Raw genomic sequence first — 114,229 nt, 5'->3', positions numbered from 1 at the left:
GAGGCGGCTTGCGCACGCGTCCCGACAAAATGCAGCTTACGGGACAACCCCAATGTCATCGTCCTTGGCCTCCCTGCGACACTTTCTATACTGGAAGCACAAGCAGAGAGACAGGAGACGGCAATGCTGCACTTCACGTCACATGATCTTGTGTTCCTGATTCCGATGGCGCTGGTTGGCATGATTGCCTTCGGCGGGATCCCCTTCACAGCCCGGGCCTTGCGCATCAGTTGCCGCGCGGCGGGTGCGATCTTCGGGGCTCTGCTGGCGGTGGCCTTGCTGGAGGCGCTTCCGTTGCTTATCTGAACGCTTCGAGCGTTCCCGGCTTGCTTGTGAAAAAGGGGGCCGCTATGACACTGAGCCTGTTGGCTGTCTTGATGGCGGCGTTCCTGCTGGTCACCGTGGCCACGGCGATCTGGCGCTGTAGCCACCCCTACCGCATGCGCTATCGGCGCTGCGCCGAGCAGCGCAAGCGCGCTGGCATCTGCCGGCAAATGCAGCGGCACTAAGCCGCCTTCTGTGATGTATTCGTAATCCGGGCCGGGAGCGCCCGGTAGCTGATCGTTTGCCTGGCTGCGTTTGCCGGCCCGGCCGATCAGATCTCGATCATCGCGAATTCGCCCTTGCCCACGTCGCATTCAGGGCAACGCCAGTCTTCCGGAATGTCGTCCCAGCGCGTGCCCGGGGCGATGCCATCGTCCGGCCAGCCCTGCTCTTCGTCGTAGACCCATCCGCAAATCAAGCAAACCCAAGTCTTGTAAACAACGGCTTCCTGCTGCAAAACGCACTCCTGTATCGATTCCGGGCGAAATGATACAGCGTTTTTTGCACGTACCCCGCCGATTGGGCCGAGCGGCAGGGCGCAGGGGACGGCAACGCCACCCCCTGCGCGGGCAAGGCTAGGTTTGCCGGCGATTTACTGCCGAATGGTGAAGTCGACCCGGTTGGGTGCGCCTTTGTCCTTGATGCCATCGGCGTTGAGCTTCGAGGCGGTCAGGAACAGGCGGCTTTCCGGCACCTTGGCATCGCGCTCCAGCGCCTGCTTGACCGCCAGCGCCCGCTGCTCGGCCAATTGCCGGAGTTCCACATCGGTCACCGGCGCATTCTCCAGCAGCAGCGTCTCCATCTCCTTGGTGGGCAGGGATTTCGCCAGCCCGATCACATTGCGCGGCTTCTTGAAGGAGGCGCGCTTGTAGACCGCTTCCAGGTACTTCGGGTACTCCTGCGGCGCCACCGTCACCTTGGCGCCTTGCTCGCCCTCTTCGTTCTCTTCGGCCACGGCGCCCGCCTTCGCGCTGGCGCGCATCTCGCGCGACTTTTGCTCGGCCACGCGCGCGTCCAGCCAGGCGCGCTTGGCGCCGGCGGTATCGGTGGCGGGATCGATGCGGCCGCTGATCTCCAGGCGCAGCGCCGGGCGGTCGGCCAGGGCCTTGCCCAGTGTCGCGATCTTCTGCGTGGCCGCCGGCGTGAGCGTGGAGGTGCCGGGCGCAAATTCCACGTAGCCCAGTTCGTCGCCACCGCCAAAAGCAGAAGCAATCAACGAGAACGGCGAGGTGATGGCCTTGGCCAGCAGGTTGACGATCACCCGCACGATCACACCACCGATGCTGAACTCCGGGTCCGACAAGGAGCCCGACACCGGCAGGTTGATGTCGATCACGCCATTGCGGTCCTTCAGCAGCGAGACCGCCAGCAGCACCGGCAGCTTGGTCGCGCTAGGGCTGTCGACCTTGTCGCCAAAGGTGAGCTGGTCCAGGTAGAGGTGATTGCGCGCGTCCAGCTTGCCGTTCTCGATCTTGTACGCCACATCGACCGTGAGCTTGCCCTTGGTGATCGGGTAGCCGGCGTATTTGGCCGCGTACGGGGTCAGCCGGGTCAGCTCCACGCCTGCGGCCTTGGCGGCGATATCGAGGTAGAGCGTGTCGGCCAGCGGATTGAGCTTGCCGTCGATCGTGACCGGCGCATCATCGTCGATGCGGCCTGCCAGCGTGAGATCGGCGGGCGCCGGCTCCGTCGAGGACACCTTGGAGACCGATCCCTTCATGTCGGTCAGGTTGGCAGAGTAATTCGGCTTGACAAAGAAATCCGAGAAATTGATGTTGCCTTTCTCCACCGTCACGCCGCCAATCCGGATCTGCGGCTTGGCCGCGGCGGAAGCCACAGGCGCGGGCACCGGGGCCGGTGCACTGGCGGCGCTCGCCGATGCGGGATTGGCTTGTGTCAGGCTGGTGCTGGGCGCGGCCTCGCCCTTGGCAGCGCCGCCGGCCATCACATCCTGCAGGTTCAGGCGGCCGTTGGCATTCAGGATCACCCGCGCGTAGAAATCCGACAGCGCGACACCGGCCACGCCGACCTTCATCGGCCCCTTGGCCTCATCCATGGCGAAATCGATGCCGTTTACTGCAAGCGAGCGCCAGCGCAGGAAGTCGTCACCGGTCACCCGGTCGACGCTGCGCACATTGCCGAGCAGCGCATTGCCGGTGAAGCGCGCGGCGATTGGCTTGCCGGCGGGCGCCTCCACGCCGAGGCGGCCCTTGACGGTAGCGGTGCCGCCACGCAACGCGGCGTTGAAGCGGTCGGCCAGGTAGGGCTGCAGCGGCGCGAGGTCCAGCTCTCGGAAGTCGACCTGCAGTTGCGCCGCGGGTCCGGCAGGCAGCACGGTGCCGTCGAGTGCCATCGCGCCGCGCCGGCCCACGTCGGCCTTGAGCTTCACCGGGATGGCCCCGGCCGCCATCGGCCAGTTGAGCGCGCCCGTGCCGAGGCTGATATTGCGGAATTGATGAATCACGGGGCGGTCGCGGTTGGCGGCCGCGGGCGCATAGTCGGTCACGCGCAGGCTGCCCCCATCGAGCGTGAACTTGCCGAGCTGTGCCTTCCAGGGCAATGGCTTGGCGGCAGCCGCGCTCTCGGGCTGGACAGCCTTGGCCTGGACGGCGGTGCTGCGTTGGGCGGACTTCTGCCTGGATTGCACAGCCCACAGGCGCGCGCTTTCGAGCAATTCGCCGCGCAAGTCACGCGTGATGGCGATCTGCGGCTTGGCGACCACCAACTGGCCGGCCTGGAAGGAATGCGCGCCAAGATCGAACGCGATGTCCTCCAGCGCCACGCGCTCGGCGAGCATCAGCGGCAGGTTGGCGGTATCGCTGTCGTCGCGGGCACGCGCGCGGCGCGCGTCGCGCCGGCGCTCGCTATCGGCGGCGGCAGGTTGGCTTGCGCCAGTCGTGGCGGCTGCTATTTGCGCCACCGTCACCGGCTCCCGGGTGGTCAGGTAGAGCGGCGCCAGTTCGACGCGGGACTTTTCCAGCGAAAAGGCAAAAGCGGGGCCGCCCCACGCCATCTTGTAATGCAGTTCGGCATTGATGGCAGTGTCGCCAAGCCGGGTCTGGAGCTCCGCCGGCCACCACGCGGCAAACCCTTGGGGCTTCAAGCCGCTGGCTTGCAGCGTGCCGTCCATGGTGCCGCCACGCAGGGACAGCTCACCCTCATGGTTGAGCGTCTGGCCTTCGCCGATCGCCAGCTTGGCCTGCACCTTGGCCGGCTTGTCGCTGTCGCCGGAAAGACCGGCCACGTCGGCGTCAAGCGGCCCGAGCGCGAGCGTGCCGGGCCCGGAAGGCGCCGAGTCGTCGCGCAGGCCCAGGCGGGCCTCTTTGACGGTGATCTGGTCTATCGCATAGCGCCAGGGCTTTTCGGGCACCGGCGCTATGCCGGCGGCGGCGGGTGCCGATGCCGGGCCAGCCTTGGCGGCGGCCGGCGCGGATGCGGGCGCCGCCGCTGCCGCTGCGGCGGCAGCCGGCGCGTGGGCCGGCCTTTCCACCTTGGCGGCTTCCGGCAGGAACGCGTCGGCCAGGTCGAGCGAGCCATCGGCGCGCCGCACTGCCTGCACGGCCAGGCCGTCCACGGAGAGGCTGCGCAGGTGGGCCATCCGCCCCAGCGGTTCAATGCGCGCGATGTCCACTGCTACCCGCCCGGCCTTCACCAGGGGCGATCCATCATGCTTGCGGATATCGGCGTCGCGCAGCGCCGCGGTGCCTGCCAGGAAGACGTCCTGCTTGTCCTTGTCCTGGATAAAGCCCAGCGTCAGCCGTGAATCCAGCAGCCCGCCCTTGATATCCGCATCCTTGAGCTTCGGCGCGAACGGCATGTAGCGCGCCAGCTCCAGGGCGTCGAGGTTGATATTGAGGTGGGTCTCACGCGATGCCGCGAACGGCAGCATGGTGCCGTCCAGCGCCAGCGCGGATCCGTTGATGTTCGCGCTCAGCGTGGGCCGGGTGACGATCTCCACGTCATGCGGCAGGTTGGACAGGAACGGCAGCGTGATGGTCAGGTTGTCCACGCGCTGCGTCTGCTTGAGCAGCTTGTCGTCGAACACCAGGCTGCCGCCGGTCAGCGCGATATTGTTGACCGAGAAGCGCGCCGGCTCGGATTTTGGCGCGGGCGGCTTGGCCGCGAAGCGCTCCACGATGTCGGCGTAGTTCATGCGGCCGTTGGCGTCGCGCGCAAGATGCAGCGCGGGCCGGTCGATATGCACCGCATCCACCACCGGGGCGAAGTGCCACAGTGACGCGGTGGCGCCATCGATCTTGGCTTCGCCCACGGTCAGCATGGGCGTGGTGCCATCGGGCTCGTAGATAGTGATGTCGGAAACGTCGACGGCCAGCGAGAACGGATGCACCTCGGCGCCCCCGAACGTGACCTTGCGCCCCAGCGCTTCGCTGGCCTGTTTGGCTGCGAACGATTTGATCAGCGGTGGCCCGCCAAAATACCCGGCCAGGCCAAACACCGCCAGCGCGGCCACAATGCCGCCGGCTACCCGCAGTCCGGCCCTGCGACGTGGCGTTGCAGTTGCTGCCTGCATGGAGAACTTGATTGCCATGTGATCCCAGAAGATTCGACCCCAACTACCCGCGTCCGCTAACCCGTTGGAGAGCATGATGGAGCAAGCATTCCACACGGTGTCGCCAGACGGATCGGCCACTTTGTGGCCCGGATTTCACTTTTTAACGACATTATCGCAACGCTTGGGGGCAAAGCAAAGGCATTCAAAGGGATTTAAAAAGGGATTTCAGGACGATCCCAAAAGGAATTCAAGCGCGCCGGCTGGAGCCGGTTCAACGCCGATCTGGTATCGTCACGCTTTTGCGAAGCGTCTTGTCGCATGCCAGCGGCTTATCCGCCACTTAGTGCCTGCTTCTCCCGCGCTGTACCCTCCGGCCAGAACCCTCCACGTCAACCGTGTTGCGCGCTTCGCATGCGAACCATTTCCATGCGAGTCTCCTCATGTCTACCATCAGCAGTACTGCCGGAGCAGATAGCGCGCACAGCCAGCAAGCGCGCCCGCTGACCGGACAGGATTACAAGACGCTTGCCCTTGCCGCCCTCGGGGGGGCGCTCGAGTTCTACGACTTCATCATCTTTGTCTTCTTCGCCACCGTCATCGGGCAACTGTTCTTCCCGCCGTCGGTGCCGGACTGGCTGCGCCAGCTGCAGACCTTCGGCATCTTTGCCGCCGGCTACCTGGCTCGCCCGCTGGGCGGCATCATCATGGCCCACTTCGGCGACCTGCTTGGCCGCAAGAAGATGTTCACGCTTTCCATCCTGCTGATGTCGGTGCCGACGCTGCTGATGGGCCTGCTGCCGACCTACCATGCGATCGGCCTGCTGGCGCCCGTGGCGCTGCTGCTGCTGCGCGTGCTGCAGGGCGCGGCGGTTGGCGGTGAAGTGCCCGGCGCCTGGGTGTTCGTCTCCGAGCACGTGCCCGCGCGCCGCACCGGCTATGCCTGCGGCACGCTGACCGCAGGCCTGACGGCTGGCATCCTGCTGGGTTCCCTGGTGGCCACCGGCGTCAATACCATCTTCACCCCGGCCGAGCTTGTCGACTGGGGCTGGCGCATGCCTTTCCTGCTGGGCGGTGTGTTCGGCATCGGCTCCATGTACCTGCGCCGCTGGCTGCATGAAACCCCGGTCTTCGCCGAGCTGCAAAAGCGCAAGGCGCTGGCTGCGGAGATGCCGCTCAAGACGGTGGTGCGTGATCACCGCGGCGCGGTGGCGGTATCGATGCTGCTGACGTGGATGCTGTCCGCGGGCATCGTGGTGGTGATCCTGATGACGCCCACCTTCCTGCAGAAGATCTATGGCTTCGATGCGCGCACCGCGCTGGTAGCCAATAGCGTAGCCACGCTGTGCCTGACGGTCGGCTGCGTGGTGGCCGGCCTGATGGCCGACAAGGTTGGCCCGCGGGTCACCCTGTTCGTTGGCGGCCTGCTGCTGGCGATCAGCTCGTACGTGTTCTACAGCACCCTGCACACACGCCCGGACCTGCTGGTCCCGCTGTACGCGGTAGCCGGCTTCTTCGTGGGCACCATCGGCGCGGTGCCGTATGTGCTGGTCAAGGCGTTCCCGGCCCAGGTACGGTTTTCCGGGCTGTCGTTCTCGTACAACCTGTCGTACGCGATCTTCGGCGGGCTGACCCCGATGATCGTAACGCTGATGCTCAAGAACGATCCGCTGGCCCCCGCCTACTACGTGGTGGCGCTGTGCCTGCTGGGCATGGTGACGGCGCTGTTCGTCAAGGACCGCTCGCTCGCCTGAACTTGATGGCGACTACTGCGCCTGCGTCAAGCCACACGCCGGCCATGAAAAAAGGAGGGCCGCATCCGCGCCCTCCTTTTTTTACGCACATGCGCTGGCCAGCGCTAGCGGCGATGCTGCTTGAAAAACTCCCACATCAACGCGCTGGCATCGGGGCCAATCGGCGCATGGTAAGGGTAGTCGCCATCGCCGCCGCTCCAGGCGTGATCGAGGCCGGCAACCTCGCATAGCTCGACCAGTTCGCGGTTCCAGGTGCCAAAGCTGGCTTCCAGGTAGTCCCCGGCCGGCAGCAGGGCACTGGCCGGCTGGCCGTTTGCGCCGTCAGCCTGCGCCACACCGGCATCTGCATCGGCCGCCGCGGCGGCTTCCTGCTCCGCGCCGGCGAGGTGCCGCACCGCGGCACCGTTCATCCGCTCCTCGACCCGGTCGTTCATGCCGTTGTACGCAAGGAACTGGCGCGCAAGCAAGCGGGCGTTGATGGGATGCACCGCCCCGTCGTCCATGCCGTGCAGCACGATGGCCGGCATCTTCGGTCCGCCCGGCGTCACGCCGGCGGCATCCAGCAACATCGCCGGGTCGGCTTGTGTGCCGTGCTGCATGGCACGCAAGCCGTCGCTGGCCGTATGGCCCGCACCGATCACGACCCCGGAATGCAGGCCCACGGCGGCAATCTTCTCGGGATAGCGCAAGGCCACTACCGCCGCCATGCTGGCGCCCGCGGACAAGCCCGCCAGATACACCTGGTCGGCACGGACGTCCCGCCTGGCCGCCAACGCATCGATCAATACTGCCAGCGCCTGCGCCTCGCGGCCGCCTTCGGTGGCACCCAGGTCGAACCACTGCCAGCAGCGCTGCATCTGGCGCCGCAGGGGCTGCTGGGGATAGGCCACCATGAAGCCTTCGCGCTCGGCAAGCGCGTTCATCCGCGTGCCCGCCGCCAGATCTTCCGGCGTCTGCCGGCAACCATGCAGCATCACCACCAGCGGCATAGGCCGCTTGGGCGCGCCGGAAGGCACGTATAGCCAATAGGGCAAGCGAGGAACCAGCTCGCCAGGCAGCGGCGCGAGGCGGTGGTGGTGGGGAGCCCATTCTCCGGGCAAGGGGTGGCGCGGCGGCAAAGGCAGCGGCGCCGGCGAACGCGCCCGAAGACGGGGCGCTGCGGGATTAAGGGTAGCGATACGGTTGAACCACGTTTTGAGATGGTGCGCGGACTGGGGTTGCGCCCGGCTGATCTGCCGGAGCTGCGCATGCCAGTCCGCCGAAAGGCTTTTGGTCATGAAGACTCCTGCTATCGATATTGTTGCGATGCAGCATAGCACACGACAACCCAGCGCTTGCTGTCGCTTTTCCATCACATGTTATGAAAGCAAGACATTAGATTCTTTCATCTAATCCGGCATGTGCCAGCAGATGCACTTCCGTGTGTGCCAACAATTACCAAAACGCTGAATTCAGCCGACGAAAGAATGCAGATCACTAAGAGATAGCGGCAAAAGGCACGCGGTTATACTGCGTTTGCGTGCATCGCAGGCAAACGGAGAATGTCATGACCACGCCCGACGCAGCGTTTCCAAGCTGCTCGCTGTGCTTGTTCCAGCCAATCTGCCGCAACGCGGAAGCGTCAGCTGCAAACGATCAGCGGCAGCGCAGCCTGGCCCCGGCCAGCATGCTCTGGCGCGCCGGAGAAACGGTGCACCGCCAGGGCCGGCCCGTACTGGCCATGTTTCCCGTGCGCAACGGCAGCGCCAAATCCGTGTTCGAGTCCCCGCTTGGCTGGCGCCAGGTGACCGCCTTCGCGCATTCCGGCGAAGTGCTCGGGCTGGAGGATCTCGATGGCCAGGCCCATTGCACCAGCGCGGTGGCCATGCAGGACACGCACTGTTGCGTGGTGCCGGTGGAGACGGCACGCGCACACCTGCTCAGCGCCGAGTACCGCGAGACAATGCTCAGCACGTTGCGCCGCAATGCCGAGCGCGAGCGAACGCTGCTGGTCGCGATCGGATCGATGAAAGCCGCCCAGCGGCTGGCGATGCTGCTGCTCGACCTCGCTGGCGAGCAACGCCGCCGGGGCAATGCTGGAGCGGCGCTGACCCTGCCGATGTCGCGCAACGATATTGCCAGCTACCTGGGACTGACGCTCGAAACCGTATCCCGCCTGCTGGCGCGTTTTGCCACGGTCGGGCTGATCACCGTGCGGCAGCGGCAACTGCGCATCGTCGATCCGGCGGGGCTGTGCTCCGTCTACGAAGACCCCGAGCGGGTACCGCTGCGCCCGCCCCGACCTGCAACGGATAGCCCGTCCATCTCCGCTCCGGGCCAGGCCCGGCTAGACTCGGCCAAAGGCATCCACGCCGCGGGCACCTCGGTAGCGTAGGACGAAAGCTGACAGCAAGGCCGTGCAAACGCGGCTATGTTCAGACTATGCCGCCGTGTGCGGGGTAGCCCCCAGGGAAATCCCCCTGCGGCCATGCCGCTGGCGCCCGACATCGCTTCCGGTACCTGTATCTCTATGCGGGACTTTCCTTTCGCCGTGCGCGCGGGCCTGGCGCCGCTTGGCTTCCTGATGATGACCGGACTGGCGCCGGCGGCCGCCGCGCCGGCTTCGCTATCGACGCTGGCGAGACTGCTGCTGGGCACGGTAGATGGCAGGAGCACCGGCATGAGTGGCGTAACACGCCTTACCGGCGGTGTGGCCAGTTCAGACGCGGAACTCAACAGGGCTTGCCAGGAACTGACTCGCGCCGGGCCATTCACGCTGGACGCAGCCACGCGGCTGGAGGGATGCAGCGTCTCGCCCGGCAAGCGCGTGCAGTTCCGCCTCAGCCTGGTTGGCGTGGATGCGACCCGAGAGGGTACTGTGGCATTCATGGCGAGCGCCCGCCCCGTGCTCGAGCGCGGTATCTGCCGCAACCCGGACGTGCCGGTGCTGGGCCAGTTGGGCGTCACGCTGAACTATCGTTACGCGGGAATCGGCAACCGGCCGCTGGGAGAAGTCACGATTACGCCAGACCGTTGCGGCCCGAAATAGAGACTATTTTCTTTCTTGCGCGCATTCCTGGCGATACGCCTCATCGAGCTTCTTGCGCTCCGCTTGCCGCTCGATATTGGGATGGGTGCTGCCATCCGCGCTGGTCACCGTGGCTTTGCCGGTGGTCCATTGCGCTCCCGCGGGCAGTGCATTGATCTTGTCGAGCAAGCCCTGGCAACGGGTGCGCTGGGATGGCGTGAGGGTGCCGTCCGCCGCCGGCCCGACATTGTCGGTGGCGGTATCCAGCAAGAGCCGCGGCGGCGGCGGCGCGACCATCGGCGCGGGCACTTCCAGCTCGGCGGCAGTGGCAGCCTGGCCCGCAAGCAGCCCCAAGCCCAGAGCGGCAGCCATGATGATCGAAGCCCGTTTCATGTTCAGTTCTCCACAGCGGGGACGCATTGCGCCTCCCATGACGATGTTCCAGGGGTCGCCCTGCCGGCTGATACCGAAAAACCGCTGTTTCCGATGTCCCTCCTCAGGTGGCGGCAGCCGCCGGCAATGCAGGCACGAACCAGACTTAGCTTCGTTCCTTACCGTTGCCGGCCCGACCAGTGCGATTGCGCAGTTGCTCAAGCTTGAGCAGCGCATCAGCAAGCATACTCTTGAGGCGGGTGTTTTCCTCCTGCAGGTCTCGCAACTTGCGGCTGTCGCGCGCTTCGCTGCCAGCGCCCTGGCCGTACTTGATGCGCCATCCATAGAATGAAGCATCGCTAAAACCATAGCGCGCGCATAGCTCGCGCACCGGCACGCCGGTACCGGCTTCCGCCAGGTAGCCGCGGATCTGTTCCTCCGAGAAACGTCTGTTCACTGACTGCCTCCGCTAGCAAAGGCCGCTCGTGCCAATGCCCGAGCTTGACCATTTCTACCCCTGCCGCAAAGTTACCACCCGCACCGCAAAAGGCAATTCAGTGTGTTCAAGCCGCGAGTTAAGCAAATTGGAGAGGCAACCCGCCGCGAGGCGGCCCCCGTCTGACCGGCAACCTACGGCAACGCAAGCAAACCCGCGAGCATATCATCCATGACCAAAAAAACAACTCAACATTTTAATTTATCGATAAAAACAATGTTGAAATCTAGCGCCATCACATGCCAACCTGGAAAAAATCATAAAAAACTAGATCGAATTGCCAAAATTTGATAGTCCACTTCCCGATTCTCTGATTCTCTTTTTACTGTCACACAACCGCAAAGAAATCCTGATACGCGAAAAAAAGCCGACTTTGCGCCGCACAAAGCACCAAATCACACGAAGTTATGAATCGAATGGCATAAATATTTTTAATGTCTTTATGTCATGACAAACAGCACTTTTTGACTTGGTTTTATGAAATGACTTCTAGAAGACTACTGGCAAGTTTCAAAGTTCTGTATTAATCTTGTCTGGCATTAACTAAATTTCGATCTCCAGCAACCGGGCCTCGCGCCCCGGCGCAGACTGGCGACGATAAGCGCAACGCGTAGCCGGTCGGCTGGTCGTTTTTTCGGCGTTGCTTCTAGATACCGGGCCACATGCAAGCAGCACTGCGTCGTCATTTCCCAAGTAAGCCGGGAGATTTTGAAAACCGTCATGTCTTGCGGATGCAATGGCACTGCGAGAGGCCCTGCGTTGACGGCCTGGCACGGCAATGGACCAGATACGCCAACTACCCGGCACGGCAGGTGCGGCATGGCCTTGGGGCCTTGGCGCACCTGCGGAGAGACAGAGAAGAAAACAAAAACAAGTTTCGAATCGGGAGAAGTCACCATGCGGCATGTCAGCACCAAGCTCTTGCACGTTTTTGTTTTGTTGATGGAATATCGTGACCTGAGCGCCGTCGCCGCCTGCACGCAAGGCCGGGTTCCGACCATTGCCTACAGCCTCGCGCGTCTGCGCGAAATCACCGGCGACGCCCTTTTCATCAAGCGCAATGGCACGCTGGAACCTACCGCGCATGCCTTGCGGCTGGAGCAGACCGCCCGCCAGATCTTGTCAAAATGGGCGCACCTGGTACGCCCGCTCACCCCCGCCGCCGAGGAGGCAAGCCCGCACCGCCGTATCTCGATCGGGTTTTCGCCGTCGATCGGCGATCCGGTCATCACCGAGATCCTCACAGCCATGTGCGAGCAGTTCCCCGATGACCGCTTCATGACGCGGCCAGTCTTTGCCGACGCCGCGCTGGCCACCCAGCTTGGCAGCGGCGAACTGGACTGCGCCTTCGTGGTCGATAGCCACTTTGTGCCAGAGGACATAGCGCTGCACAACATTATGGCCACGCCGCGCCGCCTGGTCAGCGTGGTGCGGCCAGGCGGCGTTGAGGATGCGGATGGACGGCACGAGTGGATATTGCTGCAGGAAGACACCGAGCCCGGCAGCCCGCTGCAGGGTTTCCTGAACCGGCTCGCGCACGATCCCGCCTACCGGGAAACCGTAGTGCCATCCTGGCACACGCAAGTTGCGCTGCTGCTTGCCGCGGGCGGCATCTGTCCGCTGCTGGACTTCAACGTGCCGCTAGTGACACGCAAACACAAAACACGCCTGTTGGCGCCGCCCAGCAGTTTCCCGGAATGGGCAGCCCTGCATTTCTGGGCGCCGGTCCGCGCCGGCAATGCGCTGCGCGGCATCATGGAGATCGGCAGCACCGTGCTGCGAGATCCCGTCAGCGCGATCGACCGCCGTCACCAGTCACTCGAGACGCGCACCGCTGCCTACGCAGCCTGACCCTGCTGCCACTGAAGCACGCCGCGCCGCGGCGTGTCGCCTCGCGGCTAGCCACGCCCGCCGGCCCGTGAGGGTTTCCGCGCCCTCCTCTCAAAATTGAGAATAGTCTCAGTCCTGACGTCGAAGCCAACGCTTATGCTTCATGGGCACCTCCTGCTTCTTGTTCGTCCGAGCAAAGCATGCGCCTGGAGGTGCTTTGTTCCTGTGCTGTTCGCGCCGCCGGCGAAAAGCCGTGCGGCGCGTTTTTTCAAGGGCGCGATCCACTTGCGGCAAGCGCCGCCCAGCGCGAATCGAAGCACTCGCTTTTCATGTTCGCGGCATCCGTGCCGTAAGCCCTTCCAGCTCGCGCCAGGCATGTGCGGCCCGGACACCGTGCATGCCTGCGCTTGCTCAGGAGCATTGCCATGCCTTTGAAAATCTTGATTGCCGATGACCATCCCGCCATTACGCTCGCAGTCAGGAGCCAGTTGCGGAGCCAAACCGGCTGGGAGGTCTGCGCCGATGTCCACAGCTGCGCCGAGCTGCTGCAGGCCGTGCGCGCATTCCGGCCCGATATCGTCGTCACCGATTACCACATGCCCTGCAGCAACGCGAGCGATGGCATCCGCCTGCTAGCCAGCCTGCGGCGGCACTTTCCGGCGCTAGGCGTGGTGGTGCTCACCATGATCACCAACCCGCTGGTTCTGCGCGCCATCCTGAACACAGGCGCCCATGGCCTCCTGCTCAAGGACTCGCAGCTGGACGAACTGGTCACCGCCATCATCCGCGTCGAACGCGGGCTGCGCTTTATTGGCGACTCCGCCGCGCGCGTGCTGGATCAGTCCGGCGCCCACTACGCACCCGGCAGCGCCGGCGCCCTGTGCCTGTCGGTACGCGAGTCTGAAGTCATGCGGCTCTACCTCAGTGGCAACTCGATCACCGGGATTGCCGGGCAGCTGAGCCGCAGCGTCAAGACCATCAGCCGCCAGAAAAACAGCGCCATGCGCAAGCTTGGGGCCAGCAATGAGCGCGAGCTGTTCGACTTCGCGGCGCAACAGGGTCTGGTGCTGCCGACCCCGGATCGTCCTCAGGAGAGCCAGCCGGCCAGCCAGTCCGACTGGCTATAATCGCAGCGCCGCGCAGGCAGCTGTTTTCCGCCAGCCCCGCCACTTAGCTACTTAGTCAGCCAACATCATCGCCATGTCCAACCTTGCCGCAACCACTGCGCCCGCCGTTCCAGGCACCCAATCCGATGCGGCAAGGCCCCTGCGCGTGCCCGCCATGCTGGTGGCGGCGCCGGCCTCGGGCCAGGGCAAGACCACCGTGACGGCCGCGCTGGCATGGCTGCACCGCCGGGCCGGCCGCACCGTCCGCGTCTTCAAAAGCGGCCCCGACTACCTCGATCCCTCCATTCTCGCGGCTGCCAGCGGCGCGCCGGTCCACTCGCTCGACTTGTGGATGACCGGCGCCGAAGACGCCGCGGCACGCCTTGCCCAGGCAGCGGCCGAGGCCGACCTGATCCTGGTGGAGGGCGTCATGGGCCTGCACGACGGCACCCCCAGCAGCGCCGACCTGGCACGCCATTTCGGCCTGCCGGTGCTGAGCGTGATCCAGGCCGGCGCAATGGCGCAGACGTTCGGCGCGCTGGCCTTCGGCCTCGCTGGGTACGGCCAGCCGCTCGCCTCCATGCAAGTGCTTGCCAATGGGGTGGCCTCCCCGCGGCATGCCGACATGCTGCAAGAGAGCCTGCCGGCGCATATCGCCTGGGCCGGCGCGCTGGCGCGCGACAACGCGGCATCACTGCCCGAGCGGCACCTGGGCCTGCTGGCGGCCGATGAACTGCCCGACCTCAACACGCGGCTGGACCGCCTCGCGGATGCCCTCGCCGGGCAACCCATCGGCGCCCTGCCCGCAGCCGTGGAGATCGCCGCGGCGCCGCCGCTGCCCGTGCCGCCGCCGCTGCTGGCCGGCAAGACCATCGCCATCGCCCGCGACGCCGCGTTCCGCTTTATCTACCCTGCCAACCTGGATACGCTCCAGGCGCTCGGCGCCCGGCTGGTCTTCTTCTCCCCGCTCGACGACGCTGCCTTGCCCGCCTGCGATGCGCTCTGGCTGCCCGGCGGCTACCCCGAGCTGCACGCCGCGCGCCTGTCGGCCAACACAGGCATGCTGGCCGCCCTGCGCCAAGCCCATGCCAACGGCCTGCCGATCCTCGCCGAATGCGGCGGCATGATGGCGTTGTTCGAGACGCTGGTCGACAAGGCCGGGGATAGCCACGCCGTAGCGGGCCTGCTGCCTGGCACGGTGACAATGCAACGCCGCCTTGCCGCGCTCGGCCATCAACGACTGGCGCTGCCCGAAGGCACCTTGCGCGGCCACACCTTCCATTACTCCAGCGCGCAAACCCCGCTGGCGCCCTACTGCCACGCCACCGTGCCGCGCGACGGGTCGCGGGGCGAGGCGGTGTTCCGGCAGGGTGCCTTGATGGCGTCCTACACGCATCTGTATTTCCCGTCCAACCCGTTGGCCATCGCGGCGCTGTTCAGCGGCGCGCGGTAAGCGCAAACATCACGCAATGCCACAAAACTCGCGCCGGTACTGCTCCGGCGTGGCGCCAGCCTCGCGCTGGAACATCGCGATAAACGCGGATGCCGTGCTGTAGCCGAGTTCGAACGCGATCTCCTGCACGCTGCGGCCCGCCTCCAGGGCATCGATAGCACGCAGGAAACGCAGGCGCTGGCGCCACTCGCCGAACGACATGGCCAGCTCGTGCTGGCAACGGCGCGCAAGGGTGCGTTCGGTCATGTGCACGCTGGCGGCCCATTCGGCCAGCGTGCGATGGTCGCCAGGATCGGCCTGCAGCGCCTCCAGCACGGCGGCCAGGGCAGGCGTGGTTGCCGCCGGGAGGTAGCAGCGCTGCACCGGCGCCACGGCAAGCTGGTCGACCACCACATGCGCCAGCCGAAGATCGGCCGGCGTGCGTGGCACATGCAGGTCGCGCGCGGCAAAGTCCGCCAGCACGCTCTTGATGATCGGGCTGATGCGCACCGTGCAGGGCTCGGCCGGCAGTTGCGCGCATAGGCCGGGCTCGATGTAGATCGAGCGGTAAACGATCGCGTGGCGCAACGTGCAGCTGTGCACCACCTTTGGCGGAATCCATATCGCGTACTGCGGCGGGGAAAGCAGCCGCATGCCCACGGTTTCCATCTGCATCGAGCCGTGCGCGGCGTAGTTGAGGTGACCCCAGCTATGGCTGTGCGCCTCCGCCAGGGTATCGGCGCCGAACTCGTCATAGCGCAGGTAGAAGGGGCCCTCCATCCCTTCGACATCCAGGATCGGCAGGAAACGCCACTTGTCGGCCATAGCCATGCTTGTTAGGTCCGTTGCTACACAGAGTCCGGAATTAGTCCGGAATTCCGGTCGATATGTCCAAATTGAGCTATATAAATCAACACAGACGCGCTCATGATAGCGTTCCATACACATCAGAGAAAGCGCTCATGTGGCAATACGCCTTTCCGCTCCTGGCCGTCGTGATCTGGTCGGGCAACACCGTCGTCAGCAAAATGGCCGCCGGCACCATCGCGCCGGCCGAGATCAGCTTCTACCGCTGGTTGCTGGCAGCCGTGCTCTTCACGCCGCTGGCACTGCGTCCCGTGCTGCGCAACTGGGCCGCGATCCGGCCCGGATTGGGGCGGATCGCCGTGCTGGGCCTGCTCGGCATGGTGGCTTATCAGTGCCTGGCCTACTATGCCGCCTACCTGACCACGGCGACCCACATGGGCATCATCGGCTCGCTCACGCCGATGATGGTGCTGGCATTATCGATCCTGCTATTGGGGCAGGGCCTGACCGCCGGCGCCGTGGCGGGGTCCGTGCTGTCGATCGCCGGCGTGCTGGTGGTCGTATCGTCCGGAGACCTGGGCAGCCTGCTGACCAGCGGCGCCAACCTCGGGGACGCACTGATGCTGCTGGCCATGCTGGCCTACGCGGTCTATGTGATTTTGCTCAAGCGCTGGAAGATGAAGGACGTGCCGGCGTTGCAACTGCTTTACCTGCAGATCGTCGCCGCCGTCATCGCGTTGCTGCCGCTATACCTGCTCACGCCAAAGATGGGCCTCTCGGCCGCCAATCTCCCTCTGGTCGGATTCGCCGGGCTCATGGCGTCGATGGTTGCACCGCTGGTGTGGATGCACGCCGTCGCCCGCATCGGGCCGAGCCGTGCGAGCATGTTCTTCAACCTGATCCCCCTGCTCACCGCGCTGATTGCGGCGGGCTTGCTTGGCGAATCGCTCGCGCCATATCACGCGGTCGGCGGGGTGCTCACGGTGTTGGGCGTGCTGCTGGCCGAGGTATGGACGGCGCCGTTGAGGCTGCAACCGGCTCGGCCGTAGCATCGGTTGGGGTAGTCAGGACGGTTGGACCAAGGTCGTCGTGGATGCCGCGCTCACACGGCGTCCGCCTTGTCCTGCTGTGTGCGCAGCACCGCTTCGGCAATGCCACCCTCAAGCTCTTCCAGGCCCTTGGACAGATCGCGCATGGTGGTCTCGGAGACGTTTTCCAGCACGTCCTGCAGAAATGCCGAGCGCAGCGGCAATGCCTGCTCCACAACGCCGTGGCCGAGCGCCGACAGCGTGACATTGGTCACGCGGTTGTCGCGCTCGCTGGTGTTGCGCTCTACCCAGCCGAGCTCCTGCAGCGCCTTGAGCTGGCGCGTGAGCGCGCCCGGGTCCATGCCGACGCGGTCGGCAAGGGGCTTTTGCGCAATGGGCCCAGCATGGGCGTACAGCGCGGACAGAATGCGCCAACGCGGCAAGGGATGGCCGATGCGCTGCTCGAAAGCCGCGGCATAGGCCCGGTAAGTTCGCCCGAACTGCTGTAGCACAGCCAGGCTTTGACGCTCCAATTCCACTCCAATCTCCTGCTTGGGGCACCGTCACGCGACGGGCAACCTCCCTACATTATCGGCTAGCCCCGCGCCCTACTCCGTTGCCATGACCGGCTTGACGGCACGCTCCAGCTTGATCGGCGGCACCCGCCGCGAACGCCACAGGCCCAGCACCGCAATCACCGCGGCCAGCGCCAGCCCCATATGGATGGCGCCAACCAGCGACAGCCGGGCCTGCTCCAGCAACAGGGCGCCATTGTGCCCGGCCGCCTCCAGCTGCGACAGCAGGCTTGCCTGCGCCGCACGGTCGATCAGGATCTGCGGATCCGCCATGCGCGCCTGCCACTGCCCGGCACCAGCGCTCTGCAGCGCGTCGTGCACGCCACTGAGGTAACTGCGCGTGACCAATGTGCCCACCACGGCGGTACCGATCATGCCGCCGACCATGCGCAGCGACTGCAGCATCGCCGTGGCAATGCCCAGATGCTCGCGGCCCGCGGTCTGCTGCGCGAACACCGTCAGGTTGGGCATGATGAAGCCGAGCCCGAAGCCACATAGCAGCATCATGCCCAGCAACAAATGGTGCGACATCCCGCGCGTCGCCTGGGACAGCCCGAGACAAGCCAGCGCCAGCATGCCGAATCCCGCATACAGCATATTGTTAGGCTGGCGGATGCGGGTGATGATGCGCCCATTGATGATGCTGCCCACCGTGATGCACACCACCAGCGGGGTCACCAGCACGCCCGCCTCCTTCGGCGAATAGCCAAAGCCCCCCTGGAACAGCAGCGGCGCGTACAGCAGCAACGAGAACATCGCGAAGCCGACGAACACGGCCAGCAGGAACAATGGCGCCAGCCCGGGATTGCGGAACATCTCCAGCGGCAGGATCGGGTTCGGCGTGCGGCGCTCCCATTGCCATAACCCAACCAAGGCACACACCGACATCACCAGCAAGCCGCCGGTGACCAGCCCGAACCCACGCTCGGGCATCAGCTCCACGCACAACTGCAAGCCGCCCAGCCCCACGCCGATCAGCGCCGCGCCGAGCCAATCCACCTTGATCGCGCCGGTATTGGTCTGCTGGCGCAAGTGCGGCAGGTAGCGCCAGGCAAACCACAACCCCAGCAAGCCCACCGGCAAGTTCACATAGAACACCGAGCGCCAGCCATAGGCCTCGGTCAGCACGCCGCCAAGCGACGGCCCCACCGCGTTGGCAATGCCGAACGCCGCGCTCATCATCACCTGCCAGCGCAAGCGCACATGCGAATCGGGGAACAGGTCAGGGATACAAGCAAACGCAGTGCCCACCAACATGCCACCGCCAATGCCCTGCAGGCCGCGCGCAAGCACCAGGAACGGCATGCTCGTTGCCATGCCGCACAGCGCGGAAGCCAGCGTGAACACGACGATGGACACCATCACGAAGGGCTTTCGCCCGTAGTAATCGCCCAGCCGCCCGAAGATCGGCACCGTGATCACCGACATCAGCAGATAGGCCGTCGCCACCCAAGCGTAGTACTCAAACCCCTGCAGCTCCGCCACCACGGTCGGCAGCGCGGTGCCGACCACGGTCTGGTCAAGTGCCACCAACATCACCACGAACGCGATACCCAGCATGGCCAGCAAGGACTCGCGGAATGGCAGCACCTGCCCGCTGCTATGCGCCTCGTGAGGCTGCGAAATCATTTTATTGTTCCATCAATGATTGTGTAGTCAAGCATTATAGGACAGGGTTAGCGGCCCGGTGATAGAGATTTGAGAGATTGCGATCGATGAAAATCAAGTCTGCTGCCGGCAGATACAGTTGTCCGGCTTGGTGACGACTAAACCTTGGGCCCGCTGCTTCGCCGGATCCGAAACCGAGTGGGAAGCCGAACTACAGGTGCAACCGGAATCTGCGCCGCGCCATCAGTGGCATGGACGGGCAAAAACCTTCAAGCCTAAACCACCCCATACCGCGCAAGAAACATCGCAACCGCCGAATCCACCACCTGCCGCTGCATCGCCGCATCCAGCGGGGGCTGTCCCATGGTGATCTGCGGCCAGAAGGCAAACGCCTTGATCAGCGCCTGCAGCTGACAAGCGGCAAAGGCGGGATCCGCCGCTTTCAGCTTGCCGTCGGCCTGGGCCGCGCGTATCCAGACATGAATGCCCTCTTCCCGCTCGCCCAGCCTGGCGACCATTTCCCTCGCCCGCTCTGGCGAGTGGATGGTCTCGGCGATGGCAACGCGTGCCAGGTCCATGAAACTGGCGTTGTTAAGCATGTTCATTTTCAGGCGCACCAGCTCGCGCAACTGCGCATCCACCGGCTGGTCGCTCGCGTAAGCCATGTCAAGTTCGCCCTGGCTGCTCTCCCATAGCTGGGAAAGTATCTCGGCAAACAGTTCGTCCTTGCTGGCGAAGTGGTTGTACACCGTGCGCTTGGAAACCGCTGCCCGGGCGGCGACCTTGTCCATGCTGGTGACTTCGAAGCCGTTGTCGCGGAACTCGGCGATGGCGGCCTGAATGATGGCTTCGCGTTTGCGATCCGTCAGGCGTTGGGCTGGGGGCATGGCGTTCCTGGGGGGCCTTGGCGTTGGGGAAAGCGGTTATTTTACACTGACAAGTTTACTTTCCATAAAATGGAAACTACACTGTGCAGTACAGTTTTTGCAAATCGAAGCTGGATGGATCGGCCCCCGCCGCTTGCCCTGCCCCCTCCCCACTTTGGATCCTGATTGCCATCATGACCAATCATTCGCCCCGCCCCGTCAGCCGCCAGAGCTACACCCAGTCGCCGGAATCGCGCGCGAGCCAGGCTCGCGCCCTGGCCGGGCCGCCCAAGGGCGGCTTGCTCAAGACCCTCGGCATCGCCTGGCGCTTTCTCTTCGACAAGCCCGCGGACACCCAGCCCGCCGGCCCGGTTCCGGTGCAAACGCTGACGCAGGCTGACCTGCTCGCCGCGCCGGACAACACGGTGTTTCGGCTTGGGCATTCCACCGTGCTGCTGAAACTACGCAACGCTTTCTGGATCACGGATCCGGTCTTTAGCGAGCGCGCTTCGCCGGTGCAGTGGGCTGGCCCGCAGCGGTTCCATCAACCGCCGATCGGCATCGACGCCTTGCCGCCCATCAAGGCCGTGATCCTCTCGCACGATCACTACGATCACCTGGACCGTGCGGCCATCATGGCACTGGCGGACAAGACCGAGCACTTCCTGACGCCGCTCGGCGTAGGGGATCGCCTGATCGACTGGGGGATCCACGCGGGCAAGGTGAGGCAGCTCGACTGGTGGCAAACCACCGAGGTGGAGGGCGTGCGTTTTGTCGCGACACCGGCGCAGCATTTTTCCGGGCGAACGCCGTTTGACGGCAACCGTACGCTGTGGGCGTCTTGGGTGATTCTGCACACCGATCTGCGTGTGTTCTTCAGTGGCGACACGGGCTACTTCGACGGCTTCAAGCGTATCGGCGAGCGCTATGGCCCATTTGATCTCACACTGATGGAAACCGGCGCTTACGACGTGAACTGGCCCGCCGTGCACATGCAGCCTGAGCAGACCCTGCAGGCGCATATCGACCTGAATGGCAATTGCCTGCTGCCGATTCACAACGGCACCTTCGACCTGGCCATGCACGCCTGGCACGAGCCCTTCGACCGCATCATCGCGCTGGCCGCCGCGCGCGGCGTTCCAGTCAGCACGCCGCGCATGGGCGAGGCCGTCAGCATCCTGCAAGCGCACAACGCGGATCGCTGGTGGCTGGACGTGAAGACGCGCCGCAACCGCAAATCGATGCCTGCCGCAAGCCCGCGCATTCTCAACGAACAGCCCTGAGAAAAGCAATGTCGGGCGCATGACGGCCAAACGGCTGGCCTGAGCCACGCCAAACTCACAATCGCATCACGGTGTATCATGGCTGCGTTGCAGGCTTCGCGCCTGCATCAGCGTTCTCAGGGCGGGGTGAAAGTCCCCACCGGCGGTGATGGCGATTTTTTCGCATAAGCCCGCGAGCGCCCGGTTCTCCTCGAAGTCTCCGAGAGCCGGGGTCAGCAGATTCGGTGCAACTCCGAAGCCGACGGTCATAGTCCGGATGAAAGAGAGCGCGATGTTTCTGTTCCCCGCCCCGTCTCCCGGCGCCGGGGGACTAAACTCGTGCGCCCTGATTCTGGTAACCCACTCTTCTGAAGAAGGCCATGAATCAGTTAGTTTCTCCTGTCCAGCGCGACCACCGCGACCTCCAGGACACCGCACCCGTCAATCCGGCCTGGCGCTTTGCGTTTATCCACGCGCAATGGCATGCGGATATTGTTCACCAGGCCCGCGACGCCTTCCTCGCTGAAATGGCCGCGCGCGGCGTAGCGCGCGAGGCAGTGGACGTGATTGAAGTGCCTGGCGCGTTCGAGATCCCGCTGCATGCACGCAAGCTGGCGGACACCGGGCGCTATGCGGCGATCGTAGCGTCGGGCTTTGTCGTCGATGGCGGCATCTACCGCCACGAGTTCGTCGCGGACGCCGTCATCAGCGGCCTGATGCGCGTGCAACTCGATACGCAGGTGCCCGTGCTCTCCGCCGTGCTGACGCCGAAAAGCTTCCACGATCACGAAGACCACCGCAAATTCTTCAGCGAGCACTTCGTCGTGAAGGGCCGCGAGGCGGCGCAGGCCTGCATCAAGACCGTGGAAAGCCTGAGCAAGCTGGCGGCGTGACCGGATCGGGCCCGCGCCAGGGCTAGGGGGCGCGGCGCGCATCTTCAGAGAATCAGTACGTCTCCAGGTGCAGCCGCCCGTCCTTCTTGAGCGCGGCGCCCACCGTGTCCCACGACAAACCCGCCTGCTGCGCCACGTCCCGCAAGGCCAGCACCACGCCCTCCTCCATGCTCTTGAGCCCGCAGACGTAAAAGCAGGTGTTCGGGTCCGCCAGCAGCGGCCCCAGGTCGGCCGCGCGCTCGCGCATCACGTCCTGCACATAGCGCTTGGGCTGCCCCGGGGTGCGCGAGAACGCGAAGTTGATATCGATGAAGTCCTTGGGCAGGCTCTGCAGCGGGCCGAAGTAAGGCAGCTCCTCCTGCGTGCGCGCGCCGAAGAACAGCATCAGCTTGCCGCCCTCGAACTTGCCGGACTTGCGCAGCCGCCGGCGCCATTCCGTCATCGCGCGCATCGGCGCGCTGCCGGTGCCCGTGCAGATCATCACGATATGGGAGCGCGGATGGTTGGGCATCAGGAAGCTGGCGCCAAATGGCCCGATCACTTCTACCCTGTCGCCCACCTGCAGGTCGCACATATAGTTCGATGCCACGCCGCGCACGGGGTTGCCTTGGTGGTCTTCCAGCACGCGCTTGATGGTGAGCGAGATATTGTTGTAGCCCGGCCGCTCGCCATTGCGTGGGCTGGCCAGCGAATACTGGCGCGCATGGTGCTGGCGGCCGCTAGCATCCACGCCCGGCGGCACGATGCCGATCGATTGGCCTTCCAGCACCGGAAACGGCGCGGTGCCGAAGTCCAGCACGATATGGTGCGTATCGTAATCGCGCCCGACCTCGGTGACGCGCGCATTGCCAACCACGGTGGCCGTGACGGAGCGGGCGGCGGCCTTGGCGCCGTAGAGGTTGGTATAGGCGTGCGCGGCCGACCACGGCGGCACGGTGGCGCCGTACTGGGCGCTGTTGAAACCGTCTTCGCCGGTGACGGCCGCTAGCGATGACGCCGGGGCGGATTCGAGAAGCGGCTCGGCATCCGCCGCCACGCCTTGCGCGGCAAGCTGCTCGGAGGAAAGCTCGTCAGGCAACGTGTCCCAGCCAAACTGCTCCACGATGCCGTAGGCCTTGGCGCGCGGCATGGTGCGCCAGTTGTCGATCGAGCCGGTCGGGCATGGCGAGATGCAGGCCATGCAGCCGTTGCACTTGTCCGCGTCGACCACATAGTTGCGCGCATCGTGGGTGATGGCCGCGACCGGGCAGGTGGCCTCGCAGGTATTGCAGCGGATGCAGATCTCGGGGTCGATCAGGTGCTGCCTGATGACCTGGATGTCGGACATGTCCATGGCGAACTCCGGGGGTGATGCGACCCCTGTGGCCGGGGCCTTTTGCCGCGGGAGCCCACCGGGCCCCCGCCTTCTTGCGATTCTTGCCTTTCGATTTCTGGCTTTCGACTCGCGACGCTCAGTTGAAGCGCACGTACTCGAAATCCACCGGCTGGCGGTTGATGCCCATTACCGGCGGCGCGATCCAGCCGGCAAACTTGCCGGGCTCGACCACGCGGCCCATCAGGCTGGCCACATAGGCGCGGTCGGTCTCGCTAGGCAGCCACTGGTCGACATTGGCGTTCCATTCCGCGTCCGAAATCACCCGGCCATCCGGCGAGATCTTCACGCCGGAAAGCGCGCCGATATTGCGGTGGAAGGCTTTATGCGGGACCTTCAGGCGCAAAGGGATGCCAGCCTTGTCGATCACGCGGTTCCAGCGCTCCACGCCGGCCACGCTGTCCTTGATGTAGTCGTCTCGCAGCACTTCGTTGAGCGCGTTGAGCATCGGCACTTCCTTTTCGATCAACTGGCCGCCGCTGGCCTGCAGGACCTTGTAGGTCTGGCCCTTGAGCACGTGGTCGTCGGCGCGCTTGCCTTCTTCGTAGCGGCCCTTCAGGCCGGTGCTGTAGAAGGTCGCGGCGTTGCTCGACTCATCCGCGCCGAACAGGTCGATGGTCACGCTGTAGTGGAAGTTCAGGTAGCGCTGGATGGTCGGCAGGTCGATCACGCCGGCGGCGCGCAAGCGGGCCGGGTCGTCGGTCTTGAGCTCGTTCATCACCTGGCAGGTGCGCTGGATCACACGCGAGACGCCGCTCTCGCCGACGAACATGTGATGCGCTTCCTCGGTCAGCATGAACTTGGTGGTGCGGGCGAGCGGATCGAACGAGCTTTCGGCCAGCGCGCACAACTGGAACTTGCCGTCGCGGTCGGTGAAATAGGTGAACATGAAGAACGACAGCCAGTCCGGCGTCTGCTCGTTGAACGCCTGCAGGATGCGTGGGTTGTCTTGCTGGCCGCTGCGGCGCTCCAGCAGCGCTTCGCCTTCTTCGCGGCCGTCGCGGCCGAAGTACTTGTGCAGCAGGTAAACCATGGCCCACAGGTGGCGGCCTTCTTCCACGTTGACCTGGAACAGGTTGCGCAGGTCGTACATGCTCGGCGCGGTCAGGCCGAGGTGGCGCTGCTGCTCCACCGATGCGGGCTCGGTATCGCCCTGCGTGACGATGATGCGGCGCAGGTTGGCGCGGTATTCGCCGGGCACGTCCTGCCAGGCGTCTTCACCCTTGTGGTCGCCAAAGTGGATCTTGCGGTTGGCCTCGGCGGGGTTCAGGAAAATGCCCCAGCGATAGTCCGGCATCTTCACGTGGCCAAAGTGCGCCCAGCCTTGCGGGTCGACGCTGATGGCGGTGCGCAGGTAGATGTCGAAGTCCTGCGAGCCATCCGGGCCCATGTCGTTCCACCAGCTCAGGTAGTTGGGCTGCCATTGCTCGAGCGCGCGCTGCAGCGTGCGGTCTTCGCTGAGGTTGACGTTATTGGGGATCTTGTCGCTGTAGTTGATGCTGGACATCATGGTCTCCGGGCTGGCTATGCGTTGGATGCGGCGTGTTCGGGTTCGGGTTCGGGTGCGATATCAACGATATCGGCGGTGTCAGGTCAGACGCGGTTCCAGTCGAACGCGGCCTTGTCGCCCTTGCCGTAGACCTTGAGCGCGCCCTTCTCGCCCACCGCGTTGGGGCGCTGGAAGATCCAGTTCTGCCAGGCGGTGAGCCGCCCGAAGATGCGGGTGAACATGTTTTCCTGGCCGTTGAAGCGCAGGTTGGCCTCCATGCCGGTGAGCGCATCCGGCGACATGGCCGCGCGCTCTTCCAGCGCGATGCGCACTTCATCGGTCCAGTCGATGTCGTCGGGGTTGGCGGTCACCAGGCCCACCGCGAATGCGGCGTCGGCGTCCAGGGGCTGGCCGGCCTTGGCGCGCACCGCGTCCAGCGCCGGCTGCTCGTCGTAAAAGCGCCGTCCCAGGCGGCTCTGACCCGTCACCATCGGGTACAGCCCGAAATTGGTCTCGGCCACGGTGATCCTGGGCGCGCGCGCCTCGTCGTCCGGCAGCGCCAGGTGGTAGCTGCGGTCGCACGCCAGCGCCAGCTCCAGGAAGGTGCCGGCAAAGCACGAGCCCGGCTCGATCAGCGCGAACAGGCTGCGCGAGGACACATCCAGGCGGGAGAACGTGCGGCGCAGCAGGCCGATGGTTTCGCGCACCAGCCAGTGATCCTGGTTGGCGAGCAACGTGGCGTCCATGGCCAGCACGTTGGCGGCGTCGCCTTCGGTCTTGATCAGCCAGGTGCCGATATCCAGTTCGTTGGTGCGCATCGACAAGATGGCGTCTTCGAGTTCGCGCGCCAGTTGCAGCGGGTACCAGGCGGCGCCGGCCTCGGCGATGGCGGCGACGCTCGTCGGCTGCGTGGCGGATGGGCCCTTCACGGTGAAGGCAGCCTTGCGGCCCGCGCGGTCGATCTCCACGGTGACATAGGTGTAGCGCAGTGCGTCGGCCTCCAGCGTGCGCGCGAGCGGGGTCAGCGCCACGCCGCTGGCGTTGGCCGGGCGGTCGCTCTGCGCGGCCAGGGCCTGGGCGCGCTCCTGCACTTTTTGCGCAAAGACGGCGGGCTTGGCGATGTCGTCCACCAGGCGCCAGTCCTTGGCGCGCTGGCCACGCACGCCTTCGGTGGTGGTGCAGAAGATATCCGCAAGGTCGTGGCGCACGTGGCGCTTGTCGGTCACGCGGGTCAGGCCGCCGGTGCCGGGCAGCACACCCAGCAGCGGCACTTCGGGCAGGCTCACGGCGGAGGAACGGTCGTCGACCAGGATGATCTCGTCGCAGGCCAGCGCCAGCTCGTAGCCGCCGCCGGCGCAGGCGCCATTGACCGCGGCGAGGAACTTCAGGCCGCTGTGCTTCGACGAATCCTCCAGCCCGTTGCGCGTCTCGTTGGTGAACTTGCAGAAGTTCACTTTCCAGGAATGGCTGGAGACGCCCAGCATGAAGATATTGGCGCCGGAGCAGAACACCTTGTCCTTGCCGCTGGTGACCACCACGGTACGCACCTCCGGATGCTCGAAGCGGATGCGGTTGACCGCATCGTTGAGCTCGATGTCCACGCCGAGGTCGTAGCTGTTGAGCTTGAGCTTGTAGCCAGGACGCAGGCCAGCGTTCTCATCGATGTCTACCGCCAGCGTCGCTATGGGGCCGTCGAAGGTTAGCTTGAGGTGCTTGTACTGGGACGGATCAGTCTGGTATTCGACGCGGGGGGCGGTAGTCATGGCTGTGTCTCCTCAGCAATGAAGCACAATAGTGCATGGATTGGGTTTTGGTGAAAGAACTATAATTCATACATCAAAACTCCGTCAAGCAATATTGTGCATCTACCCACCAAGGAATCAGAGCGGCAGTTGCAATGCGTAGCGCACGCGCTCGCGCAGCGCCAGGAAGGTGGGCTCCAGCGGCTCGGCGCTGGTGTCGACGCTGAACTCCGCCTTGGAATAGAAGGCCGCGCGGCCAGCCAGGATATGGCGCAGGTCTTCCATGGCCTCCTTGCTGGCGGCCATCGGGCGGAAGTCGCCCTGGGCGCGCACGCGGTTCATGTGATCTTCCGGGCTAGCCTGCAGCCACACCGTGGTGCAATGGGCCAGCAGCAGGTTGAAGGTGGCAGGGTCGGACACAAGGCCGCCAGGCGTGGCGATCACCGCTTCGGGATAGATCTGGATGGCTTCCTCCAGCGCGCGCCGCTCATAGCGGCGGTAGGCGTTCATGCCATACAGGCCCTGGATTTCGGAGATGCTGCAGCCGGCGAACTTCTCGATCTCGCGGCTGAGTTCCACAAAGGGAAAGCCCAGGTCTTCAGCCAGCATGCCGCCCAGCGTGGACTTGCCGGCGCCGCGCAGCCCGATCAGTGCCACGCGCGGGCTGCGCGCGGCGTTGCCGCCGCCGGTGCCGAGCATCTCGCCGACCGCAATGCGCACGCGGCGCAGCGTGCCTTCATCGCGGTGTTCCAGCAGTTCCCGGATCAGCAGCCATTCCGGCGATGAGGTGGACACATCGCCAAGCAATTCGGCCAGCGAGCAGTGCAGCGCCGAGGCGATCTGCAGCAGCACCAGGATGGAAGCATTGCCACTGCCGTATTCCAGGTTGGCCAGGTGCCGCTCCGAAACCCCGGCGGCCAGCGCCGTGGCCTTGCGGGTCAGCCCCCGGCGCGAGCGGAGCTCACGCACGCGCTCGCCCAATGCGGCGAGAAAGGCGTTTTTCTCCACCCCGCCGGCTTCCGCGGCGCTACCGTTGCCTGGCGCGGCATCGCCGTCCTGCTCGCCGGCAGTCTCCCGCGTTAACCCGGGAACATGCAATATAGTGCTTGACATGATTTCGTGGTGGCTCTATGTTTCACACATGCACAATAATGCATGAAGCGCGGGTATGCAACCCGGCTGAGCCTAACGGAGCCCCTTCCATGTCCCCCACCGAATTGCGCGAGCAGATCGCGCGGCTCACGGCCCGCATTGCTGGCCGCCCACTCGATGCCGCCCTGGATACCTGGCTGAATGCCGAGCATGGCGCAGGCAGCGCCACTTACAGCGAACTCAAGGCGGCCTGCCAGGCTGGCGTGGCCGAGGGCTGGCTGTGCAACCGCGAGGGCGGCGGCATCCGCTATGGCCGCATCTTCAAGCCGGCCGACGACCTGCACGGGTTCTCCGTCGACGTGGTCGACATGCAAGACATCGCCGGGCCGCATCACACGCACCCCAATGGCGAGATCGACCTGATCGTGCCGATCGACGCCGCCGCCGAGTTCGACGGCCGCCCCGCTGGCTGGCTGGTCTGCCCGCCGGGCAGCGCACACCGGCCCACCGTCAGCCACGGCCGCGCGCTCGTCCTTTACCTGCTGCCTGACGGCCGCATCGACTTCACCCGCTGAGATTGCCTTCATGACCGAACTGCTTTCCAACTATCTTGGCGGCCGCTGGCAAGCCGGCTCCGGTGCCGGCGCGACGCTGTCCGACCCTGTACTGGGCGATGCGCTGGTGCGCGTGGATGCCACCGGGCTCGACCTTGCCGCCGGCTTCGCCTTTGCGCGCGAGCAAGGCGGCGCCGCCTTGCGCGCCATGACCTACCGCGAGCGCGCCGCCATGCTGGCCGCCGTCGTCAAGATCCTGCAGGCCAACCGCGATGCCTATGACGAGATCGCAACCGCCAACAGCGGCACCGTGCGCAACGATTCCGCCGTGGATATCGATGGCGGGATCTTCACGCTTGGCACCTATGCCAAGCTCGGCGACGCGCTAGGAGAGCGGCGCTACCTGATCGACGGCGATGCCGCGCGGCTCGGCAAGGACCCGCTGTTCCAGTCGCAGCACGTGCTGGTGCCCACGCGCGGCGTGGCGCTATTAATCAACGCCTTCAACTTCCCGAGCTGGGGCTTGTGGGAAAAGGCCGCACCGGCACTGCTGGCGGGTGTGCCCGTGATCGTGAAGCCCGCGACAGCCACCGCCTGGCTGACCCAGCGCATGGTCAGGGACGTGGTGGACGCTGGCGTGTTGCCGCCCGGCGCGCTGTCGGTGGTATGCGGCAGCGCGGCCGGATTGCTGGACCAGCTGCAGCCGTTCGATGTGGTCTCCTTCACCGGCTCGGCCCAGACCGCCGCGCTGATCCGCTCGCATGCGGCGGTGACGCAGCGCTCGGTGCGCGTCAATATCGAGGCCGACAGCGTCAACTCGGCCCTGCTGCTGCCCGGCGAAGCCGCCGGCAGCGAAGCGTTCGACCTGCTGGCCAGGGAAGCCGCGCGGGAGATGACGCTCAAGTCCGGGCAAAAATGCACGGCCATCCGCCGCATCTTCGTGCCCGAGACGCTGTATGGCGCTGCCGCCGACGCCATCGGCGCGCGGCTGGCCAGGGTCACGGTGGGCAATCCCCGCCATGAAGCGGTGCGCATGGGCGCGCTGGTCAGCCGGGCGCAACTCGCATCGGTGCGCGAAGGGCTGGGTTACTTGCAAGCCCAGGCCGAGGTGCTGCACGACGGCGCGACGCACGCGCTGGTCGATGCCGATCCGGCCGTGGCCTGCTGCGTCGGGCCCACGCTGCTGGGTACGCGCGATGCGGACGCTGCCGATCGCGTGCACGACACCGAGGTGTTCGGCCCCGTGGCCACGCTGGTGCCCTACCGCGATAGCGCCCACGCACTGGCGCTCGTGCGCCGGGGCCAGGGCTCGCTGGTGGCATCGCTCTACGGCAGCGATGCCGATGCGCTGGCCCAAGCCGCCGTGGAACTGGCCGACAGCCATGGCCGCGTCCACGTGATCTCACCCGAAGTTGCCCAGCTGCATACCGGCCACGGCAACGTCATGCCGCAATCGCTGCACGGCGGCCCGGGCCGCGCAGGCGGTGGCGAAGAACTGGGCGGCTTGCGCGCGCTGAATTTCTATCACCGGCGCAGTGCCGTGCAGGCAAGCACCAGCGTGCTGGCACAGCTTTAATGCACCACCGCCACCACCAGCACCAGCACCAGCACCAGCACCAGCACCAGCACCGCCACGGCAGACCCACCAAAACATCGATCCATCGATCCGTCGATAGGGGGAGACAAGCATGACAGCCGAACCACAAGTCCAGCCACCCGGCACGCCGTTCAACTTCGCCCAGCACCTGATCGCGTGCAACGCGCAGCGCCCCGGCAAGACCGCCTACATCGACGACCACGGCACGATGCGCTACGGCGAACTGGCCGAGCGCATCCGCCGTGTTGCCGCCGCGCTGCAGGCTAGCGGCATCCACCGGGAAGAACGCGTGCTGCTGCTGATGCACGATGGCAACGACTGGCCGGTGTGCTTCCTCGGCGCGATGTATGCCGGCATCGTGCCGGTGGCGGTCAACACACTGCTCACCGCCGACGACTACGCCTATATGCTGCAGCACAGCCGCGCGCAGGCCGTGCTGGTATCGGGCGCGCTGCTGCCCGTGCTGCAGCAGGCCATGGCCCAGGGCGGCCACGAAGCCGGGAGCGTGATCGTCTCGCGGCCCGCCGGTCCGCTGCCCGATGGCATGATCGCCCTCGAAGCATGGATCGAGCGCAACGCGCCGCTAGCCGCGCCGGCCAGCACCGGCCCCGACGATCCCGGCTTCTGGCTCTATTCGTCAGGCTCCACCGGACGCCCCAAGGGCGTGCTGCACAGCCAGGGCAACCCGTACTGGACCGCGGAGCTCTATGCCAAGCCCGTGCTGTCACTGGGCGAGGCCGACATCTGCTTCTCGGCCGCCAAGCTCTACTTTGCCTATGGGCTCGGCAATGCCCTGACCTTCCCGCTGAGCGTGGGCGCCACCGTGGTGCTGATGGCCGAGCGGCCAACCCCCGAGGCCACGTTCAGGCGCTGGCTGGACTATCAGCCGACCGTGTTCTTCGGCGCGCCGACCGGCTACGCGGGCATGCTCGCCGCGCCCGGGCTGCCCACGCGCGAGCAGGTCTCGCTGCGCCTGTGCTCCTCCGCCGGCGAGGCCTTGCCCGCCGACCTGGGCGAACGTTTCACCGCGCATTTCGGTTGCGAAATCATCGACGGCATCGGCTCGACCGAGATGTTGCATATCTTCCTGTCCAACCGCCCCGGGCAGGTTCGCTACGGCACCACGGGCTGGCCGGTGCCGGGCTATGCGGTGGAACTGCGCGACGAAGACGGCCACGCCGTGCCCGACGGCGATGTGGGCGACCTCTATATCCAGGGCCCGAGCGCAGCGCTGATGTACTGGGGCAACCGGGAAAAATCACGCGAGACCTTTCGCGGCGGCTGGACCAAGAGCGGCGACAAATACGCGCGCAACGCCGACGGCAGCTACAGCTACGCCGGGCGCAGCGACGACATGCTCAAGGTCAGCGGCATCTATGTCTCCCCGTTCGAGGTGGAAGCCACGCTGGCCCAGCACCCCGCGGTGCTCGAAGCCGCGGTGATTGGCGTGCCCGACGACGCGGGCCTCACCAAGACCAAGGCCTTCGTGGTACTCAAACCCGGCGCGCAGGTCAGCGAGACGGAGCTGAAAGCCTTCGTCAAGGAACGGCTGGCGCCATACAAATACCCGCGCATCATCGAATTCATGGACGCGCTGCCGAAGACAGCCACCGGCAAGATCCAGCGCTTCAGGCTGCGGGAGATGGAATGCGCGCCGGCGTGAGAAACAATGCGGGTGCACGCCAGCGCCCGCCGGCATAACAAGCGCCCGCCCTCTCCCCCCACCCCTCTCCCGCAAGCGGGAGACAACCAGCGGCAGGATCAACCAACTGGTGTAGCCGTGATTCCCGCCCGAGGGGCGGAAATCACCCACGCGCGATGCGAAGCGAGCCGTCAAGGTGTACCAGGCCGTATGGGGCGCCTCGTGATCCGGCGAAAAGAGCGGAAAAGAGGGACCCATGTCTGAGTATCGCCTTAAGGCGATGCGAGTTTGGGTCCCGGCCGCTCTTTTCGTTGGATCACGAGGGGAAGTCGCCCCATCCGGCGCGCCTTCTTTGCCTACTTTCTTGGCAAGACAAGAAAGTAGGTCTGCCGCCCCGCAGGGGTGGTGAAACCGCCTTTGACTTTAAGCCTTTGACTTTGACGTTTAGCAACCCCACCAAACAAAAACAAAACCCCAAAGGAGACCCCCCATGCCCCACATCGACATCCACAAACTAGCCGACGAAGCCCGCTTCAACCGCTTCCACGCCCAAATCCTCCTCTGGTGCGCCCTCATCATCATCTTCGACGGCTACGACCTCGCCGTGGTCGGCATCGCGCTGCCGTCGATCATGAAGGGCATGGGCGTGGACGCCACCAGCGCCGGCTTCATGGTCAGCGCCGCGCTGTTCGGCATGATGTTCGGCGCCATCTTCATGGGCACGGTGGCTGACCGTATCGGGCGGCGCCGCGCCATCGCCATCTGCATCCTGCTGTTCAGCGTCTTCACCGCGGCGGCCGGCTTCACCAGCGATCCCGTGACGTTCAGCGTGACACGCTTCCTGGCCGGCCTGGGCATCGGCGGCGTCATGCCGAACGTGGTGGCGCAGATGACCGAGTACTCCCCGCGCAAGATTCGCGGGACCATGGTCACGCTGATGTTCAGCGGCTACTCGGTGGGCGGCATGCTGGCCGCGCTGCTGGGCAAAGGCATGATTGAAAGCTACGGGTGGCAATCGGTCTTCCTCGCCGCTGGCCTGCCGGCACTGCTGATCCCGGTCATCCTGAAGTCCTTGCCGGAGTCCATGCCCTTCCTGATCAAATCGGGCCAGATCGACGCACTCAAGCACATCGCCTCGCGCCTGGAGCCAGGCTACCAGCCCCAGCCCGGTGACCGGTTCGCGCTGCCCGCCGGCGAGCAAGCGGGCGACGCGCCCATCGGCAAGCTGTTCCAGGACGGACGCGGCTTTTCCACGTTGATGTTCTGGGTAGCGTTCTTCATGTGCCTGTTCATGGTCTACGCGCTCAGCTCCTGGCTGGCCAAGATGATGGCCGGTGCAGGCTATAGCCTGGGCTCGGCGCTCACCTTCGTGCTGGTGCTGAACTTCGGCGCCATGATCGGCGCCATCGGCGGTGGCTGGCTGGCGGACCGTTTCAATATCAAGTACGTGCTGGTGGGCATGTACGCCCTGGCCGCGGTATCGATCACGCTGCTGGGCTACCCGGTGCCCACCGCGCTGCTGTTCGTGCTGGTAGCGCTGGCCGGCGCCTCGACCATCGGCACGCAGATCGTCACCTACGCCTATGTGGGGCAGTTCTATCCGATGGCGGTCCGCGCGACCGGCATCGGCTGGGCGTCAGGCATCGGGCGCAGCGGGGCCATCCTGGCGCCGATCGTGATCGGCGCGCTGGTGGGCATGTCGCTGCCGCTGCAGCAGAATTTCGTGGCCATCGCCATTCCGGCGGTGATCGCGATGATGGCGGTGTTGCTGATCGATCATCGGCGCTCGGCTTCGGCGCAGCATGCCGAGGGCAAGACGGAGCATGTAGCACCCATCGCGCTGGTGGCGGGGTCACACACAACATCGTAAGGGGGCGTGGCGGCGCAGGCGCCGCCACGCATGCACTTACGGGTAAGATCGCGGTTCGCTCCGACCTGCCCGGTCAACGGGCGCATCCCGAAAGTTCATTCAAATCCACAAACGATGACCCCATTTCGCGGAAAGCTTCGGACGCGCCATCTGGAGATCATTCTCTCCGTCGCGGAACTTGGGAACCTGTCCAAGGCCGCCGAGCAATTGCACATGACGCAGTCCGGGCTTTCGCGGGCGGTTGCCGAGGTCGAGGAGATCGTTGCCGGGAAGCTGTTCGAGCGATCCGCGAAGGGCATGATGGCCACCGCGCTCGGAACCGCGATGTGCCGTCATGCGGCCTTGCTCCTGAGCGACTTCCACAAGGCCGAGGCGGATCTGGGTGCCATCGCCAGGGGCGATCTCGGCAACATGATCCTGGGCTGCTTCTCGATGTTCAGCCGGTGGCCGCTGGCGGAGGCCATTCTCCAGTTCCGCCAGGCGAATCCGCGCGTGGAGATCACGGTGGAAGTCGGATCGCACGAAGCCCTGATCGAGAAACTGGATGCGGGCGCGATCGACCTGCTCATCAGCCGCGCCCCGAGAAGCCAGAGCGCCGAAACCTACCGGACCGCCGCGCTGGTGCATGACGGCATCGTGCTTGCGTGCGCTCCGGATCATCCGCTGGCCAGGCAGGATGTCGATATCGCGACGTGCATCCAGTACCCCTGGATCTCCGCGCCACCAGGAAGCATCCTTCGGGAAATGCTGGTGCATGAAATCCGGGAAGCCGGTCTCCCGGCGCCGGAAATCGTGGGCGCGCTCTCGCTGGAACTGGGGCGCGAACTGATGTCGCGCGGCCACTTCCTGTGGCAGCTCCCCGAAAGTGCCGCACGCTTCATGGCCGCGCGCGGCGAGGTTTGCATCCTCCCGCTGTCGTTCAACCTCAGTCTTGGTCCGCTATCGGCCATCTGGCGGCGCGACCGGACCAGCACGCGGCAGACGCGCAGCTTTATCCTCAGCCTGCGGCGCGTCGTCGAATCCTCCTGGGACGCCGGCAGCCACTGAGCCTGCGGCTTGCCCCATTCGCGGGCAATCACACACCCCTTCAAAGCCGTCCGCACCGCGCTGGCGTCACCGCGCGTTCCCGTGCCGTGGCCCGCGTCCGCCATGCTTATTCACCTGCCTCGAAGCACCGGCACAGGCCATGCGACCTGCGCATGACGCTTCTCAATTTCGTCATGCCTTGCCGCGCCACCTTCGCTCTACCATCGGTATCGGTCACAGGCCAATGACATCGCCCACGCGGCAAGTCGTTGCCGGATATCAGAGAGATCGCCACCTTGTGCTGCTGAGCGTGAGCGCTCCAACCGAAACCACAAAAGGAGGAAACAATGAGGACGAAAGGCCGCAGGTCTGCCATCACGGGAAGTGCATCTCCACGAATTCATCTGCGCCGGCTTTGCCTGGCAAGCCTGGCGACAACCGCGCTGGGCATGGCGGCCAATGCATCGGCCGCGCAGCCCGACGGGGTCTCACTCAGCGGCCTGGTAACGGCGGGCCCCACGGTGACGTCGAATGTCGGAGGGGCTTCACGCTATGGCGTCGATTCCGGCCCGTACCGGCCCAACTACATCGCCATGAACGGTTCCGAGACGTTGTCGCCAGACATGGCGGCGTACTTCAGGCTGGCCGGCCGGTTCTTTGCGGATAACGGCCAGACGGTCGGGCAGCTCTTCAACACCAATGCGATCGTTGGCTTGCGCGGTTCGCTGGGCGACCTCGCCCTGGGATACACGCGAGACTTCATGTTCGATTTCCTGACGATCCCGGGCTTCAGCGGCTCGTGGTTCGGCGGCATCTGGGGCAGCCCGCAGGGGCCGTTCCTGAATTTTGGCGGCGTCTATAGCCCGGCTCGCGTGGGTTCGTTCGACGCCGACCGGACCAACGGCGAAGCGCTGGCCAACGCGGCCAAGTACACCAGGCAATTCGGGCCGCTCAAGCTCGGCGCGATGTACGCCCTCGGCGAGCGCACCAGTTCGATCAACGACGGAAGCACCTATAGCCTCGGCGCACTCTACGAAACCCCGCGCTATGGCGCCGCCGTCGCCTATACGGATTTCAGGGACAGCAGCACGCCGACCAGCCGCGCGCACTTCCAGACGATGGGGCTGGGGGCAAAGTGGAACATCGGCGAGTCGACGATTGCCGGGTCTTACACCCGCGTGAGAAACGCGCTCACCAATGGCGCGATCGACACGTTCGGCGCGGGCGCGACAGTGCCTGTGGGCGATAGCTACACGATCAACCTTCACTACCAGTACATGAAGGGCAACGCGGCGCTGCAGGATCGCTACGCGCATCAGGTCCTGCTGAAACTGGACAAGGCGCTGTCGCTGAGAACCCATGTCTACCTGCAAGCCGCGTTCCAGAAGGCGGGGGGCACCGCGGACGCCAAGGCCTTTATCAACGGCGCTGCCGGCCCGTCGGACAGCAACAAGCAAGTACTGTCCGGGCTCTTTGTCGAGCACGCATTCTGAGCGGGACGAGCGTCTACCATGAAAAATCCCCCATTGCGTGCCGATCCCCTGGACATCTCCGCGGTGATCGACAACATCCCGCCCAATCGACACCGCCGCCGCATCATCGCCATCTGCTTTGCCGTGGTTGCGCTCGAGGGCTTCGATGCAGCCATCATTGGATTCATTGCGCCGCAGATCGCTACGCACTTCAGCGCGAAGCCCGCCGAGATTTCCGCTGCCATCGCAGCGGGCATGTTCGGGCTGCTGCTCGGCTATGTCACCGCGGGGAGCATTGCTGACACACGAGGACGAAAGCCTGTGCTTGTGGCCGGCACGCTAGCGTTTGCGCTAGCCACCCTCGCCTCTGCGTTCAGCGCGTCGCTATTCCAGCTGGTGGCATGGCGATGCCTGACCGGCGTGGGCGTCGGTGTGGCGATGCCCGCCGTTGCCGCGCTGCTGGCGGAATTGCTGCCCGCCCGCCGGCGCGCATCGGCGCTCTCCGGCGTGTTCTGCGGATTCCTGTTCGGCTCTGCCGCGGCGGGCTTCCTGACGGGGCACCTGATCGATGGCATCGGCTGGCAGGGGCTGTTTCTCCTCGGAGGCATCGGGCCGCTGCTGCTCGTTCCCGCCATCCTTGCTCTCTTGCCCGAGTCGCCAGCATTCCTGGTGCAGATCGGGGCCGGTTCGGGCCGGGTATGCGCCGCCCTGGCCAAGCTGGGCGCGCCCCAGCCTGGCGCAGCGATGTTCAAGGCCCCCGCGCAGCCGGCCGAGATCACCAAGGGCAGCGTGGCGCAGCTCTTCAGTACGCAGTACCGGTCAACCACGGTGCTGCTCTGGCTGCTGATGTTCCTGATACTGGGCAGCTTCTATGTCATCGCGAGCTGGCTCCCGACCTTGATCAAGAGTACCGGGGAAAGCGTTGCCATGGCTTCCAGGACGGCCTCCCTGTTCCAGTTTGGCGGCCTGGTCGGCGCGGTGGTCGGCGCCTTCGCCATCCGGCGCGTCGCGCCGTTGCGTTTCGTCGGAATCGCCTTGCTGATCGGTGCCGCCAGCCCGCTTCTGATCGCCGCGCCCGATGCCACGGCAGGGTACGCCATCGCCGTGTTCTGCTCGGGCTTCCTGATCAGCGGGCCCATCGTCGTGCTCAACGCCGTCGCGGTTGCGGCCTACCCCACGCAGATACGTTCCGTGGGCGCGGGCTGGGCCAGCGCGCTCGGCCGCGTGGGATCGCTGGCCGGCGCGGGCTCTGTCGGGCTATTGATCAAGTCCGGCGTGGGGCTGCCCGAGATCATCGCCGCTGTCGGCGCCGCGGTGCTGGTGTGCGCCGTGATCGTACCGTTCCTTATCCGCAAGTTGCGTGAACCTGGAGTCTGATCCAATGCCTGTCAAAGAGAAATCCATTGTGGTGTCCTTGTCCATCGGCGCCATCCGTGGCGAGGCGTCCGATGGCGTCTTTGCATTTCGCGGGGTGCCTTATGGCGAGCGAGCCCATCCTGGGAACCGGCTATCCGAAGTGATGCCGCCGTCCGCATGGACTGGCGAACGCGATGCCACCGCGCTCGGCGCGGTCTTTCCGCAAGCCCCTTCGCGCCTGGCTACGGTCATGGGCAACGGCATCGACCGCAACCCGCAATCCGAAGACGCATTCCTCCTCAATGTGTGGGCGCCGCGGGACGCGGAGCGCCGGCCAGTGTTGGTGTTTATTCACGGTGGCGGTTTTCTCACCGGCGGTGGCACCGCTGCCTGGTATGACGGCGAACGCTTGGCCAGGGAAAGCGGGATGGTGGTGGCAACGGTCAACTACCGGCTTGGCGCGCTGGGCCATTTCACCGATGCCAGCGATGCGCGCGGCGCCAATCGCGCCGTTCGCGACCTGATTCGCGCCCTGGAGTGGGTGCAGGAACATATCAGCCGGTTTGGCGGCGATCCGGCGCGCGTCACGGTGGGCGGCCAGTCGGCCGGTGCCTACTACGCCTGGTTGCTTGGCGTCAGCCCTGCGTCGAAGGGGCTGCTCCATCGAAACGCCATGTTCAGCCTGCCGGCCCTGCCGCCGCTTTCACCGGACGACGCGTATCGCACGAGCCTCGCGCTGCTCGACGCCGCAGGCGCGCAAGACATCGGCGCGTTGTCGGTCAATGAGATCCTTGCGGCGCAGAGCCAGTTGATGCGCTCGCGCGCCAGTTTCGGTGAAGTCTCGGTCGGCTTGCGGCCGGTGGCAGAAGAAGGCCTTGTCCCCGACTGGCTCTTCGACCTGCCGCGCGCGGCCAGGCAAGCGCACGTGTCAGCGTCCCTGCTCGGCTTTACGGCTGACGAGAGTACCGCCTTCATGGCAGCCGCGCCCGAGGTGGTGGAAGCCTCGGCGCAGCAGGTCATGGCTTGGTTCGAGAACAAATTCGGGGCGGCCGCAATGGAGCACTACGCGGCCTTTGCTGCCGCGCGCCCTGCCCACACGCCGTACACCCAGTTGGTCGATGCAAGCGGATACGGCCTGTTCGGTGCCGCGGCGCGCGAGATCTCCAGCGCTCTCGCCAGCGCGGCCAAGCCTGTCTATCCGTACCGGTTCAGCGTGCAGAGCCGCGTGCCAAACCTCATGAGCCCGCATTGCCTGGAACTGCCCTTCCTGTTCGGGAACCGCGGCAACTGGCTTGATGCACCCATGATTGCGAACATCCCTGAAGAGATATTCGAGAACGTGGGCGCCGCCTTCCGCCTGGCCATATCCAGCTTTGTCACGACGGGCAAGCCAGCCACGCCGTCTGGTGCTGCGTGGCAGCCCTTCGATGTCGCCGAGCCGGGCATCGCGGACTTCGCGGATGCCGGCCTCTCCTGGCAGCCGTGGCATCCCTTGCTTGCCACTTAGTGCCAGCCATGGGTAGCGAAACGTCCGAGAACCGGTGACAACCTCGTCTCCGGCCGACAACACCCGCCCCGCTCTGTGTGGCGGCAGACATTCGCAGCCCTCTCCTGGTCCCAGACTCATCCCTGTACGTGACTGGCCCCTAGCACCGTACCTTCGCCCCGCCATGCCCTTTCCCAGGCTGGCGGGGCTCCTTTGCGCTCCGGCAGGAGAGTCGTCAAGCCACGGATGCCATCACCGGGCCAGCCGTGCCCCCGGCCACATCCGTACCACCAGGGCCCCGACGGCCGTCGCGGTCGACAACAGCGTCACCGCCATCCAGCCCCAGCGCGCCAGCAGCACGCTGCCCAGCGCGGCGCCGGCCGCCATCCCCACGAACATGCCGACAAACAGCACCGCATTGAGGCGGCTGCGGGCGCCAGGCTCGATGCCGTAGACGATGGTCTGGTGCGCGACCAGCGTCACTTGCACACCAAGGTCGAAGCCCAGCGCGCTGGCGCCAATCAGCCACAGCCGTGCGTGCGGTGCGAGCAGCGGCGAGAGCAGCATCCCGGCGAACGAGATCGCGGTCAGCGCGATGCCCAGGCGGGTGACGAGCTCCGGGCCCTTGCGGTCTGCCAGGCGGCCGGCCAGCGGTGCGGCGAGCGCACCGGCGGCACCGGCCAGGCCGAATGCGCCGGCAGCCGCGCTGCCCAGGTGGAACGGCGCGCCGTGGAGCATCACGGCCAGGGTCGACCAGAATGCGCTGAAGCCAACCGACAGCAGCCCCTGTGACAGCGTCGCCCGACGCAGCGCGCCGTGCTTCTGCCACAGCTTGCCGAGCGAGCCCAGCAGCGCGCTGTACGCAAGATGGGTGGTGGGCTTGAAGCGCGGCAGGCCGCGCGCGGCCACCACGCCGATCAGCGCAATGCTGGCCGCTGCGATCACGAACATGATGCGCCAGCCGAAGTGCTCGGCCACAAACCCGCTGAGCACGCGCGAGAGCAGGATGCCGAGCAGCAGCCCGGTCATCACGGTGCCGACGACCTTGCCCCGGTGCGACTCGGGCGCCAGCGTGGCGGCGGCCGGCACGATGTCTTGCGCCATCGTCGCGGCCAGCCCGATCGCCAGGCTGGTGGCCAGCAGCAGCCCGATGCCGGAGGCGGCGCCGCTGGCTAGCAGCGCGACGCTGAGCACGGCAGCCTTGGCCAGGATGATGCGCCGGCGGTCATAGCGGTCGCCCAGCGGGGCCAGCAGCAGGATGCCCAGCGCATAGCCGAGCTGCGTGAGCGTAGGCACCAGGCCGACCGCCGCATCGGACGCGCCGATGTCCGGGCCCAGCACGCCGAGCATGGGCTGGCTGTAGTACAGCGACGCCACGGCTAGGCCGGCGCCCGCGGCAAGCAGCAGGACCAGCCGTGCGGGCAGGCCGGTGGCAGGGGAATCCGCCGTGTGCGTTGTGCGCGCGGCAGCGGTGGTATGTGCGGCTTGAATGGAAGACATTGCGTTAACCCTCAGTTGGAAAACATGGCTGGAGTTTGCCGGTGGCCCTCGGCACGTGGTAGTACTACACTTCGCACAATGGCTATACGCCAGACGCATGACCAACAGCCGCCATGCCGGAAACCATGAAAACCCAGCCCTCCGCTCCAGTCGCTCCAGTCGCTCCGGCCACCTCCTCCACGCCTTCCGCCGACCGCGTCGAGCTGATGCAGACCTTCGTGCGGATTGTCGAGGCCGGCAGCCTGTCGGCGGCCGCCGCGCAACTAGGCACCACCCAGCCCACCATCAGCCGCCGCCTGCAAAGCCTGGAGCGCTCGCTTGGCCTGCGCCTGCTGCAGCGCTCAACCCATGCGATGAAGCTCACCGAGGATGGCGAGCGCTGCTTTGGGCGCGCCAAGGAGCTGGTAGCGGGATGGGAGGCTTTCGAAGCGGACCTGCGCGGCGCCGGTGACGAGCCCGAAGGCACGCTGCGGGTCGTGGTGCCGCATGCCTTCGGGCAGCAGCAGTTGCTGGGGCCGCTGGCGGAGTTCCTGCGCCGTCACTCGCGGGTGACGGTGGAGTGGCTGTTGTATGACCGGACACCGGAGTTCATTGCCGACGGCATCGACTGCGCCATCCACGTTGGCGAGGTGAGCGACCCGTCGGTGGTGGCGATCCGGCTTGCCGAGGTGCCCCGCATCGTCGTTGCCGCGCCTGCCGTGCTGGATGGCTTGGCGACGCCCTCGCACCCGAACGAGCTAGCCATGCTGCCCTGGCTTTCCCTGCGCACCTTCTATCGCAACGAGGTGACGCTGACCCATGCGGCGACAGGCGAGAACCAGCGGCTGACGTTCCGCCCGCGCATGGGCACCGACAGCCTGTATGCGTTGCGCAGCGCGGCGGCGCTGGGACTAGGCGTGGCCGTGGCGTCGGCCTGGCTGATGGCCGAGGATATTGCACAGGGCCGGCTGCTGCACCTGGTGCCCGAGTGGCAGGCATCCTCGCTGCCGATGTACCTGATCTATCCCTATGCGAGCTTCTATCCCGCCAAGCTGCGCCGCTTTGTGGAAACGATGCGGCAATGCGTGCCGGCGACCATGGCAGGCTGAATGCGCCGCCCGGAACAGGCGTTCCCCGTCCGGTGTCGAATCCGATAGGTTCGTCACGGAACGGGAGGTGCAATGCGTAAAGACCTGGGCCTTGCCGCCGCGGCACTGATTGGCATCCACGCGCTTGCCTCGCCACCCGACGGTCGCCTCTCCGTCTCCTTTCCCAACCCGGAAAGCTACACCGACGCCGCATACAGCCACGCGTACGCCAGCGAGAAAGATCTCGCCGCCGTGGAGCACGATATCAGCCAGCACCTGGAGCGCCTGGCCGGGCGCAAGCTGCCGCCGGGCGACACGCTCAAGATCGAGGTGCTCGACATCGACCTGGCGGGCCGCTTCGAGCCACTGCGTTTCCACGGCCAGGATCTGCGGGTGGTACGGGACATCACCTGGCCGCGCATGACGCTGCGCTACACCCTGAGCCAGGGCGACCGGGTGCTGGCCAGCGGCGAAGACCGGCTCATCGACATGAATTTCATGATGTCGGTAAATATCTACGCGAGCAGCGACCCGCTACGCTACGAGAAGGCCATGCTGGATGACTGGTTCGACAAGCGCATCGTCCAGCGCGTCGTCGAGCATGCCAACGAACATACCAACGAGCGCGTGATCGAGCGATAGTCGGGGCCCGGAGCCACCCCGGCGCCATCAGATCTCGTCCGGCACCCGCTCCAGGTCCTTCATCCACACCACGGACTCCGAATCGCTCGGTGCCCGCCAGTCTCCGCGCGGCGACAGCGAGCCGCCCGACCCCACCTTGGGCCCGTTCGGCACGCACGAGCGCTTGAACTGGCTGGTCCGGAAAAAACGGTCGAGGAAGATGCGCAGATTGCGCTTGATGTCGGCCACCTTGTACACATTGCGCACCACGTCCAGCCCGTCAGGCCAGTTGCCCTTGTCGCGCTCGCCCCATGCGCTCAGGGCAAGGAAGGCGATCTTGGTCGGCGTGAAGCCGAACCGCAGCGTGTAGTACAGGTTGAAATCCTGCAGCTCATACGGACCAATGAAATTTTCGGTCTTTTGCTGGGGCGCGTCGGCGGAGTCGCCCGGCACCAGTTCCGGGCTGATCTCCGTGCCAAGCACGTCGAGCAGCACGTCCGAGCCGGCATTGCCGATCTGCCCGGTCTCCGCCACCCAGCGGACCAGGTGCGAGATCAGCGTCTTGGGCACGCTGCCGTTCACGTTGTAATGCGACATGTGGTCGCCCACGCCATACGTGCACCAGCCCAGGGCCAGCTCGCTCAGGTCGCCGGTGCCGATCACGATGGCGTGGCTGTGATTGGCGAAGCGGAACAGATGATTGGTGCGCTCGCCCGCCTGTACGTTCTCGAACGTGACGTCGTACACAGGCTTGCCGGACGCATAGGGGTGCTCGAGGTCCTTGAGCATCTCGACGCAGCTTGGCCGGATGTCGATCTCCTTGGCCACGCAGCCCACCACCTCCATCAGCTTGCGCGCCTGGAGCAGCGTGCGCTCGCTGGTGGCAAAGCCCGGCATGGTGATGCCGATGATGTTGGTGCGCGGCAGCTTCAGCCGATCCATGGCCTTGGCGCACACCAGCAGCGCGTGCGTGGAATCCAGCCCGCCGGAGACGCCGATCACCACCTTGGAGATGCCGCTGGACGACAGCCGCTGGACCAGCGCCTGCACCTGGATGTTGTAGACCTCGCTGCAGCGCTCGTCGCGCCGCCGCGCGTCGGACGGCACGTAGGGGAACCGCTCCACCGTCCTGCGCAGCGGCAATGGCTTGTCCAGCACCAGGTTCATGGCAAAGGGGATCACCTTGAACTTCGCCACCTCCGCGCTATGGCGCCGCACCGAGTGGCCGAACGTGGTCTGGTGCATGCGCTCGCGCGACAGGCGCTCGAGGTCGACATCCGCAAAGGTCAGGTGCGAGCTGTCCGCAAAGCGCTCGGACTCCGCGAGCAGCTCGCCGTTCTCGTAGATCAGCGCCTGCCCGTCCCACGCCAGGTCGGTGGACGACTCGCCCTTGCCCGCCGAGCTGTACAGGTACGCCGCCAGGCAGCGCGCCGACTGCTGGCTGACCAGCTGGTGCCGGTAGCCGGACTTGCCGACCACGATGTTGGAGGCCGACAGGTTCACCAGCACGGTCGCGCCCGCCAGCGCCGCGAACGACGACGGCGGAATCGGCACCCACACGTCCTCGCAGATCTCCACATGGAAGCGCAAGAACGGCACGTCTTGCGCCTCGAACAGCAGGCCGGCGCCAAAAGGCACCTTGCTGCCGCACAGCAGCACCTCCGTGGCTACCGCGCTATCGGCCGAACTGAACTGGCGCGCCTCGTAGAACTCCCAGTAGTTCGGCAGGTAAGTCTTGGGAACCACGCCAAGGATGCGCCCGCCGGCTACCACCGCCGCGCAGTTGAACAGCTGATGCTCGACCCGCAGCGGCAGCCCCACCACCAGCGTCGCGGCAATCGACTTCGACGCATCGACGATCGCGGCAAGGGCCGCCTCGCAGGCGTCGAGCAAGGCGCGCTGATGGAACAGGTCGTCGCAGGTATAGGCGGACAAACCCAGCTCCGGAAAGGCCACCAGCGCCGCGCCCTGGCTGGCGGCATCCCTGGCCAGCGCGATCGTTTCGGCGGCATTGAAGGCCGGATCGGCCACGCGGCACACCGGCACGCCCACGGCCACGCGGGCAAAGCCATGGGCGTAGATATTGAGGAACGGGTTCTTCGTGTCAGTCATGTCAATCATCCTTGCACTGCGCGGTGCAGCGCTTGCGGCGCAAGCCGGGCGGGGAAGTGGGTTGTGCGGTATATGGCGCAATTCTACGACGCGCGCGGGAGGACGTCCTGCTGCAATGAGGCGTTGGCGCGCCACAGCGGCGCGTCGTTGCTGGAGAACAGCCCGACGCAAAACCCAGGGGCTGGCAAACTGCGCCAGGAAGGCATGCGGTCCTTCATGCCTCGGCGCCTGCCGCGCGCTCGCTAAGGCGGAGACACGAAATGCCGGACCCTGGGCGCCGCCGGCCCCAGGTGCAGCGCATGGACGCGGGCCTGGATCGCCTTGTCGTTCACACTGAAGCGCTCATGCTGGCGCAGATGCTCCAGCCACGACTCGATGACAAACGTTTCCACATAGCGCCCCGGCTCGTCCATGTCCTCGAACAGGCTCCATGACAGCGCCCCGCCCCGCCGGCGCACGCGCCGCATCTCACGGGCGGCGGCATGGAACGCAGCGGCATTGGCCCTGTCGATGTAGTACTCGACGCTGATCATCACGGGGCCGCGATCGCCCGCGGCCTCGCCAGGCACCGGCGCGCCCGCATGATGTGGCGACGGGGTGAGATCGAGGTCGGGAGAATCGGCCAGCCGCCAGCGCATGGCCAGCGCGGCGGCAAGCAGCATGCCCACGCCGGCCACCTGCAGTGCCGGCGCGGTGCCCTCTAGCGAGGCAACCTGTCCCCATACCGCGCTGCCGGCCGCCATCGAACCAAAGAACACCAGCAGGTAGACCGCCAGCGCCCGCGCCTTGACCCACCCGGCGGAACTGCGCTGCGCACCGCCATTGAGCACGGACAGCACGACAATCCACGCCATGCCTGCGAACAGCAGCACGATGGCGATCAGGGCAAAGCGCTTGATGCCCGACATGGCGAACAAGGCCAGCGCAAAGATCACGCTGGCGCCCAGCACCAGCCAGTCGGGCGAGAGCATCTTGCGCAGGCGCGGCAGCATCAGCGCGCCGCCGATCGCGCCGGCGCCCACGCACGCCAGCAGCAGCCCATAGCCACCGGGGCCCACCGCCAGTTCCTTGCGCGCTACCAGCGGCAACAGCGCCCAACCGGCGCTGCCGAAGGCAAAGAACGCCACCGCGCGAACCAGCACCACCTGCAGCACTGGCGCCGCCTGCACGTAGCGCAGGCCCGCCCGCACGGCCGGGAAGAAATGCTCGGGCGGCAAGCGCCGTGTGGTCTGCGCGGGCTGCCATCGGCAGATCACCCACAGCACGCCCACCACCGACACCGCATTCAGGAGGAACACGGCAGGTGGACCAAACAGAGTCAGCACGACGCCGCCCAGGGCGGGCCCGATCGCCCGGCTGATATTCACCCCCAGCGAGTTGAGCGCCACCGCCGACTGCAGCTCCGGCTTGGGCACCAGGTCCGGCACGATGGCCTGGAACGGCGGCGCGCTCATCGCCGCACCGGTGCCTAGCAGGAAAGTGGCGGCCAGCAAGACCGCCGGCGTTACCAGCCCGGCCAGCGCCAGCAGGCCCAGCGCCGTCGCCACCACCAGCATCCAGGCCTGGGCAAACAGCAGGTATTTGCGCCGGTCCACGATATCGGCCAGCACGCCGGACGGCAGGGCAAACAGGAACATCGGCAGCGTGGTGGCGGCCTGCACCAGGGCCACCATCAGCGGCGACGGGCTGACCGAGGTCATCATCCAGCCGGCACCCACATCATGCATCCAGGTGCCGATATTGGAGACCAGGGTTGCTAGCCAGATGGCCCGGAACACCTTGTTGCGCAAGGGGCTCCACGGCCCGCCCGCAGGCTGCGCCAGCGCGGTACCGGAGAGTTCCTGATTCATTTCAACTCCAGGTCCAGTGATGCCGGGCGGCCCGCTGCGGCTACGCGCCAGGCTAGCCACGATGGCGCCGGTGACGCAAGTCGTACCAGGCCACCAGCACGAAGCCGCCAACCAGGCCGAGGTGTTCGAAGAAGGCATTGGCCGCCATGAAACGCTCCGGCGGCGCCATCAGCCAGAACCGGTTGGCGATCAGGGTGGCAAAGGCGGTGAACACCGCCAGCGCCAGCGCGCCGGCCCAGCGATAGAAGCCGAGCAGGATCATCAGCGAAGCCCCCAGTTCGAGCGCGATGGTGGCCGCCGCCAAGGGCGCCGCTGGCGCCAGGCCGAAGTGCGCCAGTTCCGCCACGGCGCCGGGGAAATCCAGCGCCTTGTTGATGCCGCCCTGCAGATAGGCCGCGCAAAGCCCCAGCAAGCCTATCCACGCTATAACGGACGCGGTGCGCGACAGGCCATTGCCGCGGGAGATCCCGGGGTACGAGCTTCTCGATTCCATCGATGCATCCCCTTGATAGGTAAGTTGCCAACTCGCTTGCCTAACCGCAAAGGCGCAAAACCGGAACGGCCCGCGCCGCCAGCCGTCCTGCCGGCCACGAGCCGCGACGGCGTCACACCATGTGATTGTAGGATGCGACGCGGGCCAGGACGAAGGGAACCGAAGCCGCACGGCGCTGCACGGCTGCGGCAATAACCCTGCCGCCGTGTGTGCGCGCATGCTGCTCTATCATGTCGGTCATCCGAAGATGGCTTCACATGAAATTCTCATCCGTCGTACGCTGCCTCGCGGCGATCTCGTTGCTTGGGGCGGCGCTGGCAGGCATGCCGGCCCGGGCCAATACCAATACCAATACCAATGCCAGCGCCAACCCCGCTAGCGACTTCCCGCAGCGGCCAATCCGCCTGGTAGTGACATTTCCGCCGGGCGGCGGCACCGATACCCTGGCGCGGGTGATCGGCACGGAACTTGGGCGCAGCCTCGGGCAGGCCGTGGTGGTGGACAACCGGCCCGGTGCCAGCGGCAATATCGGCGCGGAGCTGGTGGCAAGGAGCCCGGCAGATGGCTATACCCTGCTGGTGGTCAACAGCAGCTTCGCCATCAATCCCGGCGTGTTCCGCAAGCTGCCCTTCGAGCCAGGCAAGGACTTCAGCGCGGTCATCGCGTTTGCGTCGGTGCCGTCCGTGATCGCCGTGCCGGAACAGTCCCCGATCCATAGCTTCAAGGACCTGATCGCTGCCGGGCGCTCGGGCAAGCCGCCCAGCTATGCGTCGTGCGGCAACGGCACGCCGCAGCACCTGGCGGGCGAGTTGCTGAAGATCTCGGCAAGGACCGATCTGCTGCATATTCCCTACAAGGGATGCGCACCCGCCATGACCGACGTGCTGGGCGGCCAGGCGGACGTCAGCATCAACACGCTCACCAACACCCTGCCCTACCTCAAGACTGGCAAGCTACGCGCGCTGGCGGTCACGTCCCGTGGCCGCTCACCGTTCCTGCCCGAGGTGCCCGCGGCCAGCGAGCTTGGCCTGCCGGGCTACGACGTCGACCAGTGGTTCGGCATCCTGGCGCCAGCGGGCACGTCGCCCGAAGTCGTGCAAAAGCTCAACCTGGAGATCGCCAGGGTCATTGCCAGGCCGGAGGTCATGGCCAACCTGGCGAACCTGGGTTTCGCCACCACCCACAGCACGCCGGCGGAGTTCCAGCGGGTGGTGAACGCCGATATCGCGCGATGGACCAAGCTGGCCCTGCGGATCGGCCTCAAGGCTGACTGATGCAAATCGATGCAAGGAAAGGGCGACGTCAGCGCATGGGCTCGGCCTGCTGGTAAGCCGCGGCCTGCGGCCATGGACTGAAGCCCACGGCCTTGCGGCCGGTCTGCACAACGCCGAAGTCGCTCGCGTCCAGGCTGGCGGCAAGCAGCTTGCCGAAGGCGTTCAGCAAGACATCGGAGGTCAGCCCGGAGGGGCCGGCCAGCGCCGGGCAGATGATCCAGGTGATGTCGTCACGCGTGAACACCCGCAGTGATTTCACCAGGTCAGCGGGCTGCAGTTTCTCGTCCCGCACCGCCGCGTAGTCCAGCGCGAACGCGTTGACGAAATCCTCGGTATGCCGGTGGCCCAGGCACACCACCACCTTGGGCCGCCAGCGCGCGCACATCTCGGCCAGGAAGCGGAAGCGTCCGCCGTGCCGGCACAGATTCAGGTAGTGCTCCTTGGGCACCAGGGCCGGCTGGCCGCGGAACACCGTGGACCAGGGGGTCAGGCCATCGAGCTGCATGGGCAGGGGAAACAGGTTGAGCTTGAACTCGGCCCCGCAGGCGGCGTACAGGTGGTGCTCGTAATATGGCTTCCAGCCGGCATCGTCGTCGCGCAAGCCCAGCACCTGAGCGCGGGCGGCGGCCATGATGCGGGCGATGCGCTGGTGGCTGAGCCATTTGCCCATGCTGGCGCGGTGCGCGGCGCGAAACGCCGCGTCCCAGGCCAGCGGCGCCAGGCGCGGCTTGAGTGGCGCGCGCAGGTGCTCGGACCACGGATGCGGGCTCCTGTCGCAAAACCAGACCGAGGCCCGCGGATTGCCCCCCTCCATCCCCACATATGAAGCAAAGTAAGTATCTAGTTCCTGTCTTGTGAACACCGTGGTGTTCTCCATGCTGCCCCCCTGATTGCCTGGTGGGTCCCCTCTTCAGCTCTTGCCGCAGCGTGCCGGCGCCCGGGGGGCGCGCGTGCCATTGCGATCGTTCGCCGGATATCCCGCGCCGGCCAGGGCTGGCGCTGAATCGTGCCGGGCATTTGTGGTGCGCCACGTCTGCTGCATGCTGGATAGCCTCCGCTATCCTAGTGGTCCGCCTTGCCAGTCTTGAGCATCTCGGCAATCTCGGTCGCGGAGGCCGGTGCGAATTGCGCTACGCAGGAGCGCGTCAGCGCCAGCGTGTATGAGAACGCCATGGCGCGGTCCTCGAACGTGCGGTTGAGCATGAAGTGCGCGGCAGGGACCTGGCCGTCGGCCAGCTTTGACAGGCGGACCAGCGCTCCCCAACTGCCTTGCGCCACCTGCAGGATATCCACCTCGATGGCATATCCGGCCTCGATATACGTCCTGGCCGGGCCTGCCAGCCGGCGTTCCGGTTTGTCGAGCACCATCTCGTTCCTCCACGATTCAGGTCGATTTGTGACAACCACAGCCACGCACGGCGTGCGTGGTTCCATCCGCCCATGGCTGCGGCCCCCCCGCGGCCATGGGCTTGTCATGCGTGCGTCAGCCTCGCATTGGTGCGCTCGCGCCGGCCAGCCGGGTGGCGGCGGGCGGCTTCGCGGTGGACTGGCGCACCACCAGCCCGCTGGGAAAGCACAGGCGGATCGGCGCTTCGTCTGGTTGCGCCAGCCGCAACATGACCCGCCGCACCATGGCTTGCACCATCTCGTCAAAGGGCATGGCCACCGAGGTCAGCGCGGGATTGGTGTACGAGCACATGCCGATATCGTCCATGCCGATCACCGAGACGTCGTCCGGCACCGACAGGCCCGCCTGGTGCAGGCCGGACATCAGCCCGATCGCCATCATGTCGTTGACCGCGATGAGCCCGGTAGGGCGCATGCTGGCCTGCGCCAGCTGCCCCGCCAGGACTTGGCCCAGTTCCGCCAGTTCGGCATCGCCGTAATGCGCGGTGGGCGGGCACTCTATCACCGCCGCGTCCCCCAGCCCGGCCTCTTTCACCGCCGCCTGGAAACCGGCGATCTTGCTCGCGCGGCTCACCGTGCGCCCGGCGGGCATGACAAAGGCGATGCGCCGGTGGCCCAGCTCGATCAGGTGCGACGCGGCCAGATGGCCCGCCTGGAAATTGTCGGGCGCCACATGATCGATGTACGCAGGCATGTTCGCGTCGGCGCCGCCGTCGTAGCTGACCATGGCCAGCCCCTGCCGGGTCGCCGCCTGGAAATGCTGCTCGTCGGTGAGCGACGACACGATGATCACCCCGTGCACGCCGAACGAGAGCAGATCGTCGAGCATGCGCGACTCCTGCTCCCGGTCCCGGTTGGTATTGCCCAGCAGCACGCGGTAGCCGTTCTGGCGCTGCGCCTCGGCCTCGATCTTCAGCGCGAGCTGGCCGTACATGGGGTTGGCGGTGGACGGCACCAGCAGCCCCAGCATCGGCGTCCGGCCGGTCTTGAGCTGGCGCGCGACCTGGCTGGGCCGGAAGCCAAGCGTGCGGATGGCCTCCTGCACCCGCTCGAACGTGGCGGGATTGAGCCGTTCGGTGCGTCCGTTGAGCACGTTGGAAACGGAACTCACGGATACGTTCGCCAGCCTGGCGACATCTTGTATGGTTGCCATTATCGGGATCTCATGCCAGCGTCATCAGGCGGGATAGCCATGGCGTCAACGATGGCGTCAGCGATGGCGTCGGGATCAACAACAGCAAGATCAGCGGCAGCAAGGCGAGGTACTTCAGCATCGGCCCCGCCACCTGCTCCATGCGCGTGGCGGCCATCGCGCAAGTGGCGACCAGCCCCGGGCCCGAGGGCGGCATGAACAGGCCAAAGCCCATGGCAATCACCATCACCGTGCCGAAGTGTAGCGGATGCACGCCGGCCTGCTGGCCAATGGACATGAGCACCGGGCATGAGCAGCCGGCCGAACAGGATCGGCGCCGGCGGCAAAGTCCAGGGGGGATGGCACCAGGCTGCGGCGAGGCGCGTCGCGCTGCACTTCGTCTGACGCCATGATTGCCGCGCTTGCGCACTTGGTCTCCGGTACTCGGCACCAAGTATTAAGCGTCTCCGTAAAACGATTTACTAAATCGATTTACAAATCATAGATGGTCGTGAGACAAATGCAAGGAGGACGGCTTGCCGGGTATCGCCGCCATTGCGGCGGTGCCCGGCTGCGCATTCTGAAGGAAGTGGTTCAGGCCGTGACCGCCCTGGCGCGGGCAACTACAGCAAATACAGCAAATACAGCAACCAAGCCACCGCCCTCAATCCCAGGCAGGCGCCAACCCCTCCGGGCTGGTCAAGCGTGCGCCCCGATCCAGCGCACCGATGGCAGCCATGTCCTGCTCAGACAGCCGCACCGCAAGCGCACCCAGGTTGCTCTCCAGGTTCGCACGCTTGGTAGAGGAAGGAATCACCGCATGCCCAAGCTGCATAGCCCAAGCCAGCACCACCTGCGCAGGCGTAGCCTCGTTGCGCTGCGCTATCGCCTGCACCACCGGATCCTGCAACACCTTGCCGTAACCCAGCGTCATGTACGAAGTGATCGGAATCCCCTGGCTGCGGGCAAAGTCAGCCACCTTGCGATTCTGCAAGAACGGATGCAACTCGATCTGGTTGGTCGCGATGGCACCCGCCCCCACCACGTCGATCGCCTGCTGCATCAGCCCGATCGTGAAATTGGACACCCCGATCTGACGCGTCAGCCCCTGCTCGCGAGCATCAGCCAGCGCGCCCATGAACTCAGCAACCGGCACCCCATCACCTGGCGACGGCCAGTGGATCAACGTCAGGTCGACATGGTCCGTACGCAGCTTGGCAAGGCTATCCTTGAGGCTGGGCACCAGCTTGTCGCGCGACAGGTTCTCGGTCCAGATCTTGGTCGTCAGGAACAGCGCCGAGCGCGCCACACCGCTCTCGGCGATGGCCTGGCCGACCTCGGCCTCGTTGCCGTAGATCTGCGCGGTATCGATGGCGCGGTAGCCAACGTCAAGGCCGTTGCGCACGGAGTCGATGACGGTCTGGCCTTGCAGGCGGAAGGTGCCGAGGCCAATGGCGGGAATGGACATTGTGTTTTCCTATATCAGGTCATGCGTTGGCGGCCACGGCCGGCTGCGGCCATGGCCGGAATGAATCCGCGCTTCAGGCGGGCGTCAGGCGAGCGGCATCTCGTTCTCGATCCACGCCGTCACCGACGCGTGCCGGGGCTGCCAGCCCAGTTCCGAGCGCGCGCGCCGGGCGCGCACGCGGCTGTTGGAGCCGAAGGAGTAGCGCGACTGGCCCTCGCCCCAGATGGGCGTGGCCTCTTCGACTGACCAGGACTGCACGGCCCCGAGGCCAAGCCGCCGGGCAATGGCAGCGCCGATCTCCGCGTACGAAGCCTCGCCGTTCTCGACGAAGTAAAAGGCGCCCGCGGGCGCACTGTCGAGCACGCGCGCATAGAGGTCCACCACATCGGCGATATGCACGTTGGACCATCGGTTCACGCCCGCGCCGACGATGCGCACCACGCCGCTTTGCCTGGCCTGCGCCACCAGCGGCGGAATCTGCACGCTGTCGGCATGCAGCCCGGCGCCGACGCCGTAGATCATGCTGTTGCACAGCACGGCGCTGCGCACGCCTTGCGCAGCGGCCGCCAGCACCATCTGGTCGATGGCGTGGCGCGCCTGCTTGCCCGGCTCCACCACGAACGGCGTCTGTTCGTCGAAGATACGCGGCGACAAGGCATTGCCGCCGGCGTCGTCGCCGATCACGCTGGAGCCGCTGGTATGCAGCAACGGTTTGCCCGAGCCGCGCAATCCGGCCAGCAGCGCCTCTACCGCGGCGCGGTGGTCGCTGCTGGCGGCGTTGATCACGCCGTCGGCCTGCGCGGCTTCGCGCGTCAGCAGCGCGGCGTCGTCGAGCGTGCCCTGCACGGGCACGACGCCGCGCATGGCCAGCTGTGCGGCCTGCGCCGGGTTGCGAACCAGGCCGCGCACGCTATGCCCGGCGGCGATCAGGTGAGCCGCGACAGAGCCGCCGATAAAGCCGGCCGCGCCGGTGATGAAGATTTGCATGGGATGCTCCTGGAAGCGGGCTTGTGAAGCGCGCCGGATTGGGGCGGGGCCGTGAGACCGTGAGGCGGCGGCCATGGCCGGATGAACGTGACCCGAGTATCCGCGCAACCCATGCAGAGAAAAACCGTGCGGCGTGCAGAACATATTTGATTCCGGCGCAAGAATGGGCAGCGCGCACGCAAAATGTGGCGCGCGCTGCCTGCGCTGCCGTGCTTAGCCCCAGGCCGGGAACGGATCGTCGCCACCGATTAACGGCGCGGCGACGCCAGATAAGGCTGCACGTTTGCCGCCGGCATGGCGTAGCCGGCGTAGCCCATCATGGTGTCCGCCCGCTCCACCCGCATCGCGCCGCTGATCCACACGGTGTCCATGCTGCGCAGCCCCGCCAGTGGTTTGTCCGTGCGCACAAGGATGACCTGGTTGGCGGGCGGCGGCGGCACATGGATGCACGCGCCAAAGTACGGCACCAGCAGAAATTCGCGGATCGCCTCGCCCTCGCCGTCGAGCGAGACGACAAAGCCCGCTATGCGCACCGCCGCGCCATCGAGCGAGGGCTCCACCGGTGCGTTCTTCCAGTACTGCCGGGCCTTGTACAGGGCGATCTGCGCGCGCGGGTCGGCGTCCTCCAGTTCATCGAGCCGCAGGCCCTTGAACGGCGCCAGTGGATCCCAGCCCTTGGGCAGCAAGGCCTGCCAGCCGATCTCGCGCAAGGTGGGGTCAGGTGTGGCGGGCGCGGGTTGCAGCGCCTCGCCTATCGCATAAGCGGGCGGCTCGGCAGTGGCTGCATCCGCTTTGGCTTGCGCAGGCGCCGACGGCCGGAAGAAATACGCCGCGCCAGCAATAGCCACTCCGATGACAGTGAGCGCAAACAAGGCACGCCGCACACGTGGGGTCATGCCGGGCTTGTTCATCATCATGTGGTCGGCCTCAGCCCGTCGGCCAGGCTGAGGCGGTAAGCGCGCCACCCGGGCAGCAGGCTCACGCAGAAGCCGGCGGCGACCGCGGCGCCAAGCAGCGGCCACTCGCCCGGCGTCGGCCAGGCCGCTTGCAAGGCCACGCCGTACGTGGCTTCCAGATAGGGCCCAAGCCCCGCTGCCAGCGCGCTCAGCAGCAGGAGCCCGAGCAGGGCACCGGCGGCCATCACCACCAGCCCCTCCAGCGCCAGCATGGCCAGCAGGTCGCGCGGGCGGGCGCCGACGGCACGCAGGATGGCCAGCTCGCGCCGCCGCTCGCCCAGCGCGGCAAGGATGGAGGACGCCAGCCCCGCCAGCCCGACCACCACCACCAGCGCCGACACCAGCAGCATGGCGCGCTCGGCCACCCCGATGACGCGCCACAGGTCATCCAGCGCTACGCCCGGCAACACCGCCGTCAGCGGCTCGTGCGGGTCCTCGGCAATCTCGCGCTGCACGGCAAACACTTGCGAGCGCAGCTTCAGCCCGACCAGCACGCCCGTCACGCTATGGGGCGTCAGGTCGAACTTGCGCACCTGCTCCGGCAGGATCGCCAGGCCCGGCAGCGGCACGCCGCCCTCCCAGCCCAGGTGGATGGCTTGCATCGCATCCAGGCAGATATGCACGGTGCGGTCCACCGGCGTGCCGGTGCGCGCCAGGATGCCGCTGACCACGAAGGGCTTGTCGGCATGGTCATGATGGCCGGCAGGATCGGCATGTGGCCCATCGCCACCGCCGTCGCTGTCGCCGTCGCTGTCGCTGTCGCCGTGGCTAAGCACGATGCGGTCGCCCACGCGGTAGCCGAGCCGGCTCGCCACCTCGGCGCCAAGCACCGCATCGAACAGCGACGGGAAGATCCTGCCCTGCGCCAGCTCCAGCGCACGGCGATCCCCGTAGCGGTAGTGGGTGAAGTAGCTGGCCGTGGTCGCCAGCACCGGGAAGCCGCGGTGCGAGTCGCCCAGCGAGATCGGAATGGTCCACGCCACCGCCGGATGCCGCGATAGCCGCTCTACGCTGTCCCAGCGCATGTTGTTGGTGGCCCCGCCAAGGTGGAACACGGTGTAGAGCATCAGTTGGATCGGGCTGGTGCGCGCCCCGACCACCAGGTCGGTGCCGGACACCGACTGCGCGAAGCTCGCCCGCACCGCATGCCGGATACGCTCCACGCCCAGCAGCATGGCAACGGACAGGGCTATTGCCAGCAGCATCAGCAGCAGGTTGAAGCGGCGGTTCCACGCGCTGCGCGCCGCCATCGATAGCATCAGCATCATGCCGGCGCCATCACGTCACTAGCCTCGATCGCGCCGGTCGCGTCCATCGTATCGATCGCCGGCAGCGACAACCTCTGTGCGAAGCTCGCCGACAAGCGCTCGTCATGGCTGACAAACACCAGGCTGGCGCCGGCGGTGCCGCATTCGCGCTGCAGCAACGCCATGAAGGCCTGCTGGCGCGGCGCGTCCAGCGCCGAAGTGGGCTCATCGGCCAGCACCACCTGCGGGCAGCCGATCAGCGCGCGCGCCGCGGCCACGCGCTGCTGCTGGCCAACCGAGAGCTGGGTGACAGGGCGCTGCCACAGGGCCGGCGACAGGTCGAGCTGCCTGAGCAGCGCGTGCGCTGCGGCTTCCGGCGTCTCGCCCTGCGCCGCCGTACGCTCGCGCCGGGCGGGCGAGAAGCGGCAGGGCAGCAGCACGTTGTCCACGACCGACAGGTAGGACAGCAGGTTGAACTGCTGGAAGACCAGGCCAACATGATCGGCACGGAAGCGGTCGCGCTGCGAGGCCGATAACGCGTCGAGCGCGGTGCCCAGCACGCGCACGGTGCCTTGCTGTGGCAGCAGCACGCCGGCCAGCATCGACAGCAAGGTGCTCTTGCCGCTGCCGCTGGGCCCGCACACGAACACCTGCTCACCCGCGCCCAGCCGGAGCCGGTCAAGCCGCAGGCCGGGCGCGGCCTGCGCGGGCCAGGTGAATGCGATGTCCCGCAGGTCGATGACGGCATCGCCGCCGGCCTTGCTGGGCTCGCCATGTTCGCTACGTTCGCCGATACCATTCGCCATCCAGAACCTCGCCAAGCATAATGCAACAGTGTTGCATTATGCTGCGACCCGGCAAGAGATGGCAAGCGGCCCCGGCGTCTACCTTGCCGGGCGCGCCGGCACGCGGCTCGCGGTGACCGTGACCTCGACCAGCCATCCCGGCGGCACCAGCCGCAACACTTCGGCGCGCGTACGCACCGGCACGTTGGGCTGCTTGCCGGTTCCGAAGTACTGGTTATAGACGCCCGAGAAACCGGTGAAATCCGGCTTGCCCGTGGCCGGGTCCGCCACGATCAGCGCCTGCATGGAGACGATGTCGCCCATCTGGTAGCCGCGGTCCTTGAGGATGTGCTCGATCTGGCCGAGCACGTTGCGGGTCTGGGTTGCGGTGTCGCCATAGGAGGCCGCGGTATCGGGGGGCGCGGAGGCATTCGCCACCGTGGGCCCCACGCCGCTGAGCACGAGTTGCTCCGCGCTGGCGGGAATCTCGATCGCCTCGGCGAACTCGCGCGCCCAGGGTTCGGTCATGTGCGCCGGGTTGCGATGCCGGACGATCTGCTCGGCGGCGTTGGCCGTGGCGATGCAAAGTGCTGGAGCGACGACGGTGGCGATGGAAATACACGATAGCAAGCGTGTTGCGCGCATGGGGGGCCTGTCGGTAGAAGCAAGGAAGGAGGATCCGGGCAACGCGGCGTTGCCTTGCCGGACCGTGCAAACGCGGGACGCAGAACACTGAACACCGAACGCGTTCGCGATTGTCACGACCCCATGCTAGTAGCCGCCCCTGTGCGCGGACAAATGACTCCTTGCGCCGCATGCATGCCCTGAGGTCATGCGTGGGTCCAACGACAGCTCAGATCGACGGCATCGCCGCGACCTCGGCGTGCAGCCAGTTGCGGAACGCCGCGATGGCGTAGTCGTCGGCCCGCTCCTTGCGGTACAGCAAGCAGTAGTCGCCGCCGCTGGTGATGCGTTCGCGCACCGGCACGGCCAGCCTGCCCGAGGCGATCTCCTCGGCCACCAGCACATCGGGCACCAGCGCGATGCCGCGGCCTTCGATGGCAGCCCGCACCGACATGAAGAAATGCCCGAAATGCAGGGCCTGCGCGCCGGCCGCGTAGGGCACGTCCAACGCGGCAAACCAGTCGGGCCACGCATGCGCGCGGGAGTCGGTGTGAATCAGCGGCAGCCGCGCCAGCGCGGCCGGGCTGGCGGGCAGCCGGCCCTTCACCAGCCCAGGCTTGCATACGGGCACCAGGCTGTCGGGAAACAGCGGCTCCGTGGCCACGCCCTTCCACTCATCCGTCATCACCAGGTCGATGCGCGGCGCACCCTTGCGGGCCCGCTTGCCAGGCGGCTTGCCCACACGGATGGCCACGTCCACTTTGTCGCGATCGAACGAAACCGGATCGATCGACGTGATCAGCCGGATCTCGATGGCCTGGTGCGCCTGCGTGAAGTTGACCAGCCTCGGCATCAGCCAGGTGGAGGCCAGCGTGGGCAGGATGCTGACCAGCAGGCTGCGCGAGTTCCTGGCCCCGGTGAGCTCGCGGGCAACCGTCTCGATCTGGTCGAGCGAGCGCGTCACCACGTCGAACAAGCGCGCGCCCTGGGGGGTGAGTTCGATGGCGCGCGTGAGGCGGTTGAACAGTTTGAGCCCGTAGTGCGTTTCCAGGTTCTTGATATGCCGGCTGATCGCGCTCTGGGTCACGCACAGCTCGTCCGCGGCCAGCGTGAAACTCATGTGTCGCGCGGCGGCCTCGAAAGCGCGCAGCGAAACCAGCGGAGGAAGCGAACGTTTCATGCGGCACCTGGGGGCGAGGGCGATGGACGCATAAGTATAAGTCATGCGTATGTGCAATCAAGTCGTTTGCTGAAAAGATCCGCGACGCCGAGTATTCCTCTCAGGCAAGAAAAAAAGCATCTGCAAAAAACAAAGACCCAGACAAAAGACAAAGCCAAAAAAAGGAGCCCACATGACAACCACGCCCGGCGAGGAGCGCCCCCTGCTCTCGGTATCCGGTCTTTCCAAGCGATTTGGAGCGACCTGCGCATTGCGCGGCGCCGATCTCACCGTGCGCCCCGGCGAGGTGCATGCGTTGATGGGCGAAAATGGTGCAGGCAAAAGCACGCTGGTGAAGATGCTCGTCGGCGCGCTGCGCCCGGATACGGGCACCATCGTGCTGCGCGGCCAGCCGGTTGCCTTTGGCTCGGTGCGCGACGCCATCGCGGCCGGCGTGATTCCCGTGTACCAGCATGCCACCGTGTTCCCGGACCTGACGGTGGAACAAAACCTGCATGCCTTCGACGTGGCCCGGGCCGGCGCGCTGCACGCTGGCGCCCGCCTGCCCCTGCAATGCTATCTGGACACGGCGCGGCGCATCGGGCTGGCGCTCAACCCGCGCCAGCTGGTGTCCGGCCTGTCGATGGCCGAGCGGCAGTTGCTGGAGATCGCGCGCGGCGTGGCGCGCAAGTGCGAGGTGCTGATCCTCGACGAGCCGACCGCCGCGCTTAACGCGCATGAAGCCGACCGTCTGTTCGCCGCTGTCGCGCGCCTCAAGGAAGAAGGCAAGGGCATCGTCTTCATCAGCCACAAGCTGGGCGAGATCAAGCAGGTCTGCGACACCATCACCGTGCTGCGCGATGGCTTTACCGTGGTGGATGCGGCGCCGGTGGCCGCCATGACGCCGCACCAGATCGTCGAGGCCATGGTGGGGCCGGTGGCCGAGCGCCCCGCGCGCGAGCTCCCCGTCGTAGGCAACACGCGGCTGCGGGTTGAAGGCATCGCCTGCGGCGATCTGCTGCGCGACGTCACGCTGTCGGTGGGGCGAGGCGAGATCGTCGGGCTGGCTGGCCTGATCGGCTCGGGTGCGATCGAGCTGGGCGAAGTGCTGAGCGGCAGCCGCCCCCCCAGCGCCGGCACCATCCGGGTCGACGAACTGGACCTGACGGCGATGTCGCGCCGGCGCTTCAAGCAAGGCGGCGTCGGGCTGATCCCGGCCGACCGCAGCAGCGACGGCATCTTCCCGGGGCTCAATTGCGCCGCCAACGCGGTGGCCTCCACCTACGCATCCATCTCGGATCATCTCTTCGTCTCCGATGCCATGGAGGTGGGCGCCAGCGAGCGCCTGTTCGCGTCGCTGCGGGTGCGCCCGGGCGATCCGGCGCTGGACGTCAGCGCGCTGAGCGGCGGCAACCAGCAAAAGCTGCTGGTGATCCGCAACCTGCTGCTGCCCGGGCTGAAGGTGCTGGTGGTGATCGAGCCCACGCGCGGGGTTGACGTGAACGCCCGCGAGGCCATCCACGATGCGCTGGTGGACGCGGCGCGCCGTGGCGTGTGCGTGATCGTGGCGTCCAGCGACATCGACGAGGTGGTGGCCTTGTCGCATCGCATCGTGGTGATGCGCCACGGCCGCATGGCCAGGGTGTTTGCGCGCGGGGTGGCGTTGCACCAGGTGATTGCGTGCACCACCGGCGCCAGCGATGGCGATGACAGCAAGCAACCCACGCGTGAGGAGGCACATCATGGCCTGGCTTAGGAAGTGGCCGGCATCGGCCTGGGTCTGCCTGGCGCTGTTCGTGGTCTGCGTGATCGCGGTGCCGCGCTTTGGCACCAGCGGCAACATCTTCAACCTGGCGCGCGTGCTGGCGGTGCTGCTGCTGGTGGCGATCGGCCAGGGCCTGGTGATCGTGGTGCGCGGGCTGGATTTTTCCGTGGGCTCCGGGGTGGCGCTGTTCAGCGTGGTGGCTGTGCTGAGCATGCCGGCCATCGGCGTGGGGGGCGCGTTTGCCGCCGGCGCGCTGTCGGTGCTGGCCCTGGGCGTGCTCAATGGCACGCTGGTTGGCATCTTGCGCATTCCCGCCTTTCTTGCCACGCTCGGCACCATGATTGCGGTGCACGGCTTGTGCGGCGTGCTGGTGGGCGGCGTGCCGCTGGATGCCCCGTCCAGCGTGGACTTTTCCGCGCTGGGCCGGGGACAGTGGCTGGGCCTGCCGTTGCCGCTGTGGCTGGCCGGCGCCGCGCTGCTGGTCGTGGGCGCGCTCACGCGCTACACGGCGCCGGGCCGCGAATGGTATCTGGTGGGCAGCAACCCGGAGGCCGCGCACCTGGCGGGCATCGCGGTGAAGCCACGCGTGCTGCAGGCCTATCTGGCCAATGCCGTGCTGGTGGCGATAGCCGGCGCGGTGCTGACCTCGCGGCTCGGCTCGGGCCAGCCCAACCTCTATCCCAACCTGCCCTTCGAGGCGATCGCCGCGTGCGCCATCGGCGGCATTCCGCTCACCGGCGGCAAGGGCGGCCCGCTGCACGCGCTGTTTGGCTGCCTGATCCTGGCCATGGTGGGCAATGCGCTCGTGCTGGTCAATTTCCCCAGCTATATCCAGAGCGTCCTGCTTGGCGTGCTGATCCTCGCGGCCGTGCTGCTCCAGCAACTGCGCGGCCGCTCACTGCGCGCGCGCCCGCTGCCCAGCCTTCCTGCCAACGCATCTTGAGCGCATGAACATGAACACGCAACGACTGATGTCCCTGCACGCTCGCACCGGCGCCGCCCTCTCGGCGTTCTCGCCGCGCTCCGTGCCCGCGCTGCGCAAATCCACCGGCCTGTTCGCCTGCGCGGGCTTGTGGCTGGTGATGGGCGTGATCTCGCCCGGCTTCGCCACCTCGGACAACCTGGCCAACATCGTTTCGCAAAGTGCCGTGCTGCTGTTGCTCGCGCTCGGGCAGATGCTGGTGGTGGTCACGCGCGGCTTCGATATCTCGGTGGGCGCCGTGGCGGTGCTGTCGTCCATCGTGATCGCGCAAACAGCCGCGCAGTTGGGCGAAGCGCCCGCCATCCTGCTGGGCACGGGCGCCGGGCTGGCGGTGGGGCTCTGCAATGGCTACCTGATCGCCTGCCGCCGCATGGAGCCGATCGTCGTCACGCTGGGCGCCACGCTGATCGTGCGCGGCATATCGACCATCGTCTCCGGTGGCGTCGATGCGGTGCCGCTGCCGCCCGCGACGGTGATCCAGTCGCTGGCCTACGGGGCATGGCTAGGTGTACCGGCGATGGTGTGGCTGGCCGCGCCGGTGGCGGCGCTGGCCTGGCTGCTGTGCGCGCGCCTGCCACTCGGCCGCTGGTTCTACATGATCGGCAGCCATCCCGATGCGGCCTTGCTGGTAGGCGTGCCCGTGCGCACCGCCGGCGTGCTGGCCTATGGACTGTGCGGCGCGCTGGCCGGGCTGGCGGCGGTGTTCCTGCTGGCGCGCAGCGGCGCAGCGGTGGCGGTCGACGGCGCGGGCATGGAGTTGCAAGCCATTGCCGCGTGCGTGATCGGCGGCGTGGCGCTGAGCGGCGGCAAGGGCGCCGTGTGGCAGGTGATGGTGGGCACCCTGTTCATCCAGGCATTGCTCAACGGGCTGAACCTGCTAGGCACCTCGCCCTTTGCCTCCGAGATCGTACTGGGCGCGGTCATCGTATCCGCGGGCTTGCTCGAATACCTGATGCGCAGGGTGGGATCGCGCCAGGGCTGAACCCTTACCTTACCTTACCTTCACTGCAACGACATCGAACAGGAGCTTGAATCATGAAGCGAATCAGCATTCCCCGGCTGCGGGCCGCCGTCGCCCTGGCAGGCGCCCTGCTGGCATGCGGGCCGGCCATGGCGCAGAAAGCGCTGACGATCGGCTACGCCACGCCGGACTTGTCATCGTCGTTCTGGATCTCCATGACCTACGGGGTGGAGGATGAAGCGAAGAAGCTCGGCGTCGCGCTGGTCAAGCTCAACGCTGGCGGCGATGCCAACGTCAACATCCAGATCTCGCAATTGCAGGACCTCGTACAGCGCAAGGTCGACGCCGTCGTCGTCGGCGCCACCAACGGCGATGCCATCCGCGGCGCGGTGGAGCATGCCATTGGCAAGGGCATCCCGGTGGTGGGCCTCTCCAGCGTGCCCAGCAGCGACAAGCTGGCCTCCAGGATCAGCGCGGACCACTACGACATGGGCCGCCTGCAGGCGCAGTGCCTTGGCAAGTCGCTCAACGGCAAGGGCGCGGTGGGCATGATCTCCCAGCAACAAGGGCAAACCTGGGCCGACCTGCGGCGCCAGGGCTTCCTGGAAACCATCAAGGCGGAATACCCCGGCATCAAGGTGGTCGCGGAGTCGCGCAGCGCGGTCACGCGAAACGGCGCCATCAACCTGGTGGACGACTGGCTGCAACGCTTTCCCGAGCTCAACGGCATCTATTCCGCGGTGGATGACTCGGCGGCGGGCGCGGCGCTGGCGGTCAAGTCCGCCCACCGCGAAGGCGTGAAGATCAGTGCCTCCAACCTCAGCCCCACCGCGCAGCAGATGCTGCAGAACGGCGAGCTGGCCTGCTCGTCCGTGCAGCAGATCGTCACGCAGGGCCGCGAGGCGCTCAGGCAGGCGGTGGCCGCCGCCCGCAAGGAGAGCACGACAGCAGTCGTGCGCACGCCGTCCATCCTGGCCACGCGCGACAATCTCGCCACGCTCGACCTTTCCCTGGTGACCGCGCCGAAGGACTATCGTCCGTGACGCAGCGCCACCATTCGATTCCGCCTTACTCAAACTCACGCATCCAGCCAGGTCAATAACGCCATGCTTGCTTCTCACGACAGATTTCCCTATTCGCCCATCGTCGATCGCCCGCAATTCGACTGGCCCGGCGGCAAGCGCCTCGCGGTGCATCTGTGCCTGAACCTGGAGCACTTCGCCTACAACACCGGCGGCGGCATCTCCTATTCCCCCGGCATCCCGCACCCCAATACCTACAACTGGGGCTGGCGCGAGTACGGCAACCGGGTTGGCGTGTGGCGCATCATCGCGCTGTGCGACAAGCTCGGCATCCCGCTGTCGGTGCTGCTCAACGCCGAATGCTATGCGCATTGCCCGCAGGTGATCGACGCGCTGCGCAAGCGCGGCGACGAGATCCTGGGCCATGGCCGCACCAACTCGGAGCAGCAGAACAACTTCTCCGAAGCCGAGGAGCGCGAGCTGATCCGCGAGGTGACCGAAGCCATCGCCCACCACGAGGGCAAGCCGCCCGCGGGCTGGCTCAGCCCCGGCGTCAATCCCAGCAACGTCACGCCCGACCTGCTGCAGGAGGCCGGCTACCGCTACATCCTCGACTGGCCGATGGATGACCAGCCGGTGTGGATCAACACGCGCGGCGGCCGCCTGCTGAGCATCCCCTACCCGCACGAGGTCAACGATATCCCCGCCATCGCACTGCACGACGCCACCGCGAGCGAGTTCGCCGACATCATCATCGACAACTTCGACGAGATGCTGGAGCAAAGCGTGGAGCAGCCGCTCGTCTATGGCATCTCCATCCACGCCTTCCTGGTCGGCCAGCCCTACCGGCTGCGGCAGTTCCGCCGGGCGATGGAGCACATCCTGCGCCATCGCAACCAGATCTGGCTGACCACCACCGGCGCCATTGCGCAGCACTACATCGGCCTGCCTGCGCAAGACGCCTGAGCCGAACCAAACAACAAGTTCATCAAACAGGAGATCACACAATGTCATTCGACAAAGAACTGCGGGTCGGCATCGCCGGGTTCGGCGCGGTCGGCAAGAAGCTCGTCAAGCAACTCGATGCCGGCGTCTTCGGCCTGCGGCTGACGGCGGTGGCAGTGCGCGACAAGGAAAAGGCGGCGCAAGCGCTGCAGGGCCTGCGCAACGAGGTGGCCATCGTCGGGCTCGGCGAGCTGGCCGGCCTGGCGGACGTGGTGATCGAATGCGCGCCGGCGGAACTCGTCGGCGAGATCGCCGAGCCGGTGCTGCGCGCGGGCAAGACCATGATCGTGCTCAGCTGCGGGGCGCTGCTTGACCGCATGGACCTGGTGGACCTGGCACGCGAGCACGGCGGCCAGATCATCGTGCCGACCGGCGCGTTGCTGGGCCTGGATGCGGTGACGGCGGCATCGGAGGGCGTCATCCACTCCGTGCGCATGATCACGCGCAAGCCGGTGCGTGGCCTGGTTGGGGCGCCGTTCCTGGTGGAGAACAACATCAACATCGACGACGTGACGGCGCCGATCCAGATCTTCTCCGGCACCGCCCGCGAGGCCGCCAAGGGCTTCCCCGCCAACCTCAACGTGGTGGTTGCGCTGGCGCTGGCCGGCGTCGGCCCGGACAAGACCCACCTGGAAATCTGGGCGGACCCGGCGCTGACCCGCAACACCCACGAGATCGTGGTGGACTCCGATGCCGCGTCGTTCTCCATGAGCATCCAGAACATTCCCACGGAAAACCCCAAGACCGGCCGCATCACGGCGCAGAGCGTGCTGGCCGTACTGCGCAAGCTGCGCAGCCCGCTGCGCGTGGGCACCTGAAAACCATCAAGGAGCAACAACATGGATCTAGGCATCAAGGGGCGCGTCGCGCTGGTCATGTCGGCGGGCGGCGGGCTCGGCTCGGCCATTGCGCTGGCGCTCGCGGCGCAAGGCGCCGTGGTTGCCGTATCGGACCAGAACCAGGAGGCACTGGACGATACGGTGGCCCGCATCCGCGCGGCCGGCGGGCAGGCTTTCGGCGTGCGCGCCGATCTTGCCGACCTGGCGAGCGTGACGGCCATGGTGGAGCAGGTCAGGAGCACGCTGGGCGACCCGGACATCCTGGTCAACAACTCGGGCGGGCCGCCCCCTTCCACGGCCGCGCAAGTCGCACCGGAGCAGTGGCGCAAGCAGTTCGAATCGATGGTGCTGTCGCTGATGCATCTCACGGACCTGCTGCTGCCGGCCATGAAGCGCAAGGGCTGGGGCCGCATCATCACCAGCACCTCGTCCGGCGTGGTCGCGCCCATTCCCAACCTGGGCATGTCCAACACATTGCGCATGGCGTTGCTGGGCTGGTCGAAGACGCTGGCCAACGAGGTAGCCGCCGACGGCATCTGCGTCAACGTGGTGCTGCCCGGGCGCATCGCCACGGACCGCATCCGCGCGCTGGACGAAGCCCGCGCCAGGCGCGAGGGCAAGACCTATGAAGACATCGTGGCGGCCAGCACCGGGACGATTCCAGCCCGGCGCTACGGCCGGCCCGAGGAGTACGGCGACGTGGTGGCATTCCTGGCCAGCGAGCGCGCCGCCTTTGTCACCGGCTCCGTCGTGCGCGTCGACGGCGGCATGATCCCGAGCATCTGATCACTTATCTCCCGAGGAAGCACAGCATGGAAACCACCCACGTAGCCCGCAGCGCCACCGAGCGCGAGACGATCCGCCAGCGATTCCTGCTGGTCGATACCTCCAACGTTGCCGACGTGCTCGACACGCTCGGCCTGTTCGACCAGGGCCTCTCGTCCGCCTTTACGCCGTTCCCCGCCAATGGTGGCAAGCTGGCCGGCTGGGCCTACACCATCCGCGGCCAGATGTCGCCGTACGCGCTCGGCGGCGACCCGGACAAGATGAAGGCCTGCGCGGGCGTGTCCGCCGGCGACGTCACGGTCTGGAGCGGCGACGGCGAAGGCGTCTGCTACTTCGGCGAGCTGATCGCCATTGGCATGAAAGAGCGCGGCTGCGTCGGCTCGCTGATCGATGGCGGCATTCGCGATATCCGCTGGATCGCCGAGCAAGCTTTCCCGGTGTTCGCGCGCTACCGCACGCCGGTGCAGTCGATTGCCCGCTGGAAGGTCAACGGATGGCAGGTGCCGGTGAGCATCCGTGGCGCCACCTCGCAATGGGTGCAGGTGCGCCCAGGCGACTTCGTGCTGGGCGACGAAGACGGCGTGCTGGTGATCCCGCACGAAGTGGTCGACACCGTGCTGCTCGAAGCGGAGCGCCTGACCGAGCAGGAGCGCAGCATCCGCGTGGAACTGCAGCACGGGCTCAGCCTGGCCGATGCGCTGGCCAAGTACGGGCATGTCTGAGCTGGAGACATTGGCAGCACCGGCAGCACCGGCAGCATTGGCAGACCTGGCGGCGCAGGTGATGCAGCGCGCGGCGGATCTCGGGCTGCGGCTGGATGGTGGCCGCTGCAACGAGATCGCGGCTGCGGCCGCGCCGCTGCTGCAAGCCGTCCGTGCCTTGCCGGCGGGCGACGCGGAACTTGCAGCGCAGCCATGGCCGTACACGCATTGGCTGCGGCAGTGCGCCACCGCGCGCTAGGAGGACAATGAGCGACCCCACCCTCCTGAGCGTTGCCGAGTTGCGCATGGCGCTGGCCCACCGGCGCCTGTCACCCTCCGCGCTGGTGCAAGCCTGCCTGCGGCGGGCCGCGGCGGCGCACGCCGCCACGCATTGCTTTGCCGCGCTGGACGACGCAGGCGCGCTCGCCCGCGCCATCCAGCTGGAGACGCACAGCGCGGCCGGCGCTGCCCAGGCACCCCTCTGGGGTATCCCGTTCGCGCATAAGGACGTGCTGTCCGACCCCGTCCGTCCGCCGCGCGCGGGTTCCTTGTTCGACGACCTGATCGACGACCTGATCGACGATCCGGCAGCGGCCCGAAGGCCGGCAGCAGTGCTCGAAGCCCTGCACCTGTCCGGCGCGATCGGCCTGGGCGCCACCGCGCTCGACGAGCTCAGCTACGGCGCCACCGGCCTGAACGATCACTATGGCCACTGCCGCAACCCATGGGATCCGCGCTACATCACCGGCGGCTCGTCGGGTGGCGCGGCGGCGGCGGTCGCGGCGCGCGCGGTGCCGTTCGCCATCGCGGCGGACACCGGTGGCTCGATCCGCATCCCGGCGTCGATGTGCGGGGTGGTTGGCCTGAAACCCACCTGGGGCCGCCTCTGCACGCGCGGCGCGGTCCCGCTGTCGCCGTCGCAGGACACGCTCGGCATCATCGCCCGGACCGCCAGGGATTGCGCGGCGGTGCTCGACGCGCTGGAGCCAACGGCGGCACAGGCCACCACGTTCGATCGCATCAGCGACCTCCGCAGTCCGCTGGCCGGCCTGCGCATCGGCATTGCCCGGCACCCGTTCTTCGAGGTAACGCATGACGACGGCGCCTCGGTGATTGCCCGCGCCTTGCTAGCGTTCGAGTCGCTGGGCGCCAGCTTGCATGAGCAGACCGTGCCCGGCGTGGAGGCCTGCGATACCGCGGCCACCGTGGTGACGTGGCGCGAAGCGATAGCGCTCCACGGCGAGCGCCTGCGTAGCCACGCGGATCGCCTGGCCCGTGCCACGCGGCTGCGGCTGGAGACGGCGCTGGCGGCCGGCCCCGACGATTACGCGCGTGCCCTGGCCTACCGGCCGCTGGCGCTGCGGCGCTTTGTCGATCACGTCTTCTCGGCGTGCGATGTGCTGGTGGCACCCAGCGTTGCCGTGCCAACGCCGCGGATCGCCTCCGTGGCGCAAGACGCCGCGCAAGCGGTGCGCGTGACAACCTCGCTACTGCGCGCCAACCGCTGCATCAGCTATCTCGGCCTGCCTGCCGTGTCGCTGCCAGTGGGATTCACGCCCGACGGCCTTCCCGTGGGCTTGCAACTGATCGGCAGGCCTTGGGCCGAAGGTACCCTGCTTGACGCCTGCGCCGCATTCCAGCAAGCCACCAGCTGGCACCGTATCGAACCCGTGCTCAATGGCACGAAGGTGGCCGGCATCGCGGCGGAGCCGGACAACGGGTAAGCATCTAAAAAGGCAGGCCGGCGCGATGGTAGACTCGGCACAGCCTCAACCCGCGCGGGCCACCTCTATAATCCGCGCTCCCGGCCAACCATCGCAGATATCTCGCCTCATGCTCAAGGAAACAGCGCAAGCCCGCCCGACACGCCGGTACGTGGAAAAACGCGAGGCGATCCTCGATGCCGCTGCCCGGCTGTTCAACCGCAAGGGCTTGCGCGGCGCCACGCTCTCGGACGTGGCGCAGGAGGTCGGCCTGAGCACCAACAGCATCACCTACTACTACCGCAAGAAGGAAGACCTTGTGGTGGCGTGCCTGATGCGCACCATCGATGAAATCGCGGGCATCGCCGACGCCACGGCCGGCGAGCCGCTGCCGCAGGCCAGGGTGCGCCGCTTCATCGCGCTTTTCTTCCAGCGGCTGGCCAGGACGGCAACGGGTGAGCGCCCCGAGCTGATGAGCTTTCGCGAGATCCGCTCGCTGCCCGACACCCACGCGGACGTCGCCTTCGCGGCCTACACGGACATGTTCCGGCGCATCCGCAAGGTGCTGCGCAGCGACACACCCAAGGACCCGGCGCAACGCAGCGCCCTGAGCGCGGCGGCGCACTTGCTGCTGTCGCTGACCAGCGGCGCGATGACATGGGTGGAGCGCTATGAGCCGGAAGACTATCCGAAGGTGGCGGATACCGTCGTGGATATCCTGCTCAACGGCTTTGCGTCACCGTCATCGCGATGGGACAGCGCCCCGGCCGCAACGCCGCCGATCTCCAAAGTCGAAACCACCCAGGAAGCCTTCCTGCGCGCCGCCACGGAACTGCTCAACGAACTGGGCTATCGGGGCGCTTCCGCCGATCGCATCTCCGCGCGGCTGAATCTCACCAAGGGGGCCTTCTATCACCACAACGAAAACAAGGACGACCTGATCTCCGCCTGCTTCGACCGCATGTTCACGGTGATCCGCGATGCGCAGTCGAAAGTGGAGGACGGCCCGGGCACCGGCTGGGACAAGCTGTGCGCGATCGCGCGCGCGCTGGTCAGCTACCAGTTTTCCAGCCAGGGGCCGCTGCTGCGGCTGACTATCTACGGCGCGCTGCCCGAGGAGATGCGCAAGGAGAAGATGCTGACGATGAACCGGCTGTCGGCGCGGTTTGCGCGTTTCCTTGTGCAAGGAATGCAGGACGGGTCGATCCGGGCACTGGATCAGTCGATCGCTTCGTTGCAGGTGAATGGGATGATCAATGCCGCGGTGGAGTTGCGGCGGTGGGTGCCGGATGCATCCGGGGAGAATGCGGCGGATTTGTTTATCCGGCCTTTGTTCCTGGGGATATTTTCAGGGCAGTGAGCGCGAGGATAGGCCTTGATGCGCTTCGATGCACCAAGGCCAGGCTCCCCGCTTCCCGCGTCACCCCGCCAGCCCCTCCAGATGGCAAGCCACCATCTGCCCATCCCCCCGTTCCCTCAGCACCGGATCCTCCACCCTGCAGCGCTGCGTTGCCTGCGCGCAGCGCGGGTGAAAGCGGCAGCCGGATGGCGGGTTCAGCGGACTTGGCACTTCGCCCTTGAGCACGATGCGCTGGCGCCTTTCCTCGGCTTCGACGCTCGCCACCGGCACGGCGGACAGCAGCGCCTTGGTGTAGGGATGCCGGGGATTCGCGTATAGCGCGTCCCGGCTGGCGATTTCCACGATGCGGCCGAGGTACATCACGGCGATGCGGTCGCTGATGTGGCGCACCACGGCCAGGTCGTGCGCAATGAAGAGATAGGTCAGCCCGAGCCGCCGCTGCAGTTCCATGAACACATTGACCACCTGCGCCTGGATCGATACGTCCAGCGCGGAGACGGGTTCATCGCAAACGATCAGGCTGGGCTCCACCGCCAGCGCGCGGGCAATGCCGATGCGCTGGCGCTGGCCGCCGGAGAACTCGTGCGGGTAGCGGTCCGCCATATAGGGCAGCAGGCCGACCATCTGCAGCAGCTCGGCGATGCGGGCGCGATAGTGCTCGCGGTCGTTGGCCATGCCGTGCACTTCGAGCGGCTCGCCGATGATGTCGCAGACCTTCATGCGCGGGTTCAGCGAGCCGAACGGATCCTGGTAGACCATCTGCACGCTGCGGCGGAAGTTCTTCTCCTGCGCCTTGCTGAAGGTGGCGAAGTCGTCGCCATCGAAGGCGATCCGTCCGCCGCTGGCGGCCAGCATCTTGATGATGGCGAGGCCGGTCGTGGACTTGCCGCAGCCGCTTTCGCCGACCAGGCCCAATGTCTCGCCACGCCTGAGCGAAAACGATACGCCGTCCACCGCTTTGACCGAGCCCACCTGCCGCTTGATGAAGACGCCCCGGGTGACAGGGAAATGCACCTTGAGGTTCTCGACGCGCAGGATCTCGTCGCCGATCTTGCCGTGCTGGCGCGCAGCGGGCACTGCCCGTGCTTCAGTGGTGGTCATGGTCATGGAGGAAACATGCCTTGAAGTGATTCGGACGCACGGCACGCAGCGCGGGGCGCGACAGGCCGCATTGATCGGTGGCGAGCTTGCAGCGCGGCATGAAAGCGCACCCTGGCGGCAGCGCGGTAAGGTCGGGCGGCTGGCCGTCGATGGGCACCAGCGGCTGGCGGGTATCGCCGTCGATGCGCGGCACCGAGGCCATCAGCCCGCGCGTGTACGGGTGCGCGGGATGGCCGTAGAGCTCGCGCGCCGTGGCGGTCTCGACCATGCGGCCGCCGTACATCACGGCCACGCGATCGGCATAGCGAGCCACCACACCCAGGTCGTGCGTGATGAGCACCAGTGCCGTACCGGACTGGCTGGCCAGGTCCTTGAGCAAGTCGAGAATCTGCGCTTGCACTGTGACATCAAGTGCGGTGGTGGGCTCGTCCGCAATGATCAGCTGCGGCTTGCAGGCCAGCGCCATGGCGATCATGGCGCGCTGGCGCATGCCGCCCGAGAACTGGTGCGGATAGGCGCCCAGCCGGCTCTGCGGCTCGGGGATCTGCACTTTGCCAAGCAGCTCGCCGGCAATGCCCAGGGCGGTCTTCCAGGGCATGCCCTGGTGCAGGTTGATCGGCTCGGCGATCTGCTTGCCCACGGTGAGCGCCGGGTTCATCGACGACATCGGCTCCTGGAAGATCATCGCGATCCGGTTGCCGCGGATCGCACGCATTTTTGCCGGGCTGAGCTTGAGCAGGTCCTGCCCGTCAAAAAGGATCTCGCCCGATTCGATGCGGCCCGCCGGGCGGGGAATCAGGCCCAGGATGGACAGCGCGGTCACGCTTTTTCCCGAGCCGGACTCGCCGACGATGGCCAGCGTCTCGCCGGGGGCGACGTCGAACGAGACCTGGTCCACCGCCGTAACCACGCCCCGGTCGGTGCGAAAGCGCGTGGTCAGCTGGTTCACCTGCAGGATGGGCTGCGTCATGCGGGCCTCCTTGAAAGGGACGGGCGTGGGACAGGTGTAGACATGCGCGGACAAGCGTGGAGCAAGTTGGGGGCAAGGAAATCAGAACCCCATCTTCTTCTTCATGTCCTGGTCGATCCACATCCGCGCGTAGATCGGGCCGGGACGGACCGCGCCCGCGCGCAGCTCGGCGTTGTAGTTCTTCACCCAGGGCCACCATGCGGTGTACACGTAAGGGGTCGGCAACCAGATATACGGCGCATCCGCGAGCACATCGCGCGTCAGCGAGCGCAAGGCCTCTTGCCGGCGGCCGAGGTCGCGCATCTGGAAGGCTTCGTTCACGCGCTGCTCGTACTTGGCGTCGCCCCACTGCGCGGCGTTCCAGACCTGGCCCTTCACGAAGCTCTTGCGGATCGTGGTGGTGGGGTTGGTATGTCCATTGCTCATCAGGTAGCCGGGCGCATTGGTCTTGGTGGTCATGGCCGACAGGAACGCGCCGTACTCCATCGGCTGGATCTCTATGCGCACGCCAACCTGCTCCAGGTAGGCGCCGATCAGCGGCAGCAGCTCCAGGTGCTCCGGCTGGCAGGCGCATACCTGCACCTTGAAGGTGAAGCCCTTCGCGTAGCCCGCCTCGGCCAGCAGCTTGCGCGCCTTGTCCGGGTTGTAGGCAAACAGCTCCTTCACCGAATCCGGCATGGCGCTCAGCGGCTCGAAGTAGCCGGCGTAATCCGGATGCTGCGGGTAGGCGAACAGTTCGGCATTGCCGCCATAGAACTGCTTGACGATCTCCTGCTTGTTGACCGCCATGTTCAGCGCGCGCCGCACGCGCAGGTCGTTGAACGGCTTGGTATCGACGCGCAGCGCCACGTACTGGCCGTTGGTCGACAGCCAGCGCGACCACTTGAGCGCCGGCGCATTCTTCTTGAGCTCATCGACCGCGGTCCAGCGGACAGACTCGAGCACATCCAGCTTGCCGGTGCGCAGCATGGTGTTGCGGGTGGACTCGTCCTTGACGGTGCGCAGCACGACCTTGTCGACGAAGGGCAGCTTGTAGTCCTTGCCAGCGATCTTGTCGCTATCCCAGTATTGCTCGTTCTTCGTGTAAGTGCTGGCGGTGCCCTGGACGAAGTTACTCAGCAGGAACGGCCCGCTGCCGTTCACATTCTTCCAGTTGCCGGCCCCGGCCGCCGCCACTTCCTTGGGCATGATGCCGGAGTAGTAGCCCCAGCCGAAGCGGTAATCCCATTCGGCGTTGAACTCCTTGAAGCGGAAGACCACGGTGTACTTGTCCGTTGCCTCCACCTTGTTGAGGTGGTCGTAATACGTGGGGATTTTCTTGGCGCTGGTGTTCTGGCGGTTGTAGCTGAAGACCACGTCGTCGGCCACCAGCTCGCGCTCTTCCATCACGCCCGCCTTGGCGGGGAACTTCACGCCCTTGCGCAGCTTGACTTCGAGCGTCAGCGGGTCGACCCACTTCCAGCTCTCGGCCAGCTCGCCGCGAATCGCGTCCTCCGGCAGCCACGCATCGGCCTGGAACGGATACTTGCCGCCATTGCGCCTGGCCTTGGAAAGGTCGGCGACAAAGAGCTGTTCGTAGACCTGGCCGGTGTCGTAGTTCTGCTTCCAGTTCCAGTCGGCCAGGTCCCACGACAAGGCGGAGATGGTGGGATACATGGAGCCGATCTCGAGATTGCCGCCGTACTTCGGCGCTTCGGCCTGCGCGCAGGCCGCGCCGGCGGCAAGCGCCAGCGCCACGCCCGCCACCACTGAAGATATTGTCCGGTTCAAGCCGCGTCCCTCCATCGTCATCCCTCGTTGTTGGTTATCGCGACCCGCGCATGCGCGGGTCGAGCAGGTCACGTAGCGCGTCGCCGTAGACGTTGATGGCATAGACGACAACGGTGAGGCAGATGCCGGGGGCCAAGGCCAGCCAGGGCCCCTGGAACATGAAGGTGCGGCCGTTGCCCGAGAGCATGCCGCCCCAGGTCGGCGCGGGCGGCGGCACGCCCAGCCCGAGGAAGGACAGGCCGGACTCGGCCAGGATCGCGGTGCCCACGCGCGTGGTGAACAGCACGATGATGGGCGGCAGCACATTGGGCAGGATATGGCGCCAGAGAATGCGGCCGGTGGAGGCACCCATGGACTGCGCGGCATGCACATACATGTTCTCGCGCACCGAGACCACCGCGCTGCGGATGATGCGCGAGCCGCCCACGCCCAGCAGCAAGCCCAGCGTGCCGATGATCTGCCAGCTGCCCGGGCCGAGCACGGACACCACCACGATCAGGATCACCAGGTCAGGAAAGCTCATCCACGCATCCACCATGCGCTGCACGATCAGGTCGAACTTGCCGCCCAGGTAGCCGGTCAGGATGCCGATCAGCACCGAGATGGCGGTAGCCAGCGTGGCGGCCGACAGCCCGATGATGACCGAGAGCTGCGCGCCGTACAGGCAGCGCGAGAGCATGTCGCGCCCGAGGTTGTCGGTGCCGAAGGGGTGCGCCCATGACGGCGGCTGCAGCCGCTTCATCATGCTGATCTCGTTGACGCCATAAGGCGCCAGCCAGTCGGCAAAGACGCCGCAGAACAGGAAGATCATGCAGATCACCGCGCCGGCGGCGCCCAGCGGCTTCTCGCGCAACAGGCGACCCACCAGTGCGAAGGCTGACCCGAGCCGGCCCGGGCCAGACATCGGCGGCGCGGCAGGGACGGCTTGCGCCGTCTTGAGCGCCGGGGCGTTTGCGATCGGACGTGCCATCAGCGATGCCTCACTTTCGGGTCGAACAGCCCGTAGCTCAGGTCCACGAGCAGGTTGATGAGCATGACGGCCACCCCGACCACCAGGAACACGCCGGTGATCACGGGATAGTCCCGCTGGTTCACGGCGTCCAGCAGGAGCAGCCCCATGCCCGGCAGCGCGAAGATCTGCTCGATCACCACGGCCCCGCCGATCAGCAGCGGCGCTTGCAGGCCGATCAGCGTCACCACCGGAATCAGCGCGTTGCGCAGCGCATGGCGCAGGATCACCAGGCGCTCGTTCAAGCCCTTGGCCCAGGCCGTACGGATGTAGTCCTGGCGCAGCACCTCCAGCATCATGGTGCGCGTCATGCGCATGGTGATGGCCGACAGTGCCATGCCAAGGATGATGGCGGGCACCAGCATGTTGCTGATGTGCTGGAGCGGGTCCTCCAGGAAGGGAACGTAGCGCACCTCGGGCGACCAGCCCCACCACACGGAAGGAAACACCATGATCATCGTGCCCATCCAGAAGCTGGGCACTGCCAGCATCAGGATGGAAAACGAGCGCGCCACGTAGTCGGCCGCGGTGTCCTGCCGGATCGCCGAGAGCACGCCCACGGGCAACGCAACCGACAGCGCCACGAACAGGGCAAGCGCGCCCAGCGAGAAGGTGGCGGGCATGCGCGCCAGCACCATCTTCAGCACCGGCTCACCCTGCCACAGCGACTGGCCGAGATCCCCGTGCAACACGATGTTGCCGACCCAGTGGACGTACTGGAACCACATCGGCTGGTCCAGGCCCAGCGCGCGGATCAGGTCCTCGCGGCTCTTGGTGTCGGCGCTGATGTCGTTCTGGCTCAGCATCAGGTCGACCACATCGCCCGGCACCATGCGCACGATCACAAAGACGATCAGGCTGGCGAACAGCAGCGTGGGCAGCAGCGCCAGCAGGCGGCGCAGGATGTAGGCACTCATGGCGCGCCCGCTTCCGTGACGCCAATCCGGGCCACGCCGTATGCCCTTAAAAAAGATACCGTGGATACGATAAAGAATGCCGCCCCGACCATGCCGTCTCCTGTTCGGTGCTTCGCGTGGTCGCCAAACACACCAGACAAGCATCGCTGAACACGTAAATCAAGCGATATCTGGTGCGATCAAGGAAGTATCCCTGGGAGGCTTCCACCGAGCTGCTGTTTGTGCAGATAGCCCATTCAGCATACCCATAGTTCTAATTCATGACAACCGAACTGACCCTTGAATGTCTAGTGGATTTACCTAGGTCGGCGCCGCCGTGGCGGGCCGCTTGTGCGGCGCAAACGCGCGGCGGGAAACGCGAGGGCGAGCGCAGGCGCCGCGCCTGCGCGTGGACGGCCTGCAAACACGGTTGAAGATGGTGCGTTGCGGCGCTCAGTAGCCGCGCAAGATCGCCCAGCGCTGGGCGTGGAAATTGGTGTCGCCGAGCAGGATCTGCGCGGCGCAGGCGCGCTTCATGTAGAAGCCGATCTCGAACTCGTCGGTCATGCCAATGCCGCCGTGCATCTGCACGGCCTCCTGCACCGCGAGCATCGCCGTGGACCCGGCGCGGGCTTTGGCCGCGGATACCAGCGCGATTGGCTGTGCCGGGCCGTCGTCTAGCAGTTGCTGGCTGCGCAGCACCGCCGCGCGCGTGATCTCGATCTCGCTGAACAGGTGGGCGGCGCGATGCTGCAGCGCCTGGAACTCGCCGATGATCTTGCCGAACTGCTTGCGCTCTTTCAGGTATTGCAGCGTGCGCTCGAAGGCTTCGTCGGCAATGCCGACCAGCTCGGACGCCAGCGCCGCGCGGGCGATATCGAGCGCGTGCTCAAGCACGGCCGCGCCGCTACCGGCCTCACCCAGCACCGCGTCCGCCGCCACGCGCACATCCCGGAACTGCACGCGCGCGGCATTGCGGGCATCCGCCATCACGGTGCGCTCCACGGTAATGCCATCGGCGCCGCGCGGCACCAGGAAGAGCGTGACGCCGTCACGGTCGTCGGCGTTGCCGCTGGTGCGGCCCACCACGATCAGCGTATCGGCAATATGTCCGTCGATGACGAAGACCTTGGCGCCATTGAGCACGAACCCGCCGTCCTGCTGCACGGCGGCGAGCGCCTGGCGCTCCGGACGGTGCGCCGCGCCCTCGTCGATCGCCAGCGCGGTCAGGTGCTTGCCAGCCGCGATGGCGGGCAGGAAATGCGCCTTCTGCGCTGCGCTGCCTTCGCGGGAAATCAACGAAGCGCCCAGCAAGGCGGTGGAGAAAAACGGCGTGGGGGCCAGCGTGCGGCCAAGCGCCTCCATCAGGACGCCCGCCTCCACCACGCCGAGCTCGCTGCCACCATACTGCTCGGGGATCAGCACGCCGGCAAAGCCCAGTTCGGCAAACTCCCGCCAGAGGGCGGGCGAGAAGCCGGTGTTGTCCCGGGTGTCCCGCAGCTTGCGCAGCATCGGGATGGGTGCGCTTTCGCGCAGGAATGCCAGGGCGCTGTCCCGCAGCATCTCCTGGGTCTGATTCAATACGATTGCCATAGTCGGTCCCTGAGCATTCAAGCGTGGAGTTGGGGCGGTCAGACGCCGGGCAGGCCGAGCAGGCGCTTGGCAACAATGTTGAGCTGCACTTCGCTCGTGCCGCCCTCGATCGAGTTGGCCTTGCTGCGCAGCCAGCCGCGCGCGGTGGCACCGTCGTTGCTGCGCTCGCTCTCCCACTCCAGGGCCTCGCTGCCCCCAATCGACATCAGCAACTCATAGCGCCGCTTGTTCAGCTCCGACCCGTAGTACTTGAGCACCGACGAGAACGCGGCGATGCCCTCGCCCTGCCGGGCCAGGTCCAGCGCGCGCTCCCCCGCCAGGGCGAATGCCGCTTCATCGATCTCGAAGGTGGCGATCTGCGCGCGCAGCATGGGCGCGTCGACTTCACCGCGCTCGTTCTGGCCGAGCGTGTCGCGCGCCAGCTTGCCCATCGGCGGGCGCTGGCCGCGCCCGCCGATGCCGCTGATCATCTCGCGCTCATGGGTCAGCAGGTACTTGGCGATGGCCCAGCCGCCGTTTTGCTCGCCCACCAGGTTGGCGCGCGGCACCACTACATCGTCAAAGAAGGTCTCGCAGAACGGCGACTTGCCGGAAATCAGCACGATGGGCCGCGCCGTCACGCCCGGCGTTTCCATGTCGAACAGCAAGAAGCTGATGCCGGTGTGCTTCTGTGCCGAAAAGTCGGTACGCACCAGGCAGAAGATCCAGTCCGCCTTGTCGGCGTACGAGGTCCACACCTTCTGGCCGTTGACGACAAAGTGATCGTCGCGCTCGTCCGCGCGCGTTTGCAGCGAGGCCAGGTCCGACCCGGCATTGGGCTCCGAATATCCCTGGCACCAGCGGATCTCGCCGCGGGCGATCCTGGGCAGATGCTCGCGCTTCTGCGCCTCCGAGCCAAACCGGAGCAAGGCCGGGCCAAGCATCCAGATGCCGAAGCTTTGCAACGGCACGCGGCAGCCAAGCGCTTGCATTTCCTGGCGCAGCACCTTGGCCTGCTCGCGGGAGAGGCCGCCGCCGCCATACTCGCGCGGCCACTCCGGCACCGTCCAGCCCTTCCCCCCCATGCGCGCGAGCCAGAGGCGCTGCGCCTCGGACAGGAAGCGGAACTTGCGCCCGCCCCAGCAGATGTCGTCCTCGTTGCGCACGGGCTGCCGCATTTCGGGCGGGCATTGCGCCTCCAGCCAGGCACGCACCTCCTGCCGGAAGGTTTCCAGGTCATCCACGCTTGTCTCCTGTTTTTTTTGGCTTGTCTTGTTTTGGTTTGGATTCGTTATATAAGCCCGACCCCGCAACGTCAATACTCCATTTCCTAAAATGAAAACGTGGTACGGCCAAACACCCGACCATTGCTGCCAATCATGCATTTTCTGCCGATGTGATAGCATTCCCGGGAACATACCGTAACCACTAAACCGGCAAGCACACCAAGCCGGTCGGCGCCCGTGGGGCGCAACCAGGAGACAATGTGGAGGCCAAGGCCAGCAGCGCGCCGCGCTGTGCCATCCCTGCCTTTCCGGGTGCCCGGGCGCCGGATCGCTCACGCACCGTCAGCGCCGACGGCATCCGCATCGCCGTCCATGAGTGGGGCGCGATCGACGCCACGCCGGTCCTGCTGGTGCATGGCGCCATGGATTTCGCGCGGACCTTCGATGTCTTCGCGCCGCTGCTGGCCGATGCCGGCTACCGCGTGGTGTCTTATGACCAGCGTGGCCACGGCGACTCCGAGCATGCCGACCTGTACAGCTGGGTCGCGGACGAGCGGGACCTGCTGGCGGTGGCCGACTCGGTCACGCGCGAGCCGCTGATCGCCATCGGCCACAGCAAGGGCGGCTCGTTGCTGGTGCATGCGATCCAGGCGCTGCCGCACCGGTTCACCCGCTTTGTCGCCATCGATGGCCTGCCCTTTCGCAATCCGCACGCGGACAGCGCCGTGCGCGACAAGAAATCGATGACCGCGCCCATCATCACGCGCTGGCTCGATACGCGCCGGCAAAGCCCGGGCCTCGCACGCAAGCCCGGCACCCTTGAGGAACTCGCCCGGCGGCGCGCCCGCATGAACCCGCGGCTGGCCCATGCGTGGCTGTGCTACCTGGCCGCGCTCGGCGCGCGGCAGGATGCGCACGGCTGGCGCTGGAAGCTCGACCCGGTGATCGGCACCTCCGGCTTTGGCCCCATGCGCGCGCGCTGGATGACCGACCGCCTGCCGGGCTTTCCCATTCCCATGCTGGCCATCTTCGGCACGGAGCGCGAACCGATGGGGTGGGATGCCACCGCGGCCGACCTCGCGCCGTACTTCCCGCCCTCGACCCAGGTACAGGTGATGGCCGACACCGGGCACTTCATCCATATCGAGCGGCCGCGAGAGACCGCGGAACGCATCCTGCCCTTCCTCCGTTCATGACCCTCTACCTGCGCCACAATCGCCTGCGCCTTGCCCTGCATCCGCTCAAGACCGGCAGCGGGCCCGCGCTGCTGTTGCTGCACGGGCTGGGCGAGCGATCGCCGGACACATTGCCGGCGGAGTACGCCGGCTGGCCCGGCACGGTGCACGCGCTGGATTTCACCGGGCACGGGCTCTCGGACATTCCGCGCGGCGGTGGCTACAGCTGCGAGTTCCTGATGGCGGACGCGGATATCGCACTGGCGCACCTGGGCCCGTCGACCGTGGCGGGGCGCGGGCTGGGCGGCTATATCGCCTTGCTGCTGGCCGGCGCGCGCCCGGAGCAGGTGCGCGGCGCCATCCTGCGCGACGGCCCCGGCCTGGCCGGTGGCGGCACCGCGGCACGCAATCCGTATATCCCGGTGGTGGATACCACGCGCACCGGCCCGCCCGACCCGTACGCCATCGCCGACCTGGCAACCGACGTGCGCCCGCCAAGCTACGCGGCCAACTACGCGATGCTGGCCGCGCAGCACTCCGACACGCCGCAGCCGATCTCCGTGTGCACGCGCGAGCGCCCGGACTGGCTGAAAGCGGTGACAGAGCTGCTCTCGCTGGAGAAGGTCGAGCTGGACCAGGCGCTGCAACACTACGCGGCGCAAGCGGCGATGCGTGGAGACGCTCAGGCATGAAAGCGGAACTCGCCGCGCAAGCCGCCCGTGGCACAAATGCCGGACATGGCGATGCGCACGCACTGGCGGAGGACAGCTTCCGCGCCCACGTACAGCAGCACCTGCCACGCAACGCACGCGCCTACCTGGTCCACGGCATGCTGGGCATGACCGGCTTCCGGCTGGTGACCGCCCCCACCTTCGTGCCGGCCTACATCTACCTGCTGTCCGGCTCCAAGCTGGTGGTGGGGTGCGTGCTTGGCGCGCAGTACGCCGGCATGGCGATGTCCTCCATCTGGGGCGCAACGCAGATCGAGCATCGCCAGCGCGTGATGCCGCTGATCTACCTGGTGGGCTGGCTGGTGCGCCTGCAGATCCTCGGCCTGGGCTTGTCCGCCTTCCTGCTCTCGGGCGACGGCGCGCTGGCTGCCGCCGCCGGGTTCCTGCTGCTGTTCGGCCTGTTCAACGGCGTGCAGAACGTCACCTTCAACTACCTCACGTCCAAGATCATTCCGCTGGAGCGGCGGGGCGCGTTGAGCGCGTTCCGCAATTTCCTCGGCGGGCTGATCGCGGCGGCGGTGGCCTATCTGGGCGGCCGTTTCCTGGTTGGCGGCAATGTGTTCGGCAATGGCTACGCCACCACCTTCCTCGCCGCCTTTGTCCTTACCAGCCTAGGCATCTCCGCGCTGACCCGCATGCGCGAGCCGATGCTGCACGATGTACGCGTGCAATCGGGCTTTCGCCAGCGCCTGCGCGAAGTGCCGGCGCTGCTGCGCGCGGACAAGCACTACGTGCGCTTCTTCGTGGCCCGCGCGCTGGTGGCGTTCAGCATGATGGCCGTGCCGTTCTATGCCATCTATGTCGGTAGCCATCTGCCGCTCTCGGGTGCCACGCTGGGCTACCTGAGCATTGCCTACCTGCTGGCGCAGACTACCAGCAACCTGATCTGGGGTCGCCTGGCCGACCGCCACGGCTATCGGCTGGTGTTCCTGTGCAGCATCGGGCTGTGGGTGCTGTCCACCGCCGCGCTGCTGCTCTGCGATAGCCTGGGCGCGTTCCTGCTGGTGTTCTGCGGGCTGGGCGCCAGCTTTGGCGGCTACTTCCTGTCCGCGGACAACTTTGCGCTGGAGTTCGGCAACCGGCGCGATCGCCCGATGCTGCTGGCGGTGTCCGACACAGCCACCTACACGATGATGGCGTGCGGGCCGATCCTCGGCGGCATGCTGGCGCAGGGGGTGCGCTTCTCGCTGGTGTTCGTCGCGGCCATGGTGGTCATGAGCATCGCCTTTGTGCTAGCCCTGCGGGTGGAGGAGCCGCGCCGCCGCCCGCGGCCGCAGCGCGAGGGCAACGCGTAGCGCCAACATCGGGATCATCGGGATCAACAGGATCAGGGATCAACAGGAGACAGGATGACATTCAGGACCTATCCGGAATTCAGCACGCACTACCCACTTGTGCTCACCACGATCATGAAGCGCCCGGTGCGGATGTATCCCGACGAGATCGGCGTCGTCTACCGCAACCCCGCCACCGGCGAGTATTTCCGCTTTACCTGGATGCAGTGGTACCGGCGCGTCGCCCAGCTGGCCAACGGCCTGCGCGGCGAGCTCAAGGTGCAAGCCGGCATGCCTGGCGAACCTGGCGAGCGCATCGCCACGATGGCGCTCAACACCCACCGCCACCTGGAGCTGTACTACGGCGTGACAGGCATTGGCGCCACGTTGCACCCGATCAATGTCCGCCTGTCCCCGCAGCACATCGTCTACACCATCCGGCACGCGCAGGACAAGATCCTGTTTGTCGACGACACCCTGATGCCCTTGCTGGAAGGCATCTACGACCAGATCAAAGACGTGGTCGAGCTGGTGGTCTATATGTCGGACAAGCCGGGGCTGCCGCAGACCCGCATCCCCAACATCATCGAGTACGAAACGCTGATCGCCCGCCAGGCCGAGACCATCGAGTGGCCCGCCCTGCACGAGGACGTGAACGCCACGCTGTGCTACACCACCGGCACCACGGGCCAGCCGAAGGGCGCCACCTTCACGCATCGCCAGCTCTACCTGCTGACGATCCACATGATGGCGCAGCTCGCTATCGGCAACACGCCGGACCACGATATCGCCGATGGCCTGGGCACGCGGCTGGGCGAAGGCGCGGTGCCGCTGCTGAATACGCCGATGTTCCACATCCACGGCTGGGGGCAGCCTTTCGTCGCGGTCTATAGCGCGCAGAAGATCGTGCTTCACGGGACCTTTACCGTACAGGGCTTCTGCGAGCTGGTGGAGCGCGAGAAGGTGACGTCGGTGGGCATCGTGGCGACCATCGCGGCCATGCTGCTCGAATACCCGGACCTGAAGAAGTACGATCTCAGCAGCCTGGTGCGCGTCAGCGTGGGCGGCGGCGCGCTGCCGCTCGGGCTCAAGCGCAAGCTGGAAGCCCTGATCCCCACCTTCCGCATGAGTTCGGGCTACGGCATGACCGAGACCGCGCCCACCATCGTTGGCTCGTTCATCAAGAAGACCATGGTCCACCTGGACCGGGACGAGACCGATGCGGTGCTGGTCAAATCCGGCCTGCCGATTCTTGGCGTGGAGGTGGAGGTCATCGACGACAAAGGCAAGCCAGTGCCTCAGGACGACCACACGGTCGGCGAGATCGTGGTGCGCGCGCCCTGGACGACCGGGCAGTACTACCGCAACCCCGAGAAAAGCGCGGAGTTGTGGCAAGACGGCTGGCTGCACACCGGCGACATCGCCAAGGTGGATGCCGAGGGCTATATCACCATCGCCGACCGCATGAAGGACGTGATCCGCAGCGGCGCGGAAATGGTGCCCACGGTACTGCTGGAGAACCTGATCGCGATGGCCGATTTCGTGCATGAGGCGACAGTGGTCGGCGTGCCCGATCCGGTATGGGGCGAGAAGCCCTTGGCGCTGGTCAGCGTGCGCAACGGCTTTGAGGCCAGCGAGGACAGCGTCATCGATTTCCTGAAGGTGCACGGCGTCGATACCGGCAAGATCACCAGGTGGATGCTGCCCAAGCTCGTCGCCATCACGCGGGACATCCCCAAGACCAGCGTAGGCAAGTACAACAAAAAGCAGATCCGCGATGACCTGGAGACATTCCTGGCCATCGCCAAGGACGTTTCGCATCGCCACGGTTAGGCATTCACTCAAAACACAGCAGGAGACTTCCCATGCGTGAAGCAGTTATCGTATCCACCGCACGTACGCCGATCGGCAAGGCCCATCGCGGCGTCTTCAACAACACGCAGGCGCAGGAACTCGGCGCCCACGCCATCTCGCACGCCGTGCAGCGTGCCGGCATCGACCCGGCGGAGATCGCCGACGTGATCCTGGGCTGCGCGGTGCAGCAAGGCTCCACGGGTGGCAACGTCGCGCGCCAGGCGCTGCTGCGCGCCGGGCTGCCCGTCACGGTGTCGGGCATGTCGATGGACCGCCAGTGCGCCTCCGGCCTGATGGCGATCGCCACGGCCGCCAAGCAGATCATCGTCGACGGCATGCAGGTTGCCGTGGGCGGCGGGCTGGAGTCGATCTCGCTGGTCCAGAACGACAAGATCAACCGCTACCGCGCGCAGGACCCGCAGCTGGTGCAAACGCTGCCGCAGATCTACATGACGATGCTGGAGACCGCCGAGATCGTGGCGCAGCGCTATGGCGTGAGCCGCGAAGCCCAGGATGCGTACTCGCTGCAATCGCAGCAGCGCACGGCCGCCGCGCAGCAAGCCGGCCGCTTCGACGCGGAAATCGTGCCAATCACCACCACCATGCTGGTCACCGACAAGGCCAGCGGCGCCGTGAGCGAGAAGCAGGTCACGCTGGCCAAGGATGAGGGCAACCGCCCCAGCACCACGCTGGCCGACCTGCAGGCCCTCAAGCCGGTCTTCAAGAATGGGCAACGCGTGGCCGAGGGCAGCTTCATCACCGCCGGCAATGCCTCGCAACTGTCCGATGGCGCATCCGCCATGGTGCTGATGGAAGCCAAGGAAGCCGAACGCCGCGGCCTGCAGCCGCTGGGCGCGTATCGCGGCATGGCCGTCGCCGGCTGCGATCCGGACGAGATGGGCATTGGCCCGGTGTTCGCCATTCCCAAGCTGCTCAAGCAGCATGGCTTGTCGATGAGCGACATCGGCATCTGGGAGCTGAACGAGGCGTTCGCCAGCCAGGTCCTGCATATCCGCGATACGCTCGGCATTCCGAACGAGCGCCTGAACGTCTCCGGTGGGGCGATCTCCATTGGCCATCCGTATGGCATGTCCGGCGCGCGCATGAGCGGCCACCTGCTGCTGGAAGGCAAGCGCCGCGGCGCCAGGTTCGGCGTCGTGACGATGTGCATTGGCGGCGGCATGGGGGCGGCCGGGCTGTTCGAGATTTTCTGAGCCGGGCGCCAGCCCTCGCAGCAAGCCACCTGAACCGACACAACGACACACCGACACACTGGAGTCCACACCCATGACCGCTATCAACGCAGTCGCCGATCTCGCCGTGGAAGGCGATATCGCCATCCTTACGCTCAACTCGCCGCCGGTGAACGCACTGTCCGCCGCAGTCCGCGCCGGCATCCTCGCTGGCGTCGAGCGCGCCATCGCCGACGGCAACGTCAAGGGCATCGTCCTGACCTGCGCGGGCAAGACCTTTATCGCCGGCGCCGACATCACCGAATTCGGCAAGCCGCCGGTTGGCCCTTCGCTGGCCGACGTGCAAGCCGCAATCGAAGGCTCGCCCAAGCCGGTGGTCGCCGCCATCCACGGCACCGCGCTGGGCGGCGGGCTGGAAGTCGCACTGGTCTGCCACTATCGCGTGGCAGCCAGGTCCGCCAAATGCGGCCTGCCGGAAGTCAACCTCGGCCTGCTGCCCGGCGCTGGCGGCACACAACGCCTGCCCCGCATCGTCGGCCCCGCCAAGGCGCTCGACATGGTGACCTCGGGCGCCCACATCGGCGCGGCCGCCGCCGCCGAGATGGGCTTGTTCGACCTGGTGACCGAAGACGCCGCGCTGCGCGCCGGCGCCATTGCCTTCGCCAGGCAGGTCAACGCCGATCAGCGCCCGCTGCGCAAGGTGCGCGACCTCAACGAAAAAGTGGAAGCCGCGCGCGGCAAGCCGGAACTGTTTGCCGACTTCCGCCGCGCCAACGCCCGCAAGTTCCGTGGCTTCGACGCGCCCGAGTACAACATCCGCTGCATCGAGGCCGCGGTCAACCTGCCCTTCGACGAAGGCATGAAGGTCGAGCGCAAGCTCTTCCTGGAGCTGATGAACGGCACGCAATCCGCCGCGCAGCGCTACTACTTCTTCGCCTCGCGCCAGGTCTGGAACCTGCCCGACGTGCCAGCCGACACACCGGTCATCGACGTGAAGAAGGTCGGCATCATCGGCGCGGGCACCATGGGCGGCGGCATCGCCATGAACATGCTCAACGCCGGCATTCCCGTCGTGATCGTGGAAACCGCGCAAGAAGCGCTGGACCGCGGCGTGCGCACCATCCGCGCCAACTACGACAACACCGCCAAAAAGGGCCGCATCACCGCCGCCGAGGTCGACAAGCGCATGGCGCTGCTGACCCCGACGCTGGAACTCGGCAAGCTGGCCGACGCCGACCTGGTCATCGAAGCCGTCTATGAAGACATGGACGTGAAGAAGGACATCTTCGGCAAGCTCGACAAGATCGTGAAGCCCGGTGCCATCCTGGCCACCAACACCTCCGCGCTCGATGTCAACGAGATCGCCCGCGCCACGTCGCGCCCGGAATCCGTGATCGGCCTGCATTTCTTCTCGCCGGCCAACGTCATGAAGCTGCTGGAAGTGGTACGCGGCGACAAGACCTCCAAACCCGTCATCCGCACGTCGATGGAGCTGGCCCGCAAGATTGGCAAGATTGCCGCGCTGGTGGGCGTGTGCCCGGGCTTTGTCGGTAACCGCATGCTCGCCCAGCGCCAGCGCGAAGCGCAAAAACTCGTGCTCGCAGGCGCGCTGCCGTGGGACATCGACCGCGTGCTGTACAACTTCGGCTTCCCGATGGGGCCATTCGCCATGAGCGACCTGGCCGGCCTGGACCTGGGCTGGATCCGCGAGAAATCCAGCAGCTCCACGCTGCGCGAGATGTTGTGCGAGATGGACCGCCGCGGCCAGAAAACCGGCGCGGGCTACTACGACTACGACGAGAAGCGCAATGCCATCCCCTCGCCCGTCGTCGAGGGGATCATCCGCGACTTTGCCGCCAGGCAGGGCAAGACCAGCCGCGTGGTCTCCGAGCAGGAGATCCTGGAGCGCTGCATCTACCCGATGATCAACGAAGGCGCGAAGATCCTGGAGGAAGGCAAGGCCATCCGCGCCTCCGACATCGATGTGGTGTGGGTCAACGGCTACGGCTGGCCGGTGTACCGGGGCGGCCCGATGTGCTATGCGGACACGATCGGGCTGGACAAGGTGCTGGCGGCCATGAAGAACTTCGAGGCAACGCTCGGCGCAGACTTCAAGCCGGCCAAGCTGCTCGAGGACCTGGTTGCGCAGGGCAGGAAGTTCAGCGACCTGAAGTAGGCAGTTCCGGCGCTGCGTGCCGATGCGCCCCCTTGGCCGGCCCGGCCTTGGGGGCCATGTAGCGCCGCAGCTCCACCCACTGCCACGACAGCAGCGCCGGGATGCCGAAGAGCACCTCGCGCGCGCGCTTGACCAGGGCCAGCGACAAGGCCACCTGCGGGTCGACGCCAAGCAGGTGGCCCAGCAGCATCATCACCGCCTCCTGCACGCCAAGGCCGGCCGGCACGAAGAAGGCCACATGGCGCACGGCCTGCGTCAGCGACTCGATCGCCAGCGCCTGCCAGAGCGGGACGGGATGGCCCAGCAGCCACAGCGCGAACCAGATCTCCGCCGCGCCCAAGGCCAGGCCGGCGAACTGCCAGCACAGCGCGGCCAGCAATTCGCCGCGGCGCGCATTCAGCGCACGGATCTGCGCGTCGAGCCGGGCGCCGTCGATCAGTGCGACCACCCGGTGGTCCGCGCCGAACAAGCGCCGCGCGGCGCCCTCCAGCCGCTCGAACAGCGCGCTATGGCGCAGCGAGAGCGCAAACAACACTGGCACCGGCAAGGACAGCAGCAAGCCAGCCAGGATCACCCAGGCATGGCCGTCGCCGCCACCGAGCGCCAACAGCAGCAGCACCACGCCGAGCGCGGAGAACAGGTACTGCGCGAACAGCGTCACCATGACTTCCACCACGATGCTGGCGGTCACTGCCGTGGTATCCGCGATACGCAGGCGGGTCAGCCGGATGCCGACCAGCTCGCCACCCACACCCACGGTAGGCAACAGCCGGTTGACCGCCTCGCGCACGGTGGCCACCCACCACAGGAAGGCGAGGCCGGCGGACTCATCCGGATCGGCTGACGTCAGCAACACCCGCCAGCCTTGCGCGTCCAGCAGCAGCGGCAGGGCGTGGAAGGGCACCAGCAGCAGCAGCGGCCAGCCAGCCTGGCCGACGATGCGGCCAATGTCGGACGCGCCTTCGTGCAGCACCAGTGCCGTCAGGGCCAGCATGCCCAAAAGCCCGGTCAGGTAGATCAGGCGCTTCATGCTGGGGCCAGGGCACCTGGCGCGCCAAAGATGTCGGTAAAGCCGCCGCGACGCACACCGGCGCGCTCCAGCGCCTCGCGCACGCGGGGCGACAGCAGCGCGGCCAGCTCGTCGGCATGGCGATAGCCACGCATGCTGGGCGCGACCTCGGCGCCGGAGACCACGCCGGGATGCAGGTAGATCTCGCCCACGCCCGCCGGCAGCTCCGCCAGCGCGGCCAGCAAGGCGGCTTCGTCCATGCGGCCGCTATTGGCAATGCCAAGCACGTAGTCGTTGTGGGCAATGCCGGCCAGGTCCAGCCGCCTGCGCAACAAAGCCAGCCAGGGCCGCAGCAGCAGCGGCGCCGCAGGCTCGCTGGGCAGGCGCATGGCGTGCAGGCCGAACTCGCGGCCGATCTGCAAGATCAGGGACAGCACGGTGGGATGCAAGTGGAAATGCTTGTGGGTGTTCACGTGGTCCAGCGTCAGTCCGGTGGCGGCGAACGCCTCGAACTGGGCGCGGATCTCCGCGGCCAGCTGGCGCCGCACATGCGGCAGGAAGAAAAAGCGGAAGCCGTCGCGCGCCATGGCCGAGCCGAAGCGGCCATGCGCATCCACCAGCGCCGGAATGGCGGCCGGGGCCAGCACGGCCGGGCCGTCGGCCAGCACCACATGCAGGCCCACGCGCAAGCGCGGCAGGCGCCTGGCGCGCGCCACCGCATCGGCAGCCGCACTCGCGCCCACCATCAGGCTGGCGGCGTTCAGCACGCCATCGCGGTGCGCCAGCTCCACCGCTTCGTTGACACCGCCGTGCAGGCCGAAATCGTCGGCGGTGATGATCAGGGCACGCCGCGCAGGATCAGACGCCACAGGATCGCTAGCCAGGGTCAGGCCTCGTGCGAGCGCAGGAAGCGGAAGAACTCCACCCCTTCGCGCAGGCGGCGCTTCATCATTTCCCAGCTGCCCAGCATCTCGCGCACGATCTCCCAGATCTTGCTCGGGCGGAAGTAGAAGCGCTTATAGAACGTTTCCACGCCGTGGTAGATCTCTTCCTTGCTCAGGTGCGGATAGCTGATCGCGGCCAGCTGCACGCCCTTGTCGTTGACCAGGTTGATGACCTTGTTGTCTTCCAGCCAGCCGTTTTCCACCGCCTGCCGGTATAGCGTGGTGCCCGGATAGGGCGCTGCCAGCGAGACCTGGATCGTGTGCGGGTTGATGTCCTTGGCGTAGGCGATGGTCTTCTCGATCGTCTCGCGCGTCTCGCCGGGCAGGCCGAGGATGAAGGTGCCGTGGATGATGATGCCGAGCTTGCGGCAGTCCTCGGTGAAGCGGCGCGCGATATCGGTGCGCAGGCCTTTCTTGATATTGAGCAGGATCTGGTCGTCGCCGGACTCGTAGCCCACCAGCAGCAGGCGCAGGCCGTTTTCCTTCATGATCTTGAGCGTGCTGTAGGGCACGTTGGCCTTGGCATTGCAGGACCACGTCACGCCCAGCTTGCCCAGCCCGCGCGCGATCTCCTCCACGCGCGGCTTGAAATCCGTGAAGGTGTCGTCGTCGAACATGATCTCCTTGACCTCGGGCATGTTCTCCTTGATCCATTTGACCTCGGCGATCACGTTCTCCGGGGAGCGCGTGCGATAGCGGTGCCCGCCCACGGTCTGCGGCCACAGGCAGAAGGTGCACTTGGAGCGGCAGCCGCGCCCGGTATAGATCGAGACGTAGGGGTGCTTCAGGTAGCCGATGAAGTAGTTGTCGATCTTCAGGTCGCGCTGGTAGATGGGTGCCACGAAGGGCAGCTCGTCCATGTTCTCGATCATCGGGCGCGGGCCGTTATGCTCCTGCGAGCCATCGGGCAGTTTGTAGCTCAGGCCGAGCACGTCCTTGAGCGGCTTGCCGGCGGCCACCTCCTGGCAGGTGTAGTCGAATTCCTCGCGGCACACGAAATCGATGGCGGAGCTCGCGCCGAGCGTGCCGCCGGGGTCGACGGCGGGCTTGGCGCCTACCATGCCGATCATCACCCCTGGGTGGCGTGCCTTGAGTTCTTCCGCGAACTTGGCATCGGTGGGAAAGGACGGCGTGCTGGTGTGGATGATGACCAGTTCATAGCCGGCGGCGATATCCAGCGTTTCCTGCACACCCAGGCCGTCGGCGGGCGCGTCGAGCACGCGGCTATCCGGCACCAGCGCGGCGGGCTGCGCCAGCCACGTCGGGTACCAGAACGATTTGATCTCGCGCTTGGCTTGATAGCGCGAGCCGGCGCCGCCGTCAAAGCCATCGAAGGAAGGCACCTGGAGGAACAAGGTTTTCATAGCAGCCTCGGGGGATTCAAGCCGTTTGTCGAAAGGGACGACTGGCGTTCCGGCACGCCATTGTCCGTCCCCTCCGTCATCAAGGGAAGGGGGCGAAGCGTTACGCCAGCACCCTGGTAAGGTTCCATGCCCGCGCGCGCCGCCGGCGCGCGCGGCTGCAGCGGCGCCTCGGCTGTGGGAGGGTCTCGCACCGGCAATATCCGATCACGCCAACGCACCTGCGATCCGGCCAGGGCAACCGCCCACTCCACGAGCAGCAAGGTATCACGCAGCGGCGCCATCAGCGCGGCGCCGAGGCCGCCAGCCAGGAAACTGCGTGCCAGCCCGCCCAACACCACCGCGGCCAGCACCAGCGGCTGCGGCGAAATCCAGGCGGCCAGCGCCAGCATTGGCCAGGTGAACGTGATGAAGGTGAAGGCGAAGCCAGCCGGATTGAGCGAGCGGATGGTGCGCATCCACCGCAATTCATGCGCCCAGAGATCGAAAAGAGTTGATTCAGTCACATCTGTGGTGACCATCTCATCCGACAGCACCGTCTCCAGCCCCTGGCGCCGAACCAGCTCGCCCAGCCAGAAATCGTCGGCAAGGCGGTTGGAGAGCGCTTCGAACCCGCCAATTGCGGCCAGTGCGTCACGCCGCAGGGCAATGGTAGCGCCAAAGGAAAAACTGCGGGAGCCGCCCGCGTGGGCGATCCGCACCGAAGGCGCGAACCAGTGGTCGATAAATCCCGCCCCCAGGCGCGACCAGAAGCCGCCGACCGGATGGCCGCGATACAGGCAAGTCACCACACCGACCCGGGCATCGGCCAGGGGGGCGGTAACGCGTGCCAGATAATCCGGCGCCACGGCAATGTCGCTATCGGCGACCACCAGCCATGCGTGGCGCGCGCTGGCGCAGAGGTTGATCAGGTTGCTGGCCTTGAGATTGCTGCCATGCACCCGGGGATCGATGACCAGGTCGATCTCGCAGGCGGGGAAATCGGCGCGCAAGCGCTTCACGACGCCTATGGCGGGATCGTCGACAGCGCGTACACCAAACACGATCTGGTAGGCGGGGTGCTGCTGTCTGCACAAGGTGGCCAGGTTTTCGTAGAGACGAGGCTCGGCGCCGCAGAGTGGCTTGAGCACGCTCACGGGCCGAACGCTCGCGCTATCCGGGGCTACGCAGGCGGGCGCCGGGCCGGGCGAGGACCGTCGGCTGATCCACGCCGCCGCCACGGCATATCCTGCCGCGAGCCATGCAACTGCCGGACCAGCGAGCCCTCCCAACGTCATTTCGGCCAGCCCTCAAATTAAGGTTTTGACTAAAGTTGTACGGTATAGCGTGAATACTTAAGGAAGTATTAAGGGGAAATATGACGCACAGAAGTTATTTCGTCCACTAGTAAGATCGCGGATGGCATGGGGACAACGTGGGGTACCTAAATTAGACAAGAAAGATATTGATAACAATTCTTGTTACTTTTATTTATATCGGAAGGGCCAGGGCCAGAGACAGGCCCGGATTGCCAGCTACGCTCAGAGCGCCTCGCCCGCCTTGAGCACGCCCGCCGCGCGCAAGGACGCGTCGAGCCACGCCGGGCGCAACGCCTGGCCGGACCGGATACCATCGATCCGCTTTCGCTCCGCCACCACCTTCTCGGCCGCCCGCCCGATCAGCTCGGCCACCTTTTCGCGCTCGACCACCACCACGCCATCGGCGTCGCCGATCACAAGATCACCGGCCCTGACCGTAACGCCGCCGCATTGAATCGGATGGTTGACGCGGCCGGGCACAAGCTTGGTGGGACCATTGGGATTCGTGCCCACGGAGTACATCGGAAAGCCCAGCTCTCGGATCTCGTCGGCGTCGCGCGATGCCGCGTCCAGCACCACCGCCGCCACGCCAAGCGCCTTGCACTGGTTCGTCATGATGGCCCCCATCAGCGCGCAAGACTGGTCGCCCTTGCCGTCCACCACGATCACATCACCTGGCTTTGCGAGCGCCATGGCGGCGTGAATCATCAGGTTGTCTCCCGGCCGGACTTCGACCGTGAGCGCGGTCCCGCAGAAGCGGCTCGCGCGGTCGAGCGGTGCGATGCGCCCGTGCATGCCGCCCCGGCGCCCCGCCACATCCGCGAAGATCGAGGCGGCGAACTGAGATGCTTGCTCGACCAGGTCCGGGCGAACACGCTCGAAATCCCGGACCATATCCGGCAGGTTGCTCTCGATGTCGATGTCGATGTCGATGTCCATGTCGTGTCCCTTTAATTCAGCGTGACGTTGGCTTCTTTGATCACGCTGACCCACTTGCGCTTGTCGGTGGCCAGGAACTCGCGGAATTTATCCGACGTGCTGCCAACCACTTCCATGCCGTCCTGGCTCAGGCGCTGCGCAATCTCCGGCTGGCGCAGCACCTGCGCCACGTCGTGCTGCAAGCGCGCCACCACGCTGGCCGGCGTGCCCTTGGCCGCGCAAAGCCCGGTCCACGCCACGGGGTCAAACCCGGGCACGCCCGACTCCGCAAAAGTCGGCACGTCGGGCAGCGACTGCAAGCGCTGCAGCGACGCCACGCCAAGCACGCGCAGCTTTCCGGATTTGGCGTAAGGCAGGGAGCTGATGGGCTGGTCGAAGATCATGGAGACCTGGCCGCCAAGCAGGTCCGTCATGGCCTGCCCCGTGCCCTTGTAAGGCACATGGACAATGTTGATGCCGGCGCGCAGCTTGAGCATTTCGCCCGCGAGGTGGCCCGCCGTGCCATTGCCAGACGAAGCGAAGTTCAGCTTGCCTGGATTGGCCTTGGCATACGCGATCAGCTCCCTGACGTTGTGGATAGGCAGCGCCGCGTTGACCAGCGCGATATACGGCGTGTTGGCGATCAGGGACACCGGAATGATGTCGGTCTGCGGATCGTAGCTGACCTTCTGCAAGGACGGCTGGATGGACAGCATCCCCGTGGTGCAGATCATCAGGGTGTGGCCATCGGCGGGCGCTTTCAGCATGGTGTCGGCAGCGATGTTGCCGCCGGCGCCGGGGCGGTTGTCGATGAGCACCTGCTGGCCCAGGGCCTCGGACAGCTTGGGCGCCAGCAGACGGGCGACGATATCGTTCGAGCCACCAGGAGAAAAACCCACAAGGATGCGGATCGGCCTCGAGGGATACGCGGGCTCGCCATGGGCAGCCGTGGCAAGCAGCGGCAAGCCCGCCGCGACGAGGCGAAGACACTTCAGCAGATAGTTCATGGTGCGCCCTGGTGGATGAAATGAATGAAGGAAGGAAGGTCGTGCGATGCCTAGCGAATCAATGCGGCCGCCGCGGCTTCGATCCGGCGGCAGCCCTCGTCCAGCTGCGCCATGCTGGCGGCAAACGAAAGCCGGAAGTGCGTATCGACGCCGTAGGCGGAACCCTGCAGTACCGCGAGATCCTGCGAGTCCAGCAACCAGTTGACCCAGTCGTCGCTGGACCGGATCACCGAGCCGTGCGGCGTGCGTGCGCCGATCAGCGCTTCGCACGACGCAAAGACATAAAATGCGCCGGCTGGCGCCTGGCAATGAATGCCGTCGACCTGCCCGAGCGCGGCAACCACCCTGTCCCGGCGCGCCTGGAACGCCGCCTTGTTGGCCGTGATGAAATCCTGCGGGCCATCCAGCGCCGCGATCGCCGCGGCCTGCGCCACCGAATTGGCGCCAGACGTGCTTTGCGATTGCAGCTTCACCATCGCCTTGATGAGCGGCGCCGGCGCGCCGGCGTAGCCGATGCGCCAGCCCGTCATCGCGTACGCCTTCGAGACGCCGTTGATGGTCAGCGTGCGCGCCTTCAGTGACGGGGCGGCTTGCGCCAGCGTGACAAAGGCGGCGTCGTCGTAGGTAAGGTGCTCGTAGATGTCATCCGTCATCACCCAGACGTGCGGGTGACGCTCCAGTACGTCGGCGATGGCAACCAGCTCCGCGCGGGTATAGGCGGCGCCGCTGGGGTTGTTCGGCGAATTGAGGATCAGCCAGCGGGTCCGCGCGGAGATGGCCCGCTCGAGATCCTCGGGCGTGAGCTTGAACCCATTCTCCTGCCGGCATGCCACGAACACCGGCACGCCACCGGCAAACAGCGTGATATCCGGGTATGACACCCAGTATGGCGCGGGCACGATGACCTCGTCGCCCTGTTGCACCGTGCACATGAGCGCATTGAAGATGACCTGCTTGGCACCGGTGCTGACGATGATCTCGCTGGCCGCATAGTCGAGACCGTTCTCCCGCTTGAATTTCTGCGCGGCGGCGTGGCGCAGCTCGGCCGTGCCCCCCACATCGGTGTAGCGCGTCTTGCCGGCTTGCATTGCGCTCCAGGCGGCTTCCCGGATGTGGGCCGGCGTCTCGAAGTCCGGCTCCCCGGCGGTGAGGCCGATCACATCGCGCCCCGCGGCGCGGAGCTCCCGCACGCGTTGCCCCGCCATGGAACTGGGAGAGGGCTTGATTCGGTTGAGTCGGTCGGTGAGCGAAAGCATGAGGCGTGGCCATGGAAGGGATCTTGCGAGAAAGTATCCGCCACCGCGCCGGCCCGGCAAAACGAGAAATCGGATTGCGCCGGTATTCCATTTTTTCGTGATGAGGGCATTGTTGGTGCGAGAATATGTCGCCGCACAGAATCGGGAAATCAAATGTCTGTCACGTTCAAGCAACTCGAAGCCTTCTACTTCTGTGTGACGCATGCATCCTTCAGCTCGGCGGCCACCAAGCTCCACGCGACGCAATCGGCCATGTCCAAGCGTGTCGGCGAACTGGAGGCGGTCCTGGGCGTGCAACTCGTCCACCGCACGCCAAAGGGCCTCGTGCCCACCCATGCCGGCAGCCGGCTCCTGACCCTCGCCGCAGAAGCCATGCGACTGCGCGAGCGGATCGATGCCGAGGTCGGGCAGGTCGACAAGCTCACCGGCACCTACCGGATCGGCGTCACCGAGCTCATCGCACTGACCTGGCTGACCAAGCTGCTCAAGGAACTCAAGAACCGGCATCCAGAGCTTCAACTGGAACCGGTGGTCGATGCGGGCATGAACCTGTTCGAAGGCCTGGAGGCAAACAAGATCGACCTGGCGATCCTGCCGGGCACGTTCTGGGGCGAAGCCTACAAGACGGTGGAGGTCGGCCGCGTGGAAGACCTGTGGATGGCGAGCCCCACCCTCGCGTTACCCGACAGGCCGCTGCGCCCCGAAGAATTTGCCCAGTATCCCGTGCTGGAGCAATCCATCGGGTCCGCGAAGAACACCTTCTACGGCGCCTGGCGCCGGGAGCATGGATTCAGGTTCAAGAAGGTATTTGCCACCAACAGCCTGACCGTATTGAGAGCACTGACCATCGAAGGACTCGGCATCAGCCAGCTTGCCCTGGACTACTTCGCCACGGATATCGAGCAAGGGCTCTTGCGCGTGGTAAAGAGCGACCCCATGCCACCGCCGCTGGTTTACTCCGCCGTCTACCGGGACGATGCCTTCAGTGCGGCGCTGGATGTCATTGCCGAGGTCAGCCGGCTTGTGTGCGACTTCTCGCGTGGCCCGCATGATCTTGCGGTTGCACGGTGAGCGCATTATTGCGCGCCCAACTGGGAGATGCTGCCGCAATGAAACCGGAAAGAGTGTCGTAACGCACATTCGTTATATTCAATGATATATTTCGGCAATCAAGCGGGAGCCGGGACACGATAGGTTGCCAGCGGCAACATCCGGCCCCAACGAGCCCTTCCGACGCGAGGTACGCCTGCTGTGGCGACCAAGGCAGCAAGGCCTTCCAGGCAGCGATTCTCCGGCCCCACACACGATGGGCCCGGCAATCCTCCCCAGAGGGGTCCGCTGATTCCGCCGGCACCGCAGCCCGCCTCAACTCGGCAGAATCATGACGACATCTGGATTTTTCATGGAAAGCACACCAAGCCTTGACCGGGAAGCCGTTGGGGCCAAATTCTCATTGCCCGCCATGCAATACGCGCGGGACAAGACCTTCGAAGGGGTCCGGCGCATTGCCGCGGGCATTCGTCCAGGCATGACCGAAAAGCAGGCCTGTGATTTTGCGCGCATCACGCTCGAGGAGATGGGCATGCAGCGCATCTGGCATCAGATCATCGTGCGCTTTGGCCGGAACACCCTGAAGACGTTCAAGGAGCGCATAGACCCGGATCATGTTCTCGGTGAGCATGACATCTTCTTCATAGACCTCGGCATTGTCTGGAACGATCATGAAGGCGATGCGGGTGATACCTTCGTCGTCGGGGAGGACCCGGAGATGCATGCCTGCGCCGAGGCCGCGCGCATCCTCTGGCAAGAAGTCAGCGCGCGCTGGCGTGAAGATGGTCTTGGCGGACCGGCGCTATACCAATATGCAGCGCAGAGGGCTGAGGCTGCGGGCTGGAAGCTCAACCTCGAAATCAAGGGGCACCGCGTATCCGATTTCCCTCATGCGATCTATCGGGCGGGGGACTTGGGAGACTATGAACGGTGCCCCAAGACTGGACTGTGGATACTGGAGATCCAGATCGCCCATCCCACCAAGTCATTCGGCGCCTTCTATGAAGACATCCTGATAGCCAGCTAACCAACCCAGCGCAGGGAGCGCTTCTCGCATGCCGCACGTGCGCTACCTGCCAACCAGAGCCTGACCACGAGAGCCGACCGCATTCTTGTTCTGGACATCGACGGCACGCTGACGGACTCTGTCGCGCTTCATCGGCAGGCGTTCCTGGCCGCGATGTCCGCGCTTGCGCTGCCGCAGCGCAATACTGACTGGGGCAGCTACCCCCAGCATACCGACACCGGCATCCTTGCGCACGCACTGGCGAATGGCGGCCGCGCAGCCATGCAGGCCCATGAGCAATCGTTATTCGAAAACGATCTCGATCGATACTTCGCGAAAGCACTTGCCAAACACTGACTCCGTGAGATACCCGGTGCCTGCGTTTTTGTGCGGGCAGCACGAGAAGCAGTCCAGGTGAGGATGCCCTCCTCCAGACTTGCGTCGAACACTTCATTCCACTGCCAGGACGCGACCTTCAGGTTCTTGACATCCAGGCAAGCCAACGGCACGCGCGTCGTGTTCATCGTATCGGCCCACGTCGCACCGATGTATCAGGCACCCAGGCAATGGGCGCGTTGCAACGAGCCCTGCGATCTCAAACCCCTCTTTCCGGGGGTAAATTGTTTAAAATCTTTTTATGTGAATATTAATTAACTCTGAATTCAAAATATTAAATCCCGGAGCATGCGAATTTTGATCTAAAGTATCTGATCTTTGGTTTCAAGCCAATAGAGGTTATTTTGGGTGTGAACTCAGAAGGCGCTTCTGGAGCATGAGCCAATAGCGCTCGACCGGCCTGTGCCGGGCTTTCGCCGACCTCAGCTAACAATCCAGGGCTACGCCTTGCTCAGAGCCTTCAGGCGTGTCCTCCACAGAGCGGATCTGACACGCCCCGCCTCACGAAAAGGGCGCAGCGCGCCCGTCTGAGATGCCTGCAGGTGCCTGGCATGTACTCGGCTCTTGCGCACCGGAACCTCCGCCGCGGTTACGCCGCCGCCCGATTCACGCGACTCCGCCGCGAACGTGCTGTCATGGGATGGCACGGGGCGTGGGTCACACCAAGGAGCTGCAAGATGAATCAGCTGTCCCCCGAGCAAGTCCTGGCTGCGCAGAAGGCGATTATTGACGCCACGGCAGGTCTGACGGCCAAAGCTGTCGAAGGTTTTGAGAAGCTGCTCGCATTGAATATCGAGACGACGAAAGCCGCGCTATCCGATACTTGCGAAGGCGCGCGCAAAGCCCTGTCGGTCAAGCACCCCCAGGATTTTTTTGCATTGCAGATCGAGTTGCTCAAGCAAGCGACGGAAAAGACACTCTCGTATCGCCTGCAATTTTTTGAAATTGCGTCCGCGACGCGGGTCGAATTCGACAAGGCTGCGGAAACGCACTACGAGGCAAACAAGCGCGGGGTGCAGCGTCTCCTTGACAACGCGGTGAGCGCTGCGCCAGCAGGTTCCAGCGCGGCTGTCGCCGCCTGGCAGTCGGCAATCGATGCAACCCACACGCTATACGAGACCATGCAGTCGACGGCAAAGCAGGCGGCGCACGTTGCGCAGAGCAGTTTCAATACGGCTGCCGAAGCGGCCTCAAGGTCGGTGAAGCAACCGCCTGCCCGAGCCGTCCGGCAGTAAGCCGCGCAATGGCTGCCGCGGCCCCTACGCTTCGCGGGGCCGCGGCGAGCGCGAGCCATGTCCAGCGGCAGGCTGGGCTTCGGCCACCTGCTCTTACGGCCGTGTCACCGACCTGGCCTTCAACGCAGTATATGGAGGATTCAAATCATGACGACGAGGATAGCCCTGGTAACGGGGGGTATGGTCATCCCGCAAATCCCGGTTGGCCGCCTGGGGGAGCCGGAGGAAGTAGCGGCCTTGATTGTCTACCTATGTTCGCGTGAAGCGGCTTTCCTGACTGGCGCAAACATTGCGATCAATGGGGGCCAGCATCTGCAGTGACGCTGGTGGAAGCATAGCGAAGCTGCACAGCGGGTCTCGGCCCGCTCCTTCGACCCAGTAGGGGGATAACAGGGGGCCGCGTCATTGCCAGGCGCGCCAGCCGCGGGTCATTGCTACCAGCGCAGGCCTGTCCCCAGGGATCCGGTTTCGAAGATCACGTATTGCGTTCGCTGCTTGTAGGTGGCCTCCACCCGATAGTCGGCGGGCGGCACCTTGAACAGGCAGCGCGGACCGGTGGCCTGAAACGCGGCCAGCACCTTGCCATGGCGCCGCAGCTGGACATCGACCCCCGCCAGCAAATCGCCTTGCGGCCCCTTCGTGAAGATGACGCCGAGGTTGTATTGCTGTTCGAGACTGGTCAGCTGGTCCTGCTCCTCGACGCCCGTGCCGCCGCAGATATAGGTGACATTGCCAATAGTCCGCGGCGTCATCAACTGCGGTCCCGAGGCCTGCTGGCGCATGACTGCCGGCTGCGCCGGCGAGGCTGCGGCCTCGGGCTGCGCGATGACAAGCGGCGGTTCCTGATTTTCCGCTTGCGCCTGTGTCGTTGAGGCCTGCGGGTCTGCGGCTTGTGGCATTGCCGCCGCCGGAATTGCCATCTCCGGCGGTGTAGGCACGGCTTGCGCTTGCTGGGTCGGCGCCTCGGGCAACGATTGGGCTTGCGTGCCAAACGCGAGCGCCGCCGACATGCCGATGAGAACAAAGCGCGCAACAGCCGCAGGGCGGGCAGTATGTGAGATTGACATGGCGCTCCCCCTCTGAATTGGTGCGACAAGACTAGACACAAGCGGCATACGCAGCTATCCGCCAGAAGTCCCACCGATTTGCGGCGTGGCGCACATTACGCCCTCCTCGTCTACCGCACCCGGGCCAGACCCGGTGAGGTAACCCGCGAGGGCGGGCCAATCCGGCGCAGATTCGCTTGAACGTTCAGTTCGACGCGCTGTGGCTCTGTGTAGGTCTCCCCATCCGACATCCGACCTCAGGCATGCGCTCGTGGCAGTGCTCGCTTGCTGGACGGCGCGTTTTCCTTAGCGGCGCATTCCTGCGCACGCTTTCGTTTCATCCTTGTAACAGCGGGGCTGGTCTCCCGGTTTAGGTCGACTCCATCTTTCAGCTGGTCGCTCTAGTGCTTTTGGCGACTGTCGCAATAGCACCCGATCACCAAATAATGGCGCACAAGCACTAAGAAGGGCATCAAGGCAGGCGCAAAGAGCAAGCCTGGAGACGTGGTTGGCAGGGAGCAGCCGTTTTTTGCGGCAGACGAAAGCAGAACGAGAAGACAGTGGAATAGGCCGCATCGCCGCAGCACAAATCGCTGCCGGGCGCGACAGGCATTGGATGGGAATAACAGGGCGCAACCGGAGAAGATCCGGGGTCGCTTTGATTTCTGGTCGGATTCAGCAAGGTCATGTCTCGGCGGACCGGATTGGCGCGTTGCGTTGCAACAGGGCCAGCAGGTTAGCCGTGTGATGTCCGTCTCTCCGGTTACACGCATTGGTGCCGGCAAGGATATGCCGCACGCCAAGGGAGACGTTTTGTTTGCAGCAGCGCATTCCGGGGGATCAAAACGTGAACGCATCCCAGCAGTGCCGCAGGCGATTGCGGACCACGCTCAAGACCACAGCCGTGCTGTTAGCGCTGTTCGCTCGCGAGCATTGCGCGGCAGAAACCGCAAAGCCGGCAGCACCGCGCGTGCAGCCGCCGGCCAGGCTGGAGCAACCCGCATCGGCGGGCGAGAACGACGGGCTCAGGGAGCGCATTTTCGCCCTGGCCGAAGCAGGGTCTCCAAAACTAGCGCTGGAACAGGCCGCCGCACGCCCCGATGTCTTCGCGCGCCGGGATCTGCTGCTGCTGGAGCATCTTGTCGTTGCCCAGCAAATCCGGTGGGCACGGCAGCAAGCCAGCGCTTCCAATGACCAGGATCGCCTGGTTCCCGCCGACGGCGCGCTTGCTGCTGCCGAGGCACTGCAAGGCAGGATTCCCGCCGATGACGAATACAACGGGGTGCGGCGCGCGGTCCAGTCCGATCGCCTCACGGCGTTGTCCGTGCGCGGGCGCATGAAGGAAGCCGCCGCGCTATACGAGCAGCTCTCGCTGGCCAACGAGCCGCTACCGGGCTCCGCTTATGCCGCCGCGGGCGACGCCTACGCCTATCTCGACAAGCCCGACCTTGCCTCGCGCGCCTACGAACTGGCCTTGCAGGCGGTCATCGAGCCGATCAAGGAGACTACCGAGCCCTATGCGCTATCGCGTCCTAGCGTGCAGGAAAGCCTGTTCTTTGCCTACCTGGACCAGGGACACTACGAGGCGGCGCGCGAACTGGTCTCGATGATGGCCCGCAACACGCCGGCGCAAACCGAGTTGTCCGAAGACGTGGACAAGACCAATCCCGAATACGGCCGCGTCAAGAAGCTGCAGGCGCAATACCTCCTCTATACCAATCACGTCAATGAGGGCGTCCAGGCACTGGATGCCTTGCGCAAGGACGCCCCCTTCGATCCCTCCCTGCTGACCGCCCGCGCGGACGGTTCGCTGGTGCTGGAACGCCCGTACGCCTCGCAAAGCATCTACCGGCAGGCGCAGGCCGACCACCCCGGCGATATCGAAAGCCTGGTGGGGCTCGGCAAGACCGCCCTCCAGCTCCATCAGTACGATCAGGCGAAGGCGGTCGCCGCGGCCTTCGACGGCAATTTCCCCGACAACAACAGCGTCAAGAACTTCCAGCGCGAGTACCGCGTCTACGAGCGCCCGCAACTGATCATCGACGCCATTGGCGAGCGCGGCAACGCCGTGCTGGCGGATCATGCCTGGGGGGTTGACACCCGTCTCTACTCGTCGCCGATGGCCGACTACTGGCGTGTCTTCGCGCACCAATACACGGCGCGTGGCGACACCGGCGATGGCCAGAGCGTCAGCCGCATACGCAACGGCCTCGGCGGCGACTTCCGGCGCGACGGCTGGGAAGCCGCCGCCGAGCTGCATCAGTCCACCGGAGGTCAGGGCAAGACCGGCGGCACCGGCACGGTCGCCTTCCAGCCCAATGACTCCTGGCGCTTTGGCGCGGGCGTCGACTCCGACGACAACGCGTTGCCTTTGAAAGCCTACCAGGCCGGCGTGACAGGCCGCACTGCCACGGCATCGGCGCGCTACTCGCAGGACGATGCGCGCTACTTCAATGTGATGTACGGCGCGTCGCGCTACAGCGACACCAACTTTCACCAGATGTGGCAGGGCACCGCTTACCAGCGGCTGCTGAACCAACCACGCCACCAGGTGGCGATCTGGCTCGACGTGGGCACCACCAGCAATACGCTGGACAGCACCGCCTACTTCAATCCGCGGCGCGACTACACCGCGCAACTGCGCACCATGTACCAATGGACGCCGTGGCGCTATGCCGAAAAATCCTTCAGCCAGCGCGTGTATGTCACCGCAGGTGGCTACCGGCAGGACGGCTTCGGCGACAGCATGTTGTGGGAAGCGCGCCTCGAACAGTTCTGGCAGCTTGGCCGCAAGGCTTCGCTCACCTACGGCATCGGCATCGGTAGCAGGCGCTTCGACGCCAACCGCGAGACAACCAAGCTGATCTACCTCAACCTCAACGTCCCTCTATAGGTCATCATGCAAAAGCTCAATCGCCGAACATTCATCGGGCTCGCCGGCGCGCTGTCGGTGACCAATAGCGTCCACGCTGGCTATGCGCTGTCCTTGCTGCCGCCGCAGGATCGCGACGACGGGCTGACCTTCCGCGTACTCGCGTTTCACGACATCCGGGACGACCTGCGTGCGGATGTGGGAACGGTGGCAGATACCTGTGCGATCAGCACCGCCACGCTCAACAATATCTTCGCCTGGCTCAAGGGCAACGACTTCCACCCTGTCAGCGTCGACCAGATCATTGCCTCGCGCAACGGCGGCCCGCGCCTGCCGCCGCGTGCAGTGCTGCTGACCTTCGACGATGCCTACAAGAGCCAGTACACCAAGGTCTTTCCGCTCTTGCAACAATACAACTACCCAGGCCTGGTCGCGGTGGTGTCGCGCTGGACCGGTACTCCCCGGGACGAGCCGGTGCGCATCAGCCATAAGTCGGTGATGGCGCCAGGCTATTTCATGAGCTGGGACAACCTGCGCGAGATGGCTGAGTCAGGCCTGGTGGAGATCGCCTCGCACACGCACGACATGCACCACGGCGCAGTGGCGAATCCGCAAGGCAACGAACTACCGGCGGCCAGCGCGCACCTCTACCATGCCGACCTGAAACGCTACGAAACCGACCAGGAATACGAAAACCGGGTCGGTGGCGACCTGAAGATGTGCTCGGACATGATCCAGGCGAAAACCGGGGCTCGGGTGCGCTCGATGGTCTGGCCCTACGGCATGTACAACGCGGCGCTGATCGGTGCTTCGCACAAACTGGGCATGAATGTCCACTTCACCCTCGACGACGGACCCAATACGCCCGAGGTGCCGTTGACCAAGATCAGGCGCCTGCTGGTTTCCTACGACTGGGATGCCGGTGTCATGATGGGCCAGTTCCGCCAGCAGTCGGCCTATCGCGGCGACAACCAGCCGGTCGAACGGGTTGTCAACGTCTCTCTCGACGACGTGTACGATCCGAACCCCGATCGCCAGGAGGCCAGGCTATCGCGGCTGATAGACCGGATCAAGGATCTTGAGCCCAAATCGGTCTACCTGCAGGCGTTTCACGATCCCGACGGCAGCGGCACCGCCCAGGCGCTCTACTTTCCCAACCGCCACATGCCGGTGCGCGGCGACCTTTTCTCGCGCGCGGCCTGGCAGCTGATCACCCGCGGTGGCGTACAGGTCTACGCGGCATTGCCGGTGCTTGCCTACAAGCTGCCCGCGGGCCATCCGGCTTCGTCCCGGCTGGTAGCGGTGATGCCGGCCGCGCCGGCCACGCCCCTGGACCCGCGCCAGCGGCAACGGCTCAGCCCCTTCGACCCGCTCGCCCGCAGCGTGATCCGCGATATCTACTACGACCTGGGCAGATACACCAGTCTTAACGGCGTCGTGTTTGGCGATGACGCGAGCCTGAGCGATGTCGAAGACGCGAGCGATGCGGCGCTTGCCGCCTACGCGGACTGGGGGTTGCCGCGCGAACTGGCTGCGATCCGCGCCAACCCCGATCTGCTGCAACGATGGTCGGACGCCAAGCTCCGGTACCTGATCGACTTTACGCGGCAACTGGGCGACCTGGTCAAGGACTATCAGGGCGGCGGCAATGTGCTGACCGTGCGCAGCCTGCCTGCCAATGCGGTGCTGCGTCCCGACGCGAGCATGCGCCTGGCTCAGGACATCGATGCATTCGCCGCGCAATACGACTTCGTCAACCTGATGGCCTACGCGGATGCCGGAGGCGGCCCGCCTTCGACGCCCTGGCTGGAGGGCCTGGTCCGCGCCGTAGCGGCGCATCCGGGCGCGCTGCCGAAGACCATCTTCGCGTTGCAGACACTCGATGGCCGAACCCAGGCACCGGTCGCCAGCACCGCGCTACGTGATCAGATGCAGCGCCTGCGCATGGCTGGCGTGAAGCACCTCGGCTACTGCCCCGACCAGTTCATGGTGAACCAGCCAGACCTGGCGGTGCTGCGGGATGTCATGTCCATGCAGAACCTGGTGCGACCGCGCAATGGCATGAAGGTTTAGACCAAGAGCCGGATCAAGAGCCAGATCCAGACCAAGAGCCGATAGCAACAAGGTAGGGGAAGATTATGAAGAATACGGCAAGCCTGCTTTCGAATTTTGTCTTCTACTACCCACTGTTCATGTCCTACTTATGGATGACCGGTGGCCTGCTTCACTACTTCCTGATCGAGAGAAAAGAGAGCAAGAAAACGCGGGCGGACGTGTTGCTCGAGTGCCCGAAGGTCTCGGTGATCGTGCCCTGCTTCAACGAGGAAGCCAATGTGCGCGAGGTCATCGCGAACCTGGCGGAGTTGCGCTATCCGAACTACAACATCATCGCCGTCAATGACGGCAGCAGCGACGCCACCGGCGATATCCTGAATGCGCTGATCGATCAGTATCCGCAATTGCTGGTGATCCACCAGCACAGTAACGAGGGCAAGGCCATTGGCCTGACCACTGCGGCAATGCTGACCGATGCCGAGTACCTGCTGTGCATCGACGGCGACTCGCTGCTCGACCGCGAGGTGATCGGCTGGATGCTGCGGCACTTCCTGCGGGATGCGGGGGTTGGCGCAGTCACCGGCAATCCGCGCATCCGCACCCGGACCTCGCTGTTGGGGCGCATGCAGGTCGGCGAGTTCTCGTCGATCGTGGGCCTGATCAAACGGACCCAGGAACTGTATGGCCGCCTGCTGACCGTGTCTGGCGTGATCTGCATGTTCCGCAAGAGCGCGCTGCGCGGCGTGGGCTACTGGAGCCCCGACATGCTGACCGAAGACATCGATATCAGCTGGAAACTGCAGGTCAATGGCTGGCGGCTGCATTTCGAGCCACACGCGCTCAGCTGGATCCTGATGCCGGAGACATTCAAGGGCCTGTTCAGGCAACGCCTGCGCTGGGCGCGGGGCGGCATCCAGGTGCTGCAGAAGTATGCGGCGCCCATCGTCACAAAGAACAAGCCGATGATGTGGCCGATCTTCCTCGAGTATACGGTCAGCGTGATCTGGGCCTATTGCATGCTGTTCACCCTGGTGATGACGGCCGCGACCGCGCTGTTCGAGCTGCCCGAAGCCTGGCGCTTTGCCGGCATGCCGCGCGGGGCAGGCGTCTTTCTCTTTCTGACCTGCTGCGTGCAGATCCTGGTCGGCTGCGTGATCGATCGCTGCTACGACACCAAGCTGCTGCGCTACTTCCTTGACACGATCTGGTACCCGATCGCGTTCTGGACCATCAGCATGGTCGCATCGGTGATCGCCCTGCCCAGCGTGCTGTTGCACCAGCGCCGCACCCGGGCAAGGTGGGTCAGCCCCGACCGCGGCATCCGCGAGGACGCCCCCGCGTCCACGCCGCCAAGGTCACCTGCGCCCGCATCTCCAGTTGTCGGGCAGCTTGAAGAGCATTCTTGAGGAGGAGTGAGACATGAAAGAACCCATCATTGACGCGTCCAGCACGACATTGCAGCAGTATCTGCAGCACCTTGCGCGGGGAAAGGCGGTCCGACGATATCTCTGGTATCGGCTGGCGCGGCCGCTGCTGGTGGCCAGCATCTGGGTAGCTGCGGCGTTCTACATCCACTGGTGCGTGGCCTCCGCGGGAAGCGGCGAGTTCTCGCTTGGGGAGATCATCCCCGATGCGTTGACCGTCCTCGGGATAGGGCTGGCGTTCACGGCGTGGACGTTGGCGCGCCGCTTCGGGACAAGCGTTTCCAACCTGAAACAGCCTGCCCGGGTGGCGCCGATCTCGACGCTCGACCTGGCCAAGGATGTGGTGCTCTCGGTTGGCACCGGTCGTCGCCTGGTGGCTTTTCACGACGAAGACGGCCTGATCTCGCACGTTGCGCCACTACAGCAGGAACTGGCCTGAGCAGCTCCGCGGTTTGGCCTCGCGCGGCAGCCGGCGGTGCCGCCCGCTGTCGCGCGAGGTCCTCATTGAATGGTCTTGGCATTGTCCATTGTCACGAGGAAATGTGGAGCAGCCATGCGTCCGCTCGTCATGATGTGTGGCGCTTCTCTAGTGCTTGCCGGTGCGCTGCTGTGCTCGCCGTCGGGTGCGCGTAACGAAGCCCGGAACCATAGCCGCGCTGATACCCGGCCGCCCGCCAAGGTCCGCCCGGCGATCGATCAGCGCGCCTTTATGCATGGCATTGGCGCAGCCACCGGGCCTGGGCAGACCACCTACGTCTTCTTCAGCAGCTCCGGGCTGCCGCCGCGCGGCCCGGATCGCAATCGCAACTGGACGCACGACATCTACGTCGCCGAATGGAACCCGGCCCAGGCCAGTCTTGGCAAGCCCCGGCTACTGGTCGCCGAGAAGGAAGCGCAGGAGCCGGTGTCAGTAGCGCAGAACGCCGCGGGCCGCATCATGCTGACCTTTGAGGATGGCTCGAATACCACCAACAGCGTCAGCCAGCGCTATCGTGTGTACGGCACGGACCTTCAATCGCAAGAGGCGAAATCGACTGACGTCTGGTCTGGCGGGCACTCTGGCCACGTGACGGCGGTAGGGGACAATTTCGTGGTGTTTTACTCGGACGACTGGATCGATGGTGGCGGCGTGGACAACCTGGGCACCGGGAACGGCGTCTACCTCAAGACGTATGACGGTAACGGCCGGCTGCTGCAAAGCACTGAGGTGGCGCCGAACAAGCGCGAGTGGTGGCCATTGATTGCAGGCTCGAAGGAGACGGCCTTGCTTGCCTGGCAGGAGTTCGTACCCGGCGAGACGCACGCCAGGCTGAAGACGGCCGTCTATCGGCCCGTCGACGGAGCGCTGACTGGCATGCAAGCACTGAATGGCCGCCTGAAGTACTACACCTACAGTGTCGCCTATGTCCCGGCCCTGGACAGCTTCCTGCTGGTCGGCACCAACGACTTGGACAAGGGCTTCGCGCATCTGCTGGATAAGGCCGGCAGGGTGAGTGCCTCGCTGGCCTGCATGCCGGAAAGCGTGCGCGAGGCCAGCATCACCGTGGTCGGCGACATGGCGTACACGCCTGCGGCGGACGGCCGCCTGCTGCACCTGAAGCTGTCCGCCGGCACGATTGAGTTGCGCGGTAGCCAGCCATCGCCGATTCCATGGACTTATGCGGGCAGCCTTGGGCTGGTGCGCTCGTCATCCATACTGCACTGGGTCTCGCTTACGCCAGCGGGCTTGCGAGAGAGCGATTTTGATTTGAGCCGGGCGACGCCGCCTTCGGCCGCGGATCTGTGCCGGTAGGCAAGTATCCGCCGCGCAATGTGACCCGTTTGGAGCTGCATCGATCACCGATGCGTGCTACACAGGGTTACTTGTTGAGCGGTGTGTTTTCCTCCAGTTTTGAGTAACCATGCGCTTCAATGACGGCGGGATCCACAACAATGTACCCCAGCGATCTCAGTAGCGTCACTGCCTCAATTTCAGCGTCAGTGTGAGGCGGGTGTTTTGAAGGCGGCACGAAGGACGTGTCTGATCTCGCAGGCGTATCGTGCGCGAGCGGCCGAGCATGGTCGACCTGACTGCTAGCGATGAACTCGCAGCGCTGCGCGTTGGGTTTCCAGGTAACCTCCACCGCGGTACAGAACTTGCCGGTAAAGATCTTGAGTTGCATGCTTGCTTTCAGCCACGCGACAAAGGACTCGCGAGACGCAGGCTGGTAGCCTTGCAACAGAGTTTCAAGATTCTTCTGTGGCAAGCCTTCCGTTTGGGAGGAGGGCTCTTCTAGCAGTGATAGCTGCAGCGCCACGCGCTCGCGGTCAGCTTCCTCGTAGATGAGGTATTCGTTGTCAACGACGCCTTCGCGTAGCAGTTCGCACAGCAACGCCCAAGCCCTGGGATTCTTCTCGATGCAACCTTCCAGGCCAGGGTCCAGGCTCGTTAGAATCGCTGGCATCGATTGGTGCCTGCCGGACACGACTTCAAGTGCAAAGGAAGCGGCGTTGCGTGATGGGCTAGCCCGGCGCTGCAGCATTTGCATGGACTCGTCCTTGTACTCCTGGATCTCGGCAAGGGTCTCGGCAGCTTGGCTCCAGGCGTACTTCTCGAGATTTTCAGCAAGTTTTCGCGCAGCCCTGGCCATGTCATAGGCGAGAACGCCAACATAGCTCTTGCACGCAGCGCATTGGCACTGGAGACGCCCGTAATGCAGAAATCCAGCATACACCCGCTCCTGATGCCCACAGTGATCACACTCAAGCGCAAAGCCGCCCTGGCGCGCCGGGCGCTGATTGGCAAGTAGCCCATCGACCTGGTATCGCGCTGGATGATCGCAACACGGACAGCCCCATATGATCTTGTGGGAGCCATCGCGTGCCGCCACCCTGCCAAATTGACGTTCCAGCGCACTGCGCGGAATGCCCTGCGCCCGTCCGAGCACGTCGGCTGAATAGCGCCAGTAGAAGTAGGAGTGAGCGGCAGCCGCCACCTCCGGACCGTACTCGCGCAACTCCTGTAGCACCCGTGGCGTGTGCCGAATCCGATCGGCGAGGCTATCGACCATGAAGGACCGGCCCGGAACAAGCGCCTCCAGGGCTTGGCGGCTCTGCTCGACAAAGGCAGGAACATGATCGCGGCGAATGGCGTTTTCCTCCTTAAGCCAGCGCGAATGTCCCGGCAACGTGTTAAGCGCATCGATGGCTTCTTTGAGTTCTGCAATCGGCGGGCAAGCCAGGAAGGTAAACGGCTTGCTAAACAGCAATGAATCCATCATCGCATCGTCTCCCACAGGATGGCACCCCTCCCGGACGTGGTCGGGGTGCCGTGAATGCGCCTACGGCCAGTTGGCACGGCACTTCGCAACGCATCAGTGACGCGGCAGCCCCATAGGGCAAGGCGCGTCCCGACCGCAGGACGAAACGACTCCGGAGGTGATCGCGCAGTACGCCGCTTGCATCCCATTGGTGATTGCGCAGTACGCTGCCTTGGCGTCCGCGGGCTCGGCTCCCAGCGTGGGCTTGCCCTCGCTCGTGACCGCACAGTAGGCCGCCAGCGCCGGTCTCAACCCAAACTCGCGCGCGCTAAGCCGGGCACTTGCCTCGGCCAACGCGCGCAGGCGGGCTTCATCCTGTGGGCCATCGATACCGACGTAGGGGTCATGATGCAGGACATGGCCAAAAATGTGCTCACAGTCGTTCGCATAGCGCCTGGTATCGACGATATGGGCGTGCCAGAACGCGTCTACCTGTTCGCTGGGCACGACTGGTGTGTCGGGGTACTTTGCCGCTAGCTTGAGAAACCTGCGGTAGCCGGCCTCGGCATCGGCCAGGCTTTCGGGGCTCCAATGGGCGGACTTGCCATGTAGAAGCTTGGCTTTGATCCTCGAGAAATCGAGCGCATCGATGGCTTGCCATGACCGTTCAATCCACTGTTTCTGCACTGTCATGATGTGTTCCCTCCTGTTGTTGACGCTGGGGCGCGCGCCGGAACTCAGAATCAGGCGCGCATCGGCTGCGGTCCCTGTTCAGGCAGCAGACCGTGCACGGTATGGCCAGCGAGGAACGCGGTGACGTCCTCGGCCGGAATAGGGCGGCTAAAGTAGTAGCCCTGGACTTCGTCACAGCCCTCGCGGCGAAGAAAGTCCAGCTGAGCCTCGTTCTCGACGCCTTCGGCCACGACCTCCAGCGCCATCTGATGTCCTAGCCCGATGATTGCGCTCGTGATTTGCGCATCGCTCCTGCTATCGGGCAGATAGCGTATGAACGAACGGTCGATCTTCACGGTGTCAATCGGGAAACGGCTCAGGTAGGCGAGCGAGGAGTAGCCGGTGCCGAAATCGTCAATGGCCAGCCGTACCCCGGTTCGCTTCAGGCGCGACAGCCAGCGCGCCGCTTGCTCGGCATCGCGCATGACCATGCTTTCGGTTAGTTCTAGTTCGAGCAGATACCCTGGCAAGCCGGCTTGCTTCAGGGCATCGAGCACGACCTGCCTCAGGTCCTTGTCGGCAAATTGCCTTGCGCTAAGGTTGACCGAGACGCGTATCGGGGCATTGCCGTCGGCAAGCCATTGCGCATTCTGGCGACAGGCCTCACGCAGTACCCACGCGCCAATCTGCACGATGGCCCCGCACTCCTCCGCAACCGGAATGAAGTCAGCGGGCATCACCATGCCGAGCTTCGGGTGGCGCCATCGGATCAGGGCTTCGACGCCGGTACAGGCATTGGTGTCCAGCGAGATGCGTGGCTGGTAGTGCAGCACGAACTCATTGTGATCGAGTGCGCTGCGCAGATGCGATTCCATGTCGATGCGATTCTGCAGGGTCACACTCATCTCGCGCACATAGTATTGGAAGCCGTTCTTGCCGAGCTGCTTGGCGGCATACATGGCGAGATCGGCATGCTTTAGTAGCGTCTGCGCGTCATTGCCATCTTCGGGGAAGGAGCTGACGCCAATGCTTGCCGTCACCTGCAGCTCCTTGCCATTGACGACAAAGCCGGATGCGAGCGCGGCCTGGATACGCTTGATGATGCGGTGCAAAAGGGAGAAGTCGTCGATTGGCTCGACCAGTACGACGAACTCGTCGCCACCGAGCCGGGCAATCAGGTTGGCTTCGCCAAGCGTGGCGCTAAAGCGATCTGCCACGGCGCGTAACAAGACGTCGCCCGCGTTGTGGCCCATTGTGTCGTTGACCCTCTTGAACTGGTCCAGGTCAACAAAGAGGATATCGAGACGGTGTTGACGGGAGCGGGAACGAGCGAGGCTGCTCTCGAGATGGTTCTTGAACATCAACCTGTTGGGCAGACCTGTGAGCGCATCGTGATTGGCAAAAAAGCGTAGGGTCTCCTCGGCCTGGCGACGCAGCAGGAAGTGGCCAGTGTGACTAGCTATCGCGCTAGCCATCGCAAGCGCATGTGGATCGCGTGGACGCTTGGTGCGCGAATACATCTCCACCAGTCCGAGCGTGGTCGTGCCCTTGCGCAGTGGGAAAGCGAATACAGTGCGCACGCTCCCGTCGGCCAGCCAGCGATGCTGAGGCAAGCGCGCGATGGCACCGCGGCCCGCATACCAACGCGGTTCCGTCAGTACGTCTGCCTGATCTGCCTGATCTGCCTGATCTGCCTGATCTGCCTGATCTGCCTGCGGATCGGCCGGGCGCCGTGCCAGCCAAGCTTCCAGTTCTTGCTCTCTGGCCCGGCAAACCGGCGCAAGCGCCAAGCCACGTCCTGCATCCGAAGGCCAGAATGCACCCGCCTCCCATTCCATTCCCGCAACCAAGGTACGGATGATTTTTTCCAGGACTTCGGCTTCGCTAGACACGGTGGCGAGATGCAAGGCAACCAGATGCTCCTGTGCGCGAGCCTGCTCGATGAGCTTTCGCTGGGTGATGTCTTGCGCGGTGCCGCGCAGGACGGCCGTGCCCGGTGGGCCATGCGCATGGCCGATCAGGTGAAGCCAACCCATGCGTCCACGTAACGAGCGGTAGGGGCATTCGAGCTCGAAAGCGACGCGCTCCCGCAAGGCGGTTTGCATCCTCTGCCGCAACACGCCGCGGAAGCGAGGATCGGCTGCGCCTAGCAGTGTGTCGGGCGTGGGATCCAGCGCTCGCACACCCAGCAGCCGGGCCATCTCGCTGGAGAAATAGGCCGCATTGCGCTCCAGGTCAAGACGCCAATCCCCCAGGTGCGCGATCCGCTGCGCCTGGGCAAGGCCCTCTCGACTCTCGCGCAGGCTGTGCGTCATGCCATCGGCCACCGCCAGGGCTCGTGACCGGGAACTGGATAGCGCGTAGGCCAGCCCGGCCAGCAGCGCGGTAATGATCAGCCCGGCCCCAAGCACCACACTCTTCAGGTAGCGTTGCGGGCCCACCATGGCCTGGGCGTCGGCGGAGAAGACAATGAGCCAGCGCCGCCCTCCAAACGGCTGTGTCATCTCCTTGCGCTGGAAGGAACGATCGTCCGATACGCTTGCCCGCTGGGGCGCGGAAGGCTCGTTGCTGGCGGCAAGCCGTGCGGCGCTGGCCTGGCTAGCCGCCTTGGCACTGGCGGGGGCGGTGGCCGTCATGCCGCCGGCGCTGTTGTACAGCAGAGTCGCCGGGGACGGCGGTACTGGTTCGCCATCGAGTTTCCCGGCGTCGTACAGTTCGAAACGAGTCCCATACACGCGCTCGCTGCCGGCAATCTCCCCAAGCAGCCCGCTGATTCGTATGCCAGCACCAACGGAGCCGATATAGGCACGGCGGCGCTGCTCCACTGAGTCGAGCGGCTGGCCTTTTCTGTAGACCGGAAGGCGCAAGGCAATGCCGACGTGGGGACCTTTGGCTTCGCTGAAGATCAGGCGCCCGCTGCTCACTGCCTGCCCGCTGTCACGGGCTCTTTCGAGAGCGGCCAGGCGCCCCGGCTCCGCACCCATGTCGATGCCGATCGACGGCAGGTTGTTCTGGAACGGCTCGACATAAGTCAACACGAAATAGGCTGGCCGCTTCCCTGCAGGGTGGACGGAGAACGCCACGCCGGCCTCGCGCAGGACTGGGTCCTTGCGCTGGCTGGCGACAAAGCTGGCCAGCTCGGAGGCCGGCACATAGGGCGCGTAGTTCAGCGTCTGGAACCCGGGATAGCGCTGTTCCAGGTTGAGGCCATTGACGAAGTCGCGGAATTCCTCGCGCGAAACATCATCACTAGCGCCGAAGAGCGCCTGCATGGTTACCAGGACGTCGGTGTAGAGCCGGATACGCGTATCGATCTGCTGGACGATATCGTCGGTATCGCTCTTGAATCGCAGGCGCGCATCCCTCTCCAGCAGCTCTGTGTACAGCGAATGCACGACGATCGTGCTAAGCAGGCCGAGCAGCAGCGCGCCGAGCGTGATGACGGTCGTACTGACGCGTCCGATCGGACGCAACAATTGCGTCAGTAGCTTGCGCACACGATATCCCCCAGGAACGTGACGTGTGGACTGCAGACCTAAGCGATCAAGCGGCGATGGTGTCAGCCGGCTACTGCTGGGCCGCCGCCACCGGGGCGCGCGGATTTGCGCAGCGTTCTTTTACCTGTCTCTACAACGTTATCTCAAATTGGAGCGGGGGCAAGGCCGAATACGATTGTCGACTCCCCACTTAAGTGGGGGGTACGCCCTATGTGCTTAGTCAAGCATGAGGGGCGCAAAGGTTGCCACCGCTCGGCATGGGCGACGGGCGCCGCGGCAAGCAACAGCGACAGGGAGGCGAGGGGCGGAGGAACATAGCGGATGCGAGGCGAGGGAGTTTGAAGGTCCCGCGTAAAGAATCGGTACCCTCCCGTACTAGAAACTACCTCACGGCGCCGTGCGGTCGATCTGGCAGGTGGGCGAGGCGCAGGCGCAGCGCAACCAGCGCGGGCCGCGATGATAGTAGCCGAGCGGGAGAAGGCCGGCGCCGGGCTCGACTAAGCCAGGCGAGCGCGCGCGGCGCCACAAGAAGAATGGGGCTCACTTGGAATCCATCGATCCGTTGCATTGACCGGTTGCATCCACAGTCAATATGGGATGGACCGAGTCTCAGAGCAACGAGAGCTTTGTTTGCTGCAGTCCCGCCGTGACTGAAGGCGAGCCATTTCAGGCTGTGGAGGGGATGGTGGGAAGCAAGTTCGCAACGTCAAAGCAGGCCGGCAATCGCGATGGGCCAAAGGTTGGTTCTCTGGCAGCAGCCCGCAGACAGCGGCACCGACATGAACGCGCGGACTCGCCATGCGGACATTGGAATGTGCATCCCCACCTGTCGAACAACATGTCAATCAGCTTGCAGTCCGGGAGGCGTGCCGACCTCCAGATCTGAATCCTTGAAGGCGGACGCCGCTATCGACCGAGGTACAACATCGTGTTATGCCTCGCGCAATTGAAACCGTGCCACTGTTCGCGCGAGCTCCCGTGCCCGATCATTAAGCATCGATGATGCTGCCGCAGACTCCTCCACCAGCGCAGCGTTCTGTTGCGTGGCTTGATCCATTTCTGACACGCTCTGGTCGAGCTGTCCAATACCTGTGTTCTGCTCGCTCACCGCACCGTGTATCTCAGTAATGATCCGTCGAACGTGCTCGATGTCCTTGACAATTTCGGTCATGGTCGAGCCCGCTGCCTGGACGCGCTCGGTGCCGCTGCTTACGCTGGCTACGGAGCTTTCGATGAGTCCCTTGATCTCCTGGGCGGCTGTGGCACTGCGCTGAGCCAGGGTTCGCACCTCGCCAGCCACCACGGCAAAGCCGCGGCCCTGTTCCCCGGCACGCGCCGCCTCGACTGCCGCGTTAAGCGCTAGGATATTGGTCTGGAAGGCGATGCTGTCGATCACGCCTATGATTTCCGTGATCCGCCCCGACGATTTGGCGATCTCGTCCATGATGCGCACAGCGCCAGAGACAACTTCGCCGCCGCGCGCCGCGGTGGCGCTGGCGTCAGTCGCCAACTGCGTTGCCTGTTCGGCCGCTTCCGCAGTCTGCTTTACACTCGATGCCAGTTGGGTCAAGGCTGCCGAGGTCTGCTGCAGATTGCTGGCCGAGGCTTCCGTGCGGTGGGATAGGTCGCGATTACCCGCATCGATCTCGCCAGTTGCCGAGGTCATACCCTGCACACTGGCACGCACGTCGACCAACACGGCGCCGATCTTCTCTACGAAGGCGTTGAACGACGCGGATATCTGTGCCACCTCATCATTGCCCACGACATCCAGCCTGCGGGTCAAGTCGCCCCCGCCAGTCCCGATGGTATCCATCGCGTCACGTACGCTGGAGAGCCTGCGGAGAGCTTTTGCGGTAAAGAAGGTGGCAATGCCGAGCGCAGCCAGGGTAAGCAGGACCAAGGCTATGCCCATGGCGCTTACGACGTGGCGCAGGCCTACGGTGGCTTCGGCCTTATCGAGCGCGATCACCAGATACCAATCGGTGCCGGCGACAGCCTGGGCCTTTAGCAGCTTCGGCACGCCCTGGATTTCCACTTCTAGCGGCGCACTAGCCCGAACCAGGTTCTCGAGCGTGGCCGGCGTCAGTGCGGCTGTCACTTCGCTGACCGGCTTTAGCATCTGATTCGCATCGGCGTGGGCGATTACCTGGCCATCCCTGGCTACGACGAAGGCCAAGCTCGAAGGCGTTGGATGTATCGCCTTCACAACTTCTCGCACGCCTTCCAGTGGCACTGCGCCGCTGACGGCACCGATTGCCGCACCGTCACGGATGAGTGGCGCCGCAAAGGAAACGTATGGCACTCGAGTCGAGACATCTCCATACGGCTTGGTCACAGTCGGCTTGCCCGCGGCCAGCGCCGCTTTGTACCAAGGGCGCGCGGTGGGGTCGTAGTCCTTCGGCGTCGTGCTGCTGCTCGAGTAGTATGACTTGTCGCTCCACCCGATGGTGGTCACGGGAAAGCCGTTGGCATCACCCATGAACTTGACCAAGCCAGCGGGGTCGCCTTTCTCCACGACCTCCGCTGCAGTCTTGACGGCCAAAGCCTTGGCGGCGACCCATTGTTCGATCGCCAGCGTGTTGCCACTGGCGATGGCGCTAAGGTCGCTCTCCATTGTTGC

At 65.6% G+C, this 114,229-nt stretch carries 95 protein-coding genes, 1 pseudogene and 1 riboswitch (1 of these 97 running past the window's edge); of the genes and pseudogenes, 49 read left to right on the top strand and 47 right to left on the bottom strand.

The features are described from left to right. Positions 1-123 precede the first annotated feature (123 nt). Positions 124-306, top strand: coding sequence for a hypothetical protein (locus AC1RQC_RS06825; protein ID WP_006163669.1), 183 nt, complete (start codon positions 124-126; stop codon positions 304-306). Positions 307-350: 44 nt separating this feature from the next. Continuing rightward, positions 351-509: a hypothetical protein gene (locus tag AC1RQC_RS06820; protein WP_170301920.1), complete on the top strand. Its 159-nt coding sequence runs from the start codon at positions 351-353 to the stop codon at positions 507-509. Between the two features lie 86 nt (positions 510-595). Here the strand turns inward: AC1RQC_RS06820 and AC1RQC_RS06815 are convergent, their stop codons facing one another. After that, positions 596-781, bottom strand: a complete 186-nt coding sequence (locus AC1RQC_RS06815) for a rubredoxin (protein ID WP_043356767.1) — start codon at positions 779-781, stop codon at positions 596-598. Positions 782-916: 135 nt separating this feature from the next. Next, positions 917-4,873 carry a DUF748 domain-containing protein gene (locus AC1RQC_RS06810; RefSeq protein WP_492882753.1) on the bottom strand — a complete coding sequence of 1,319 codons (3,957 nt, stop codon included), beginning with the start codon at positions 4,871-4,873 and terminating at the stop codon, positions 917-919. A 404-nt stretch (positions 4,874-5,277) separates the two neighbouring features. Between AC1RQC_RS06810 and AC1RQC_RS06805 the strand changes: the two genes are divergently transcribed. Then, positions 5,278-6,588 carry an MFS transporter gene (locus AC1RQC_RS06805; RefSeq protein WP_492372614.1) on the top strand — a complete coding sequence of 437 codons (1,311 nt, stop codon included), beginning with the start codon at positions 5,278-5,280 and terminating at the stop codon, positions 6,586-6,588. A gap of 104 nt (positions 6,589-6,692) precedes the next feature. Here the strand turns inward: AC1RQC_RS06805 and AC1RQC_RS06800 are convergent, their stop codons facing one another. Further along, a complete protein-coding gene (locus AC1RQC_RS06800) occupies positions 6,693-7,865 on the bottom strand; it encodes an extracellular catalytic domain type 1 short-chain-length polyhydroxyalkanoate depolymerase (protein WP_492372613.1) in 1,173 nt (390 codons plus the stop codon). 269 nt (positions 7,866-8,134) lie between these two features. On the opposite strand from AC1RQC_RS06800, the gene AC1RQC_RS06795 reads away from it, so the two are divergent. Together AC1RQC_RS06795 and AC1RQC_RS06790 are read left to right on the top strand one after the other, a co-directional pair. Then, on the top strand, positions 8,135-8,962 hold the full coding sequence (locus tag AC1RQC_RS06795) for a Crp/Fnr family transcriptional regulator (protein WP_492809732.1): 828 nt from the start codon (positions 8,135-8,137) through the stop codon (positions 8,960-8,962). A gap of 93 nt (positions 8,963-9,055) precedes the next feature. After that, entirely contained in the window at positions 9,056-9,616 is a 561-nt protein-coding gene (locus tag AC1RQC_RS06790; protein WP_492828946.1) for a hypothetical protein, read from the top strand. A 3-nt stretch (positions 9,617-9,619) separates the two neighbouring features. Here AC1RQC_RS06790 and AC1RQC_RS06785 read toward each other — a convergent pair whose 3' ends face one another. Next, the gene (locus AC1RQC_RS06785; RefSeq protein ID WP_254615495.1) at positions 9,620-9,988 is read right to left on the bottom strand and encodes a hypothetical protein; all 369 of its coding nucleotides are present in this window, start codon (positions 9,986-9,988) and stop codon (positions 9,620-9,622) included. Between the two features lie 145 nt (positions 9,989-10,133). Continuing rightward, positions 10,134-10,424: a transposase gene (locus tag AC1RQC_RS06780; protein WP_492372610.1), complete on the bottom strand. Its 291-nt coding sequence runs from the start codon at positions 10,422-10,424 to the stop codon at positions 10,134-10,136. Positions 10,425-11,360: 936 nt separating this feature from the next. On the opposite strand from AC1RQC_RS06780, the gene AC1RQC_RS06775 reads away from it, so the two are divergent. The 3 genes from AC1RQC_RS06775 (at position 11,361) to AC1RQC_RS06765 (ending at position 14,852) form a co-directional block, all read left to right on the top strand. Beyond that, the gene (locus tag AC1RQC_RS06775; protein WP_492882751.1) at positions 11,361-12,314 is read left to right on the top strand and encodes a LysR substrate-binding domain-containing protein; all 954 of its coding nucleotides are present in this window, start codon (positions 11,361-11,363) and stop codon (positions 12,312-12,314) included. Positions 12,315-12,718: 404 nt separating this feature from the next. After that, positions 12,719-13,420, top strand: a complete 702-nt coding sequence (locus AC1RQC_RS06770; protein ID WP_492372608.1) for a response regulator — start codon at positions 12,719-12,721, stop codon at positions 13,418-13,420. A gap of 154 nt (positions 13,421-13,574) precedes the next feature. Further along, positions 13,575-14,852 carry a cobyrinic acid a,c-diamide synthase CobB gene (locus AC1RQC_RS06765; protein ID WP_492882835.1) on the top strand — a complete coding sequence of 426 codons (1,278 nt, stop codon included), beginning with the start codon at positions 13,575-13,577 and terminating at the stop codon, positions 14,850-14,852. 9 nt (positions 14,853-14,861) lie between these two features. Here the strand turns inward: AC1RQC_RS06765 and AC1RQC_RS06760 are convergent, their stop codons facing one another. Next, entirely contained in the window at positions 14,862-15,656 is a 795-nt protein-coding gene (locus AC1RQC_RS06760) for an AraC family transcriptional regulator (RefSeq protein WP_492882833.1), read from the bottom strand. Between the two features lie 137 nt (positions 15,657-15,793). On the opposite strand from AC1RQC_RS06760, the gene AC1RQC_RS06755 reads away from it, so the two are divergent. Next, positions 15,794-16,687 (top strand): DMT family transporter, encoded by an 894-nt coding sequence (locus tag AC1RQC_RS06755; protein ID WP_492882749.1) that lies wholly within the window; start codon positions 15,794-15,796, stop codon positions 16,685-16,687. A 53-nt stretch (positions 16,688-16,740) separates the two neighbouring features. On the opposite strand, the gene AC1RQC_RS06750 is transcribed toward AC1RQC_RS06755, so the two are convergent. From AC1RQC_RS06750 to AC1RQC_RS06740, 3 genes are all read right to left on the bottom strand, one after another. Further along, positions 16,741-17,205, bottom strand: a complete 465-nt coding sequence (locus tag AC1RQC_RS06750; protein ID WP_492372605.1) for a MarR family winged helix-turn-helix transcriptional regulator — start codon at positions 17,203-17,205, stop codon at positions 16,741-16,743. A 69-nt stretch (positions 17,206-17,274) separates the two neighbouring features. After that, complete coding sequence (locus AC1RQC_RS06745) at positions 17,275-18,870, bottom strand: MFS transporter (RefSeq protein WP_492372604.1); 1,596 nt, start codon at positions 18,868-18,870, stop codon at positions 17,275-17,277. A 254-nt stretch (positions 18,871-19,124) separates the two neighbouring features. Next, positions 19,125-19,736: a TetR/AcrR family transcriptional regulator gene (locus tag AC1RQC_RS06740; protein WP_492372616.1), complete on the bottom strand. Its 612-nt coding sequence runs from the start codon at positions 19,734-19,736 to the stop codon at positions 19,125-19,127. A gap of 173 nt (positions 19,737-19,909) precedes the next feature. Between AC1RQC_RS06740 and AC1RQC_RS06735 the strand changes: the two genes are divergently transcribed. After that, positions 19,910-20,998 (top strand): MBL fold metallo-hydrolase, encoded by a 1,089-nt coding sequence (locus AC1RQC_RS06735; protein ID WP_492376641.1) that lies wholly within the window; start codon positions 19,910-19,912, stop codon positions 20,996-20,998. A gap of 108 nt (positions 20,999-21,106) precedes the next feature. Beyond that, positions 21,107-21,270: riboswitch (FMN riboswitch) on the top strand. An 87-nt stretch (positions 21,271-21,357) separates the two neighbouring features. Continuing rightward, positions 21,358-21,870 carry a 6,7-dimethyl-8-ribityllumazine synthase gene (locus tag AC1RQC_RS06730; protein ID WP_416051634.1) on the top strand — a complete coding sequence of 171 codons (513 nt, stop codon included), beginning with the start codon at positions 21,358-21,360 and terminating at the stop codon, positions 21,868-21,870. A 52-nt stretch (positions 21,871-21,922) separates the two neighbouring features. Here the strand turns inward: AC1RQC_RS06730 and boxA are convergent, their stop codons facing one another. The 4 genes from boxA to AC1RQC_RS06710 form a co-directional block, all read right to left on the bottom strand. Further along, complete coding sequence (gene boxA / locus AC1RQC_RS06725) at positions 21,923-23,203, bottom strand: benzoyl-CoA 2,3-epoxidase subunit BoxA (RefSeq protein ID WP_492882747.1); 1,281 nt, start codon at positions 23,201-23,203, stop codon at positions 21,923-21,925. Between the two features lie 118 nt (positions 23,204-23,321). Beyond that, on the bottom strand, positions 23,322-24,749 hold the full coding sequence (gene boxB, locus AC1RQC_RS06720; protein WP_492376640.1) for a benzoyl-CoA 2,3-epoxidase subunit BoxB: 1,428 nt from the start codon (positions 24,747-24,749) through the stop codon (positions 23,322-23,324). An 86-nt stretch (positions 24,750-24,835) separates the two neighbouring features. Beyond that, positions 24,836-26,494 carry a 2,3-epoxybenzoyl-CoA dihydrolase gene (boxC, locus tag AC1RQC_RS06715; protein ID WP_492376638.1) on the bottom strand — a complete coding sequence of 553 codons (1,659 nt, stop codon included), beginning with the start codon at positions 26,492-26,494 and terminating at the stop codon, positions 24,836-24,838. Between the two features lie 117 nt (positions 26,495-26,611). Further along, positions 26,612-27,586, bottom strand: a complete 975-nt coding sequence (locus AC1RQC_RS06710) for a helix-turn-helix transcriptional regulator (RefSeq protein WP_492376637.1) — start codon at positions 27,584-27,586, stop codon at positions 26,612-26,614. An 89-nt stretch (positions 27,587-27,675) separates the two neighbouring features. Here AC1RQC_RS06710 and AC1RQC_RS06705 point away from each other — a divergent pair, with 89 nt between their 5' ends. From AC1RQC_RS06705 to AC1RQC_RS06670, 8 genes are all read left to right on the top strand, one after another. Then, entirely contained in the window at positions 27,676-28,140 is a 465-nt protein-coding gene (locus AC1RQC_RS06705) for a DUF4863 family protein (protein ID WP_492828956.1), read from the top strand. A gap of 10 nt (positions 28,141-28,150) precedes the next feature. Further along, complete coding sequence (locus AC1RQC_RS06700) at positions 28,151-29,695, top strand: 3,4-dehydroadipyl-CoA semialdehyde dehydrogenase (protein ID WP_492882745.1); 1,545 nt, start codon at positions 28,151-28,153, stop codon at positions 29,693-29,695. Positions 29,696-29,807: 112 nt separating this feature from the next. Next, the gene (locus AC1RQC_RS06695) at positions 29,808-31,379 is read left to right on the top strand and encodes a benzoate-CoA ligase family protein (protein WP_492882743.1); all 1,572 of its coding nucleotides are present in this window, start codon (positions 29,808-29,810) and stop codon (positions 31,377-31,379) included. Positions 31,380-31,848: 469 nt separating this feature from the next. Next, entirely contained in the window at positions 31,849-33,228 is a 1,380-nt protein-coding gene (locus tag AC1RQC_RS06690; protein ID WP_492882741.1) for an MFS transporter, read from the top strand. 30 nt (positions 33,229-33,258) lie between these two features. Further along, positions 33,259-34,275, top strand: a complete 1,017-nt coding sequence (locus AC1RQC_RS06685; protein ID WP_492882739.1) for a LysR family transcriptional regulator — start codon at positions 33,259-33,261, stop codon at positions 34,273-34,275. Between the two features lie 326 nt (positions 34,276-34,601). After that, complete coding sequence (locus AC1RQC_RS06680; protein WP_492882737.1) at positions 34,602-35,747, top strand: porin; 1,146 nt, start codon at positions 34,602-34,604, stop codon at positions 35,745-35,747. 18 nt (positions 35,748-35,765) lie between these two features. Then, on the top strand, positions 35,766-37,103 hold the full coding sequence (locus AC1RQC_RS06675; protein ID WP_492882735.1) for an MFS transporter: 1,338 nt from the start codon (positions 35,766-35,768) through the stop codon (positions 37,101-37,103). Between the two features lie 4 nt (positions 37,104-37,107). Next, the gene (locus tag AC1RQC_RS06670; protein ID WP_492809705.1) at positions 37,108-38,589 is read left to right on the top strand and encodes a carboxylesterase family protein; all 1,482 of its coding nucleotides are present in this window, start codon (positions 37,108-37,110) and stop codon (positions 38,587-38,589) included. Between the two features lie 231 nt (positions 38,590-38,820). Here AC1RQC_RS06670 and AC1RQC_RS06665 read toward each other — a convergent pair whose 3' ends face one another. Beyond that, positions 38,821-40,068, bottom strand: a complete 1,248-nt coding sequence (locus AC1RQC_RS06665) for an MFS transporter (protein WP_492371415.1) — start codon at positions 40,066-40,068, stop codon at positions 38,821-38,823. Between the two features lie 125 nt (positions 40,069-40,193). On the opposite strand from AC1RQC_RS06665, the gene AC1RQC_RS06660 reads away from it, so the two are divergent. Both AC1RQC_RS06660 and AC1RQC_RS06655 read left to right on the top strand, forming a co-directional pair. Next, positions 40,194-41,156, top strand: a complete 963-nt coding sequence (locus AC1RQC_RS06660) for a LysR family transcriptional regulator (RefSeq protein WP_492830432.1) — start codon at positions 40,194-40,196, stop codon at positions 41,154-41,156. A 72-nt stretch (positions 41,157-41,228) separates the two neighbouring features. Beyond that, positions 41,229-41,777, top strand: a complete 549-nt coding sequence (locus AC1RQC_RS06655) for a DUF3016 domain-containing protein (RefSeq protein ID WP_492882733.1) — start codon at positions 41,229-41,231, stop codon at positions 41,775-41,777. 27 nt (positions 41,778-41,804) lie between these two features. Here the strand turns inward: AC1RQC_RS06655 and AC1RQC_RS06650 are convergent, their stop codons facing one another. From AC1RQC_RS06650 to AC1RQC_RS06640, 3 genes are all read right to left on the bottom strand, one after another. Beyond that, positions 41,805-43,868, bottom strand: coding sequence for an NAD(+) synthase (locus tag AC1RQC_RS06650; RefSeq protein WP_492882731.1), 2,064 nt, complete (start codon positions 43,866-43,868; stop codon positions 41,805-41,807). A 242-nt stretch (positions 43,869-44,110) separates the two neighbouring features. Next, positions 44,111-45,718: an MFS transporter gene (locus tag AC1RQC_RS06645; protein WP_492371413.1), complete on the bottom strand. Its 1,608-nt coding sequence runs from the start codon at positions 45,716-45,718 to the stop codon at positions 44,111-44,113. A gap of 52 nt (positions 45,719-45,770) precedes the next feature. Further along, positions 45,771-46,211, bottom strand: a complete 441-nt coding sequence (locus tag AC1RQC_RS06640) for a DoxX family protein (protein ID WP_492371412.1) — start codon at positions 46,209-46,211, stop codon at positions 45,771-45,773. A 257-nt stretch (positions 46,212-46,468) separates the two neighbouring features. Here AC1RQC_RS06640 and AC1RQC_RS06635 point away from each other — a divergent pair, with 257 nt between their 5' ends. Next, entirely contained in the window at positions 46,469-47,485 is a 1,017-nt protein-coding gene (locus AC1RQC_RS06635; RefSeq protein WP_492882729.1) for a tripartite tricarboxylate transporter substrate binding protein, read from the top strand. 28 nt (positions 47,486-47,513) lie between these two features. Here AC1RQC_RS06635 and AC1RQC_RS06630 read toward each other — a convergent pair whose 3' ends face one another. From AC1RQC_RS06630 to AC1RQC_RS06580, 11 genes are all read right to left on the bottom strand, one after another. Beyond that, a complete protein-coding gene (locus AC1RQC_RS06630; protein ID WP_492809699.1) occupies positions 47,514-48,362 on the bottom strand; it encodes a transcriptional regulator in 849 nt (282 codons plus the stop codon). A 185-nt stretch (positions 48,363-48,547) separates the two neighbouring features. Next, entirely contained in the window at positions 48,548-48,853 is a 306-nt protein-coding gene (locus tag AC1RQC_RS06625; RefSeq protein WP_492371409.1) for a hypothetical protein, read from the bottom strand. A 115-nt stretch (positions 48,854-48,968) separates the two neighbouring features. Then, a complete protein-coding gene (locus AC1RQC_RS06620) occupies positions 48,969-50,045 on the bottom strand; it encodes a LacI family DNA-binding transcriptional regulator (protein ID WP_492371408.1) in 1,077 nt (358 codons plus the stop codon). A 10-nt stretch (positions 50,046-50,055) separates the two neighbouring features. Then, positions 50,056-50,322 (bottom strand): TRAP transporter large permease subunit, encoded by a 267-nt coding sequence (locus AC1RQC_RS06615; protein ID WP_492371407.1) that lies wholly within the window; start codon positions 50,320-50,322, stop codon positions 50,056-50,058. Between the two features lie 366 nt (positions 50,323-50,688). Beyond that, on the bottom strand, positions 50,689-51,492 hold the full coding sequence (dkgB, locus tag AC1RQC_RS06610) for a 2,5-didehydrogluconate reductase DkgB (protein WP_492809695.1): 804 nt from the start codon (positions 51,490-51,492) through the stop codon (positions 50,689-50,691). A gap of 84 nt (positions 51,493-51,576) precedes the next feature. Then, the gene (locus tag AC1RQC_RS06605; RefSeq protein ID WP_492830423.1) at positions 51,577-52,479 is read right to left on the bottom strand and encodes an NAD-dependent epimerase/dehydratase family protein; all 903 of its coding nucleotides are present in this window, start codon (positions 52,477-52,479) and stop codon (positions 51,577-51,579) included. Positions 52,480-52,727: 248 nt separating this feature from the next. Continuing rightward, positions 52,728-53,396, bottom strand: a complete 669-nt coding sequence (locus AC1RQC_RS06600; RefSeq protein WP_492809692.1) for a DUF3299 domain-containing protein — start codon at positions 53,394-53,396, stop codon at positions 52,728-52,730. Next, positions 53,393-54,703 (bottom strand): ABC transporter permease, encoded by a 1,311-nt coding sequence (locus AC1RQC_RS06595; protein ID WP_492882727.1) that lies wholly within the window; start codon positions 54,701-54,703, stop codon positions 53,393-53,395. The genes AC1RQC_RS06600 and AC1RQC_RS06595 overlap by 4 nt, the downstream gene beginning before the upstream one ends. Continuing rightward, entirely contained in the window at positions 54,700-55,488 is a 789-nt protein-coding gene (locus AC1RQC_RS06590) for an ABC transporter ATP-binding protein (RefSeq protein ID WP_492809688.1), read from the bottom strand. Before AC1RQC_RS06590 ends, AC1RQC_RS06595 begins: the two co-directional genes overlap by 4 nt. Before the next feature lie 78 nt (positions 55,489-55,566). Then, positions 55,567-56,112, bottom strand: a complete 546-nt coding sequence (locus tag AC1RQC_RS06585) for a RidA family protein (RefSeq protein WP_492371401.1) — start codon at positions 56,110-56,112, stop codon at positions 55,567-55,569. Positions 56,113-56,320: 208 nt separating this feature from the next. Then, positions 56,321-57,271 (bottom strand): LysR substrate-binding domain-containing protein, encoded by a 951-nt coding sequence (locus tag AC1RQC_RS06580; protein WP_492809686.1) that lies wholly within the window; start codon positions 57,269-57,271, stop codon positions 56,321-56,323. Positions 57,272-57,443: 172 nt separating this feature from the next. Here AC1RQC_RS06580 and AC1RQC_RS06575 point away from each other — a divergent pair, with 172 nt between their 5' ends. The 11 genes from AC1RQC_RS06575 (at position 57,444) to AC1RQC_RS06525 (ending at position 68,374) form a co-directional block, all read left to right on the top strand. After that, positions 57,444-59,006, top strand: coding sequence for a sugar ABC transporter ATP-binding protein (locus AC1RQC_RS06575; protein WP_492882725.1), 1,563 nt, complete (start codon positions 57,444-57,446; stop codon positions 59,004-59,006). Continuing rightward, entirely contained in the window at positions 58,993-59,958 is a 966-nt protein-coding gene (locus AC1RQC_RS06570; protein WP_492371398.1) for an ABC transporter permease, read from the top strand. The genes AC1RQC_RS06575 and AC1RQC_RS06570 overlap by 14 nt, the downstream gene beginning before the upstream one ends. A gap of 10 nt (positions 59,959-59,968) precedes the next feature. Next, entirely contained in the window at positions 59,969-60,979 is a 1,011-nt protein-coding gene (locus AC1RQC_RS06565; protein ID WP_492371397.1) for an ABC transporter permease, read from the top strand. A 53-nt stretch (positions 60,980-61,032) separates the two neighbouring features. Then, a complete protein-coding gene (locus tag AC1RQC_RS06560; protein WP_492371396.1) occupies positions 61,033-62,001 on the top strand; it encodes a TMAO reductase system protein TorT in 969 nt (322 codons plus the stop codon). A 63-nt stretch (positions 62,002-62,064) separates the two neighbouring features. Further along, positions 62,065-62,946, top strand: coding sequence for a polysaccharide deacetylase family protein (locus tag AC1RQC_RS06555; protein WP_492809681.1), 882 nt, complete (start codon positions 62,065-62,067; stop codon positions 62,944-62,946). 41 nt (positions 62,947-62,987) lie between these two features. After that, complete coding sequence (locus AC1RQC_RS06550) at positions 62,988-63,803, top strand: aspartate dehydrogenase (RefSeq protein WP_492809679.1); 816 nt, start codon at positions 62,988-62,990, stop codon at positions 63,801-63,803. 21 nt (positions 63,804-63,824) lie between these two features. Further along, positions 63,825-64,610 carry an SDR family oxidoreductase gene (locus AC1RQC_RS06545; protein ID WP_492371393.1) on the top strand — a complete coding sequence of 262 codons (786 nt, stop codon included), beginning with the start codon at positions 63,825-63,827 and terminating at the stop codon, positions 64,608-64,610. A gap of 26 nt (positions 64,611-64,636) precedes the next feature. Further along, complete coding sequence (locus AC1RQC_RS06540; RefSeq protein WP_492830405.1) at positions 64,637-65,332, top strand: RraA family protein; 696 nt, start codon at positions 64,637-64,639, stop codon at positions 65,330-65,332. Next, on the top strand, positions 65,325-65,570 hold the full coding sequence (locus AC1RQC_RS06535; RefSeq protein WP_492882722.1) for a hypothetical protein: 246 nt from the start codon (positions 65,325-65,327) through the stop codon (positions 65,568-65,570). Before AC1RQC_RS06540 ends, AC1RQC_RS06535 begins: the two co-directional genes overlap by 8 nt. Positions 65,571-65,577: 7 nt before the next feature. Further along, complete coding sequence (locus AC1RQC_RS06530) at positions 65,578-67,035, top strand: amidase (protein WP_492882720.1); 1,458 nt, start codon at positions 65,578-65,580, stop codon at positions 67,033-67,035. Positions 67,036-67,060: 25 nt separating this feature from the next. After that, positions 67,061-68,374, top strand: coding sequence for a TetR/AcrR family transcriptional regulator (locus AC1RQC_RS06525; RefSeq protein ID WP_492882718.1), 1,314 nt, complete (start codon positions 67,061-67,063; stop codon positions 68,372-68,374). 60 nt (positions 68,375-68,434) lie between these two features. Here the strand turns inward: AC1RQC_RS06525 and AC1RQC_RS06520 are convergent, their stop codons facing one another. From AC1RQC_RS06520 to AC1RQC_RS06490, 7 genes are all read right to left on the bottom strand, one after another. Next, on the bottom strand, positions 68,435-69,475 hold the full coding sequence (locus AC1RQC_RS06520; protein ID WP_492882831.1) for an ABC transporter ATP-binding protein: 1,041 nt from the start codon (positions 69,473-69,475) through the stop codon (positions 68,435-68,437). Further along, positions 69,462-70,445: an ABC transporter ATP-binding protein gene (locus tag AC1RQC_RS06515; RefSeq protein ID WP_492882716.1), complete on the bottom strand. Its 984-nt coding sequence runs from the start codon at positions 70,443-70,445 to the stop codon at positions 69,462-69,464. Before AC1RQC_RS06515 ends, AC1RQC_RS06520 begins: the two co-directional genes overlap by 14 nt. A gap of 81 nt (positions 70,446-70,526) precedes the next feature. Next, positions 70,527-72,236, bottom strand: a complete 1,710-nt coding sequence (locus AC1RQC_RS06510) for an ABC transporter substrate-binding protein (protein WP_492882714.1) — start codon at positions 72,234-72,236, stop codon at positions 70,527-70,529. Between the two features lie 13 nt (positions 72,237-72,249). Next, positions 72,250-73,185 carry an ABC transporter permease gene (locus AC1RQC_RS06505; RefSeq protein WP_492809671.1) on the bottom strand — a complete coding sequence of 312 codons (936 nt, stop codon included), beginning with the start codon at positions 73,183-73,185 and terminating at the stop codon, positions 72,250-72,252. Then, positions 73,185-74,141, bottom strand: coding sequence for an ABC transporter permease (locus tag AC1RQC_RS06500; RefSeq protein WP_492371385.1), 957 nt, complete (start codon positions 74,139-74,141; stop codon positions 73,185-73,187). The genes AC1RQC_RS06505 and AC1RQC_RS06500 overlap by 1 nt, the downstream gene beginning before the upstream one ends. A gap of 432 nt (positions 74,142-74,573) precedes the next feature. Next, on the bottom strand, positions 74,574-75,701 hold the full coding sequence (locus AC1RQC_RS06495) for an acyl-CoA dehydrogenase family protein (protein WP_492809669.1): 1,128 nt from the start codon (positions 75,699-75,701) through the stop codon (positions 74,574-74,576). 50 nt (positions 75,702-75,751) lie between these two features. Next, positions 75,752-76,936: an acyl-CoA dehydrogenase family protein gene (locus AC1RQC_RS06490; RefSeq protein ID WP_492809667.1), complete on the bottom strand. Its 1,185-nt coding sequence runs from the start codon at positions 76,934-76,936 to the stop codon at positions 75,752-75,754. 242 nt (positions 76,937-77,178) lie between these two features. On the opposite strand from AC1RQC_RS06490, the gene AC1RQC_RS06485 reads away from it, so the two are divergent. The 6 genes from AC1RQC_RS06485 to AC1RQC_RS06460 all read left to right on the top strand — a co-directional run bounded on the left by AC1RQC_RS06485 (position 77,179) and on the right by AC1RQC_RS06460 (position 85,321). Next, positions 77,179-78,114 carry an alpha/beta fold hydrolase gene (locus AC1RQC_RS06485; RefSeq protein WP_492809665.1) on the top strand — a complete coding sequence of 312 codons (936 nt, stop codon included), beginning with the start codon at positions 77,179-77,181 and terminating at the stop codon, positions 78,112-78,114. Further along, entirely contained in the window at positions 78,111-78,785 is a 675-nt protein-coding gene (locus AC1RQC_RS06480) for an alpha/beta fold hydrolase (RefSeq protein WP_492809663.1), read from the top strand. The genes AC1RQC_RS06485 and AC1RQC_RS06480 overlap by 4 nt, the downstream gene beginning before the upstream one ends. Continuing rightward, on the top strand, positions 78,782-80,119 hold the full coding sequence (locus AC1RQC_RS06475) for an MFS transporter (protein ID WP_492809661.1): 1,338 nt from the start codon (positions 78,782-78,784) through the stop codon (positions 80,117-80,119). The genes AC1RQC_RS06480 and AC1RQC_RS06475 overlap by 4 nt, the downstream gene beginning before the upstream one ends. 54 nt (positions 80,120-80,173) lie before the next feature. After that, a complete protein-coding gene (locus AC1RQC_RS06470) occupies positions 80,174-81,931 on the top strand; it encodes a long-chain-fatty-acid--CoA ligase (protein WP_492809659.1) in 1,758 nt (585 codons plus the stop codon). Between the two features lie 32 nt (positions 81,932-81,963). Beyond that, positions 81,964-83,166 carry an acetyl-CoA C-acyltransferase gene (locus tag AC1RQC_RS06465; protein WP_492809657.1) on the top strand — a complete coding sequence of 401 codons (1,203 nt, stop codon included), beginning with the start codon at positions 81,964-81,966 and terminating at the stop codon, positions 83,164-83,166. Positions 83,167-83,239: 73 nt separating this feature from the next. After that, positions 83,240-85,321: a 3-hydroxyacyl-CoA dehydrogenase NAD-binding domain-containing protein gene (locus AC1RQC_RS06460; protein WP_492882712.1), complete on the top strand. Its 2,082-nt coding sequence runs from the start codon at positions 83,240-83,242 to the stop codon at positions 85,319-85,321. Here AC1RQC_RS06460 and AC1RQC_RS06455 read toward each other — a convergent pair. The 7 genes from AC1RQC_RS06455 to AC1RQC_RS06425 all read right to left on the bottom strand — a co-directional run bounded on the left by AC1RQC_RS06455 (position 85,305) and on the right by AC1RQC_RS06425 (position 93,114). Further along, positions 85,305-86,351, bottom strand: coding sequence for a lysylphosphatidylglycerol synthase domain-containing protein (locus AC1RQC_RS06455; protein ID WP_416051584.1), 1,047 nt, complete (start codon positions 86,349-86,351; stop codon positions 85,305-85,307). The two genes, AC1RQC_RS06460 and AC1RQC_RS06455, sit on opposite strands and share 17 nt — an antisense overlap. Beyond that, positions 86,348-87,199, bottom strand: coding sequence for a hopanoid biosynthesis-associated protein HpnK (gene hpnK / locus AC1RQC_RS06450; protein WP_492371377.1), 852 nt, complete (start codon positions 87,197-87,199; stop codon positions 86,348-86,350). Before hpnK ends, AC1RQC_RS06455 begins: the two co-directional genes overlap by 4 nt. A gap of 17 nt (positions 87,200-87,216) precedes the next feature. Then, positions 87,217-88,638, bottom strand: a complete 1,422-nt coding sequence (gene hpnJ / locus AC1RQC_RS06445; protein WP_492371376.1) for a hopanoid biosynthesis associated radical SAM protein HpnJ — start codon at positions 88,636-88,638, stop codon at positions 87,217-87,219. Then, the gene (gene hpnI / locus AC1RQC_RS06440; RefSeq protein WP_492371375.1) at positions 88,635-89,912 is read right to left on the bottom strand and encodes a bacteriohopanetetrol glucosamine biosynthesis glycosyltransferase HpnI; all 1,278 of its coding nucleotides are present in this window, start codon (positions 89,910-89,912) and stop codon (positions 88,635-88,637) included. The genes hpnJ and hpnI overlap by 4 nt, the downstream gene beginning before the upstream one ends. Before the next feature lie 243 nt (positions 89,913-90,155). Further along, positions 90,156-90,872: an RraA family protein gene (locus tag AC1RQC_RS06435; protein ID WP_492371374.1), complete on the bottom strand. Its 717-nt coding sequence runs from the start codon at positions 90,870-90,872 to the stop codon at positions 90,156-90,158. Positions 90,873-90,883: 11 nt separating this feature from the next. Next, positions 90,884-91,858 (bottom strand): Bug family tripartite tricarboxylate transporter substrate binding protein, encoded by a 975-nt coding sequence (locus AC1RQC_RS06430; protein WP_492371373.1) that lies wholly within the window; start codon positions 91,856-91,858, stop codon positions 90,884-90,886. A 50-nt stretch (positions 91,859-91,908) separates the two neighbouring features. Next, a complete protein-coding gene (locus tag AC1RQC_RS06425) occupies positions 91,909-93,114 on the bottom strand; it encodes a pyridoxal phosphate-dependent aminotransferase (protein ID WP_492371372.1) in 1,206 nt (401 codons plus the stop codon). 153 nt (positions 93,115-93,267) lie between these two features. Here AC1RQC_RS06425 and AC1RQC_RS06420 point away from each other — a divergent pair, with 153 nt between their 5' ends. From AC1RQC_RS06420 to AC1RQC_RS06400, 5 genes and pseudogenes are all read left to right on the top strand, one after another. Beyond that, entirely contained in the window at positions 93,268-94,185 is a 918-nt protein-coding gene (locus tag AC1RQC_RS06420) for a LysR family transcriptional regulator (RefSeq protein WP_492371371.1), read from the top strand. Between the two features lie 331 nt (positions 94,186-94,516). Beyond that, positions 94,517-95,191, top strand: a complete 675-nt coding sequence (locus AC1RQC_RS06415; protein ID WP_492371370.1) for a M24 family metallopeptidase — start codon at positions 94,517-94,519, stop codon at positions 95,189-95,191. Positions 95,192-95,344: 153 nt separating this feature from the next. Further along, entirely contained in the window at positions 95,345-95,527 is a 183-nt protein-coding gene (locus tag AC1RQC_RS06410; protein WP_492371369.1) for a hypothetical protein, read from the top strand. A 716-nt stretch (positions 95,528-96,243) separates the two neighbouring features. Continuing rightward, positions 96,244-96,801 (top strand): phasin family protein, encoded by a 558-nt coding sequence (locus AC1RQC_RS06405; protein WP_492371368.1) that lies wholly within the window; start codon positions 96,244-96,246, stop codon positions 96,799-96,801. 183 nt (positions 96,802-96,984) lie between these two features. After that, a pseudogene (locus tag AC1RQC_RS06400) lies at positions 96,985-97,122 on the top strand (SDR family oxidoreductase); the annotation flags it as partial. Positions 97,123-97,235: 113 nt separating this feature from the next. On the opposite strand, the gene AC1RQC_RS06395 reads toward AC1RQC_RS06400, so the two are convergent. Then, positions 97,236-97,811, bottom strand: a complete 576-nt coding sequence (locus tag AC1RQC_RS06395) for a hypothetical protein (protein WP_492371367.1) — start codon at positions 97,809-97,811, stop codon at positions 97,236-97,238. 883 nt (positions 97,812-98,694) lie between these two features. On the opposite strand from AC1RQC_RS06395, the gene pgaA reads away from it, so the two are divergent. From pgaA to AC1RQC_RS06370, 5 genes are all read left to right on the top strand, one after another. Beyond that, positions 98,695-100,740, top strand: a complete 2,046-nt coding sequence (pgaA, locus tag AC1RQC_RS06390; protein WP_492371366.1) for a poly-beta-1,6 N-acetyl-D-glucosamine export porin PgaA — start codon at positions 98,695-98,697, stop codon at positions 100,738-100,740. 6 nt (positions 100,741-100,746) lie between these two features. After that, complete coding sequence (pgaB, locus tag AC1RQC_RS06385) at positions 100,747-102,792, top strand: poly-beta-1,6-N-acetyl-D-glucosamine N-deacetylase PgaB (protein ID WP_492809649.1); 2,046 nt, start codon at positions 100,747-100,749, stop codon at positions 102,790-102,792. 65 nt (positions 102,793-102,857) lie between these two features. Next, a complete protein-coding gene (pgaC, locus tag AC1RQC_RS06380) occupies positions 102,858-104,180 on the top strand; it encodes a poly-beta-1,6-N-acetyl-D-glucosamine synthase (RefSeq protein ID WP_492371364.1) in 1,323 nt (440 codons plus the stop codon). 13 nt (positions 104,181-104,193) lie between these two features. Further along, positions 104,194-104,637 carry a hypothetical protein gene (locus AC1RQC_RS06375; RefSeq protein ID WP_492371363.1) on the top strand — a complete coding sequence of 148 codons (444 nt, stop codon included), beginning with the start codon at positions 104,194-104,196 and terminating at the stop codon, positions 104,635-104,637. A gap of 114 nt (positions 104,638-104,751) precedes the next feature. After that, positions 104,752-105,990, top strand: a complete 1,239-nt coding sequence (locus AC1RQC_RS06370; protein ID WP_492882710.1) for a hypothetical protein — start codon at positions 104,752-104,754, stop codon at positions 105,988-105,990. Positions 105,991-106,057: 67 nt separating this feature from the next. Here the strand turns inward: AC1RQC_RS06370 and AC1RQC_RS06365 are convergent, their stop codons facing one another. From AC1RQC_RS06365 to AC1RQC_RS06350, 4 genes are all read right to left on the bottom strand, one after another. Further along, positions 106,058-107,458, bottom strand: a complete 1,401-nt coding sequence (locus tag AC1RQC_RS06365) for a hypothetical protein (protein ID WP_492809642.1) — start codon at positions 107,456-107,458, stop codon at positions 106,058-106,060. Between the two features lie 93 nt (positions 107,459-107,551). Continuing rightward, positions 107,552-108,130, bottom strand: a complete 579-nt coding sequence (locus tag AC1RQC_RS06360) for a glycine-rich domain-containing protein (protein WP_492882708.1) — start codon at positions 108,128-108,130, stop codon at positions 107,552-107,554. A gap of 50 nt (positions 108,131-108,180) precedes the next feature. Continuing rightward, positions 108,181-111,606, bottom strand: a complete 3,426-nt coding sequence (locus AC1RQC_RS06355; protein WP_492882706.1) for a bifunctional diguanylate cyclase/phosphodiesterase — start codon at positions 111,604-111,606, stop codon at positions 108,181-108,183. A 931-nt stretch (positions 111,607-112,537) separates the two neighbouring features. Beyond that, positions 112,538-114,229: the 3' portion of a methyl-accepting chemotaxis protein gene (locus tag AC1RQC_RS06350; protein ID WP_492882704.1), read on the bottom strand. It continues 114 nt past the right edge of the window; the window shows 1,692 of its 1,806 coding nt (coding positions 115-1,806); the start codon falls outside the window, past its right edge; the stop codon is at positions 112,538-112,540.

The organism is Cupriavidus sp. GW822-FHT03E04 (assembly GCF_058801495.1).
Note: the sequence above shows the minus strand (reverse complement) of the source record. Positions and strands in the feature narration are given on the sequence as shown.

Excerpts from the sequence above, each read along its gene's own strand:
- AC1RQC_RS06360 (WP_492882708.1), bottom strand. The coding sequence starts at position 108,130 with ATGACAGTGCAGAAACAGTGGATTGAACGGTCATGGCAAGCCATCGAT.
- AC1RQC_RS06660 (WP_492830432.1), top strand. The coding sequence starts at position 40,194 with ATGAAAACCCAGCCCTCCGCTCCAGTCGCTCCAGTCGCTCCGGCCACC.
- AC1RQC_RS06460 (WP_492882712.1), top strand. The coding sequence starts at position 83,240 with ATGACCGCTATCAACGCAGTCGCCGATCTCGCCGTGGAAGGCGATATC.
- hpnJ (WP_492371376.1), bottom strand. The coding sequence starts at position 88,638 with ATGAAAACCTTGTTCCTCCAGGTGCCTTCCTTCGATGGCTTTGACGGC.
- AC1RQC_RS06590 (WP_492809688.1), bottom strand. The coding sequence starts at position 55,488 with ATGGCGAATGGTATCGGCGAACGTAGCGAACATGGCGAGCCCAGCAAG.
- AC1RQC_RS06455 (WP_416051584.1), bottom strand. The coding sequence starts at position 86,351 with ATGAAGCGCCTGATCTACCTGACCGGGCTTTTGGGCATGCTGGCCCTG.
- AC1RQC_RS06795 (WP_492809732.1), top strand. The coding sequence starts at position 8,135 with ATGACCACGCCCGACGCAGCGTTTCCAAGCTGCTCGCTGTGCTTGTTC.
- AC1RQC_RS06515 (WP_492882716.1), bottom strand. The coding sequence starts at position 70,445 with ATGACGCAGCCCATCCTGCAGGTGAACCAGCTGACCACGCGCTTTCGC.
- AC1RQC_RS06365 (WP_492809642.1), bottom strand. The coding sequence starts at position 107,458 with ATGATGGATTCATTGCTGTTTAGCAAGCCGTTTACCTTCCTGGCTTGC.
- AC1RQC_RS06765 (WP_492882835.1), top strand. The coding sequence starts at position 13,575 with ATGCTGGTGGCGGCGCCGGCCTCGGGCCAGGGCAAGACCACCGTGACG.
- AC1RQC_RS06810 (WP_492882753.1), bottom strand. The coding sequence starts at position 4,873 with ATGGCAATCAAGTTCTCCATGCAGGCAGCAACTGCAACGCCACGTCGC.
- AC1RQC_RS06465 (WP_492809657.1), top strand. The coding sequence starts at position 81,964 with ATGCGTGAAGCAGTTATCGTATCCACCGCACGTACGCCGATCGGCAAG.
- AC1RQC_RS06580 (WP_492809686.1), bottom strand. The coding sequence starts at position 57,271 with ATGAAACGTTCGCTTCCTCCGCTGGTTTCGCTGCGCGCTTTCGAGGCC.
- AC1RQC_RS06680 (WP_492882737.1), top strand. The coding sequence starts at position 34,602 with ATGAGGACGAAAGGCCGCAGGTCTGCCATCACGGGAAGTGCATCTCCA.
- AC1RQC_RS06435 (WP_492371374.1), bottom strand. The coding sequence starts at position 90,872 with ATGGACATCGACATCGACATCGACATCGAGAGCAACCTGCCGGATATG.
- AC1RQC_RS06645 (WP_492371413.1), bottom strand. The coding sequence starts at position 45,718 with ATGAATCAGGAACTCTCCGGTACCGCGCTGGCGCAGCCTGCGGGCGGG.
- AC1RQC_RS06425 (WP_492371372.1), bottom strand. The coding sequence starts at position 93,114 with ATGCTTTCGCTCACCGACCGACTCAACCGAATCAAGCCCTCTCCCAGT.
- AC1RQC_RS06585 (WP_492371401.1), bottom strand. The coding sequence starts at position 56,112 with ATGCGCGCAACACGCTTGCTATCGTGTATTTCCATCGCCACCGTCGTC.
- AC1RQC_RS06375 (WP_492371363.1), top strand. The coding sequence starts at position 104,194 with ATGAAAGAACCCATCATTGACGCGTCCAGCACGACATTGCAGCAGTAT.
- AC1RQC_RS06740 (WP_492372616.1), bottom strand. The coding sequence starts at position 19,736 with ATGCCCCCAGCCCAACGCCTGACGGATCGCAAACGCGAAGCCATCATT.
- AC1RQC_RS06405 (WP_492371368.1), top strand. The coding sequence starts at position 96,244 with ATGAATCAGCTGTCCCCCGAGCAAGTCCTGGCTGCGCAGAAGGCGATT.
- AC1RQC_RS06480 (WP_492809663.1), top strand. The coding sequence starts at position 78,111 with ATGACCCTCTACCTGCGCCACAATCGCCTGCGCCTTGCCCTGCATCCG.
- AC1RQC_RS06605 (WP_492830423.1), bottom strand. The coding sequence starts at position 52,479 with ATGCAAATCTTCATCACCGGCGCGGCCGGCTTTATCGGCGGCTCTGTC.
- AC1RQC_RS06370 (WP_492882710.1), top strand. The coding sequence starts at position 104,752 with ATGCGTCCGCTCGTCATGATGTGTGGCGCTTCTCTAGTGCTTGCCGGT.
- AC1RQC_RS06700 (WP_492882745.1), top strand. The coding sequence starts at position 28,151 with ATGACCGAACTGCTTTCCAACTATCTTGGCGGCCGCTGGCAAGCCGGC.
- AC1RQC_RS06420 (WP_492371371.1), top strand. The coding sequence starts at position 93,268 with ATGTCTGTCACGTTCAAGCAACTCGAAGCCTTCTACTTCTGTGTGACG.
- AC1RQC_RS06430 (WP_492371373.1), bottom strand. The coding sequence starts at position 91,858 with ATGAACTATCTGCTGAAGTGTCTTCGCCTCGTCGCGGCGGGCTTGCCG.
- AC1RQC_RS06620 (WP_492371408.1), bottom strand. The coding sequence starts at position 50,045 with ATGGCAACCATACAAGATGTCGCCAGGCTGGCGAACGTATCCGTGAGT.
- AC1RQC_RS06790 (WP_492828946.1), top strand. The coding sequence starts at position 9,056 with ATGCCGCTGGCGCCCGACATCGCTTCCGGTACCTGTATCTCTATGCGG.
- AC1RQC_RS06415 (WP_492371370.1), top strand. The coding sequence starts at position 94,517 with ATGGAAAGCACACCAAGCCTTGACCGGGAAGCCGTTGGGGCCAAATTC.
- AC1RQC_RS06710 (WP_492376637.1), bottom strand. The coding sequence starts at position 27,586 with ATGTCAAGCACTATATTGCATGTTCCCGGGTTAACGCGGGAGACTGCC.
- AC1RQC_RS06665 (WP_492371415.1), bottom strand. The coding sequence starts at position 40,068 with ATGTCTTCCATTCAAGCCGCACATACCACCGCTGCCGCGCGCACAACG.
- AC1RQC_RS06760 (WP_492882833.1), bottom strand. The coding sequence starts at position 15,656 with ATGGCCGACAAGTGGCGTTTCCTGCCGATCCTGGATGTCGAAGGGATG.
- AC1RQC_RS06600 (WP_492809692.1), bottom strand. The coding sequence starts at position 53,396 with ATGATGATGAACAAGCCCGGCATGACCCCACGTGTGCGGCGTGCCTTG.
- AC1RQC_RS06500 (WP_492371385.1), bottom strand. The coding sequence starts at position 74,141 with ATGAGTGCCTACATCCTGCGCCGCCTGCTGGCGCTGCTGCCCACGCTG.
- AC1RQC_RS06540 (WP_492830405.1), top strand. The coding sequence starts at position 64,637 with ATGGAAACCACCCACGTAGCCCGCAGCGCCACCGAGCGCGAGACGATC.
- AC1RQC_RS06705 (WP_492828956.1), top strand. The coding sequence starts at position 27,676 with ATGTCCCCCACCGAATTGCGCGAGCAGATCGCGCGGCTCACGGCCCGC.
- AC1RQC_RS06510 (WP_492882714.1), bottom strand. The coding sequence starts at position 72,236 with ATGACGATGGAGGGACGCGGCTTGAACCGGACAATATCTTCAGTGGTG.
- AC1RQC_RS06520 (WP_492882831.1), bottom strand. The coding sequence starts at position 69,475 with ATGACCACCACTGAAGCACGGGCAGTGCCCGCTGCGCGCCAGCACGGC.
- AC1RQC_RS06640 (WP_492371412.1), bottom strand. The coding sequence starts at position 46,211 with ATGGAATCGAGAAGCTCGTACCCCGGGATCTCCCGCGGCAATGGCCTG.
- pgaB (WP_492809649.1), top strand. The coding sequence starts at position 100,747 with ATGCAAAAGCTCAATCGCCGAACATTCATCGGGCTCGCCGGCGCGCTG.
- AC1RQC_RS06475 (WP_492809661.1), top strand. The coding sequence starts at position 78,782 with ATGAAAGCGGAACTCGCCGCGCAAGCCGCCCGTGGCACAAATGCCGGA.
- AC1RQC_RS06530 (WP_492882720.1), top strand. The coding sequence starts at position 65,578 with ATGAGCGACCCCACCCTCCTGAGCGTTGCCGAGTTGCGCATGGCGCTG.
- AC1RQC_RS06615 (WP_492371407.1), bottom strand. The coding sequence starts at position 50,322 with ATGTCCATTGGCCAGCAGGCCGGCGTGCATCCGCTACACTTCGGCACG.
- AC1RQC_RS06525 (WP_492882718.1), top strand. The coding sequence starts at position 67,061 with ATGGTAGACTCGGCACAGCCTCAACCCGCGCGGGCCACCTCTATAATC.
- pgaC (WP_492371364.1), top strand. The coding sequence starts at position 102,858 with ATGAAGAATACGGCAAGCCTGCTTTCGAATTTTGTCTTCTACTACCCA.
- boxC (WP_492376638.1), bottom strand. The coding sequence starts at position 26,494 with ATGACTACCGCCCCCCGCGTCGAATACCAGACTGATCCGTCCCAGTAC.
- AC1RQC_RS06560 (WP_492371396.1), top strand. The coding sequence starts at position 61,033 with ATGAAGCGAATCAGCATTCCCCGGCTGCGGGCCGCCGTCGCCCTGGCA.
- AC1RQC_RS06775 (WP_492882751.1), top strand. The coding sequence starts at position 11,361 with ATGCGGCATGTCAGCACCAAGCTCTTGCACGTTTTTGTTTTGTTGATG.
- AC1RQC_RS06595 (WP_492882727.1), bottom strand. The coding sequence starts at position 54,703 with ATGATGCTGATGCTATCGATGGCGGCGCGCAGCGCGTGGAACCGCCGC.
- AC1RQC_RS06635 (WP_492882729.1), top strand. The coding sequence starts at position 46,469 with ATGAAATTCTCATCCGTCGTACGCTGCCTCGCGGCGATCTCGTTGCTT.
- AC1RQC_RS06505 (WP_492809671.1), bottom strand. The coding sequence starts at position 73,185 with ATGGCACGTCCGATCGCAAACGCCCCGGCGCTCAAGACGGCGCAAGCC.
- AC1RQC_RS06565 (WP_492371397.1), top strand. The coding sequence starts at position 59,969 with ATGAACACGCAACGACTGATGTCCCTGCACGCTCGCACCGGCGCCGCC.
- AC1RQC_RS06670 (WP_492809705.1), top strand. The coding sequence starts at position 37,108 with ATGCCTGTCAAAGAGAAATCCATTGTGGTGTCCTTGTCCATCGGCGCC.
- AC1RQC_RS06545 (WP_492371393.1), top strand. The coding sequence starts at position 63,825 with ATGGATCTAGGCATCAAGGGGCGCGTCGCGCTGGTCATGTCGGCGGGC.
- AC1RQC_RS06550 (WP_492809679.1), top strand. The coding sequence starts at position 62,988 with ATGTCATTCGACAAAGAACTGCGGGTCGGCATCGCCGGGTTCGGCGCG.
- AC1RQC_RS06735 (WP_492376641.1), top strand. The coding sequence starts at position 19,910 with ATGACCAATCATTCGCCCCGCCCCGTCAGCCGCCAGAGCTACACCCAG.
- AC1RQC_RS06805 (WP_492372614.1), top strand. The coding sequence starts at position 5,278 with ATGTCTACCATCAGCAGTACTGCCGGAGCAGATAGCGCGCACAGCCAG.
- AC1RQC_RS06575 (WP_492882725.1), top strand. The coding sequence starts at position 57,444 with ATGACAACCACGCCCGGCGAGGAGCGCCCCCTGCTCTCGGTATCCGGT.
- AC1RQC_RS06395 (WP_492371367.1), bottom strand. The coding sequence starts at position 97,811 with ATGTCGGCGGCGCTCGCGTTTGGCACGCAAGCCCAATCGTTGCCCGAG.
- AC1RQC_RS06690 (WP_492882741.1), top strand. The coding sequence starts at position 31,849 with ATGCCCCACATCGACATCCACAAACTAGCCGACGAAGCCCGCTTCAAC.
- AC1RQC_RS06625 (WP_492371409.1), bottom strand. The coding sequence starts at position 48,853 with ATGGTGCTCGACAAACCGGAACGCCGGCTGGCAGGCCCGGCCAGGACG.
- AC1RQC_RS06655 (WP_492882733.1), top strand. The coding sequence starts at position 41,229 with ATGCGTAAAGACCTGGGCCTTGCCGCCGCGGCACTGATTGGCATCCAC.
- AC1RQC_RS06695 (WP_492882743.1), top strand. The coding sequence starts at position 29,808 with ATGACAGCCGAACCACAAGTCCAGCCACCCGGCACGCCGTTCAACTTC.
- dkgB (WP_492809695.1), bottom strand. The coding sequence starts at position 51,492 with ATGTCCATTCCCGCCATTGGCCTCGGCACCTTCCGCCTGCAAGGCCAG.
- AC1RQC_RS06820 (WP_170301920.1), top strand. The coding sequence starts at position 351 with ATGACACTGAGCCTGTTGGCTGTCTTGATGGCGGCGTTCCTGCTGGTC.
- AC1RQC_RS06410 (WP_492371369.1), top strand. The coding sequence starts at position 95,345 with ATGTCCGCGCTTGCGCTGCCGCAGCGCAATACTGACTGGGGCAGCTAC.
- AC1RQC_RS06800 (WP_492372613.1), bottom strand. The coding sequence starts at position 7,865 with ATGACCAAAAGCCTTTCGGCGGACTGGCATGCGCAGCTCCGGCAGATC.
- AC1RQC_RS06650 (WP_492882731.1), bottom strand. The coding sequence starts at position 43,868 with ATGACTGACACGAAGAACCCGTTCCTCAATATCTACGCCCATGGCTTT.
- AC1RQC_RS06825 (WP_006163669.1), top strand. The coding sequence starts at position 124 with ATGCTGCACTTCACGTCACATGATCTTGTGTTCCTGATTCCGATGGCG.
- AC1RQC_RS06555 (WP_492809681.1), top strand. The coding sequence starts at position 62,065 with ATGCTTGCTTCTCACGACAGATTTCCCTATTCGCCCATCGTCGATCGC.
- boxB (WP_492376640.1), bottom strand. The coding sequence starts at position 24,749 with ATGTCCAGCATCAACTACAGCGACAAGATCCCCAATAACGTCAACCTC.
- AC1RQC_RS06770 (WP_492372608.1), top strand. The coding sequence starts at position 12,719 with ATGCCTTTGAAAATCTTGATTGCCGATGACCATCCCGCCATTACGCTC.
- AC1RQC_RS06685 (WP_492882739.1), top strand. The coding sequence starts at position 33,259 with ATGCACTTACGGGTAAGATCGCGGTTCGCTCCGACCTGCCCGGTCAAC.
- AC1RQC_RS06570 (WP_492371398.1), top strand. The coding sequence starts at position 58,993 with ATGGCCTGGCTTAGGAAGTGGCCGGCATCGGCCTGGGTCTGCCTGGCG.
- AC1RQC_RS06675 (WP_492882735.1), top strand. The coding sequence starts at position 35,766 with ATGAAAAATCCCCCATTGCGTGCCGATCCCCTGGACATCTCCGCGGTG.
- AC1RQC_RS06630 (WP_492809699.1), bottom strand. The coding sequence starts at position 48,362 with ATGGAGAACACCACGGTGTTCACAAGACAGGAACTAGATACTTACTTT.
- boxA (WP_492882747.1), bottom strand. The coding sequence starts at position 23,203 with ATGGACATGTCCGACATCCAGGTCATCAGGCAGCACCTGATCGACCCC.
- AC1RQC_RS06470 (WP_492809659.1), top strand. The coding sequence starts at position 80,174 with ATGACATTCAGGACCTATCCGGAATTCAGCACGCACTACCCACTTGTG.
- AC1RQC_RS06755 (WP_492882749.1), top strand. The coding sequence starts at position 15,794 with ATGTGGCAATACGCCTTTCCGCTCCTGGCCGTCGTGATCTGGTCGGGC.
- hpnI (WP_492371375.1), bottom strand. The coding sequence starts at position 89,912 with ATGACGTTGGGAGGGCTCGCTGGTCCGGCAGTTGCATGGCTCGCGGCA.
- AC1RQC_RS06535 (WP_492882722.1), top strand. The coding sequence starts at position 65,325 with ATGTCTGAGCTGGAGACATTGGCAGCACCGGCAGCACCGGCAGCATTG.
- AC1RQC_RS06745 (WP_492372604.1), bottom strand. The coding sequence starts at position 18,870 with ATGATTTCGCAGCCTCACGAGGCGCATAGCAGCGGGCAGGTGCTGCCA.
- AC1RQC_RS06730 (WP_416051634.1), top strand. The coding sequence starts at position 21,358 with ATGAATCAGTTAGTTTCTCCTGTCCAGCGCGACCACCGCGACCTCCAG.
- AC1RQC_RS06785 (WP_254615495.1), bottom strand. The coding sequence starts at position 9,988 with ATGAAACGGGCTTCGATCATCATGGCTGCCGCTCTGGGCTTGGGGCTG.